Annotated in this window: 100 protein-coding genes, 1 tRNA gene and 1 other RNA gene (2 of these 102 cut by a window edge); 47 read left to right on the plus strand and 55 right to left on the minus strand. The window is 48.8% G+C overall.

The genetic code is table 11. The features are described 5' to 3' along the window. The 4 genes from Q8L79_RS18080 to Q8L79_RS18095 form a co-directional block, all read left to right on the plus strand. Positions 1-541, plus strand: the 3' portion of a protein-coding gene (locus Q8L79_RS18080) for an ABC transporter ATP-binding protein (protein WP_305274071.1). 161 nt of this gene lie to the left of the window's left edge; only the last 541 of its 702 coding nucleotides appear in the window; its start codon lies beyond the left edge, outside the window; it ends in the stop codon at positions 539-541. Positions 542-861: 320 nt separating this feature from the next. Beyond that, positions 862-1,821 carry an efflux RND transporter periplasmic adaptor subunit gene (locus Q8L79_RS18085; protein WP_305274073.1) on the plus strand — a complete coding sequence of 320 codons (960 nt, stop codon included), beginning with the start codon at positions 862-864 and terminating at the stop codon, positions 1,819-1,821. Then, positions 1,818-3,272, plus strand: coding sequence for an efflux transporter outer membrane subunit (locus Q8L79_RS18090; protein ID WP_305274075.1), 1,455 nt, complete (start codon positions 1,818-1,820; stop codon positions 3,270-3,272). The genes Q8L79_RS18085 and Q8L79_RS18090 overlap by 4 nt, the downstream gene beginning before the upstream one ends. 78 nt (positions 3,273-3,350) lie before the next feature. Then, positions 3,351-3,905, plus strand: a complete 555-nt coding sequence (locus tag Q8L79_RS18095) for a cytochrome b/b6 domain-containing protein (protein WP_305274077.1) — start codon at positions 3,351-3,353, stop codon at positions 3,903-3,905. 128 nt (positions 3,906-4,033) lie between these two features. Here Q8L79_RS18095 and Q8L79_RS18100 read toward each other — a convergent pair whose 3' ends face one another. Next, positions 4,034-4,318, minus strand: a complete 285-nt coding sequence (locus Q8L79_RS18100; protein ID WP_370870045.1) for a DUF1289 domain-containing protein — start codon at positions 4,316-4,318, stop codon at positions 4,034-4,036. 664 nt (positions 4,319-4,982) lie between these two features. Here Q8L79_RS18100 and Q8L79_RS18105 point away from each other — a divergent pair. After that, entirely contained in the window at positions 4,983-5,849 is an 867-nt protein-coding gene (locus Q8L79_RS18105; protein ID WP_305274078.1) for a hypothetical protein, read from the plus strand. Positions 5,850-5,897: 48 nt separating this feature from the next. On the opposite strand, the gene nirK is transcribed toward Q8L79_RS18105, so the two are convergent. From nirK to Q8L79_RS18140, 7 genes are all read right to left on the minus strand, one after another. Further along, the gene (nirK, locus tag Q8L79_RS18110) at positions 5,898-7,097 is read right to left on the minus strand and encodes a copper-containing nitrite reductase (RefSeq protein ID WP_305274080.1); all 1,200 of its coding nucleotides are present in this window, start codon (positions 7,095-7,097) and stop codon (positions 5,898-5,900) included. 99 nt (positions 7,098-7,196) lie between these two features. Continuing rightward, a complete protein-coding gene (gene narI / locus Q8L79_RS18115; RefSeq protein WP_305274082.1) occupies positions 7,197-7,874 on the minus strand; it encodes a respiratory nitrate reductase subunit gamma in 678 nt (225 codons plus the stop codon). A gap of 12 nt (positions 7,875-7,886) precedes the next feature. Then, positions 7,887-8,591: a nitrate reductase molybdenum cofactor assembly chaperone gene (gene narJ, locus Q8L79_RS18120; RefSeq protein ID WP_305274084.1), complete on the minus strand. Its 705-nt coding sequence runs from the start codon at positions 8,589-8,591 to the stop codon at positions 7,887-7,889. Positions 8,592-8,734: 143 nt separating this feature from the next. After that, positions 8,735-10,321 carry a nitrate reductase subunit beta gene (gene narH, locus Q8L79_RS18125; RefSeq protein ID WP_305274086.1) on the minus strand — a complete coding sequence of 529 codons (1,587 nt, stop codon included), beginning with the start codon at positions 10,319-10,321 and terminating at the stop codon, positions 8,735-8,737. Continuing rightward, positions 10,321-14,103: a nitrate reductase subunit alpha gene (locus Q8L79_RS18130; RefSeq protein WP_305274088.1), complete on the minus strand. Its 3,783-nt coding sequence runs from the start codon at positions 14,101-14,103 to the stop codon at positions 10,321-10,323. The genes narH and Q8L79_RS18130 overlap by 1 nt, the downstream gene beginning before the upstream one ends. A 53-nt stretch (positions 14,104-14,156) precedes the next feature. Beyond that, positions 14,157-14,483, minus strand: coding sequence for a hypothetical protein (locus Q8L79_RS18135; RefSeq protein ID WP_305274090.1), 327 nt, complete (start codon positions 14,481-14,483; stop codon positions 14,157-14,159). A 61-nt stretch (positions 14,484-14,544) separates the two neighbouring features. Further along, complete coding sequence (locus tag Q8L79_RS18140) at positions 14,545-17,220, minus strand: MFS transporter (protein ID WP_305274092.1); 2,676 nt, start codon at positions 17,218-17,220, stop codon at positions 14,545-14,547. Positions 17,221-17,482: 262 nt separating this feature from the next. Between Q8L79_RS18140 and Q8L79_RS18145 the strand changes: the two genes are divergently transcribed. The 4 genes from Q8L79_RS18145 (at position 17,483) to Q8L79_RS18160 (ending at position 21,017) form a co-directional block, all read left to right on the plus strand. Next, positions 17,483-17,866: a response regulator transcription factor gene (locus Q8L79_RS18145; protein ID WP_305274094.1), complete on the plus strand. Its 384-nt coding sequence runs from the start codon at positions 17,483-17,485 to the stop codon at positions 17,864-17,866. Then, the gene (locus tag Q8L79_RS18150; protein ID WP_305274096.1) at positions 17,863-18,477 is read left to right on the plus strand and encodes a chemotaxis protein CheX; all 615 of its coding nucleotides are present in this window, start codon (positions 17,863-17,865) and stop codon (positions 18,475-18,477) included. Before Q8L79_RS18145 ends, Q8L79_RS18150 begins: the two co-directional genes overlap by 4 nt. After that, positions 18,474-19,451 carry a GGDEF domain-containing protein gene (locus tag Q8L79_RS18155; RefSeq protein ID WP_305274098.1) on the plus strand — a complete coding sequence of 326 codons (978 nt, stop codon included), beginning with the start codon at positions 18,474-18,476 and terminating at the stop codon, positions 19,449-19,451. The genes Q8L79_RS18150 and Q8L79_RS18155 overlap by 4 nt, the downstream gene beginning before the upstream one ends. Before the next feature lie 108 nt (positions 19,452-19,559). Further along, positions 19,560-21,017, plus strand: a complete 1,458-nt coding sequence (locus Q8L79_RS18160; RefSeq protein ID WP_305274100.1) for a M48 family metalloprotease — start codon at positions 19,560-19,562, stop codon at positions 21,015-21,017. A gap of 515 nt (positions 21,018-21,532) precedes the next feature. On the opposite strand, the gene Q8L79_RS18165 is transcribed toward Q8L79_RS18160, so the two are convergent. After that, a complete protein-coding gene (locus Q8L79_RS18165; RefSeq protein ID WP_305274102.1) occupies positions 21,533-23,860 on the minus strand; it encodes a TonB-dependent receptor in 2,328 nt (775 codons plus the stop codon). Positions 23,861-24,077: 217 nt separating this feature from the next. Between Q8L79_RS18165 and Q8L79_RS18170 the strand changes: the two genes are divergently transcribed. Together Q8L79_RS18170 and Q8L79_RS18175 are read left to right on the plus strand one after the other, a co-directional pair. Further along, positions 24,078-25,028: a ZIP family metal transporter gene (locus Q8L79_RS18170; RefSeq protein ID WP_305274104.1), complete on the plus strand. Its 951-nt coding sequence runs from the start codon at positions 24,078-24,080 to the stop codon at positions 25,026-25,028. A gap of 84 nt (positions 25,029-25,112) precedes the next feature. Further along, on the plus strand, positions 25,113-25,820 hold the full coding sequence (locus Q8L79_RS18175; RefSeq protein WP_305274106.1) for a TMEM165/GDT1 family protein: 708 nt from the start codon (positions 25,113-25,115) through the stop codon (positions 25,818-25,820). Between the two features lie 237 nt (positions 25,821-26,057). Here the strand turns inward: Q8L79_RS18175 and leuB are convergent, their stop codons facing one another. Beyond that, positions 26,058-27,173: a 3-isopropylmalate dehydrogenase gene (gene leuB, locus Q8L79_RS18180; protein ID WP_305274108.1), complete on the minus strand. Its 1,116-nt coding sequence runs from the start codon at positions 27,171-27,173 to the stop codon at positions 26,058-26,060. Positions 27,174-27,573: 400 nt separating this feature from the next. Between leuB and Q8L79_RS18185 the strand changes: the two genes are divergently transcribed. Then, the gene (locus tag Q8L79_RS18185; RefSeq protein ID WP_305274110.1) at positions 27,574-28,041 is read left to right on the plus strand and encodes a hypothetical protein; all 468 of its coding nucleotides are present in this window, start codon (positions 27,574-27,576) and stop codon (positions 28,039-28,041) included. 28 nt (positions 28,042-28,069) lie between these two features. On the opposite strand, the gene Q8L79_RS18190 is transcribed toward Q8L79_RS18185, so the two are convergent. The 6 genes from Q8L79_RS18190 to Q8L79_RS18215 form a co-directional block, all read right to left on the minus strand. Then, positions 28,070-28,753 carry an alpha/beta fold hydrolase gene (locus Q8L79_RS18190; protein ID WP_305274111.1) on the minus strand — a complete coding sequence of 228 codons (684 nt, stop codon included), beginning with the start codon at positions 28,751-28,753 and terminating at the stop codon, positions 28,070-28,072. Next, a complete protein-coding gene (locus Q8L79_RS18195; RefSeq protein ID WP_305274112.1) occupies positions 28,716-31,814 on the minus strand; it encodes an efflux RND transporter permease subunit in 3,099 nt (1,032 codons plus the stop codon). The genes Q8L79_RS18190 and Q8L79_RS18195 overlap by 38 nt, the downstream gene beginning before the upstream one ends. 535 nt (positions 31,815-32,349) lie before the next feature. Next, entirely contained in the window at positions 32,350-32,811 is a 462-nt protein-coding gene (locus Q8L79_RS18200) for a hypothetical protein (protein ID WP_305274113.1), read from the minus strand. Then, entirely contained in the window at positions 32,796-33,236 is a 441-nt protein-coding gene (locus tag Q8L79_RS18205; protein ID WP_305274114.1) for a type II toxin-antitoxin system HicB family antitoxin, read from the minus strand. The genes Q8L79_RS18200 and Q8L79_RS18205 overlap by 16 nt, the downstream gene beginning before the upstream one ends. Then, positions 33,233-33,481, minus strand: a complete 249-nt coding sequence (locus tag Q8L79_RS18210) for a type II toxin-antitoxin system HicA family toxin (protein ID WP_305274115.1) — start codon at positions 33,479-33,481, stop codon at positions 33,233-33,235. Before Q8L79_RS18210 ends, Q8L79_RS18205 begins: the two co-directional genes overlap by 4 nt. 148 nt (positions 33,482-33,629) lie before the next feature. Next, positions 33,630-35,105 (minus strand): RimK family protein, encoded by a 1,476-nt coding sequence (locus Q8L79_RS18215; RefSeq protein ID WP_305274116.1) that lies wholly within the window; start codon positions 35,103-35,105, stop codon positions 33,630-33,632. 144 nt (positions 35,106-35,249) lie between these two features. Between Q8L79_RS18215 and Q8L79_RS18220 the strand changes: the two genes are divergently transcribed. From Q8L79_RS18220 to Q8L79_RS18255, 8 genes are all read left to right on the plus strand, one after another. Further along, the gene (locus Q8L79_RS18220) at positions 35,250-36,347 is read left to right on the plus strand and encodes a DUF2817 domain-containing protein (RefSeq protein ID WP_305274117.1); all 1,098 of its coding nucleotides are present in this window, start codon (positions 35,250-35,252) and stop codon (positions 36,345-36,347) included. Continuing rightward, complete coding sequence (locus tag Q8L79_RS18225; RefSeq protein ID WP_305274118.1) at positions 36,344-37,444, plus strand: GNAT family N-acetyltransferase/peptidase C39 family protein; 1,101 nt, start codon at positions 36,344-36,346, stop codon at positions 37,442-37,444. Before Q8L79_RS18220 ends, Q8L79_RS18225 begins: the two co-directional genes overlap by 4 nt. Before the next feature lie 213 nt (positions 37,445-37,657). After that, an RNA gene (gene ffs, locus Q8L79_RS18230) (signal recognition particle sRNA small type) lies at positions 37,658-37,754 on the plus strand. Between the two features lie 36 nt (positions 37,755-37,790). Then, positions 37,791-39,413: a DNA polymerase III subunit gamma/tau gene (dnaX, locus tag Q8L79_RS18235; RefSeq protein WP_305274119.1), complete on the plus strand. Its 1,623-nt coding sequence runs from the start codon at positions 37,791-37,793 to the stop codon at positions 39,411-39,413. 19 nt (positions 39,414-39,432) lie between these two features. Then, on the plus strand, positions 39,433-39,756 hold the full coding sequence (locus Q8L79_RS18240) for a YbaB/EbfC family nucleoid-associated protein (protein WP_305274120.1): 324 nt from the start codon (positions 39,433-39,435) through the stop codon (positions 39,754-39,756). A gap of 18 nt (positions 39,757-39,774) precedes the next feature. Then, positions 39,775-40,371: a recombination mediator RecR gene (recR, locus tag Q8L79_RS18245; protein ID WP_305274121.1), complete on the plus strand. Its 597-nt coding sequence runs from the start codon at positions 39,775-39,777 to the stop codon at positions 40,369-40,371. 44 nt (positions 40,372-40,415) lie between these two features. Then, entirely contained in the window at positions 40,416-40,754 is a 339-nt protein-coding gene (locus Q8L79_RS18250) for a histidine triad nucleotide-binding protein (protein WP_305274122.1), read from the plus strand. 34 nt (positions 40,755-40,788) lie between these two features. Further along, positions 40,789-41,247 carry a cupin domain-containing protein gene (locus tag Q8L79_RS18255; RefSeq protein WP_305274123.1) on the plus strand — a complete coding sequence of 153 codons (459 nt, stop codon included), beginning with the start codon at positions 40,789-40,791 and terminating at the stop codon, positions 41,245-41,247. A gap of 76 nt (positions 41,248-41,323) precedes the next feature. Here Q8L79_RS18255 and Q8L79_RS18260 read toward each other — a convergent pair whose 3' ends face one another. Both Q8L79_RS18260 and Q8L79_RS18265 read right to left on the minus strand, forming a co-directional pair. Continuing rightward, positions 41,324-41,926, minus strand: a complete 603-nt coding sequence (locus Q8L79_RS18260) for an exosortase system-associated protein, TIGR04073 family (protein WP_305274124.1) — start codon at positions 41,924-41,926, stop codon at positions 41,324-41,326. 52 nt (positions 41,927-41,978) lie between these two features. After that, complete coding sequence (locus tag Q8L79_RS18265; RefSeq protein ID WP_305274125.1) at positions 41,979-44,261, minus strand: Tex family protein; 2,283 nt, start codon at positions 44,259-44,261, stop codon at positions 41,979-41,981. 288 nt (positions 44,262-44,549) lie between these two features. Here Q8L79_RS18265 and Q8L79_RS18270 point away from each other — a divergent pair, with 288 nt between their 5' ends. From Q8L79_RS18270 to Q8L79_RS18285, 4 genes are all read left to right on the plus strand, one after another. Next, positions 44,550-44,792, plus strand: coding sequence for a hypothetical protein (locus Q8L79_RS18270; RefSeq protein WP_305274126.1), 243 nt, complete (start codon positions 44,550-44,552; stop codon positions 44,790-44,792). Continuing rightward, a complete protein-coding gene (locus tag Q8L79_RS18275) occupies positions 44,779-45,009 on the plus strand; it encodes a hypothetical protein (protein ID WP_305274127.1) in 231 nt (76 codons plus the stop codon). Before Q8L79_RS18270 ends, Q8L79_RS18275 begins: the two co-directional genes overlap by 14 nt. An 89-nt stretch (positions 45,010-45,098) precedes the next feature. Further along, a complete protein-coding gene (locus tag Q8L79_RS18280) occupies positions 45,099-45,488 on the plus strand; it encodes a hypothetical protein (RefSeq protein ID WP_305274128.1) in 390 nt (129 codons plus the stop codon). Positions 45,489-45,557: 69 nt separating this feature from the next. Further along, positions 45,558-46,412: a hypothetical protein gene (locus tag Q8L79_RS18285; RefSeq protein ID WP_305274129.1), complete on the plus strand. Its 855-nt coding sequence runs from the start codon at positions 45,558-45,560 to the stop codon at positions 46,410-46,412. A gap of 29 nt (positions 46,413-46,441) precedes the next feature. On the opposite strand, the gene Q8L79_RS18290 is transcribed toward Q8L79_RS18285, so the two are convergent. The 11 genes from Q8L79_RS18290 to Q8L79_RS18340 form a co-directional block, all read right to left on the minus strand. Next, positions 46,442-47,685 (minus strand): IS3 family transposase gene (locus tag Q8L79_RS18290; RefSeq protein ID WP_370870046.1). Its coding sequence is split into 2 segments (ribosomal slippage): positions 46,442-47,406 and positions 47,406-47,685, totalling 1,245 coding nucleotides; the frame shifts between segments, so codons are not numbered across the junction. A gap of 399 nt (positions 47,686-48,084) precedes the next feature. Next, on the minus strand, positions 48,085-48,516 hold the full coding sequence (locus Q8L79_RS18295) for a hypothetical protein (RefSeq protein WP_305274131.1): 432 nt from the start codon (positions 48,514-48,516) through the stop codon (positions 48,085-48,087). 262 nt (positions 48,517-48,778) lie between these two features. Then, positions 48,779-49,162 carry a type II toxin-antitoxin system death-on-curing family toxin gene (locus tag Q8L79_RS18300; protein ID WP_305274132.1) on the minus strand — a complete coding sequence of 128 codons (384 nt, stop codon included), beginning with the start codon at positions 49,160-49,162 and terminating at the stop codon, positions 48,779-48,781. Then, positions 49,162-49,344: a hypothetical protein gene (locus Q8L79_RS18305; protein ID WP_305274133.1), complete on the minus strand. Its 183-nt coding sequence runs from the start codon at positions 49,342-49,344 to the stop codon at positions 49,162-49,164. The genes Q8L79_RS18300 and Q8L79_RS18305 overlap by 1 nt, the downstream gene beginning before the upstream one ends. A 166-nt stretch (positions 49,345-49,510) precedes the next feature. Continuing rightward, on the minus strand, positions 49,511-49,804 hold the full coding sequence (locus tag Q8L79_RS18310; protein ID WP_370870047.1) for a PIN domain-containing protein: 294 nt from the start codon (positions 49,802-49,804) through the stop codon (positions 49,511-49,513). A 192-nt stretch (positions 49,805-49,996) separates the two neighbouring features. Further along, positions 49,997-50,143 (minus strand): AbrB/MazE/SpoVT family DNA-binding domain-containing protein, encoded by a 147-nt coding sequence (locus tag Q8L79_RS18315; RefSeq protein WP_305274134.1) that lies wholly within the window; start codon positions 50,141-50,143, stop codon positions 49,997-49,999. 297 nt (positions 50,144-50,440) lie between these two features. Beyond that, complete coding sequence (locus Q8L79_RS18320; RefSeq protein ID WP_305274135.1) at positions 50,441-51,274, minus strand: quinoprotein dehydrogenase-associated SoxYZ-like carrier; 834 nt, start codon at positions 51,272-51,274, stop codon at positions 50,441-50,443. Positions 51,275-51,555: 281 nt separating this feature from the next. Next, positions 51,556-52,470: a quinoprotein relay system zinc metallohydrolase 2 gene (locus Q8L79_RS18325; protein WP_305274136.1), complete on the minus strand. Its 915-nt coding sequence runs from the start codon at positions 52,468-52,470 to the stop codon at positions 51,556-51,558. Between the two features lie 112 nt (positions 52,471-52,582). Next, entirely contained in the window at positions 52,583-52,717 is a 135-nt protein-coding gene (locus Q8L79_RS18330; protein ID WP_305274137.1) for a hypothetical protein, read from the minus strand. Next, positions 52,714-55,530 (minus strand): UvrD-helicase domain-containing protein, encoded by a 2,817-nt coding sequence (locus Q8L79_RS18335; RefSeq protein WP_305274138.1) that lies wholly within the window; start codon positions 55,528-55,530, stop codon positions 52,714-52,716. Before Q8L79_RS18335 ends, Q8L79_RS18330 begins: the two co-directional genes overlap by 4 nt. A gap of 96 nt (positions 55,531-55,626) precedes the next feature. After that, complete coding sequence (locus Q8L79_RS18340) at positions 55,627-56,832, minus strand: YihY/virulence factor BrkB family protein (protein WP_305274139.1); 1,206 nt, start codon at positions 56,830-56,832, stop codon at positions 55,627-55,629. 572 nt (positions 56,833-57,404) lie between these two features. Between Q8L79_RS18340 and Q8L79_RS18345 the strand changes: the two genes are divergently transcribed. Next, positions 57,405-58,082 (plus strand): SGNH/GDSL hydrolase family protein, encoded by a 678-nt coding sequence (locus Q8L79_RS18345; protein ID WP_305274140.1) that lies wholly within the window; start codon positions 57,405-57,407, stop codon positions 58,080-58,082. A gap of 93 nt (positions 58,083-58,175) precedes the next feature. Here Q8L79_RS18345 and tpx read toward each other — a convergent pair whose 3' ends face one another. The 13 genes from tpx to htpG all read right to left on the minus strand — a co-directional run bounded on the left by tpx (position 58,176) and on the right by htpG (position 72,598). Next, positions 58,176-58,670, minus strand: a complete 495-nt coding sequence (tpx, locus tag Q8L79_RS18350; protein ID WP_305274141.1) for a thiol peroxidase — start codon at positions 58,668-58,670, stop codon at positions 58,176-58,178. A 354-nt stretch (positions 58,671-59,024) separates the two neighbouring features. Further along, complete coding sequence (der, locus tag Q8L79_RS18355) at positions 59,025-60,422, minus strand: ribosome biogenesis GTPase Der (protein WP_305274142.1); 1,398 nt, start codon at positions 60,420-60,422, stop codon at positions 59,025-59,027. 4 nt (positions 60,423-60,426) lie between these two features. Continuing rightward, positions 60,427-61,617, minus strand: coding sequence for an outer membrane protein assembly factor BamB (gene bamB / locus Q8L79_RS18360; RefSeq protein ID WP_305274143.1), 1,191 nt, complete (start codon positions 61,615-61,617; stop codon positions 60,427-60,429). After that, the gene (locus tag Q8L79_RS18365) at positions 61,617-62,309 is read right to left on the minus strand and encodes a tetratricopeptide repeat protein (protein ID WP_305274144.1); all 693 of its coding nucleotides are present in this window, start codon (positions 62,307-62,309) and stop codon (positions 61,617-61,619) included. Before Q8L79_RS18365 ends, bamB begins: the two co-directional genes overlap by 1 nt. Before the next feature lie 110 nt (positions 62,310-62,419). Next, entirely contained in the window at positions 62,420-63,694 is a 1,275-nt protein-coding gene (gene hisS / locus Q8L79_RS18370) for a histidine--tRNA ligase (RefSeq protein WP_305274145.1), read from the minus strand. 23 nt (positions 63,695-63,717) lie between these two features. After that, positions 63,718-64,458 (minus strand): type IV pilus biogenesis/stability protein PilW, encoded by a 741-nt coding sequence (pilW, locus tag Q8L79_RS18375; protein WP_305274146.1) that lies wholly within the window; start codon positions 64,456-64,458, stop codon positions 63,718-63,720. A 10-nt stretch (positions 64,459-64,468) separates the two neighbouring features. Continuing rightward, on the minus strand, positions 64,469-65,581 hold the full coding sequence (rlmN, locus tag Q8L79_RS18380) for a 23S rRNA (adenine(2503)-C(2))-methyltransferase RlmN (protein WP_305274147.1): 1,113 nt from the start codon (positions 65,579-65,581) through the stop codon (positions 64,469-64,471). Beyond that, positions 65,556-65,987, minus strand: coding sequence for a nucleoside-diphosphate kinase (gene ndk, locus Q8L79_RS18385; protein ID WP_006892150.1), 432 nt, complete (start codon positions 65,985-65,987; stop codon positions 65,556-65,558). The genes rlmN and ndk overlap by 26 nt, the downstream gene beginning before the upstream one ends. An 87-nt stretch (positions 65,988-66,074) precedes the next feature. Next, positions 66,075-67,001, minus strand: coding sequence for a protein translocase subunit SecF (secF, locus tag Q8L79_RS18390; protein ID WP_305274148.1), 927 nt, complete (start codon positions 66,999-67,001; stop codon positions 66,075-66,077). Positions 67,002-67,023: 22 nt separating this feature from the next. Beyond that, a complete protein-coding gene (gene secD, locus Q8L79_RS18395; protein ID WP_305274149.1) occupies positions 67,024-68,871 on the minus strand; it encodes a protein translocase subunit SecD in 1,848 nt (615 codons plus the stop codon). Positions 68,872-68,969: 98 nt separating this feature from the next. Beyond that, entirely contained in the window at positions 68,970-69,320 is a 351-nt protein-coding gene (yajC, locus tag Q8L79_RS18400) for a preprotein translocase subunit YajC (protein WP_305274150.1), read from the minus strand. 56 nt (positions 69,321-69,376) lie between these two features. Further along, complete coding sequence (gene tgt / locus Q8L79_RS18405) at positions 69,377-70,492, minus strand: tRNA guanosine(34) transglycosylase Tgt (protein WP_305274151.1); 1,116 nt, start codon at positions 70,490-70,492, stop codon at positions 69,377-69,379. 177 nt (positions 70,493-70,669) lie between these two features. Further along, positions 70,670-72,598 carry a molecular chaperone HtpG gene (gene htpG / locus Q8L79_RS18410; RefSeq protein ID WP_305274152.1) on the minus strand — a complete coding sequence of 643 codons (1,929 nt, stop codon included), beginning with the start codon at positions 72,596-72,598 and terminating at the stop codon, positions 70,670-70,672. A gap of 106 nt (positions 72,599-72,704) precedes the next feature. Here htpG and Q8L79_RS18415 point away from each other — a divergent pair, with 106 nt between their 5' ends. After that, positions 72,705-74,330: a tetratricopeptide repeat-containing response regulator gene (locus tag Q8L79_RS18415; protein WP_305274153.1), complete on the plus strand. Its 1,626-nt coding sequence runs from the start codon at positions 72,705-72,707 to the stop codon at positions 74,328-74,330. A gap of 9 nt (positions 74,331-74,339) precedes the next feature. Continuing rightward, on the plus strand, positions 74,340-75,026 hold the full coding sequence (locus tag Q8L79_RS18420) for a sensor histidine kinase KdpD (protein ID WP_305274154.1): 687 nt from the start codon (positions 74,340-74,342) through the stop codon (positions 75,024-75,026). A gap of 107 nt (positions 75,027-75,133) precedes the next feature. Here the strand turns inward: Q8L79_RS18420 and holA are convergent, their stop codons facing one another. The 3 genes from holA to leuS form a co-directional block, all read right to left on the minus strand. Continuing rightward, positions 75,134-76,147, minus strand: coding sequence for a DNA polymerase III subunit delta (holA, locus tag Q8L79_RS18425; RefSeq protein ID WP_305274155.1), 1,014 nt, complete (start codon positions 76,145-76,147; stop codon positions 75,134-75,136). A gap of 1 nt (position 76,148) precedes the next feature. Beyond that, positions 76,149-76,646: an LPS assembly lipoprotein LptE gene (gene lptE, locus Q8L79_RS18430; protein ID WP_305274156.1), complete on the minus strand. Its 498-nt coding sequence runs from the start codon at positions 76,644-76,646 to the stop codon at positions 76,149-76,151. 125 nt (positions 76,647-76,771) lie between these two features. Then, the gene (leuS, locus tag Q8L79_RS18435) at positions 76,772-79,270 is read right to left on the minus strand and encodes a leucine--tRNA ligase (protein WP_305274157.1); all 2,499 of its coding nucleotides are present in this window, start codon (positions 79,268-79,270) and stop codon (positions 76,772-76,774) included. 82 nt (positions 79,271-79,352) lie between these two features. On the opposite strand from leuS, the gene Q8L79_RS18440 reads away from it, so the two are divergent. The 12 genes from Q8L79_RS18440 to Q8L79_RS18495 all read left to right on the plus strand — a co-directional run bounded on the left by Q8L79_RS18440 (position 79,353) and on the right by Q8L79_RS18495 (position 90,052). Further along, positions 79,353-79,838 carry a zinc ribbon-containing protein gene (locus tag Q8L79_RS18440; RefSeq protein WP_305274158.1) on the plus strand — a complete coding sequence of 162 codons (486 nt, stop codon included), beginning with the start codon at positions 79,353-79,355 and terminating at the stop codon, positions 79,836-79,838. Between the two features lie 58 nt (positions 79,839-79,896). Further along, positions 79,897-80,679, plus strand: coding sequence for a ParA family protein (locus tag Q8L79_RS18445; RefSeq protein WP_305274159.1), 783 nt, complete (start codon positions 79,897-79,899; stop codon positions 80,677-80,679). A 201-nt stretch (positions 80,680-80,880) separates the two neighbouring features. Beyond that, positions 80,881-82,449 (plus strand): apolipoprotein N-acyltransferase, encoded by a 1,569-nt coding sequence (gene lnt / locus Q8L79_RS18450; protein ID WP_305274160.1) that lies wholly within the window; start codon positions 80,881-80,883, stop codon positions 82,447-82,449. Between the two features lie 1,020 nt (positions 82,450-83,469). Next, entirely contained in the window at positions 83,470-84,537 is a 1,068-nt protein-coding gene (locus Q8L79_RS18455; protein ID WP_305274161.1) for a site-specific integrase, read from the plus strand. Beyond that, the gene (locus Q8L79_RS18460) at positions 84,537-85,466 is read left to right on the plus strand and encodes a hypothetical protein (RefSeq protein ID WP_305274162.1); all 930 of its coding nucleotides are present in this window, start codon (positions 84,537-84,539) and stop codon (positions 85,464-85,466) included. The genes Q8L79_RS18455 and Q8L79_RS18460 overlap by 1 nt, the downstream gene beginning before the upstream one ends. Before the next feature lie 139 nt (positions 85,467-85,605). Further along, complete coding sequence (locus tag Q8L79_RS18465) at positions 85,606-85,821, plus strand: hypothetical protein (RefSeq protein ID WP_305274163.1); 216 nt, start codon at positions 85,606-85,608, stop codon at positions 85,819-85,821. After that, complete coding sequence (locus tag Q8L79_RS18470) at positions 85,822-86,238, plus strand: hypothetical protein (RefSeq protein WP_305274164.1); 417 nt, start codon at positions 85,822-85,824, stop codon at positions 86,236-86,238. Between the two features lie 26 nt (positions 86,239-86,264). Next, on the plus strand, positions 86,265-86,564 hold the full coding sequence (locus Q8L79_RS18475) for a CHC2 zinc finger domain-containing protein (RefSeq protein WP_305274165.1): 300 nt from the start codon (positions 86,265-86,267) through the stop codon (positions 86,562-86,564). Then, a complete protein-coding gene (locus Q8L79_RS18480; protein ID WP_305274166.1) occupies positions 86,561-88,747 on the plus strand; it encodes a YfjI family protein in 2,187 nt (728 codons plus the stop codon). The genes Q8L79_RS18475 and Q8L79_RS18480 overlap by 4 nt, the downstream gene beginning before the upstream one ends. Positions 88,748-88,870: 123 nt before the next feature. Then, positions 88,871-89,152: a hypothetical protein gene (locus Q8L79_RS18485; protein WP_305274167.1), complete on the plus strand. Its 282-nt coding sequence runs from the start codon at positions 88,871-88,873 to the stop codon at positions 89,150-89,152. 37 nt (positions 89,153-89,189) lie between these two features. After that, positions 89,190-89,597, plus strand: coding sequence for a DUF5681 domain-containing protein (locus Q8L79_RS18490; protein WP_305274168.1), 408 nt, complete (start codon positions 89,190-89,192; stop codon positions 89,595-89,597). Then, positions 89,594-90,052: a hypothetical protein gene (locus Q8L79_RS18495; protein WP_305274169.1), complete on the plus strand. Its 459-nt coding sequence runs from the start codon at positions 89,594-89,596 to the stop codon at positions 90,050-90,052. The genes Q8L79_RS18490 and Q8L79_RS18495 overlap by 4 nt, the downstream gene beginning before the upstream one ends. A 174-nt stretch (positions 90,053-90,226) precedes the next feature. Here Q8L79_RS18495 and Q8L79_RS18500 read toward each other — a convergent pair. Together Q8L79_RS18500 and Q8L79_RS18505 are read right to left on the minus strand one after the other, a co-directional pair. Continuing rightward, positions 90,227-90,313: transfer RNA gene (locus Q8L79_RS18500), tRNA-Leu, on the minus strand. A gap of 95 nt (positions 90,314-90,408) precedes the next feature. Then, entirely contained in the window at positions 90,409-90,972 is a 564-nt protein-coding gene (locus tag Q8L79_RS18505; protein ID WP_305274170.1) for a Slp family lipoprotein, read from the minus strand. 157 nt (positions 90,973-91,129) lie between these two features. Here Q8L79_RS18505 and Q8L79_RS18510 point away from each other — a divergent pair, with 157 nt between their 5' ends. The 5 genes from Q8L79_RS18510 to Q8L79_RS18530 all read left to right on the plus strand — a co-directional run bounded on the left by Q8L79_RS18510 (position 91,130) and on the right by Q8L79_RS18530 (position 99,139). Further along, positions 91,130-94,381: an SNF2-related protein gene (locus Q8L79_RS18510; protein ID WP_305274171.1), complete on the plus strand. Its 3,252-nt coding sequence runs from the start codon at positions 91,130-91,132 to the stop codon at positions 94,379-94,381. Positions 94,382-94,506: 125 nt separating this feature from the next. Beyond that, positions 94,507-96,645: a DNA helicase RecQ gene (recQ, locus tag Q8L79_RS18515; RefSeq protein ID WP_305274172.1), complete on the plus strand. Its 2,139-nt coding sequence runs from the start codon at positions 94,507-94,509 to the stop codon at positions 96,643-96,645. Between the two features lie 254 nt (positions 96,646-96,899). Next, the gene (locus Q8L79_RS18520) at positions 96,900-97,589 is read left to right on the plus strand and encodes a TIGR04283 family arsenosugar biosynthesis glycosyltransferase (RefSeq protein ID WP_305274173.1); all 690 of its coding nucleotides are present in this window, start codon (positions 96,900-96,902) and stop codon (positions 97,587-97,589) included. Beyond that, the gene (locus Q8L79_RS18525; RefSeq protein WP_305274174.1) at positions 97,577-98,368 is read left to right on the plus strand and encodes a sterol desaturase family protein; all 792 of its coding nucleotides are present in this window, start codon (positions 97,577-97,579) and stop codon (positions 98,366-98,368) included. The genes Q8L79_RS18520 and Q8L79_RS18525 overlap by 13 nt, the downstream gene beginning before the upstream one ends. A 126-nt stretch (positions 98,369-98,494) precedes the next feature. Beyond that, positions 98,495-99,139 (plus strand): TIGR04282 family arsenosugar biosynthesis glycosyltransferase, encoded by a 645-nt coding sequence (locus Q8L79_RS18530; protein ID WP_305274175.1) that lies wholly within the window; start codon positions 98,495-98,497, stop codon positions 99,137-99,139. Between the two features lie 202 nt (positions 99,140-99,341). On the opposite strand, the gene Q8L79_RS18535 is transcribed toward Q8L79_RS18530, so the two are convergent. The 7 genes from Q8L79_RS18535 to Q8L79_RS18565 form a co-directional block, all read right to left on the minus strand. Continuing rightward, positions 99,342-101,579 (minus strand): sensor domain-containing diguanylate cyclase, encoded by a 2,238-nt coding sequence (locus tag Q8L79_RS18535; RefSeq protein WP_305274176.1) that lies wholly within the window; start codon positions 101,577-101,579, stop codon positions 99,342-99,344. After that, positions 101,572-102,741, minus strand: coding sequence for a nitric oxide-sensing protein NosP (gene nosP / locus Q8L79_RS18540; RefSeq protein ID WP_305274177.1), 1,170 nt, complete (start codon positions 102,739-102,741; stop codon positions 101,572-101,574). The genes Q8L79_RS18535 and nosP overlap by 8 nt, the downstream gene beginning before the upstream one ends. A gap of 377 nt (positions 102,742-103,118) precedes the next feature. After that, on the minus strand, positions 103,119-103,550 hold the full coding sequence (locus Q8L79_RS18545; RefSeq protein ID WP_305274178.1) for a hypothetical protein: 432 nt from the start codon (positions 103,548-103,550) through the stop codon (positions 103,119-103,121). 106 nt (positions 103,551-103,656) lie between these two features. Then, the gene (ftsH, locus tag Q8L79_RS18550; protein ID WP_305274179.1) at positions 103,657-105,552 is read right to left on the minus strand and encodes an ATP-dependent zinc metalloprotease FtsH; all 1,896 of its coding nucleotides are present in this window, start codon (positions 105,550-105,552) and stop codon (positions 103,657-103,659) included. A gap of 23 nt (positions 105,553-105,575) precedes the next feature. Next, on the minus strand, positions 105,576-106,436 hold the full coding sequence (gene hflC / locus Q8L79_RS18555; RefSeq protein WP_305274180.1) for a protease modulator HflC: 861 nt from the start codon (positions 106,434-106,436) through the stop codon (positions 105,576-105,578). Further along, a complete protein-coding gene (gene hflK / locus Q8L79_RS18560) occupies positions 106,433-107,593 on the minus strand; it encodes an FtsH protease activity modulator HflK (protein WP_305274181.1) in 1,161 nt (386 codons plus the stop codon). Before hflK ends, hflC begins: the two co-directional genes overlap by 4 nt. Before the next feature lie 35 nt (positions 107,594-107,628). Next, entirely contained in the window at positions 107,629-108,801 is a 1,173-nt protein-coding gene (locus Q8L79_RS18565; RefSeq protein ID WP_305274182.1) for an RNA polymerase sigma factor RpoD/SigA, read from the minus strand. Positions 108,802-108,893: 92 nt separating this feature from the next. Between Q8L79_RS18565 and Q8L79_RS18570 the strand changes: the two genes are divergently transcribed. Continuing rightward, positions 108,894-109,796: a B12-binding domain-containing protein gene (locus Q8L79_RS18570; RefSeq protein ID WP_305274183.1), complete on the plus strand. Its 903-nt coding sequence runs from the start codon at positions 108,894-108,896 to the stop codon at positions 109,794-109,796. Positions 109,797-110,107: 311 nt separating this feature from the next. Then, positions 110,108-112,753 (plus strand): EAL domain-containing protein, encoded by a 2,646-nt coding sequence (locus tag Q8L79_RS18575; RefSeq protein ID WP_305274184.1) that lies wholly within the window; start codon positions 110,108-110,110, stop codon positions 112,751-112,753. Between the two features lie 183 nt (positions 112,754-112,936). Here the strand turns inward: Q8L79_RS18575 and Q8L79_RS18580 are convergent, their stop codons facing one another. Continuing rightward, positions 112,937-113,491, minus strand: a complete 555-nt coding sequence (locus tag Q8L79_RS18580) for a hypothetical protein (RefSeq protein ID WP_305274185.1) — start codon at positions 113,489-113,491, stop codon at positions 112,937-112,939. 149 nt (positions 113,492-113,640) lie between these two features. On the opposite strand from Q8L79_RS18580, the gene Q8L79_RS18585 reads away from it, so the two are divergent. Continuing rightward, positions 113,641-115,343, plus strand: partial view of a bifunctional acetyl coenzyme A synthetase (ADP forming), alpha domain/GNAT family N-acetyltransferase gene (locus Q8L79_RS18585; protein ID WP_305274186.1) — the 5' portion only. It continues 979 nt past the right edge of the window; 1,703 of the gene's 2,682 nt are visible here — the first part of the coding sequence; the start codon lies at positions 113,641-113,643; its stop codon lies beyond the right edge, outside the window.

The following is a 115,343-nucleotide window of genomic DNA, read 5'->3' on the forward strand; positions in this document are numbered from 1 at the left end:
TTCAGTCATCGCCGGTATTCTCGATCAGGATAGCGGTCATTGCGAAGTGTTGGGCGAGGATTTACTGAGCATGAGCAATCAGCACAAACTGAATTTCAGGGCGCGCAATATCGGTTTCGTTTTTCAGGCTTTTAACCTGCTGCCTTCGCTCAACGCTGCGGAAAATGTGTCGATACCGCTTATTATCAACGGCATCAAGCGTGCCGAGGCTGAGCGTAAAGCCATTTCCGTACTGGAGCAGGTAGGCTTGGGCGCGCGTGTAAAGGCTTTATCTTCCGAGCTTTCCGGCGGACAGCAGCAACGTGTCGCCATTGCTCGAGCGCTGGTTCATAGCCCGCGACTCATCGTTTGCGACGAACCCACCAGTTCGCTGGATCATGAAACCGGGCACAATGTGATGACTTTGCTTAAGGATGTGGCTTTGTACAAAGACCGGACCTTGGTCATCGTTACCCATGACGCCCGGATTTTCGACTTCGCCGACCGTATAGCCGAAATGGATGACGGGCATATTGTTAAGGTTAAAGGGACTAAAGGCTAAAAATTACCTGATTAGCGAGATGCTTCAGCCAAAGACAAAATATTCGATATACCAACAGCTAGTTCCAAAAAATGTGAGCTGTAGAGACGCGATTTATCGCGTCTGCTCTCCAGTTTGATCCAAGATATAGAAAAGGCGCAACAATTAGAGACGCGATAAATCGAAAGACGCGATAAATCGCGTCTCTACGTTGGTTGGCTAATCAGGAAAAATTATGCTGCAAAGCACTTTCGTCCCTTTCATGCTTTTCGTGGACAATACCCATATAAGTTCGTGATCAGCAGAACAACCGAATCATAAACCTATCTACAGGAGGTGGTATGCAAGTCAAATACACATTACCCATACTGGCGGCTGCCGGGTTCCTTTTTGCGGCATATACAGTCGTCAGCAGCAATAAGCCGATACCCGTTGCTCCGGCCGTTGCGCCGCCCGCCTCCGCACCTTTTAGATCATTTATTGCCGGAGCGGGTATTGTCGAGGCGCAAAGCCAGAACATCGCCATCGGCACGCCTTTGTCGGGCATCGTCAAGGCCGTCGCCGTCAAAGTTGGCGACAAAGTCAAGGCCGGTGCGCCGCTGTTTTATCTGGACGACCGGGATACCCATGCCGAGCTGGCCGTTAAACTTGCCGATCTTGCAAAAGCTCGGGCAGGCGTTAACGAAGCCTTAGCGTCGCTCAAAGATACCCAATCACTGAGCGACTTGGCTGAAGCGGTGACCGACCGGCGCGCCATCAGCTCCGAGGAACTGCTTCGACGCCGCAATGCCCTGCTCATCAGCGCAGCCAAACTGGACAGCGCCAAAGCCTTGGTGCAACAGGCGGAAGCCGCGCTGACAACAACACAAACCACGCTGGCCCGGCTCATCGTTCAAGCGCCGGTAAACGGCGAGGTGCTGCAAGTCAACATCCGGCCGGGTGAATTCGCCCAGGCCGGAGCCCTAATCACACCGCTACTGATGTTGGGTAATATGGACCAGCTGCATGTGCGGGTAGACATCGACGAGAATGATGCCTGGCGGTTTGACAAAAACAGCAAGGCCGTAGCCTTCCTGCGCGGCAACCGAAACTTCAAAACCGACCTGATTCCGGCTTATGTCGAGCCTTACGTAATACCCAAAAAATCGCTGACCGGCGACAGCACCGAGCAGGTTGATACGCGCGTGTTACAGGCGCTGTACAGCTTTGACAGAAGCCAACTGCCCGTCTATGTAGGCCAGCAGATGGACGTATTCATTGAAGCCAAGGATTATGCGGGCGACGGCGGTTCCCCATTATGATCCGGTGCCCGCTTGCGCTTTTTGCCACTCTGCTGTTATCCGGCTGCTTTGCTGTCGGCCCCGACTATGAGCGCCCCAAAATCCAGGTTCCCCGGCAATGGACTGAAACGACTGCGGCTACAGGTTCTCAACCGGCGCAACCGGATAAATGGTGGAAGACGTTTAACGATCCGGTACTCGACAAACTGATCAGAGACGCCATCGCTTCCAACCTGGATTTGAAGCTTGCCTTGGAGCGGGTTAAAGACGCCCGAGCCCTGCGCTCTGCGACTATTGCAGCGGGTTTGCCCAGCATAGATGCCAAGAGCAACGTCAGCAGGCGGTTCAATAACTCGTCCTCACCGGCGTCCCAAACCGGCACACCCTCTGCGGGCGGCGGTTTTGGTATCGGTAATCAGTTCATCAACATTTTTCAAATGGGCTTTGACGCCCAATGGGAGCTGGATTTTTTCGGCGGCGTCAGGCGTGCGGTAGAAGCCGCCGATGCAACGATTGATGTCGAAGTCGAAAACAGCCGGGATGTACTGGTCACCCTGCTGGGAGATGTTGCCCGCAACTACGTTGAGCTGCGCGCCAACCAGCGACTGATCGCAATTACCGGTGAAAACTTGCACGCGCAACAGGAAACCCAAGAGCTGACTCAAATCCGGCAACAGACCGGGCTTGCAAGTATGCTGGAAGTGGCCCAGGCACAAGCCCAAGCCGCCACGACAGAAGCGCAGTTGCCGAATTATGAAACGGCAGTTAAGCAATCGATACATGCACTCAGCGTATTGCTCGGCAAAGCGCCCGGCGCGCTAGCCATTCAACTTGATCAACAAGGCGTTATCCCAACCATTGCCGTTAAGGTGATAACCAACCTTCCCTCCGAATTATTACAGCGCAGACCGGATATTCGTCGCGCCGAACGGCAATTGGCCGTCGCCAACGCATCCGTTGGCGTTGCAACTGCCGAGCTTTACCCGAAAATCAATCTGGCTGCGTTTATCGGCTTGCAGAACACGACCATCACCGACTTCACGCCTATCGGGAAATCATGGTCGGCAGCGTCATCGTTAACCATGCCGATCTTCAATTGGGGCAAACTGAACGCCAATATCAAAAGCAAAAAAGCGCAATTCGAGCAAGTCTTCCTGACTTATCAGTCCACGGTTTTATCGGCTTTTAAGGAAGTGGAAGATGCACTGATCGCTTATAGCAAAGAGCAGGAACGGTACAAAGCGCTGGCAAAAGCCGTTGAAGCAAACCAGCTGGCCGTTCAATTAGCCAACGAACGCTATCAAAGGGGCCTGACCGCGTTTCTCGATGTATTGATCAGTCAAACGGCACTTTATCAAGCCCAAACCCTGTTAGTCGCCAGCGAATCGACGCTTTCCAGTAATCTGATTGCTCTCTACAAATCGCTAGGCGGCGGCTGGGAAACCGAGGCTATCGTGGGTGATGTTAAATAATCGCGCGCCATGTTAAGCTCAAGTGCATTTTTTATTTTCCCCAATAACATGTCATCACATTAAAACAGGAGTACAAAAATGGAATCGCAAGAGTTAATTAAAGTATGGGATCTCCCGCTTAGAATCTTTCACTGGCTGCTGGTTGCCGGATTTTTTATCGCTTACCTGACTGAAGATGAGTTATTAACGGTTCACGTCTGGGCCGGTTATCTGGTCACCGGATTATTGGCGTTCAGATTGGTGTGGGGATTTGTCGGCAACGACTATGCCCGATTCTCGAATTTCTTATGCAGCCCTGTCAAGTCGATTGCTTATCTTAAAGACCTGATCACATTAAAAACCCAGCGATACCTCGGCCACAATCCTGCGGGTGCGGCAATGATTGTGTTATTGCTGGTCAGTTTATTAGCGACAGTTATTACAGGCTTTGCTGTGTACGGCGCAGACCAGGCAGCCGGGCCGCTGGCTGGTATAGGCTCCGCCAACGAAAAGATGTGGGAAGAAGTGCATGAATTTTTCGCCAACTTCACGCTGGTGCTGGTGGTTGTGCATGTAGCAGGCGTGGCCGTTGAAAGCTATATACATCGCGAAAATCTGGCAAGAGCGATGGTGCATGGATTTAAGAAGAAATAATCCCTTCGTTTACCTTCTGATGGGTAGTTGCGTAGATCGGGTTAGCGTAGCGTAACCCGACACATCGAAGCGACAAATGTCGGGTTACGCTACGCTAACCCGACCTACATGGCTATCACCGCCAGAATCTATATATGATCCATATTTAAATCGATGCTCAATTTTCGTGCATTTGCCAAATGTATTATTTTCTGCTTTTGCTGTTCTGTTGCATCGCTCCATTGAAGAATTTCATCAATGCTGCGAAAGCAACCAAGGCAAACATCTTCCTCATTCAGGCAGCAGTCCCTTACACACGGCGAGATAATATTTTCCAATGAAGAATCTCCAGAGCTGAATGGGGCATGATGCCCCGTTCGAAATGTAAGGCGTTGGTTAAGCATAGCCATTAAGTACAGGCATTGTAAAAACATTTGGGACGAGGTTGCAAACCCCGTCCGGCGTGGAGGTTTCGAAACAGGGACGTGATGCGCCCCTACTTGGCTCTAAATATCGAGCACAATAGCATGCGAGAGCTTTGAATCCGATATAAGGCGGTTACAGGAAACGCCTGATTCAAGGTAACAGGCTCTTCTTTACTTATAAGAGCAGCTATTGCCGATAGCCAATAAATAGATTCTATAAATTATAGAAAAACAACACAATATGTTGTGTTGTTTTTGTTTTTTACTACTAAATGTTGTTTTCAATGGGCATTAATTACAATTAAACTATATCCATAAATCCCAGCGATGTAGAATTTACACCCACAACATTTAACAAATAACTAGAGCATTAGCGATATTACGCAAGAACTGGTGTCTTGTTCTGAGCGTATTTATTAAAAATTAGACTGATTTTGAGGTGATTTATGGTGCAATGGGTTGTTGTTTTTATAGTGGCTATTGTTTGTGTAATACTTAATTTAAAAGGAGAAAAATTAATTAAGTCGATTATGCAAATGATATACGATAGATCTCCGAAAGAGAAAAGTCTTACCTATGTTCCGCGAAATGTTGACAGAACTAAATTAAAAATTTAACTAAATTTTCTCGCTAAAAGGCCCATCTTGGGCCTTTTTTTGTGCCCAGTATTTATATGTTTACAAATCTAAAAGACTCCATAGCTAAACTTAAAAGAGATCCGCTCGGGTGGATTTTAGAGATGATTTTAAAAAAAGCGGTTTGGGCGCTTATTTTTGGATGGTCTTTTCTTGCTTGGCCAGTATCTACATGGTTTCTTACTGGATGGCTGAAACTAAGCAGTTTTAATACTCTGCATCAAATCATTTTCGGATCCATTATTGTAATAGCCATAATATTTTTTATAATTCTTGGACATGTCAGCAAATACGCAATCACATCAAAGCGAGAAAATGAAAAATTAAAAGGCTTAATTGAGGCCTATGGCATTAAAGGATTTTTCCCCTATATCGATGAGCCAATCAGGAGGAACGAGTGGGATACTTTGCTTAAGTATTTAAAATTAAGCCAGCCTCAAAATTTAAATATTTTAGCGTTAAATGGATGGGATACATTTGGCAGCGAGTCAGCCCCACTTCATGATTTTTTAATGAATTATAAAGGCGAATTAAGGATCTTATTAATTGACCCCGAGTGTAAAGAAAGCGAACTACGCAGATCTGGATTACAGCTTCCTGAAAATAAATTTAAGACAGATTATGAGAAAACAAAAGCTTTTTGCGATGCATTAAAAGCCAATAATGTTAATGTTGAACTAAAACTCTATGATCAAAAGCCGATTTGGAAGATGATCACCACTGAATCTTACATGTGGCTGCAACATTACGACAAATTTACCCATGTTAATAAAAATCCTGTTTACGAGATTTACAAGGATAAAAATAAAACATCGTTGTTTTTTCCTCTCATTGAGGTTTTTATAAAACGATGGAAGCATGACAATAATAAAATAGTAAAACTGGGAAGCAATAACCAAAATTGAAGCACTCAAGATGTTGGACAACAAAAAGCTGTTGCCCAGACTACCCCATTAATGACCAACCTGCTGATAAAGTTCCGGCTGAGCAGGTCCTTCTATAATCAATTCGGCAAGCGCGCCCTTATCAATAGCGCGTGTCAGGCTGTGGTCGACCAGCAGGTATTTGCCGGGGACTTCGGCGGTAAATTCAATCATCACCGCAGAGCCTGGAGCTATGACTGTGGTCTGGACGTTTTTCAGCGGCGGATTCATGATCGCGCCTTCCGGATACAAGCTATCGAAAATAGCGCCGATGATGTGGAAATTAGCTGCAATATGCGATCCGACGCCGACAAACAGGCGGATTTTTTCACCCACTTTGGCTTTTAAAGCCCGCTCGCCGCTGAGCGAGTTGACCCGACCATTGAATAAGAAATAATCCGGTTTTTCGGCTAGCATTTTCTCCTTACTGAATGCTTGCAGGCCTTTATCGCCGTACTTGCCGCTGGTGTAAAAATCGCCCTGCATCACGTAAAACTCGCGATCTACTTTTGCCAAGCCCTGTTCCGGCTCGACCAGTATCATGCCGTACATGCCGTTGGCGACATGGGTCGGCACATGCGACGTGCCGCAGTGATAAACATAAATACCCGGATGCGTGGCTTTAAAGCGAAAACTTTTTTGTTTGCCCTGCCCGACTTGCGTTAACGGTGTACCGCCACCGGGGCCGACCACCGCATGCAAATCGATGGAGTGCGCCTCGTGGCCTGCTGTAGCATGTTCAGTCGAGGTATGTTCGCTATGGGCTGCACCCGCAGTACCGGGCTTGCCGTGATTCAAGTGTATTTCCACCTGATCGCCCGCTCTGACGCGGATAAACGGCCCCGGCACCTTGCCGTTATAGGTCCAGTATTCATAGGTCACGCCGGGCATCATTTCGGCAACCAGTTCGTCGCTATAAAGATCGATATTGATCAGTTGAGATTGTGTTCTGTTCAACGGCGCCGGTAGATCATCGGCACGGCGGCCAATATCGTCCATTTCGCTTTGATGAGCGCTTGCTGATTCGGAGGGCATCGGCATCGAGTGGTGCATCCCACCACTAGAATGTTCAGCCTTTTTTGCTGTCGGTATCGATTTACTTTTTGCTTTCTCGGCTTGAACAGCGGCATATTTTTCAAGTTCCGCTTTGTTTTGTGCTTCATCGGAGCAGGCGGTAATCAAGCTGCCCAGTGTTATTGTCAGTAATAGCAAGCTGGATAATCTGTTCATGATTTTACCTTTTGAGTTTGATACTGGCCGCGCACCTTACTTAATTGCAGGGCGCGCCAGAGAGTCGTGGGAAAGGCGCGCAGGCCACGCCCTACCCTATCAACGCCTGCGAACGACTTGATAAGGGCGCGTGACATAGCCAAGCGGAACGCTCCAAACATGCACCAGTCGTGAAAAAGGAAAAACCAGGAACAAGGTCTGCCCTAAAAACAAATGTAATTTAAAAATAAAACCGATCTCGCTGAGTTGATCCGCTGCGCCGCCGCGAAAGGTTACGATGCGTTGCGCCCATTCCGCCAGCAGCAGCATATTAGCACCGTCATAATGATAAAGCGAAATGGGCAGGGTCAGCAAACCCAGCACCAGCTGTACGCCAATCAACAGTAGAATGAAAATATCCATGCGGCTGCTGGTGGCGCGAATGCGGGCATCGGTCAGGCGACGGCGTATCAGGATGATGATGCCTTTTAAACACACGCCGCCGAAAACACCGCCCGCAATAACGGCCAGGATTTGCTTGGCGGACGTTGACAGTCCCAGGGCATGATAAACCGCAGGCGGCGTCAGCAGGCCGACGAAATGCCCGACGAACAGCAACAGGATGCCGATATGGAACAAATTGCTGCCCAGTCTTAGTTCTTTGGCGCGCAGAAATTGGCTGGAACCGGTACGCCATGTGTATTGATCACGGTCGTAACGCGCCAGACTGCCGATGAAAAATACGCTGATGGCGATATAGGGGTAATAACCGAACAGTAAGGTATTGAGATAATCCACGATTGACTCCTTCTAAAGAGAACGATTTTGCGATTTTAAATATTCATCGCGCGGCGTGATTGTGATTGGACTGACAGCGTCGGTTTGGCTTTTGCACGTATCCCCTGCCCCCATAAAACTGACGGCTTCTTCTTCCCATATTTCATCCATGTTGACCAGGGTTTCATCCTCGCCCTCGGTCGCTGCTTGCCGGCGGATTTCTTCCAGCGCTTCGGGTTCGCCTGCAAAACCTGCCAGTGCGTCGAACACTGCGCTAAACTCGCTGCCGCGCTCGGTTAACCGTGCGCCCAGCAAACTTAACACCGGCATTGCGTCGTGCAATAACTGCACCGCTTCGGCCTGTTCTTGCTGGGAGAGAAACTCCAGAAATAGCGGAATGTAGTCCGGCAGTTCATGGCTGGACATTTCAAAGCCGTGCGCTTCGTACATTTGCAGCAGATTAACCATGGCCTGCCCCCGGTCTCGGGATTCGCCGTGGACATGCTCGAATATATGCAGCGACAAAAACCGTCCCCGGTCGAATAGCGCTACATAGTGCTCTTGGCTATCCAGCAGGTCTGCGTCGCGGTAGGAATCGATCAGCGTTAGCACGGATTTTTTATGGTCTTCCGGCAACAGGTTTTCCTGTTCGACGACGGCGGCCATTTCGTCTAATGCTTCAAGCATCTCGGCTTCGGGATAGCTCAGCAGTAACGATAGAACTTTTAGTGTAAGCATAATATTTAAAGTCTAAACAGATTGATTAACTCACCACGAAGACACGAAGACACGAAGAACACGAAGTTCTTACCTTGTCTTTCTTCGTGTTCTTCGTGTCTTCGTGGTGAAATGTTTTTAATTGATAGCTAAAAAACAGACCTTTATTTTGCCGGTTCGACTTTAATCGGAATCTTGATCGGAATGCCGCCGCTACGTTGCGGCTTCTTGTTGCCGCCGAACAGATTGGCGTCATTACTGCCCGTAGAACATCCGCTACCGAAACTGAACCCGCAGCCGCCCTGCTCGCCGTAAGCATCAAAGGTAGAGCTTGCGTATTCGCGATGGCTGCTTGGAATCACAAAACGGTCTTCGTAATTGGCAATCGCCATATAACGGTACATTTCTTCAACCTGCAACTGGGTCAAACCGACGCGTTCCAGTACTTCGGTATTGACTACGTCATCGACGGTAAGGCTGCGCATATAAGCCCGCATCGCCAGCATCCGTTCCAAGCCCAACAAGACCGGTTCTTCCTTGCCCGCTGTCAGTAAGTTGGCCAGATACTGCACCGGAATGCGCAACGAGCGCACGTCGGGAATGTCGCCATCCATGCCGATCTGGTCGTTTTCCGCCGCCGATTGAATCGGCGATAGCGGCGGCACATACCAGACCATCGGCAATGTGCGAAACTCGGGATGCAGCGGAAACGCCACTTTCCAGTCTATCGCCATTTTATAAACCGGCGACTCTTGCGCGGCTGTCAGCCAGGATTCGGGAATGCCTGCTGCCCGCGCCTCCGCTATTACTGTTTCATCGAATGGATCGAGAAAAACATCCAGCTGTTGCTGGTACAAGTCCTGCTCGTTTTCGCAGCTGGCCGCGGCTTCGATACGGTCGGCGTCGTACAGCAGCACGCCCAAATAACGAATCCGCCCGACGCAGGTTTCCGAGCAAACCGTCGGCTCGCCGGCTTCGATGCGCGGATAGCAGAACGTGCATTTTTCCGATTTCCCGGTTTCCCAATTGTAGTAGATTTTTTTGTACGGACAGGCGGAAACACACATCCGCCAGCCGCGGCATTTGTCCTGGTCTATTAAAACAATGCCGTCTTCTTCGCGCTTGTAGATCGAGCCGCTGGGGCAAGCTGCAACGCAGGTCGGGTTAAGGCAGTGTTCGCACAACCTCGGCAAATACATCATGAAGGTGTTTTCAAATTCACCGTACATGTCTTTTTGGATGTTGTCGAAGTTGGTATCGCGCGAACGTGATGAAAATTCGGTGCCCAGAATTTCCTCCCAATTCGGGCCGCCTTCGATTTTCTCCATACGCTCGCCGGTAATCACCGAATACGGACGCGCAGTAGGCGGGTTTTTTGATTCCTTGGCAGTGTGTAAATGCTGGTAATCGAAATCGAACGGTTCGTAATAATCGTCGATTTCCGGCAAATCGGGATTACCGAAAATATTGCGCAATATCTGGCGCTTGTTGCCTTGGCGCGGTTCTATCTTGCCGTTGATTTTACGCACCCAGCCGCCGTTCCATTTGTCCTGGTTTTCCCACTGCTGCGGAAAACCCACCCCCGGCTTGGTTTCGACATTGTTAAACCACGCATATTCGACCCCTTTACGCGAGGTCCAGACGTTTTTGCAGGTAATGGAACAGGTGTGACAGCCGATGCACTTGTCCAGGTTTAGCACCATGCCTATTTGTGCGCGAATATTGCGCGGTCTTTTGCTGGGATTAGTCATTACACTTCCTCCTGCTGACTCGCAGCCTGGCCATCTTGATTGGGCTCGCTGGTTTCGTCCAGCCAATCGACTTTGCTCATCTTGCGCACAATCACAAATTCATCCCGATTGGAACCGACCGTGCCGTAATAGTTAAAGCCGTAACTTAGCTGGGCGTAACCGCCGATCATGTGCGTGGGTTTAAGCGTCGCCCGGGTAACCGAGTTATGGATGCCGCCACGCATACCGGTCATTTCCGAACCCGGCGTATTAACAATCTTTTCCTGAGCGTGATACATCATGCACATGCCTTCCGGGACGCGCTGACTGACGACCGCTCTGGCGACCAGCGCACCGTTGACATTAAAGGCCTCTATCCAATCATTGTCCTTGATGCCGACTTTTGCCGCATCGACTTCGCCCATCCACACAATTGGCCCGCCGCGAGACAAGGTCAGCATCAAAAGGTTGTCGGTATAGGTGCTGTGGATGCCCCATTTCTGGTGAGGTGTGATGAAATTCAATACCAGCTCGTCATTACCGTTGGGCTTTTGTCCCAAGATCGGCGCGATGGAGCGGGTATCGACAGGCGGCTTATAGACGCACAAGGTCTCGCCAAACGCCCGCATCCAGCTGTGATCCTGGTAAAACTGCTGGCGGCCTGTCAGCGTGCGCCAGGGAATCCGCTCGTGGACATTGGTGTAACAGGCGTTGTAACAGACTTGCTCGGATTCCACGCCGCTCCAGGTCGGCGACGAGATGATCTTGCGCGGCTGCGCCTGTACGTCATGAAAACGGATTTTGTCATCTTCGCGCGGCCGTGCCAGATGGGTATGATCCCGCCCGGTGATTTTACTTAAGGCTTCCCAGGCTTTAACCGCGACATGACCGTTGGTTTCAGGCGCCAGCATCAGGATCACTTCGGTCGCATCAATATCGGATTCGATACGCGGCAGGCCTTTACTGATGCCTTCCTCGGTCACCAGCCGGTTCAGTTCGCCCAACTGCTTAACCTCGGTCTCGGTATTCCAACTTATCCCCTTGCCGCCGTTGCCGATTTTGCTCATCAACGGCCCCAGCGAGGTGAACATTTTGTAGGTGTTCGGATAATCGCGCTCGACCACCACCAGCGTCGGCATGGTTTTTCCGGGAATCGGTTCGCATTGCTTTTTCTTCCAATCCTTGACATCGAACGGCTGGGCCAGCTCTGCCGGTGTGTCATGCAGGATCGGCACGGCGACGATGTCTTTTTCCAATCCCAAATGGCCTGCGGTCAATTCCGAGAATTTCTTGGCGATGCCTTTATAGATATCCCAATCGGAACGCGATTCCCAGGCGGGGTCGACCGCCTTCGACAACGGATGGATGAACGGGTGCATGTCCGAAGTGTTCAGGTCGTTTTTCTCGTACCAGGTTGCGGTCGGCAGAATAATGTCCGAATACAAACAGGTTGTGGACATCCGAAAATCCAGCGTGACCAGCAAATCGAGCTTGCCTTCTGCGGCGGTGTCATGCCATTCGACTTCCGAAGGCTTGTCGCCGCCATCGCCTAAGTCTTTGCCCTGCAAGCCGTGTTGCGTACCCAGCAAATACTTCAGGAAGTATTCATGGCCTTTGCCCGAAGATCCCAGTAAATTAGAGCGCCACACAAACATGTTGCGCGGAAAGTTTTGCGGGTTATCCGGGTCTTCACAGGACATTTTTAATTTGCCGCTTTTGAGCGATTTTACGACGTATTCAATCGGGTCTTGTTTAGCTTTTTCAGCATCCCTGACCACTTGCAACGGGTTGGTTTGCAATTGCGGCGCAGACGGCAACCAGCCCATGCGTTCGGATCTGACGTTAAAGTCGATCAAACTGCCTTGCCAGTCTTTCGGCTTTGCCAGCGGCGACAAAATCTCATGAACCTTGAGCTTTTCATAACGCCATTGACTGGTGTGATTGTAGAAAAACGAGGTGCTGTTCATTTGCCGTGGCGGACGCTTCCAGTCCAGACCAAACGCCAGAGGTAACCAGCCGGTTTGCGGACGCAGCTTTTCCTGCCCGACATAATGCGCCCAACCGCCGCCGGACTGCCCGACGCAACCGCACAGCATCAGCATATTCATGATGCCGCGGTAATTCATGTCCATGTGGTACCAGTGGTTGATACCCGCACCCAGAATGACCATCGAGCGGCCCCGGGTTTTTTCGGCGTTTCTCGCAAATTCCCGCGCCACCGCGATCACATTTTTTCGGGTAACGCCGGTGATTTTTTCTTGCCAAGCGGGTGTGTACGGAACATCCTCATCATAAGATGCAGCGACATTGCCGCCGCACCCATTTTTACCGGCGACATCGCCTAGGCCACGATCTATGCCGTAATTGGCCACCAGCAGATCGAAAACCGTGGTCGCCAATACTTCGGTGCCGTCGGCCAAGGTGATTTTCTTGACCGGCACATTGCGCTTTTGAATCGCGTCGTGGGCGGAGTGGGTAAAATGCGGATGTTCGGAGCCGCCAAAATACGGAAAACCGACGCCGGCGACATCGTCTTTAATGTCGTTCAAGCTCAAGCGTAAGCGCACTTCCTGATCGTCTGCGGTTTTTTGTTCGATATTCCAATGTCCGCTTTCACCCCAGCGAAAACCGATAGAACCGCAGGGCGGGACGATCTGGCCGTTGATTTCATCGTAGGCTACCGTTTTCCAGTCAGGGTTATTGTCTTGACCCAGTTGGCCTAAAAAGTCCGAGGCCCTGAAAAACCGGTCTTGCACATAGTAACCGTCCTGCTCTTTCAGCATGACCAGGAACGGCAAATCGGTATTTTCGCGCACATACTGGTTGAAATACGGGCTTTGCCGCTCGACATGAAATTCCTTGAGGATGACATGACCTATCGCCATCGCCAGCGCGGCATCGGTACCTTGTTTGGGATGCAGCCACAGATCGGCGAACTTGCTGGCCTCCGAATAATCGGGACTTACGACCACGACTTTCGCACCTTTATAACGCGCTTCGGTCATAAAATGAGCGTCGGGAGTGCGGGTTTGCGGTACATTCGATCCCCACAGCATCAAGAACCCTGCGTTATACCAGTCGGCCGATTCCGGCACGTCGGTTTGCTCGCCCCAGGTTTGCGGCGATGCCGGCGGCAAATCGCAATACCAGTCGTAAAAACTCATACTGACGCCGCCGATCAGCGACAGATAACGGCTACCGGCCGCATAAGACACCATCGACATGGCCGGGATCGGCGAAAAACCGATAATCCGGTCGGGGCCGAAGGTTTTTACGGTATATATGTTGGCGGCCGCAATAATTTCGTTAACCTCTTCCCATCCGGCGCGAACCAAACCGCCCAAACCGCGTACCGACTTGTATTCTGCCGTTTTAGCAGGGTCTTCGACTATCGAAGCCCAGGCGTCAACAGGGTCTAAAGTCAATCTGGCCTCGCGCCACAAACGAACAAGACGGCCGCGTATCAGCGGATATTTAAGGCGGTTGGCGCTGTATAAATACCAGGAGTAACTTGCACCGCGAGGACAGCCGCGCGGCTCATGGTTGGGTAGGTCGGGACGGGTGCGCGGGTAATCGGTTTGCTGGGTTTCCCAAGTCACCAGCCCGTTTTTAACGTAGATCTTCCAGCTGCAAGAACCGGTGCAATTGACGCCGTGCGTGGAGCGCACGATTTTGTCGTGCTGCCAGCGCGATCGGTAGCTGTTCTCCCAGCTTCGGTCTTCATCGGTCACCACGCCGTGATTACCGGAAAAAGTTTCGGTTTTTTTCTTGAAGAACAGTAAACGATCCAGAAAATGACTCATGGGAATACCTGTGGGTTATTTATTCGGTTTGGGATGCTAAGCCAAGCACACAATTAGTTAGCATTTTTTGGGGGATTTATAAACCGCTCTAATATTGTTATGTGAGATTGCCTGTTATGTTGTTCGCAATACTCCATTAGCACTAATGCTGCTTCCTTGGCTCTCTGACTACCATAATCTTGTCTAATTTTTTCTAAGATAACATTATATTGCATAAGGCTACCGCTACGATTGTAAGACTTTTTTGTATTTAATATGCTATTAAGCCACTTCATCGTCATTCCTGCTGAACTATCGCTCATCCCTTCAGGAACATACTTAACGTTATCCGCTTTAAACGCTTCGTAGCACTCTAAAATCATTTCCTCAGTTATTTCCATCTTAATCCTCAACTATGTAGGTAATATATTTGGCTTGGAGAGAGCAATATACTCTACTAAATTAACAAGGCATTCCCGCATTTTTACGCGCATAAAACCACCAGGTGATGCCAATGCACACCAGATAGAAAGCAATAAAACAATACAACGCCGCATCGGGTGCGCCGGTCATGCTGATCGCCGTCCCGTAACTCTTGGGGATAAAAAATGCGCCGTAAGCGGCAATCGCCGAGCTAAAGCCCAGCACCGCCGCCGCTTCTTTAGCCGCATCTTTTTTGGCGTTGGCAATCGCTTCTCCGCCCTGCCCTTTTGCCGCACACAAGCGTTCGGTCATAAAAATAACCGGAATCATGCGGAAGGTGGAGCCGTTGCCGATGCCGGTGGTGATAAACAGCAGCATGAACATCGCCAGAAAGCCCCAGAAATCGCCGGGATTACCGGCCGAAGGCATAAAATGCAATACGCCGAACACCGCGACTATCATGATCACGAAATTCCACAGCGTCACTTGCGCACCGCCCAACTTGTCGGCCAGCCAACCGCCGACCGGCCTGATCAGCGCGCCGACCAGCGGCCCCAAAAAAGCGTACTGCATCGGGTTGACATCGGGAAACAGGATTTTAATCAACATCGGAAAACCGGCCGCATAGCCGATAAACGAGCCGAACGTGCCGGTATAAAGCCAACACATGAGCCAGTTATGTTTGCGCTTGAAAATAATCGATTGTTCCTTGAATGAGGCCTTGGCGGAGGCAATGTCATTCATGCCGAACCACGCCGCGATACTGGTTGCGATGATAAACGGCACCCAGATAAATCCGGCGTTTTGCAGCCAGATCGACTTGGTGACGCCGCCCTTAACCCATTCTTGAGGCTCGCCGCCCAGCGAACCGAATACACCGGCTGCGATAACCAAAGGCACCACAAACTGCACGGTGCTGACGCCCAAATTGCCTAAACCGGCATTCAAGCCCAGTGCAGTACCTTTTTGGGATTGGGGATAGAAAAAGCTGATATTCGCCATGCTGGACGCAAAGTTGCCGCCGCCGAAACCGCATAACAAGGCTAAGACCACCATTAATACATAAGGCGTTTCGGGATTTTGCACCGCAAAACCTATCCATAAGGACGGCAACAGCAACGAAGCGGTACTGATCGTAGTCCAGCGACGGCCGCCAAAAATCGGCACCATAAACGAGTAGAAAATACGTAAGGTTGCCCCTGACAGGCCTGGCAATGCCGCCAACCAGAACAGCTCGTTGGTGGTGTATTTAAAGCCGATGCTGGGCAGATTAATCACCACGACGCTCCACACCATCCACACTGCAAAAGCCAGCAGCAAGGCCGGAATACTGATCCACAGGTTGCGGGTAGCGATGCGCTTGCCGGTCTTTTCCCAAAAGTCCTGGTCTTCAGGATTCCATTCGGTGAGCACCAGCGGTGCCGGATGACTCAGCTCATGCAAATCTTTGGATATTTTGGCCAGTTCCGGGACGACGCGGCGCTCCATCCGCACTATGGAAAAATGCATCCAGGTCAACGCAATCGCCATCAATACGAATAGCAACATGAAGCAGCTGCTCCAGATGCCGGTCAAGTCGTTCAACATACCGAAAGTCAGCGGCAGCAAGAACCCGCCCAGACCACCGATCATGCCGACCGCGCCGCCGACAGCGCCGACGTTATCGGGATAATAAACCGGAATATGTTTGTACACCGCCGCCTTGCCGAATGACATGAACAGACCCAGCACCGAGACCAACAAGATAAAGCCCATCGGTTGAAGCGCCAGATTAAAGGCCATATCGCCCTTAATGCCGTGTACGATGTAATCGGTAGGCGGGTAAGACAGGAAAAAGGTACAGATCGTGGCGACAATAAATGTCCAGTACATCAACAACCGCGCGCCATAACGGTCGGACAACCAGCCGCCCAACGCACGAAACAGACTGGCAAAAATGGAATAGGCAGCAGCCAGCATACCCGCCGACTTAATATCGAAACCGTATGCGCCGACCAGATAGCGCGGCAACCACAACGCCAAGGCGACAAAAGCACCGAATACGCAGAAGTAATAAAGCGAAAACCGCCAGACCCGCATATCCTTCAACGGCTCCAGTTGCTTTAAAAACGAATCAGGCTTGATGCCGGACTCGCGGCGCCCTTTCAGCATCGGCTCATCATCGGTAACAAACCAGAAGATTACCGCCATCAGCAGCAGAGCTGCCGCCCAGATTTGCGCTACGGCATGCCATCCGAATGCGACCATCACAAAAGGCGCGACAAATTTGGTGACCGCAGCTCCAACATTGCCGAGCCCGAAAATACCTAACGCCGTTCCTTGCTTCTCTTTAGGAAACCAACGCGAAACATAGGCGATGCCCACCGCAAACGAACCGCCGGCGACGCCGATACCGAGTGCTGTCACTAGAAACATCGTATAAGTTTCAACGATGGTCAACAGCATGGTGGCAATAGCCGCCGTCACCATCACCAACAGATAGACGATACGGCCGCCGTACTGATCGCTCCAGATACCCAGCATCAACCGGATTAACGACCCTGAAAGTATCGGCGTGCCGACCAGCAAGCCGAATTCGGTCTCGCTTAGCTGCAAGTCTTTCTGAATTTGCAAACCGATAATGGAAAAGATAGTCCACACTGCAAAGCAGGCGGTGAATGCCACGGTGCTCGCGGTAAGGGCGCGTTTTTGTTGGAAGAAATTAATCTCTGGCATGGTATTTCATCCTTTTTTTATTATTATTAAGTTTATACACTACCATAAAACGTATGGTATTTATCCACCTAAAATATAACTTCCACTTACTTCCTCAAGTTATTTCCTATCCCCATGAAAAATAATGAATAGTTTTATACTCAGCTTATATTTTCATCAGCAAAAAACTGGTAGCCCCCTACAACCCAAGCTATAGAATAGCTTCGCGACTTTTATCTTTTCATGTAGAATATTTCAAGTTTAGCCTTAGTAAAAATCAATCATGCCTGTGGACAGTTCAATAAAAAAACTTTTGATCGTCGATGATAGCAAGGTATCAAGAATGTTAATCCGCACACATATTCTTGCCCAACGCCCCGAATGGGTGATTTCTGAAGCAGTCTGCGGCGAAGACGCTATTGAACTTGTCGATAATGAGCTTCAGGACTATTGCACCATGGATATTAACATGCCGGGGATTCCGGGAACCGATGCAGCAGAGCAGATACTATCCAAATATCCTTCAATGAAAATCGTTATTTTCTCGGCAAACATTCAAGAAACGCATAAAAACCGGGCCCGTTCGTTTGGGTCCATATTAGTTGCAAAACCGGTCACAGAAAAATCAATTGCCCTGACGCTAGACTATTTTACAAATTCCAAATGAGCAATCTCAGCGAAATTCATCTTGATGCTTTGGCTGAAATATTTAGCATCGGCGCAGGTCGCGCAGCATTAAGCCTTAGCGAAATTGTCGGTGACGAAGTACACATTTCCGTCCCCTATGTGCAAGTCATTAACTCACAAGACATAAGTTCGACAACACTGTCATTAAACAGTGGACGTTTTGGTGCGGTAACTCAGTATTTTAGCGGCCCATTTAATGCCGAGGCTGTGCTTTTATTTACCGAAGAGCAAGCCTTAAAAATTGTCGGCGATATGATGGGATCGCAAATGAGCATTGAAGAACTTGCAGAATTTGAGCACGAAGCCATGTGCGAATTGGGCAATATCATTTTGAATGCCTGCCTATCCGCGATGGCTGACATACTCCACTTCACATTGGAAAGCTCCTTACCCAGTTACAGAGTCGCATCAGCCGATGAAATATTACATCGTCTCAAAGACAACTCGAATCAGCCCTATGTTATGGTATTGCATATCGATCTCACCATCGAAAAGCGACATACGACCGGCAATCTCGTGTTCCTGTTAAGCTCCACATCTCTGACTAATCTTGTTATCCATATTAATCAATTCCTTGGTAGTATTTCATGAATACAATCGACACGGGACGTTTTGGCATGGAAGATATATCCAATGCAATTAACCTCGGGTTAATTGTTGTCGATGCCGATAGCAAAGTATTGCTTTGGAACAACTGGATTGCCAAACATAGCGATATTAATGAAACCGACGCCCTTAACCGGCAACTGGAAAACGTGTTTTCAGAGTCTGTGTCGCCCGCATTCCTGACCGCCCTCAAAAATACCCTGACACACCGACTGCCCGTGGTTTTGTCGACGGCCCTGCACCGTACGCCACTGCCTCTGTACGATTCATCCGAAGAAAATCAACAGCAAACCAGGATGTATCAATCGATCACCATCACGCCCATTCAGTCGCAACTGAACGAATCATGCTGCCTCATTCAGGTAACGGATTCCAGCACCTCAATCAAGCGTGAAAAAATACTGCGCTCACACTCGGAAATCCTGAAGATAGAAGCAACAACGGACAGCTTGACTGACATCTGCAATCGCAGATTTTTCGATGCGCATTATGAAATGGCCATCGCCGAGGCAAAGCGGCAAAAACACCCTTTATCCATCTTCATGGTCGATATTGATTTTTTTAAGTCCTATAACGATTATTACGGACATATAGCCGGCGATAATGCAATAAAGCAGGTCGCGAGCGCATTAAAATCGCAACTATCGCGCGCCACCGACATCGTGGCACGTTATGGCGGAGAGGAATTTGTTCTGGTCATGCCGCATTTACCCCAAAAAGTCGCCGAACAATTTGCTGAAAAACTAAGAAGCGCCGTTTTTAATCTGGCAATGCCGCATATAAAATCCCGCCCATTCAATCAGATAACGATTAGCGTCGGTCTTTGCACCGGCATTCCGGAAAACGACGACAACCTGTTAAACAAAGCCGACGCGGCACTTTATCAAGCCAAACTGAAAGGTCGTAACCAGTGTATTTGCCTCCCGCTTTGCGAAACCGGAGAATATCTGGAACAATAGATCCACGTCCGCCTGATAAAACTCAAGATCATAAACCTGACGAAATATGATGATTGAGCCACTAACAGCCCGATTAAACTCAAGTTAAATTTTATTCAGTCTCATCGTATGAAATTCAAACCATCCGCTATTACACTGGCTTTAAGCCTTGCTCTCTTCCCTGTCCCGCAACAGGCCGTTGAGATTACCAAAATCGAGTTGCCTGACATGGGCGATTCTTCCGGCACCCTGATTACGCCCGCCGAAGAAAAAGAGTTTGGCGAAGCATTTTTCCGCAGTCTGCACTCGCAAATTTCCATCAATCAGGATGCCGAAATTCAACAATACATCCAGACTATCGGTGAAAGACTGGCAGCCAATAGCGACACGCCGGGCAACCCGTTCCATTTTTTTGTGGTGCTGGAAAATGACATTAACGCTTTTGCGGGACCTGGCGGCTATATTGGCGTAAATTCCGGATTAATTTTAATCACCGAAGCCGAAAGCGAATTAGCATCGGTTATGGCGCACGAAATTGCCCACGTTACCCAGCGCCATTTGTACCGCGCTTACGAGGCATCCAGTCGCTTATCGATCCCTACTGCCGCCGCAACCCTGGCTGCCATTTTATTGGGCACCCAATCCCCCGCGCTCGGACAGGCTGCCATCGTGGCTATTCAGGCCGGTAACGTTCAGTTTCAAATTGACTTTACTCGCGAAAACGAGGCAGAAGCTGATCGGGTAGGTATGCAAACCTTGGCAGGCTCCCAATATGATCCGCGCAGCATGCCCACTTTTTTCGAGCGCCTACAGCAATCCAGCCGCTATTATGGACAGAATATTCCTGAATTTCTAAGAACTCACCCGGTTACCGCCTCACGTATTTCCGATACCCGCGGCCGCGCTGAAACCTATCCCTATAAACAATATCCCGACTCGCTCGGCTACCAGTTAGCCAAAGCAAAAATCCGGGTGTTAACCGACACTGACAATGCCGAGACGCTTAAATACTTTCAAGCCCGATCAGCTCAAGGCACGATCGAACAACGCACCGTTGCGCGCTACGGACTTGGACTGTGTGCGCTTTACTCGCAAAAATTCACTGAAGCGGAAACAATTTTTCAGCAGTTGAGCAAGGAATACCCAAATCAGGCGCAATACGTCACCGCACTTGCCCGCACGGCACTGGACTCCAAAAATTACAGCACAGCGCTTGCCCGATATAAAAAACTGACCGAGCAATTTCCGGGTAACGAAGCCATTAAGCTCGAATATATTACCTCCCTGCTAAAAGCAGGTAACGCCGGCTTGGCACGGAAAAACTTACTTCTGTTAAAGCCTAAAACCCAGCAACAACCGATTTATTCGCAACTGTTGGCACAAGCTTATAGCGACTTAAATCAACCCGCCGAATCTCATCGTTATCTGGCGGAATATTACTATGCAACGGGGCAAACCAAAGATGCAATCCTGCAAATAAAACTGGCTCAAAAATCAAAAGGCCTTAATTTCCAACTATCCTCTATCCTCAATGAACGGCTCAACTTCTTTAGCAATGAGGAAGAAGAAGCCAGACGCAACCGATGAAACCCTGAACGCTACCTGAACAAGAAGCACTGCCTGCCTGTCATTTTGTTTATTAGCAGCTTCTAAAACTTCGTAATAAACTGTATTTATTACATATTTCCGACGTACTCATATTTTTCACGCTAAACCCCATTTTTAAATAGACAACAGGAGTTCATTTGAATAGAATTCGCACCAGCTTAAGGGAATGAGCTCGGTTTAATTACCGACTAAGAGGGGGAATTTAGTCTTTTAGACTAGCTGATAATAATAATAAAATAAGTGACACTGCTTGGGTCAAGTTGCAAACGACAACTAAATAACAATAATAACAGCACTCAACACGCCCGCTTTATGCGGGCTTTTTATTGCCCAAAAAAAGACAACGGGCGAAAGGCTAAAGGCGCAAGACGAAAAAATCCCTTGCACCTTGCACCTTGCACCTTGCACCTTGCACCTTGCACCTTGCACCTTGCACCTTGCACCTTGCACCTTTCACCTTTCACCTTTCACCTTTCTCCTTTAGCCTTTTTTATCTACATACTCAACCTTACCCCAATCCAGCCCGCTCTTGGCGCCCCGGGCGATACAAAGCGGTTATTATCAAATTGCGGAAATACTTCATCAGCCTGCCCATAAACACCGAAAGAGTTATAGTTCTTGTCGAAAATATTATCGACTTTGCCGAATACCGCAAAATTCTTGGTGACCTTGTATTCCGCCTTTGCGTTAAACAGCCAGTAACCGGCTAACGGTGCAGTGCTATTGGCCTCGTCGCCCCTGAAGTACTTATTGCCGCTGTATATGCCGTCAATGCCCAACGACACGCGCTGCCATAAATCGACCCCCACAGCAGCCTTATAGATATGCTCGGGAATACCCGGAATTCTGTCGCCTTTGCCGACTGCCATCGCCTGAGTCGTATCCAGCGGGTTCTGAATATCAAAACCATCCATAAACCGGGCATTCAAATAGGTATAGTTGGTCGAAAAATGCCAGTCGTCAATACCGCTGAACAACTGCGGATAATTAACGGTCGTGCCCGCTTCTATGCCGTAGCGTCGAGTCTTGCCCACATTGCTGAAATAGCCTTGGCTGATAAGCCCGCTGGAACCATCTCGACGAAAAAGAATATCGTTGTGATTAATAGTATTGAAATAACCAAGGTTCCATTTTAAATCCCCCTTGCCTAGCAGCTCATCCAAATCTCCTCTGAAACCGCCTTCCCAAGTTTTGGCAACCACCTGTTCCAGCGGCGGATCGGCCACAAACGAGTTGGGCAATTTACACGGCGCCGTCGGATCGGCGCAGCTTAATTCCATCGGCGATGGCGCGCGCGCAGACTCGCTGTAGCTGCCGTACACATTCAGGTTATCCCTGATTTGATAAGTCAATCCGGCAGAAGGATTTAGCCGCTCAAAGGTGTGCGACCCGTCCAGGGTTTTTGCACTGTTTACATACTTGTCTTCCATGTTGACATGAATATAGTTGTAACGTCCGGCAATGGTCGCCGTCAGATCATCGGTAATGGAAAAACTGTCGGTCAGGAATACGCCCACCGTCGAAGTATTGGTATGCAAACGGACTCTGGATTCATCGACAAGAATCCCGCTTTGCGTTGTTCCCCGCGTGTCAGTCAGCGAACCCAGCTCGGTGTCCGAGCCGAAATGCACCTCGGCATAGTCATAACTGGTGCCTACGGTCAGGTTGTTTTTATGCTTGAACAAGTCTTTGGCAAACGCCGTCTGCAAAGTGCCGCCACGGCTGCGCATATAGGTTTGGCTGGTGTTGTTGGTTGCGCCTTCAACCGCGTCAGTGGCGGCCACCTGATTGCCATTGATGTCCATAACGGCTTCTTCATCCGGATCGTCCTCGGGGTCTTCACATAAAAACCCTGCATTGCCTCCGAATTCGCAGTCGTCATAATCACTGTTATCGCCATTAAAGGTCCTGATCCGATTCTGCCTGAAATAGGCATTACCGCTCACTTCAATGTCATCAGCCAGATCGTAGCTGCCCGCTAATTCGGAAAAGAACATGCGGGTTACGGTCTGGTCGGGATGGGTAAACACCGCCGCACGGTCTTGCTGCTGCAACTGGACAGGTACGGCGCCATTACCCCGCATCTTATTATCATTGCCGCCCAAGGTCAGGTCTAACGAGCCTTTATCGCCACGCCAGCTCAAGGTGCCGAATGCCTGATCGGCCTTGGTCGGTGAAAAATCCCGCCAACCGTCTTCCTCAAAATGATGCAGGTCTAAAAAATAACCCCACGTACCGTTATTCCAGCCGCTGCTTAACTCCTCGGAATGCCTGCCCCAAGAGCCGCCGTAAGCCTCAATCTCATGCTTGGGCGCCGAAAAACCGGTTTTAGTCTTGATCGATATGGCTCCGCCTAAACTGTTCAGGCCGTAAACCGGGTTAGAGCCCGGATATAACGCCATCGAATCAATCGCGCCTTCGGGAATCAAATCCCAATTGACGGTGTCGCCAAACGGTTCGTTAAAGCGGACACCGTTAACATAGGTCGATAAGCCTTGCGGCAAGCCGAGCAGCGGTGAAGCGACAAAGCCGCGATAGGAAACGTCAGGCTGCAACGGGTTATTTTGCGCTTCATTGATATGTACGCTGCCCAGATAGCGGTTGATGTAATCCGCCAGAGAGATGCTCTGGGCTTTTTCCAGCTGTTCGGAAGAAACGGTTTGGATATTGGCCGGTATCTTAGATGCGGCAACCCCGCTACCCTGCAACGGCGTAACGCCGACAACGTCTATAATACCCAAATCCAGCGGTTTGTCTTTGGCCGACACCGCGCCGGCCGCCGTCAGACTTAACCCGAGTATTGTGCATGTCAATTTTTTCATTCTTCACTCCTGATCAATAATACCGCCATCATAGCCAAACCATTACTCAGGCACTAGACAGCCACCGACAAAAGGAAATATTCCTATGTCACTGGAAAGCGGGCATATGGACGCAGGATGCGCCCCAAGGCAATCCACCACAAACAACCCCAAGCTATGGGTATTTGGTTATAATGCTTGGCGAATATCCCAAAACAAGCTGATGCAGGTAAACCTTATGACTTTAACAACAAAGACTGTAACAAAATTGCAACGCTATTTTGAAGACCAGGTAGACGCCATAAAATCCAGCGAGAACTATCAAAAACTGCTGGCTATGCCGCCGTTACAACGTTGGGCGACAGTGGCGGGATTGTTCCTGTTGTCACAACTGGTGGTGTTCGGCGGTTTATATTTAATTTTCGGACGGATCGTTGTTATCGGTTTTTTTGCCAGCATTCTGGCCGGACTGGCTACAGGTCTTGGCGCCTTACCGGCGCTGTTTTTCAAAGACATCTCCCAAAACCTGTTTAACAGTATGCTCGGCGCTGCTGCCGGTGTCATGCTGGCCGCAACCGCATTCTCCCTGCTGGTGCCCGGCATGGCATACGGCAATCTGATCTGGCCGGGCAAAGGCATTTACATCGTTTCCATAGGCATGTTGATCGGCGCCCTGTTCCTGCATTACGCTGATCGTCAGTTGCCGCATGTACATTTTGAGTCAACTTCCGATACTAATCTGAGTTCGCTAAAAAAAGTCTGGCTGTTCATCATTGCCATCACTATCCATAACTTTCCTGAAGGCATGTCGGTCGGCGTCAGCTTTGGCTCAGGGGAAATGAAAAACGGCGTAGTTCTGGCTATCGCCATCGCCCTGCAAAATATTCCCGAAGGCTTGGCCGTCGCCCTGCCTCTGGTCGGACTGGGCTACAACAAATGGCGAGCTGTGGGCATTGCGACGCTAACAGGTCTGGTGGAACCAGTGGGCGGCTTGCTCGGCATCACCATGGTCACCGTCTTCGAACCCATTCTGCCGATAGCCATGGGCTTTGCCGCCGGTGCCATGCTCTTTGTGATCAGCGAAGAAATTATTCCCGAGACCCACTCCAACGGCCGTTCGCGCTACGCTACATTTGCATTAATGATCGGCTTCATCATTATGATGACCCTGGACAATATGCTGGGTTAATATCCTGCCTATCAATATCGTTGCAGGATCAGTTGTACGTACCTTGCAACGGCGCATGCAGGAAAATCGTTCTCAGGAAACAAAATGGATCATCTTCAAAGCTATTTACAACATCTTCTAGCGTCACTGAGCTCCGCACATCTTTACGAAAATCTTCAAAGCTCTTTACAGCATTTTTTATCGTTGCTGAGCAACGGCAACTTTGGCGAAATATCAGCCACGGCAGCGACCAGTTTTGCCCTGATTGCGGCAGCTGAAATTGGCGATAAAAGCCAGCTGGTATGCATGACGCTGGCATCCCGCCACAGAGCCATGCCGGTTTTGCTGGGCGCCATTTCGGCTTTTGCCTTTTTGAACACCCTCGCCGTTATGTTTGGCATCGCCATTGCCAGCTGGCTACCGGAATACATAGTCGCGACAGTCGTCGCGATCTTGTTCGCCGCCTTCGGTATTCATTCCTTACGCGTAGAAATGGAAGACGAAAATGAGGAAGTTAAGGAAAAAAGCGGTCACGGCATTTTCTTCACCACTTTTTTATTGATTACCGTAGCTGAATTCGGCGACAAGACTCAGTTGGCTGTTGTCGGCTTAAGCAGCACTGCAACGCCTATTGCCGTATGGTTCGGTTCGACAGTCGCACTGGCCTCAACATCCGCCTTGGGCATTCTAGCAGGCCGCACTATTTTGAAAAAAGTCCCGCTGGGATTGTTGCACAAGATCAGCGGGACCATCTTTCTGATGTTATCGGTTTTTGCAGGTTATCGGGCTTATGTCAGCTATATAGGACTGTAGGCAAGAGACGTGAGCATGACTGCATGGACGCAGGAGGTAGAGCACCAACAGTAGCAGTTGCCGAAGAACGGAAGCTTTTCCGGCAGAAACACCACCCCGATTCGCCGGACAAATCTGTCTGTAACAAATTTGCATTTACCCGAAGGGCGTCAGGCAGGATAACCTGACGTAAAACGCCACCTCGCGCTACGCTCCCTTCGACAAACCCAGGACAGGCTTGGATGCCCTTATTCCGAACTACGCTGCCGACACCCTTGGCATCTGCCTCAGCTTTTCAACAACCTTGTCGCCGAACTGTTCGGTGCTGATCATGGTAACACCGCTGCCCGGCTTGGACAGGTCGGCGGTTGAGTAACCGTCGCCAAACACACCTTGCATCGCATCCCAGACATTCTTGGCTTCTGCTGCCATATCGAAGCTGTTTTCCAGCATCATCGCAACCGAGCCGATCATGGAATAAGGATTGGCGATATTTTTTCCCGCGATGTCCGGTGCCGAGCCATGTGACGGCTCGTAGTAGGCTTTTTCGTCACCAATGCAAGCCGAAGGCATCAAGCCCAGCGAACCCAGGATACCGCCGCCCTGATCGCTGAGTATATCGCCAAACATGTTTTCCATAACCATCACGTCGAACTGGGTAGGCTTGAGGCACAGGTTGGTTGCGGCCGAGTCAACCAGCTGATGGATAACTTCCACTTCGGGGTATTCTTTAGCCACTTCATCGAGTATTTCGTTCCACAAGACACTGGATTTCAGTACATTGCTTTTATGAATGTTATGCAGCACTTTCTTGCGTTTTTGGGCGAGCTTAAATGCCTGATGCAAAATCTGGCTGATTTGGTGCTCATCGTATTCCAGGGTTTCTTTGACATAACGCAAACCTTGCTCATTAATACCGGTTTCCTTGCTCCCGAAATACAGGCCGCCAACCAGTTCCCGAACCATAATAATATCGATGCCCTCGCCGATAATTTCAGGTTTTAGCGGCGAGAAATGGGCCAAAGCTTTAGGCAGGAAAACCGGCCGAAAGTTTGCGTAAGTGTTGTAACGGCGACGCATCGGCAGCAGCGCACCGCGTTCGGGCTGCTTATCAATGGGAATGGTTTTGGATTGTTCATGGCTCAAACCAATCGGGCCTTTAAGAATCGCATCGGCTTGGTCGCAAATATCGATGGTCGATTGCGGAAAGGCATCGCCGAATTCAAAATAGGCGCAGGCTCCAAAAGCTGCGGGCATCAGTTCAAAAGAAACATCATTACGCTCTTCAATAAGCTTGAGCACTTTAATGGCTTCCCGGGTAATTTCAGGACCGATACCGTCACCGGCTAACACTGCGATTTTATAATTCTTCATTATGTACCTTTGCTGTCTGCTTAATATCTACGGAGTAATATTTTAAAAAGCGGTTATTTTACTTTATTTTTTTTAATAAAGTCGGGCATACATTGCCCTAAAACACCGTTTATTGTTGCTCATTTCCAAATTGTTGGCTAAGTGTGGTTGTATATTGCTACAAATCTTCAATTTGCTCCGGATAATAACTTGGTTAACTGACCAAGCGTGGGCAATAGCGTTGATTTTATCTCTATCCTTCGACCCTGTAAGGCATTCAGCACAATAGCGGATTCACCCCGATAAGTAACAGCACTTATTGATTGAATAAGTTGAACTCTCTATCCTAAAGACATCTGTACAACACCAACCGATTTTTTAGATTAATGTATTTCGTCTTTGTGAAAATAAATGTCCGACTATGTTCAATTTCACTAAAAAACACAGCAACGCTCTGATCGATGCGAATAAAAAAACCGCCGGAATGAGCGAAAAGTATGATGCCGCGATAGCAAGAATCGAACGGCTGGAGGACGAATTATCCCAAAAAAAATATGAACTCAACCAAAGCTGCAAAGCCCAACAGATAATGAGCGAAGGCGTAAGGAAATGCGTTGAGTCGCTTTACACTGTTCAAAACCAACTACAAGCCGTAGCCGCGCATTTAGACCGTTCAAACAAACGAATTTTTGAGTTAATGCAAAAAAACAAGGCGCTTAAATCATCAGGCGATGAATGGTTCAGGCGTTCCATCAAACTTGAGTTTGAAGTTTTAATGGCTAAGGACGAGATTAAAAAAATCGAAAATGAACGTGATTCGGCGATAAAAATGTGTGAGCATCTTCAAGCCGAATTAATGCCGAATAGCCAACATAGAAAGCAGGGCTAAGGCATACCGACTCAGCTTAAGACATGACTCATCTCGCAAAAGTACCCTGCTGAATAAAATGTAGCGCCTGTTCTATGACCGCCTTACGCCGCATAATAAACGGATGTGAATACGGCATAACGATAAAGTCTTTCATACCCGCCACTTGCGCCCGGCTTATCGACACGATGCCGTCGTTGACGCCGGGAATCAGCCATGAGAACAAAGGATTGACGGTTTTATCGCCGGCAATAACCCCAAGCTGAAAATTCACCGGACCAAGCCGGTTCGGCACACTGTTGTTATCGGTGCCCAGCTGCAATACCGCCGGACCGCTTAAAGTGTAAAACAGCCTCCAACCTGCCAGTTTATCCATGATTTCGGTGCCTTGATTGGGCGGCGCCAGCATCACCACTCGCCCCAGCTTATCGATAGTTTGGTTAGCCAAATAATCGCGCAGCAAAATACCGCCCATAGAGTGCGTCAGAAAATGGATTTTCTTAACATCTTTCACGTCGCACTGTTTCAATGCCTGAGCGATATATTTTTGCGCCAAAAAACTAATGCCTGCGCTTCGCGAAGGATAATCGACATTGATGATTTGATAACCGTAAGCAGCCAGCAACTTAGCGGCTTTGTTCATGCTGCGGCTGGTTCTGGCCAGACCGTGCAGCAGAATAATGGCTTCCGAATCTTTATCTATCGGTATCAGTTTGGCTTTTAAATTTTCCATAGCGCAGCAAAATGGCGGGTAGTAATAATAAGTTCAGTATCGTTGAAGAGGCCAAGCCGCCGATAATAATCGCCGCCATCGGCCCCATGATCTCGCGCCCCGGATTATCGCTATTGAATGCGATCGGGAACATCGCTAACGCGGTCACCAGCGCCGTCATCAGGATCGACGGCAATCGTTCCTGAGCGCCCAGTACGGCGGTGTCCAGATTCCAATCTTTGCCTTCGACCTCGACCAGATGGCGATAATGCGACAGCAGCATGATGCTGTTGCGCGCGGTAATGCCGAATAGCGTCACAAAACCGACGACCGAGCCGACCGACAAGGTGGCCCCGGTCAACACCACGGCCGCAACCCCGCCGATCAGCGCAAAAGGCAAGTTGGCAAGGGTCAGCAACACGTGGCGTATACTGCCGATGGCGATATAAATGAAAATCAGCACCCCGGCTCCGGCCAGCAGCGAATGCAGAATTAATTCTTTCCGCGCCTGCGCCTGTTCAATTGCCGCGCCGGTAAACTCGGGATAAATATCCGCAGAGAACGGAATCTCTTTTAATACCCGCGCTTTAAGCTCCTCGACAAAAGCATCCAGATCCCGGTCGATCACATTGCCGGTCACGGTTTGCCGCCGCTGCGAGCCTTGATGGAGGATGTTGTAGCGGCTGGCCGCATGCCTGATTTCCGCGACCTGCTCCAGCGTAATCATCGTGCCGTCGAGGGTCCTGACCGGCAACTTGGCTATCGATTCAGTCTGCTGCCTTAGCTCCGGCGTTAAGGTCACCGCGACGTTGTAGATTTTGTTGCCTTGAATATTTTTGCCGACCACACGGGTTTCGTAAGCGGCTTGCAAGGTATCGACAATCTGGGCAGGCAACACGCCCCAGAAACCCATCTGGTCGAGATTCAGCGCAATTTGCAGTAACGGCGTGCCGGGCGGCGAGCGCAATTGCACATCGGTAGCGCCGTCTATGTCTCGCATAATCCCGGCGACCGCCTGCGCTTTAGCATCAAGCTGATTCAGATCATTGCCGTAAATATTAACCACCACCGGCGAGGTGTAGCCGGAAATGGTTTCGTCGACCCGTTCCGTCAAAAAAGTGTTGGCTTCAAACAAGATGCCGGGGAAACCGACCAGAATGCCCCGCAGCCTGTCCTTGATCTGTTGTTGTTCGGCTCCCGACATCGGCTCAAGCCGCACTTCATACTCGCTGTAATGGCTGCCGTAAGTATCCACGCCCCGCTCTGCCCGCCCCGCCCATTGCGATACCGATTGTATGCCGGGAATAGCCATAAACTGTTCGGTCAGCTTGCTGCCGATTCTGATCGATTCCTGCAACGCCGTGCCGGGAATGCTGGTGGTATGGACGATATAATGGCCTTCGCGCAGTTCCGGCAGGAACTTGCTGTCGAGACTGAAAAAAGCCAGCAAGCCTGACAGGCAAATGATAACGCTGCCGATAAGCACCGGCTTAAAATATTTGGAAACCGTGCCCAACAAATCCTTGTACAGCGGCTTGATACGCTTGATCAGCGGCGGATCGTCATTAGCGAGATCGGCGTTGCCCAGCAATGCATAGCACAGCGCCGGTGTTAAGGTCAGCGCCACCAGCAGCGACATTAAAATCGCCAGAATATAGGAATATCCCAGCGGCGCAAACAAGCGCCCGGCAACGCCGTTTAAGGTCAACAACGGCACAAAAACCAGCGCGACGATAAAGCTGGCGTAAACCACTGAGCTGCGCACTTCCAGCGATGCGCTGTAAACCACATCGGCAACCGGCAATGGCTTGGCTAACAAACGATTCTCGCGCAAGCGCCGGAAAATGTTTTCGGTATCGATAATCGCATCGTCAACCACCTCGCCCAGCGCGATAGCCAGTCCGCCCAGCACCATGATATTGAGATTAACTCCGCTTTCCAGCAGCACAATCACTGCACCGACCAAAGACACCGGAATCGCCAGCGCGGAGATAAACGCGGTGCGGAAATTGAACAAAAACAGGTACAGGATAATCAGCACGAACAGGCCGCCGATCAGCAGATGCCCGGACAAATTGCTCAGCGAGCGTTCGATATAATCGGCGGGGCGAAACAGGTGCGAGTAAAAATTAATCGCCTGTTTGTTGAAAATAGGCTCGAACTCGTGCAGCGTTTGTTCGACCTGTTTGGATACCGACAAAGTATTAGCCCCGTATTGACCGATCACCATCATTACGATGCCGGGCTTGCCCATAATTTGCGCCGCGCCAATCGGCGGTTCCGGCGCATAGCCAATCGTAGTGACTTCGCCCAGCGTCACATTGCGCCCCTGATCCCGCTTGACGATAATCTTGGCGAATTGTTCCGGCGTGGCGGACTGTCCCGTCACCTGCAAGGTGAAGCGCTGGTTATTGTTTTCGATAAAACCGCCGCCCTGGATGTTACCGGCCTTTGAGGCGGCCAAAATAATATCCTCCAGCGTCAGGTTAAAACGATGCAATTGCAGCGGATCGACCTGGATTTGCAATTGCTGAATGTCGCCGCCGAACACGTTGACATCGGCAACGCCGGGAACGGCCTTCAAGCGCGGCACTATCGTCCAGTCGACCAGACTGCGCAAAGCCATCAAATCGGTCTGATCGTCCTTGTTTAAACCAATAGTTAATACGGTCGCCGAAGACGAGGACAGTGGTATCGCAACCGGCGTAATGCCTAGCGGCAGCTGTCCGGCCAGAGTGGTCAGTCGCTCGCTGATCAACTGGCGGTTGCGGTACACATCGCTGTTTTCGGCAAAAGTCGCAATAATAATCGACAGGCCCTGGATCGATTCGGAGCGCACCGACTTCATGCCGATCAAACCGCTGATCGACGTTTCGATTTGCTGGGTTACCAGCACCTCGACCTGCTCCGAAGAAAGGCCCGGCGATTCGGTTTGGATGATGACTTGCTTGGGCGAGAATTCAGGAAAAATATCCAGGCCTGCCGTGGCGAAGCGGTAACTGCCGTAGAGCAGGATCAATACCGCAAGCGCGATGACGATGCCGTAGAAACGGATGGAGAAGCGGACGAGTGTGGCTAGCATGGGTTAGTGGTTTTGATTACGGAGTTTATGCACTATTAATAACTACTCCTGTCTTACTGTGAAACCGTACAACTTTAAACAACACAAATCCATTGCTAGCTCAAGGCTACAGGGTTTTCAACGAAATACGACTCTGGCTCAGATGGGAGTAATTAATGTCTGGACGAAAATTCGTATCATCATGATTATATAGATGAATTAGCCTATTTCGACGCGCGAATATTTTTTAGTCCGGCAATGTCACCCTATATAAATCAATAAGTTGAAAGCGACCAATCCAATGCATTGCTCCAATTTAGAAAATCTTCGTTCTCGAAAGAACACTTAACCATATGAAATATATAAATTAATGGCATTTTCGTTCAGTCACTAATTAAGCAATGCCAGCAATGTTTGCCACATCAAAAACACCCAAAAGTCTGGAATGCTTTCACCCGTCATGCAAAACTACAGATCAGCAACTACCTAAAACCAACGGTAGTCTTTCATTATCTATTGATAAATCGGTGACTCATATGGGTCACCACAGCCGCCGTTACTGACGCTTGGTTTTAGTTGGTCGTTTTACTTTAGGTCGTTTAGTTTCTTCGAGTGCACAGCTTTCTTCGAGTGAACTGTAAAAAAATTCTTGCTTAATAGAAATTGAACCTATATCCAATCTTGTAAGGAGATCATTAGTATGCAAATGAACTAGCGGGACCAATGGAAGTAAATATTTATACTTGTTCTTCTCGATAGCTTCCATGTCAGGCTTAGCTTTTGATTCATATTCTCCTGCCATAATTATATTCAAATCAAAAATATCATCGACAATATCAATCTGTTTGCCAATAATTGTTATTTCAAGTTGAGCATTAAACAATTTATCGTTTTCAAGATTCTGTTTCATATCAAACGAAAAAGAAACATTCAATTGCCCTTTAGAATTTTTAACAGGTGATTGGCTAAAATTACATAGTGACTTTAAAAGTCTTACTCTAATTAATTTACTGTCCATAACTCTTCTTTTTTGCCAAATGTAACATCTTCAACCATTTCTGTAGTGTGATAGTGAATATGATTGTGGATATGTTTTTTGTCCTCTATCTTTTCTTGTACTGCTATTTTCACAAAATCATTAATACTTGTACCTAAAAGTAATGAATGCATTGCTACTTGCCTATGAAGTTCTGCGCCAATTCGCACATTAAATGTGCCACTGTATGGTTTTTGTGGATCACGCTTTAATTCTTTGCATGTCTCCAAATAATCATCTACTGAGGCTTCAAACTCTTTCTGAAGATCTTCAAGTGACTTGGCCTCGTAAGTAATAAGGTCGTTAATAAAGAGCAACTCACCGAACATAAAAAATTCATCTAAGTCCATTTCAATGGATCCTAAAAAACCTTTGTATTGTAACGTCTTATTATTTGAAGCCATCATAAGAACCCCGCTTCTTCAAGTTTATTAACTATTGCTTTAACCATATATTGTTTTAGAATCGAGCTTGGATGAGGTTTATGTAACGCTATTAAAGAATCTTTTTTGTTGTTATAAAACTTAACCCTTGAACCATTACCTTGTATTTCCGCGTAACCCAACTTGCTTAATAAACTCGTTAACTCACCCCATTTATAATCAGTTGGCTTTGATTTTATTCTGGTTTTTTGCTTGCTCAAATCAGACATTATGGATAACCCGCTCCTTGCAACTAATAACTAGTTGCATCGCAACTTAGTATAGATGAAACTTTCTTTTTCGTCATTGTTTAATATTTTCATTCCACTTCAATGCAGCCGCGTATAGCCCATCCTACAATTCTGACACCGAAAACAATCAAACCCCTTTACTGCGATTTTCCATGCGCCGCAGCAATTCGGTCATAATCAATCGATACAGCTCGTCGCCCAGATATTTATCCTCGACGCCGCTGTCGATGTTGGGGTTGTCATTGACTTCTATCACATAGCCTTTGCCGTCTTTTTCCTTAACGTCCACGCCGTATAAACCGTTGCCTATCGGCTGGGTCGCTTTTAATGCGGCGTCCAGCACGGCTTTGGGAACTTCAAAGGTCGGTAAGGTAGCGAAACTGCCGGCATCGATCCGGCTGCTGCCGTGGCGGTAAATCTGCCAATGGTTTTTGACCATGTAATAGCGGCACGCGTATAAGGCTTTGTTGTTGAAAATGCCGATGCGCCAATCGAAATCGGTATAAAGAAATTCCTGCGCCAGCAGCAGCGCGGATTTTTGAAACAGCTCTTCGACTTTGAGTTCCAGCTCTTTCCGATCATGCACTTTAACGATACCGCGAGAAAACGAGCCGTCAGGGATTTTGACTACTACCGGAAATCCGGCTTCCGCTTCCACTCTATCCAAATGAGCGGCATTGCCTTTATGCAGCAGCCAGGTCTTCGGTGTAGGCACTTTATGAGTGCGGAACAAATCGGCAAGATAGACTTTATTGGTGCAGCGCAGCATCGAAGTCGGATCGTCGATAACCACCAGTCCCTCGGCCTCGGCCTTTTTGGCGAAACGGTAGGTGTGGTGATCGATGTTGGTGGTTTCGCGGATAAACAAGCCGTCAAACTCGGGCAGGCGTACATAATGCTGCTGGGTTATCAATTCTATTTCAATGCCCAGCTCCCTGCCGATTTTGATGAACTTTTTCAGCGCGCCACGGTTACTCGGCGGCAATTGCTCTTCGGGGTTGATCAGGATGGCCAGATCGAACCGTGCCGCTTTACGGGAGCGGCCCTTACGCCAGACTTTCTTGCTGAATTTATCCAGCGCGTCGGCAAAAACGGTTTGCATGGCATCATCCAGATGCCGATGCGAAACGGCTTTTAGGCCGACGATTTCCCACTGCTGTGAGTAATAGTGCAACGTCACTTCCAGAATGGGACAGGAAAAGCGTTCAAACAACTGTCTGCTGAGTTCCTGAAAAGCCGGATCGGGCGTAGTACCGAAATAGCTCATCAAGGTTATTTCCCTGTCTTTATCGGTTTTTTTAAATGCACGCTCCAGCGTTTGAGACAAATCGTCAAGCTGCAACCGGTAGAGCGCCTTTTTGCCCAGATCGTTCAGTACTTTAACCGAAGGAATAACGTGATGGCCTCTGGCTTCGGCCAGCAACGAGCAATAATAACCATCGGAAAGATAACGATAGCTGCTGCAAAGGTTGATGATACGGACTCGCTGCTGCGATACGTCCTGTTCGGTCGCAAGATAAGTTTCAAAGGTGATGACTTGGTCGCTGGGATAATAGGGATTCCAGTCGGAGAGATCATCAACAACCAGAAGAGTACGCGCCATAAAAAATCCTGTAAGGTCAGAGAAGGCTTAATTCTGTAACCAGCCAGTTGATTGCACAAGGAGTTTTTATAAGCATTGAAAAATATTTCATGATTAGCTTAACTGGGGCTATGCTAAATAAAAGAAATTTTCAGGTTAACCGTTATGTCTTATCGCCTTCCTCTTGCCGCTATCGATACCGCCGTTTTTCCCGACAGTTATGCTGTCGGCCGACAGCGCTGGCTTGCACAATTGGATAATCTTTCTTGCCCTACGCAATACCTGTCTTATCACTGTGGCGGTACCGGCCCTGAAGCCGAAGAACTGGCTACCGATACAGTCTGGATCGGTTCGGAAGATGCTTCAAGAGTATTGGTTTTAATCGGCGGAACGCACGGCATTGAAGGTTTTGCGGGCAGCGCGATACAAGTTGATCAACTAGAGTTGATTGCCGAAGGTCATGTGGTTATTCCGGCCAATGCGGCGGTGCTGATGATCCATGCGCTCACGCCGTGGGGTTATGCCTGGCAACGGCGCTGCGATGCGGACGGCGTTGATCTTAACCGCAATAGCGTCGATTTTTCCAGGCCGCTGCCTGAGAATAAAGACTATGACCGGCTCAAAGATACGTTTTATCTAGCGGATGCTGCGCAACGGAAAATCGCCCTTGCCGAATTTGAGCAACAGCATGGCCGGGTAGCGCTGGAAAAGGCGGTCAGCGCCGGACAATACAGCGATCCGTCCGGGCCATTTTACGGCGGAACAGCGCCCGCGCACGGCAGGCTGGTCTGCGAAAATCTGATGCGTCGATACGACCTACAAGAACGAGACTTGGCGGTCATCGATCTACACACCGGCCTGGGCTCTTACGGTTACGGGGAAATCATTTGCGATCATGAGCCGGACAGTGCGGGAGCGCGTGCAGCCCGTCATTGGTATGGCGATTCGGTGACATTGCCGTTGCTGGGCACATCCAGCTCGGTACCCAAAACAGGGTTACTGGATTATGCCTGGCACGCGATCATGAATGATCGCAGCTGTTACATCACTCTGGAATTCGGCACGTTCAGCACCGATCAATTGTTTGAAACTTTACTGCGTGACCATCAATTGTGGGCGCAACCCGATAACGGGCAAGCCCGTCTGGAACACAGCAAAGTCATGCGCCGTCATTTTTGTCCCAACGATCAGGCATGGCGGGAAATGGTGTTGTTCCGGGCCAGACAGGTGATTGCGCAAGGCTTGCAGGAGATGTCGTCTTGAGCGTTGTCATTCGCCCAGCGCTGTTAACCGATCTTAATCAGTTGGTGGCGCTTGAGGAAAGCTGTTTCGACATCGATCAATTAAGCCGACGCAGTTTCAAACACTGGATAAGCACAGAACATCGCGCTTTGCTAGTTGCCGATATGGAAGGAACAATCGCCGGCTATATTCTTATTATTTATCACCCGGGCACCCGGCTGGCCAGAGTCTATTCGCTGGGCGTTGCGCCTCAGCACAGAGGCAAAGGCATCGCAAAATTGCTGATGTCGGCAGGCGAACAGGCCGCCAGTGATGCCGGTAGACTGTATCTGCGTCTTGAAGTCAGCGTCGATAATAATTCGGCGATCAAGCTTTATGAATGGCTGGGCTACCAAAAATTCGGCATCTACCGCGATTACTATGAAGACCATAAAGACGCATTGCGTTACCAAAAGCGTATCCGCCGCTATCACGGTAACTTTCAACACCGGTCGGTGCATTGGCTAAGACAAACCACGCCGTTTACCTGCGGTCCGGCATCGTTGATGATGGCTATGCACGGCTTAAACAGGACTTATCAACCCTCGCAGGAGGAAGAACTCAACCTGTGGCGCGAAGCGACAACTATTTTTATGACGTCGGGACCTGGCGGCTGCCACCCGATAGGTCTGGCGCTGGCGGCAAAGCGGAGGCAGTTTGCGGTTGAGGTCTGGGTTAACCAGACCGGAGCGCTGTTTATAGACGGTGTGCGCAGTGAAGAAAAAAAACGGGTCATAGAACTAGTCGATAACTGTTTCAAGCGCGAGGCGCAACAACAAGACATCAAAATACATTACGCCAATATCAGCCAGAATGACCTGATCAGCGCTTTTAAAGCCGGGGCGATACCGTTGATTCTGATCAGCACCTTTCAAATGGATAAAAAAAAGGCGCCGCACTGGGTGGTAATGAGCGGCTTCGACGATGACTGTCTGTATATGCACGACCCGGATCCCGAAGAAATACGCCAGAGCGAACTTGATTGCCAATTTATTCCTATCGCCTGTGAGGATTTCAGCCGGATGTCCAGTTTTGGCAAAAGCCGGCTCAGGACGGCGGTGATTATTTGGCCGGGGTAAATGGTAACCAGCGGCTTTCATACACAAAAACTTAAGGCATAACAGCACGAAGACACAAAGGACACGAAGAAAATAACAAGGTAAAAACTTCGTATCCTTTGTGCCTTCGCGGTGAATTTACAAAACTTATGCCATTACGACTTGTGTTATTAAACCGATTCAACGATAATGGTCGTCCTTTAGCCAGTACGGCTAATGTTTTAATGGTGATCGTGTCGGTCCTCTCGCAACGATACGCTGTAAACCCCGCCAGGCCCGGAAGGGAGCAACGGTAGCAGCAGATTCGTGTGCCGGGATGTGGCTGGCATGATCGCCGCCCAAAACATACTTACCTTACGAGCCTGCAATGAATTATCAGGTTCTCGCCAGAAAATGGCGTCCCCATAATTTCACAGAAGTTGTCGGACAAGAGCATGTCGTCAAATCGTTAATGAACGCTTTGCAACATGATCGACTTCATCACGCCTATTTATTTACCGGAACCCGCGGCGTCGGCAAAACCACCATTGCCCGAATCTTAGCCAAAGCCATCAATTGCGAAAATCTCCAGGATTTTAATCCTTGCGGCGTCTGCAGCGTGTGCCGCGATCTGGATGAAGGACGGTTTCTGGATTTAATCGAGGTCGATGCGGCATCGCGCACCAAAGTCGAAGACACTCGCGATTTACTCGATAACGCGCAATACGCGCCCAATCACGGCCGCTATAAAGTCTACCTGATCGACGAAGTACACATGCTGTCCGGGCACAGTTTCAATGCCCTGCTGAAAACGCTGGAAGAGCCGCCCGCGCATGTAAAATTCCTGCTGGCCACTACCGATCCGCATAAAATCCCTGTCACCGTATTGTCCCGCTGTTTGCAGTTTAATCTCAAGCGCTTGCTGCCCGGCCAGATTTTTACCCAGATGGAATTCATACTCCAACAGGAACACATTGAAGCCGAATCAGGCGCTTTAAAATTATTATCACGTGCCGCCGACGGCAGCATGCGCGACGGTTTAAGCCTGCTCGACCAAGCCATCGTTTACGGTAACGGCAAGGTCGGCACCGAAGATGTCAACGCGATGCTGGGCACCGTGGCGCAGCAACCTGTCGAGGATATTTTAACGGCGCTGGCCGAGGGCGATGCGGCGGCGATACTCGATAAAATAAATGAAATAGCCAACTTGACGCCTGACTTTGGCGATGTGCTGCAACAGATTTTGCAAGTCCTGCATCGTATTGCATTGCTGCAACAAATACCTACAGCAATCGACCATGATTTTGATGCGGATATGATTGCGGCATTGGCATCCAAACTCACACCCGAAGATGTGCAGCTTTACTATCAGATAGGTTTGGTAGGACAACGCGACCTGGATTTAGCGCCCGATCCCCGTAGCGGTTTTGAAATGGTCATGTTACGCATGCTGACTTTCAGACCGGTCGGCACCGCATCGGCTCTGGCTAAACCGGTTCAGGTTCGTCAGCCTATTAACAAACCCCAAGCACAGCCTGCTTCTAATCAAGCGCAACCTGTTTACAATACAGCGGTGACCACGCAACCCGCTATCGTCGCCGAAACAACCGTTCAGGAAACCGTTATTCAAAAGCCCGATTCCAATTGGGCGGAAATGGTTGCCGCAATGAAAATTAACGGCTTAACCAGAGAGTTGGCCCATAATTGTGTGCTGGAAAATATTGATGATGCCGTCTGTACCTTGATATTGGATCCGGGACATAAACAACTGCGCAGCAGCCGCACCGAAGAAAATTTACAAAAAGCCTTGCAGGCTTATCGCAAATCACCTTTAAAACTGGTGATCACCACCGAAAAAACAACAATCGCCACACCCGCCGTGCAATTGACCAAAGCGCGTGAAGACAAACAACAGGCAGCGGTTGACGCGATTAATTCAGACGAAAATGTTCAGGCTTTAAAAGAACACTTAGGGGCCAGAGTCATGCCCGGCACTATAGAACCGACTTAACGAGACAGGAGAGAAGCAAATGAAAAACGCACTCGGCAACATCATGCAGCAAGCCCAAAAAATGCAGGAAGACCTAAAGAAAGCACAGGAAGAACTTAACTCCATGCAGGTTATGGGCGAATCCGGCGGCGGTCTGGTGACCATCCTGATGACCGGCAAACGCGAAGCCAGAAAGGTAACCATCGATCCCTCCTTGCTGGGCGATGATAAGGATATGCTGGAAGACTTGGTCGCCGCGGCCATTAACGATGCAGTCAACAAAGTCGCGAAAATGAAAAAAGAAAAAATGGCGGACGTTACAGCAGGACTGCCCTTGCCTCCCGGATTCCAGTTGCCTTTTTAATAGGCGCGCCTCTTTACTATGAAAAAAGCAGGCTTATTAGGGCAACTGATCCAGAATTTATGCTGTTTGCCCGGCGTCGGCCCTAAATCTGCTCAGCGCATGGCGTTTCATCTGCTCCAGCGCGACCGCAACGGCGCAAAAGCGTTGGCTCAAACGCTGCTTCGAGCGATTGAAGAAATAGGACATTGCAGACAATGCCGCACCTTGACCGAAGGTGATGTTTGTGAGATCTGCGCCGATAAGTCAAGAGACGAGTCCATTATCTGCATCGTAGAAAATCCTTCCGACGTCTGGATTATCGATCAGGCAACGGCATTCAAGGGACGCTATTTTGTGCTGCATGGGCGATTATCGCCGTTGGACGGCATAGGACCCGATGAACTCGGCCTGGATCACCTTGAACACCAGCTGGCATCAGGCCATATCAAGGAACTGATCCTGGCGACCAACTCCACGGTTGAAGGCGAGGCAACCGCCTATTTCATCAGCGAACTGGCCAGAAAACACCATGTCCCGGCCAGCCGGATTGCCCACGGCGTACCCATGGGCGGTGAATTGGAGTTTACCGACAGCGGCACCTTATCGCACGCCTTTAACGGCCGCGTAGGAATGTAGCGACAACCGGGCCATCTCCCACCCATCCAAAAAGGTAAAAAGCTATGACTGATTGTTTATTTTGCAAAATGGTTGCCGGTGACATCAAACCGGATGTAGTTTTTGAAGACGAAAATGTTCTGGCTTTCAGGGATATTAAGCCTCAAGCTCCTGTTCATATATTGATTATCCCGAAACGCCATATTGCAACTTTGAATGATCTGGATGATGCCCTGTTGGCAGGCCACATATTGCAGACCGCGACAAAGCTGGCTAAACAGGAAGACATTTCTGAAGCGGGTTACAGAACCGTATTCAACTGCAACAGGAAAGGCGGACAGGACGTTTATCACCTGCATCTGCACCTGCTGGGCGGCCGGCAAATGATTTGGCCGCCGGGTTAAGTAATCGATGGTATTGATCGATTCAGTTTTGATAATGAACGTCAAAATCCAGTTTATATTCCTCATGGCGCTATGCTGCCCGTTTACAGCATTCGCCCTGGATGAAGATACAGCACTTAAAGTGACCCCGCTGCTCAAGACGACCACCAGCTGGGATGGCAAACCCATCGTCTATCCCAAAGGGCAAAGTGAAGTCACGGCCCTGATCGTTGAAATTGCACCGGAGGGCGAGACCGGATGGCACGAGCACCCTGTGCCTGCGCTTGGCTACATCATGGAAGGCGAGCTGGAATTAAAGCTTGCCACAGGCGAAGTTAAAATCCTCCATTCCGGCGATGTCTTGCCAGAGTCTGTCGGCGTACTCCACAATGGCCGCAACATAGGCGAAGAGCCGGTCAAGATTCTGGTATTTTATATGGGCGAAGTTGGCACCAAACTTAGTGTTGCGCACCCGGAATTTACTCCCCAGCCATCGCCTGATTCAAAAAAGTAATGTCTTAAGAATAGCTGCACATAAAAAAGCCCGGCAGGTTTCCACCTCCGGGCTTTTTTGCTTTAACAGTGCAGCGTTATTTTTTCATCTCTTTTTTGAATATTGCATCCAATTTCTGGTTGGTTTCTTGGTGGTATTGCTTTGTGTTATCAATCGGTTCTGGTTTGGGCGCTATCGGTGCGGCAACAACCGGTTCCGGCCCAGGCGCTTGAACAATAAGAGGCTCTGCCTCCTGGCTTTGGTCCAAACGGAATACCGGTCCGTAAGTGGTGTCTATATCAAAATCTTCCCAAATATATACAGGATAAGCGATAGGCTGGGTAGGAAGAGGTATGGTAACCAAATCAGCAATCCCCACACCTATGCGTCCGGCGGTGTGAACTATACCTTTAAATAACCCGCCGATAATGCCATAAAAAACGTTGCTTTGATTGGTCGTGTTAATCATATTTTTAGGAATTTCCAACACACTGGTAGTCAGATTGGCAAAGGCATTCAGCGCCTTGTTGCCAACCTTGCTGCCATAGCTGTTGCCAAAGCTCCGGTGTTGATATAGCCCTTCTTGAGTCGCGGGAGTGCCATAACCCTGTTGCTGCATATCGGCCTGAGTCATCGGCGCATATGCCGTAAACAGGCTGGCGAATAAAAGGAAAACAAAAGAACGACTGAATTTACGCATTTCAAATCCTGTTTAGTGTGTTAATAATGGAATCAGTATAGCAGAGCTGCAATTATTTACTGATCCGCGCCTTGGCAAAGGCGCTAGCCATTGAGTTCTGTATAGGCGCTTGTTGTTTAGGCTTATGCGCAGTCGGCTTTTGATTATTTCGTTCGGGTCTGGCATCGCTCGCCTCAGGATTTGTTTTCATCGATAGCGAAATACGTTTGCGCTCGACATCGATCTCCAACACCGTCACTTTGACCATCTCACCGGTTTTAACGGCATCCCTGGGATCTTTGACAAAGGTATCGGACAAATGGGAGATATGCACCAAGCCGTCCTGATGCACGCCAATGTCGACAAACGCGCCGAAGTTGGCGACGTTGGTGACTACGCCGTCCAATCTCATGCCGACTTCAAGATCGGTGATTTTCTCGATGCCAGCCTTGAATTCCACGCTTTTGAATTCCGGTCTCGGATCACGACCGGGCTTTTCCAGCTCCAGCAAGATGTCGGTCACCGTCGGCAAACCGAAATGTTCGTTAGTATAATTGGCAGGATTCAAGCCGCGCAGAAATTGGCTTTGACCGATCAGATCGCGGATGGATTTTCCGGTGCTGCCGATGATGGCCTCAACAACGGGATAAGCTTCAGGATGAACCGAAGACGCATCCAGCGGATTGTCGCCATTCATAATACGCAAGAATCCCGCCGCCTGTTCGTAAGCCTTGTCGCCCAAGCGCGGCACTTTTTTCAATTGCTTGCGATTGGCAAACGGGCCGTTTTCATTGCGAAACGCGACGATATTCTCGCTGATACTGGCGGACAGGCCGGACACCTGTTTAAGCAGGGCTACCGATGCGGTATTCACATCGACGCCGACCGCGTTGACGCAATCTTCAACGACCGTATCCAGTCCTTTAGCCAACTGAGCCTGATTCACGTCGTGCTGGTACTGGCCCACGCCGATCGATTTGGGGTCGATCTTGACCAGCTCTGCCAGCGGGTCCTGCAAACGTCTGGCGATCGAAACCGCGCCGCGCAAAGACACGTCCAATTCGGGAAATTCCTTGGCGGCCAGTTCGGACGCCGAATAAACCGACGCACCCGCTTCCGACACAGTGATCTTGGTGAATTTAAGTTCGCTGTGCCGTTTCATCACATCGGCCACCAGCTGGTCGGTTTCCCGAGAACCGGTGCCGTTGCCTATGCTGACCAAATCGACCTTGTGCTTTTGGATAAGTTTTGCCAGCGTGTTTATCGATCCGTCCCAGTCCTTGCGCGGCGGGTGCGGGTAAATGGTGTCCGTCCCCAGTACTTTTCCGGTAGGATCGACAATGGCAACCTTAACGCCGGTGCGTATGCCGGGGTCAAGGCCCATCGTGGCTTTAGGACCGGCCGGTGCGGCCAGCAACAAGTCTCTTAAATTGCTGGCGAACACCCGGATGGCTTCCAATTCGGCGGCTTCGCGCAGCCTGAGTTTCAAGTCCAGATCAATACGGGTGTACAGCTTGATTTTCCAGGCAAAACGCGCGGTTTCCGCCAGCCAGGCATCGTCCGGTTTTGATGTGTCGGTAATAGCCAGGCGACGGGCGACAAACTGGGCGCAAAGGTCGTGTTCCGCCTTATCGTCAGCACCGGGTTTAAGCGTTAGATTTAACAAATCCTCATTACGCCCTCGAAATAAGGCCAAAGCCCGGTGCGAAGGGATTTTGTTGATGGCTTCTTCGTAATCGAAATAGTCTTTGAATTTTTCAGCAGCCTGCTCTTTGCCGGTCGCAACGGTGGCGTGAACAATGCCTTTTTGCCAGATGCGTTCGCGCAGTTCGGCTAACAACTCGGCGTCTTCGGAAATACGCTCCATGATGATTTGCCGTGCGCCATCCAGAGCGGCGGCGGTATCCGGTACACCTTTTTCCGCATCGATATAGCCGGCGGCGACTTGTGCAGGGATCAGACTACGATCAGCCAATAAAGCATCGGCAAGCGGTTCAAGTCCTGCCTCGCGGGCAATTTGCGCTTTAGTGCGGCGCTTGGGTTTGTAGGGCAAATACAAATCTTCCAGCAGGGTTTTGGTGTCTGCATTGTTAATGGCTCTTTCCAGTTCCGGCGTCAGCTTGTCCTGTGACCGGATGCTGTCCAGAATCGTTTTGCGCCGCGCGTTAAGTTCGCGCAAATAGCCCAAACGCTCTTCCAGCAGCCTTAATTGCGTATCATCCAGACCACCAGTCACTTCCTTGCGGTAACGGGAAATAAACGGAACGGTCGCGCCTTCGTCCAGCAAGCTGACAGCGGCGCTGACTTGTTTCGGGTTAACGGCTAATTCTTCGGCAATGCGTTGGATTACATCCATTTTTCGAGTTCTTGTGCAGTTTAAGATGGGCGCATTGTAGCAGCAAGGCATGGCTTAGATAAAAATAAGCGCATCATTTCGAAATGACTCTAACTGATGATTCGTTTTTGAATTATGATTTTAGAAAGTTTTAAGCGGCAGTCATAACTAGTCAAGTTATTAAAAATCGCTGACTTACAACTCGGCAAGATGCCGAACGGCTAAAAAAGACCCGCGCGAATTTGAAGAAAATTTTACTTTTCTCAGTGATGAAGCATAAGCTACAAACTTTAAAAGGGGATATAAACCATGGCAATCATAGAATTAGACGATGAAACGGCTTTCCTGCTTAAAGAATTGGCAGAGCATGAGCATATTAGCCCGGCGCAATTATTAAAAAATCTGGCGCAAGTACATCGCAGCACACAGCAAGCCCATCATGCCGAGCAGCCTGAATTACTGACCGACTTTGCCGGGATACTAAAAAACTCCCCTTCATTCACCGGCAACCCATTAGAGATTCAACAGGCGATGCGTGATGAATGGTCTTAGCTATCTGCTTGATACCAATACCATCATCGGCTTACTTAAAGGCAACGACGAAGCTATTTCCATTCTAAGCGGCATCAGTCTGCCAGCTTGCGGATTTAGTGCCATCCCTCGGATGGAATTGTTGAGTTACCCGGATTTAGCTATTGATGAGGAACAGGCTATTAACCGTCTATTGGATCGGATGACGCATTTAGCTCGTAGGATGGTTTCGCGATAGCAAACCGTCACAGACGCACAACGCCGATATCAGCCTACCGAAGTTGCGGCGGATTGCCTTACGGCTAATCCACCCTACAGTTCTACAACGTGCTGGAACGCAGCCAAAAAAGCGACCTAGACATAACCGAGTGGCTGCTATGGTTCCTCGCTTGTCTGCAACGCGCCATCGCTCAAGCCGGCGAAACACTGTCAGCCGTGCTGGCAAAAGCCAAATTCTGGGAACGCTTTGCCAGCGCGCCAATGAACGAGCATCAAATCAAAGTGCTCAACCGTCTGCTGGACGGCTTCGAAGGTAGGTTGACCACATCCAAATGGGCCAAGCTGGCGAAATGCTCCCAGGACACCGCTTACCGCGACATTCTCACCCTGGTCGAGCTAGACGCATTAGTAAAAGCGGATGGCGGAGGGCGTAGTACGAGCTATGAACTGGCCCTGTCAAAGCAGTCAAGCTCATTTACTATCGAACCCTTGCTCTAGCCAGATAGGCCGGAATAAGGCCATCCAAGCGCGTAGCGCGAGGTGGCGTTTCCGGCGAATTAGTAGTGTTTGCCGGAAACGCCAGTTCTCGCTGTCGCTCAAACTGACTTATTCCGGCCTACTGGGCTTTCGGGACACCTGCTTCCGGCATTTTGTTGTAAGCCTTTTCCTAATATCAACATTACTTTAAATGCGCTATTGTTGGCTATCAACAATTTGGGAACTAGGGGACTAATGATGAAGATGAAATTTGGTTGGTTAAATGATAACAGTGTAGTTGAGACAAACTCTATAATAATTGAACCTATTGCAGATTTTGATAATGCAATTAGCGAAGTAATGAACTCATCGCAGCATAATGGCGCTTGGTATTACCCACCTATAGTTTATAAAACGGATAAACTCAGCCCTAGAGTTGCTGCTTCAAGATTTGAATTACCACCAACCCATTGTATTTTCCAAATAAATGGAAATTATGATCGTGAATTCCTTGAATTTATTGTCGTTTTTTTTGGGTGGCTGCATGGGCTAAGGCTAAACCCTGAAAACTGGGGATATTTGATTAAAACGCCAATTAAACAAGGTGAATTGGTGGATTTTGCTAGACCTAGACACTCCGATATGAAGATGCTGATCGAAAAAGCTGAAGTATTTTGGTTGAATAATAAAACAAATAAAATGGGAAATTTAATGTTGGGAGCATTAAATTGGTTTTCTTATACGCAATCCTATGAGCAAATTTTCGAGCGTTTTATAGGGCAGTATAGTGTTTTTGACACGCTACATCATATTGTAAACAAGCTTCATCCTACGACTAATAAAGTCACACATGCTGGATGTTTTGAGCATGTATCTAATAAATTAGACTTACATTATCCCTCTTGGATAAATGAAATAACCAAAATACGTAACGACTTAATATAGTGGACCCCATTGTCCAGACAAATAATGCCTTAATTTAAGATAGAGGCCTGTTCACACTCCAGCTGAATGGCGCTGTCCCAATTTTTTGACACGGGAACTGATATTTCTGCCGCCCCGTATTTATCCACGATCATTACACCGCCACCCCTAGCGGTTTGGTAAACCACACTGGGTGTTTCATAGCCCAATGATTGATGACGCCGCTCTTCATTATAAAACATGAAGTAGTCGGTCAATCCCATCAGCAAGCTCTGTACACTGTCATGCTGCTTCAAATAGACTTCTTCATATTTCACCGTTCTCCAGAGCCGCTCGACAAAAATATTGTCCAGTGCGCGACCACGCCCATCCATGCTGATCGTGATGCCGCTGTTGAGCAGCACGCCAGTAAAAGCATCGCTGGTGAATTGTGATCCCTGATCACTATTGAAGATCTCAGGCGTCCCGTAGGCCTTGATGGCTTCTTCCAAACAGTCGACACAGAATCCCGCACCCATGGTGTTCGACAACCGCCAGGAAAGTATTTTGCGGCTATACCAGTCGATGATTGCCACCAGATAAACAAATCCGCGGGGTAGCCGGATATAAGTGATGTCAGTGCTCCACACCTGATTGGGGCGAATGATGTCGATGCCCCTTAACAGATAGGGATAAATCTTATGTTGCGGATGCGGCTTGCTGGTATTGGGGCCAGGTGCCATACTGGCCAGGCCTAGCGTTTGCATCAAGCGCTGAACTCGTTTACGATTAACCCTGTGCCCAAGTCCACATAAGTATTTCGTCATCCGCCGTGAGCCATAAAAGGGGTGCCGCGTATACTCTTCATCGAGCAACTGCAACAACAGGCATTCATCTTCATCAACGGCTTTTAGTAGACGCTTTTTATGGGCATAGACGACCGAGCGCGTAACCTGGAGCAGCTTGCATTGCAGGGATAGCGCCAGTGTATTATCCGGTGCTATCCACGATTGCCGCTCATCTAAAGGCTGAGTCCAGACTTTTTTTTAAGCCAGTCCAATTCCATGTTTAATTGCCCGATTTTGGCATACAGCCGATCCGGATCGCTCTGTGCATTGGTCGGCTTTGGTCCCCGCTTACCATCAAACAGGCTGCCGGCATTGTCCATCAATTCTTTTTTCCATTGACTAACCTGAGTCGGATGGACGTTGTTATCCTGGGCAATCTCATTGATGGTCTTTATGCCTCGAACCGCTTCCAAGGCAACCTTGGCTTTTTGCGCCCCTGTATAAATCTTCCGTTTGCTTTCGCTCATTTCCTGCTTCTCATTTTTCGACAGAACATAGCTTAAACTATTGTCCGGCTTTCGGGGTCCACTATATAATTCATGAAAGTAAATTTGCAGGTCGGCCTATTGGCTTCGCAGCCAACTCTGCCCAAGCTGATATTTTATTAAGTTTAATCGCATTTAATTGCAGGGTAATCGCGGTTTTAATTGGAGCAGAGGGAAATTATTCCCGCTCAAGTTGCGAAAACAAACAGACTCAAGGTTTTGATGTAGATTAAGTCATGGAGCGTTCTCTACGTGACTTTGTGCTATTAAAGTACAAAACGAACGCGCGGCGTTATTAACACAATTTCTCTCCTTTCCTGATTTTCCTTTCAACGGTGCTTACAACAGCGGAGTGAAATTCATCATGCAGTTCATTTGGAATCAAGCTCTCACATACTCGATCTTCAATTCCAGGACACTGGTAACCGCAATTTTAACTATAAACTGTTGGTCATGATCAATGCAGAAAGGAACTTTGTCTACTTTAAAGTCGCTATCGGAGATGAGAACTTTCCATTTCATATCGCAATATGTGAACCATTTAAGTTTTGGTGGCTTTGCCCTAGGTGGCTGCAATGAATGAGTCTTTTGATATGTGTATAAAATCACTATCAGAGCCAGCGCAATGGATACCCATAGCGGCTGAGGTTTTTGGAGAGTTTCAATTGTTGCAGTCCTTGCACTTTCAACGAAGAATAAAAGACCAGAGCTACCACCAACAACTAGAGTTATCATTATGGACACAAATGCTGATCTCAAATCAGAGAATAATGAGGCTGACAGTTTGAATAATATTTTTTTCAGGAATGACATTTATCGCTGGCCTATATTTGAATTGTGCCCCAGCGGGACGTGGTTTGTAACCAAAAAAAGTTCCAGGTCTTGCATTGTGCATCTACCTCCCCTTTTTACTCATACTCACATAATTTTTTATATGAAATTTGAGCAATAGCCCTGGTCGTAGTAAGCCGCCTTGAATGGCAACGAGTATTGGCGCTTGGTAAGCAGCATCAGAATTTGTCAGAACGCACAGCTTGGATGGGCTTATCATGCTATGGAGCGGCCGATCTACTTGTTAGCGCTGCACAACATGCTCTTGCAACCAGTCTAAAAAATCTTGCCGGTTCATTTTACTGGCGGCGACCGCCAAGATTACTGTTTCTTGGCTATCAACGTCGGCTTGTATTTCATAACCATTCATCAGCAAGGTAACTTCAAGCGCGGCATGACCGATACGTTTATTGCCATCGACAAACGGATGGTTGTTAATCAAAGAGAAACCTAACGCCGCTACTTTTTCGATTAATGTCGGGTACAGCTCATGATCTGCATAACTCATGAGAGGCTGTGCCAATGCGGATTCTAATCCCTCTTGATTACGTATACCGATGGCGCCGCCTGATTGTTCAATGACTCGTTTATGCAGTTTTATAACCTGATCCAGCGTTAATAATTGCATTAGGACAACCGTTTATACAGCTCTTTGTTTTTATCCAGGGTGTAGTCCATAGCTTGCTCAAAATCGAGGCGGTTGTCGCTACCCGTTTCCTGTATTTTGATTTTATGTTTCGGTAAATTTTCTAATATTTCCAATAACGCATCATACAAAGTATCTTCAACTTGAATGGTTAATGTTTTCATGGTGCCCCCCGTTTATTCTAGCGCCTCAGGTTAGGATAGCCTGCCGCTGGATTTTAATACACAAAAAAATGCTCCTGACCTTGCATCTTGCATACAAAACTACCAGCTGTAGATATTTCATGGTTATTTTCAACAAAGCACAATGTAAGCCCTTATTGGTTATCCCTTAATTCCCCAGAAAAGGATTTAAAACCACCAATTGACCATCGATTTCTTGACCACCATGCTGCATATCTTCCGAATACAAAACGGTACAGTCGAATTGAAGCGCTGAGCTAACGATCATACTGTTATACAGAGAAAAACCGAATCGTTCCGCAATATCCAGTCCCCGTTCGTGGGTATCGACAGTCACCGCTTGGGTTTGACATACGGCACGTACCGTTCCCAACATATCGCGTATTTCGGCATAGCTCATCCCCAGTTTTCGCGATGCGACCGAGGCGAATTCATTGAGCACTTGAACGCTTATGATACCGCCCGAAGCAATAATCGCTTCGGCTCGGTCCGCTTTGCGGTTATCTTCAACAATAAATACAACAGAACGTCGGTATCGAAAAACGGCCTATCGGTTTTCATGGGCTTCCAAGCGGTCGAACTTGAAGTCGGCGGGCAAGCGCCCCCGATATTTGCGCAACCGGGCTAACAACTCTTACGAACTGGGCTTTTTCTCAATTTCGAAAATCCGCTCACCGACGATATGAATCTCGATATCATCGCCTTCTTTAAGCTGAAGCGCTTCGACCACCGGCGCGGGCAATCTTACGGCCAAACTATTACCCCATTCTGCGACTTGCATGACGGACTCCCGTGCTGGAAAGATATACATGTTTTTATTGTATATCTATGCTGATTGACTGTCTGATGCTTCTTTGTGCGGCTAACAAGATGGGCTGTAGCTCTACTTTTTAAGTTATTTTTCGTATGGTCGCCTATCACATCCCTGTGTTCTGGATCCCTGCAATCCATGCCGGGATGACGTGCTATATAGATGCCTATACATTCAAAGGATGGGGGCGCGGGTGATAATCATCTAAAAACCGCGCTTTTAACATACCCGGTAAGCTATTAACACTTGCAATACTTATTTTTAAAACTACGGCTGAACTTTAAACGTTTCAGTATAAGTATTGCCTTTAGTGCAAACATCTCTCTTGGTTGGCGTTTCGCAAGAGGTATCGGTCGCTTCGGCTTTTAACTCGCCCGCTTTGTCCGGCACGAAATAGAATCTGAAATTAGGATCGGTACTAATCGCAATATCGGTTTTCGCAGTTAAAACCGGTTTGCCGTTAAACGACACTTTAACGTCTTTAACAAAATGCGCTTTTTTAATAAAGCGAGTGACTTGATCCATTTGCATGCCGGTAATGTTGGGATGGCTGATCATTAACTGCACTGAGGTTGGCTCGCCGACTTTAACGTCGCCCTCCAGCCTGAATTTCATTTTGCCTAGGCGGGCCATCGCTTCATCCAGATTGGCGCCGACCGGAGCGGAACAGCCGCCGCTGGCTTTGACGAATTTTTTAGTCATCGTCAATTTGCCGTCATTCGTTTGGGCAATCGCGCGGATATTGCTGTTGCTGTTAACGCGTATCCGCATCGCAATATCGGCTTTGCCGCTTTCCGGGGTGAACTCGAAGTCGCCGACAAAGGGATAAGGGTTGTTATCGACTAACACCAGGATTTTTTTGATGTAGTGCTCTTTGGTTTGCTTGATTTTGCTGGTGACTTTGATCGGCACTAAAGCAGGGTCTTCTGCGCGTACAGGCGCTTCCAGTTCAATCACTTTATCGGATTCTTCGATTGCTTGTTGCGCGAAGTATTCTGGTTTCAAAATGTTATTCCAAATCTTTTCATCTTCAGCGGCGATCGCGGCAATCGGTAATGTTGCTATTATGAAGATTGCCGGTAATAGTTTTGAATATTTCATTGCCTTTTCCTATTTTGTTTTAGTTTTGGATTTGGTTAAAAACATCCCGAAATCACTCTTTTCGGTCGTCAAGCCGTTCGTGCTGAGTCCTTCGGCTATGCTCAGGAGAGCCTTGTCGAAGCATGATCGGCTTGACGCGGTAGCTCAAAATTTTTCCGCTCACCCTTCGACAAGCTCAGGGCGAACGGAAAAATTTTACCCGATCTATGTCGAAAAGTTAGTAATGACCTTATCCTTTGCGGAATGTTAGAAATTAATACATGTTCTTTTTTATCAGCCGATTAATCTTCCCATTCTAATTCGGCAAAAGCGCTGGTGACGTTTTTGCGGTGATATTCATCGAATAAAGCCCAGTTATTTTTTTCGGAATAACCGACGGTTTTTACGGCATCTTCCAAATGCTGACCTTTTTTAATCGCAGCGCGAATTTCAGTGAGTAACAAGGTTAAATAATGCTTTTGCGGCTGCATGCTCTGCGGCCAATCCGTGACTAATTCGCCATGTCCCGGAATCACATAATGGAAAGATTGTTTTTCCAGTTTGTCGATTTCCGAAAGCCAGCCTTTTAAGCTGCCGTCCAGCGTTGGCACATGCTCGGTAAATAATAAATCCGACAGCCATATTGTATTGGTTTTTTCGTCGTACACGCTCAAATCGTTATCGGTATGCGCGGTAGGATGGGCTTTTAAGGTTAAAGTCCGTCCGCCTAAATCCAGCTTCAAACTGTCTTTAACTTCTACATCAGGCGTAATTAAATCGGCAGCACTCAGTTTGACGTCTAATTGTTCGGCGGCTTTGCCCAAATAGTATGAGCCGCGCGCCGCCATTGCTCGGGCTAATTTATGATGGCCGACAAATTTAACCCCAGTCGCTTTGAAGGCACTATTGCCGTAAATATGATCGGGATGAACATGGGTGTTAATTACATAACAGATCGGTGTCTGTGTGGTTTCGGTAACGGCTTGTTTTAACGCAGAACCCTGCTCAGGATTGCCGCCGCTATCAATAACCGCCACGCATTTTTGCCCGACAACAAAGCCAAGATTGGCGATTTCGCCGTGGTTTTTGCTATCCGGAAATTGGTGTTTGCCGAAATGCACATACACGCCGGCGGTGATTTCTTTAACCGGCAAAGCGTTGGTAGCTGCGGTTTGTGCAGAAACCGTGAATAAAACAAACAGCAATAGAACTCTCATTAGTTTTCCTTTTTTCTGAATACGTTTTGAATTGACGAATAGGAGGGTGAATACGAAGCTGACGAAAAAAAACGTTAAGCATTTATTTAGCTGTGAAACTATATTAGCTAACCTACTGGCGTCGATTGCACTTATGCGTTGAATCCTCTAAATCTTTTAACAGCGTTCCCGGTTCTGTGCCGCTAAACCGCTGCTTTTTTAATATCTCGATTTGTTCGGGTGTATAGGGAGTTAGTTTTTTGCTCATGGTTTTTCTCCTGTTTTCTCGGCAATCAACTGCTTCAATAACCCTTTACAGACAACCATACCTTTTTCAGCATACTCATTCCACCAGTCTTGCTTGTCTTTATAAACTGGCGCCAATCTATCAATAATCAACAAGTCGTAAATATTAACCCATTCGTCTTCCACTTTGAGCGCCAGTCTGGGATTGAAAATATAAGCGCCGTGCCGTACGCGATAGAACAGTTTTCGGTTGTGCTTGTCGTCCTTGCCGATTTCGTTTTTAGACAGGATGCTGGATAGGTAGGCCCTTTGTTTGCGCCGTTCAGGGAGGATGCTGCCGGGGATGTGCTGCACGGCGTCGATAAAGTCCTGGGTGGTAAAACCTTCGAGGTGATAGGTCATTTTTTTCGGCATTACCCGGTAAAACAGCGCGATCATCAGGTTGAGCATGAAAAATTCCATGCTGTGTTTATCGAGCTTGATCAGGCGGCCATCGACCTGAATGCTCATACTGGTCGGTTCCAGTTGTTCGTAAATATCGGCCAGTTTCTTTTTGGCGTAGCTGTCGTTGCGATCGGTTTGCGCCAGCGCGATTTGAAACGCGGCCAAGCCGTTGCCATCGACTTTTTCGGTGTCGGCGCCCAGCTCAAATAACGCTTTGATGACTTCGACATTGCCCATCCAGGCCGCGACCATTAACGGCGTTTGATTGAAGATATTGCGAAAATCCGGGCCGTATTGATCGACTTGTTTGAGCACGGCATCCGGCTTTTTAAAGCTGTAGGCGCTGTAGTGCTTTTGTTGCAGCATCTGCAAGCCTTTGTCGGGCTGTTTGGCGGCTTTGAAGTCGGCTTTCAGCAGATTGTTGATGATGTAGCGGTCTTCATAAACCAAGCCGTATTCGAACAAGGTCATCCTGGCGTTTTTATCGTTGCCTTCGAAGGCTTTGCGTTTCAGATCGGCGAGCGTTGCAGCGGTGATGACCTGCCAATCCGGCGTTTTTTGTTTGAGAATTTCGTTGCGAATCCGGTCGGCCTGCTCCTGTTTGCCTTGCAGTTCCAGCTTATGCGCTTCCTGACGCCAGGCATCCAAAGTGGAGTTTTGGTTGGCGAGTTGCAGGCTGCTTTGGGCGTCGCGCAAGCCCAGCAGATCCAGCAAGGGTTGTTTCGGGCTGCTTTCAATCCAGTACAGGTTTTTAACGGCCCGCGTTATCGCAACATACAGGGCGTTGATATAGAACTTGTAAACTTCCAGCGATTTGTCGGTTTTATCCTTGGCGCGGGCGTATTTAATGCCCTGTTCCAAATCGGCTGGACTGACGCCTTTGCTGATTTCGCGGTAACGGACCTCTTCCTGGCTCAGGAAGTTATAGAGGATGATATTTTCATATTCCAGGCCTTTAGCCTCCTGGATGGTAAAGACCAACGGCGTGCTGAAATGCTGCTGCGCCGCCGGTTTTTGGTCGACCGTCATGACGATGACCGCAAACAGCGTGGAGGCTTTGGTTTTGCTGTCCAGCTCCTGGCGAATAGTGGCGGTGTCCTGCAAAAACATCACTTCGCCCTGGGTGTGGCCGTTGCTTTCGACCAGATAATGGCTTTCTTTGTCGATGGAACCGAAACGCTGGTTTTTGATTTTCAGAATTTTGTTGGCAATGTCGGTGACTTGCGGCGAATTGCGGTAATTGGTGTTCAGAATCCGGATCAATTCATCCGAGGTCTGCAAATCCTCCTGCCGGTAAAACAGGCTTTTCACTTTCGACCAGGAAAAAAAGTTGGGATGGACAATCTGGTTGGAATCGCCGCACAAGATAAACTCCTGCGCCTGACGCAACGATTTGATGATCAAATAAAGCTGGATATTGGTTAAATCCTGCACTTCATCGACAACAACAAAATCGTAACAAGGTTGAACATGCTGCAAATACTGGTGACTGACGATGTTGCTGTCGTAAAGCTGCTGCTCCTGTAAAAAGCTCAGGTATTTTTCAAAAACGTTGTACACCGCATCGCGTTCTTCACCTAAGAAGATCGATTCCTTGACGCCAAGATTCAGGTAATCTTCGCGGCTCAGCCAGCTTTTATCGGTGGCAGGCCCGGTGATGACGCCGCGAAACTCCTCAAACAGTTTGTGCGCATCTTTCAGTTGGCCCTGGCGAAAGCGGCTAAACCACTGCTGGAAGGCCTGGAAAGCAACCGGCTTGCCCGCAGGCACCCGGATACTCTCCAAAAACTCCTGGAACGATAAAAAATCGATCTGCTGATCAGGGTTATCGTAATGATGCGCGTAATACAAATCGCGGGAGTTTTTAACCAGATAAGCCGACTGGGTCACATACAACACGTCGCCCACGGCCTGTTTCATTTTTTCCAGCGTCAGGGCGGTTTTGCCGCTACCGGCCGAACCGATAACAATCAGCGGCGGCTGCAAGTCGTAAATCGATTGTTGGCGGTCATCGAACGAGATGATTTTATCCAGCAGATTAAATGAATTATGACCGGGATTGAGGTAGACCAGCCCCTTGTCGCCGGTTTCATCGGGCTTGAGTATAACCGGTATTTTATCCTCATCAATGCCGCTGACCTGACGCAAAAAACGCGAATCCTGATAAGCATGGTTTTTAATGAATTCCAGAATCAGCGCATAGTTTTGGTGCTGATGTTGATAAATCGAAAATAACAAGCGATCGCGTTGATTGAGTCTGGCCCGATACAGGTTATCGCCGACTTTTTTAACCTCCGCCGATTTAAAGTCATCGTCTTGCAAGTACTTTTGCAGCTTGGCGAAGCCGGGGATAGTTTTAGGATTGAGTTCGTTATATAAAAGGACGTTCATAAATGCTCTTTGTAATAACTATTGCATTGCAGTAACGGTTAAAAAATAGGCCTGAATGATATTTCATTCTATCGCTTCGTTTCAACATGACTGGCACTAGATATCTTTCAATAAACGATCTTGTTCAGAGGCTTCGATCAATTTCCTGAAATTATTGACGATATCCACAAACAGCTGTTCTTGATTGATACCCGGCAAATGGTTTTGCCCGCACTGTTCCAATGCATTAACAACGTAAGCAATAGTAAGTCTATTCACATCGACTGCAGGCTGATAGACCTCATATTCGTCCTGAGTTTTAAACTCGACAATAATATGACTTGCCATTAACTTTAGTAAAATCGATTGAATAATGGCTATCGGGACAGCCAGTTCTTTAGCTATTTGGGCGGCTGTTAAGGGGTTATTTATCGGAATGAAATTCTTAACGATTAAATGCGTAATTTGCAGTGCAATGACTTTTTTCAGGGAAAAACTTAAATTAGAAAACTCGCTACTGTGCCGATAATTTTCATAGTTCTGCAAAAAAAAAGCTATTTCACAACCGAATAAGACAATCATCCAGCCGATTTGTAACCAGGCGACGAATAAGGGTAATGCTGCAAAACTGCCGTAAATTGCATTATAGGTCGACACGCCAATCTGCAAACTTAGATAAGCCGACTGCGCCAGAGCATACATAATCGCTGTGACAATACCGGCAATGATGCCGGCCTTGTAATTAATTTTATGATTAGGCATAAAAATAAACGTAAAGGAAAACAGTCCTGCCATAAGCACCAGAGGCGCCAAACTTAGCGCCCTAATGACCAACCAATCGCCAATTCCCGGTAACTGAATCGCATTTATTAACCAGGTTAGCTGCGTTTTGAGAAAGACTGTAATACTGCCTGACGTTATTAATATAATCGGAGCCAACAACATCAGAGATAAATAATCGCTGAATTTACGGCTTATAGATCTGCCTTGCTCTAATTTCCAGATGTAGTTAAATGATTCTTCGATATTGCCGATGACTTTAATAATGGTCCAAAACAGGATAATGATACCAGTCCCGGCAACAACTTCTCCTTTAGTGCTTTCCAGCATATTTTGCGCAAAATTGATTAATTGCAATACCATAGTTTCCTGACTAGGTATTTTTTCTATTAATTCCTGCTTCATCATTTTCTCAAGGCCGAAACCCTTGGCGATGCCAAACAGCAAGGCGATGACAGGCACTATCGACAATAGCGTATAAAGCGTTAATGCAGATGCCCTTAGCGAACACAAATCGCGAGAGAAACCTTGGACGGATAACATTAATATTTTTAGCGCTTTGATTATTTTTGCGTTAAATGGCGGAAGTTTATCCTCGTGTAACAGCCATATATCTTTTTTAAAAAAATTACTTATGTTGAGTTCCATAGGCTGAGTTTGTGCATTTGAATTAAGAATAATTATTTTTAAACAGGTGAGCTCGTTTAAAAATACGTCGGTGCAGTAAGTGGTCTACTCGCTCGGTCTCAGTCATCATAAGGAATGCAGCAATATTCTGCCGCAATTTCAAAAGCTATAAATGATTTTGAGCAAACGATGAGCATAGGGCTATCGTACTACTCATCTATTGAATGATAATGTTACATCGTTTTGTACATTCTAATCTTCACGCGCTAGTCATTGTATTCGATTTGGCGATGATTTTTTTGAGGCTGTTATGATATAAGGTAGGTTGACGCCACTGGACTCGATGCAGTCGCGTTTTCGGGTTATGCCGGCCTGACAATCAGCTTTGTAGGCATAATTAAGCGCTGTCCCACCCATTTTTATGGATCGGACGCTAAAGTGATTAAGAGTGTATTTTAAACGTATGGGAAAGAGCGGAGTAAAATTGCATGCAAAACCATGTTAAACATGAGGCGCTAATAAGAGAAATATTGGTTCTTGGCGATTCCCATAGTCCCGTTTTCGCTCACCCGTTGTTCAAAGAAAAATTTCCGAACCTGTTTTTCAACGTGCTCACCGTCATTGGTGCGACAGCATCGGGACTGGAAAACCCCAATTCAACAACCAAGGCCTATCCCGTCTTCAGGAAAGCCGCCATGCAAACCACTGCAAAGCAAGTCATTGTGATGCTGGGCGAAGTTGATACGGGGTTTGTCATTTGGTACCGGGCGCAGAAATATCAGGAGTCTGTTACTGCGATGATGGACAAAGCCATCGCAAGTTATTCCGGTTTTTTGGCTGAATTAAAAATGCGCTTCGAGGTTGTATGCATCAGCACCCCGCTGCCCACCATTCAGGACGGCAACGACTGGGGCGATATTGCCAACGCCCGGCGGGAAGTAACTGCATCGCAAGTGGAAAGAACCGCGCTGACCCTGGAATTCAACCGGACCATGCAGCTGTTTTGCATGCAAAACAATATCCGCTACATCATGCTGGATAGCGTATCGCTCGGTGAAGGAGGCATTGTCAAGACTGATCTGCTCAACAGTAATTGCAACGATCATCACTATGATCAGGATCAATATTCCCGTTTGCTGGTTGAGAGACTAACGAGAGTGATTTGATTCTACCAATAATCAATTACATTCCAAAAACGGGGTTCCATATATAGACGATGGAATCGGTTGCCATACCCGGCAGCCGATCAGAATCTGGTTTTACAGCACCGCCAATGCGCTTTCATAATCCGGCTCATCGGCGATCTCACCGACCAATTGCGTGTAAATCACTTTGTCATTCTCATCGATAATAACGATGGCACGGGCAGTCAAACCGCGAAGAAAGGTATCGACGATGGTTACGCCGTAATCATTGGCGAAACTGGAGCGGAAAGTAGACAAGGAAATAACGTCTTTTAAGCCTTCCGATTCGCAAAAACGGCTTTGGGCAAAAGGCAGGTCGGCAGAAACGGCTAACACGACGGTATTGTCCAGATGCGAGGCTTTCTGGTTGAACTTGCGGGTTGACGCGGCACAGGTTGGGGTGTCCAGGCTGGGTACGATATTCAGCACTTTTCTTTTACCGGCATAGGTTGCCAACGTAACATCCACTAACTCGCGACTCGTTAGAGAAAATGCCGGTGCATCGCTGTCTACTGCGGGTAATTCGCCGGAGGTGTTGAGGGGTTTGCCTTGAAATGTGATTGTAGCCATGGTTGTTTCCTGTATTGTTGATTTAATAACATGCCTTAAGACATTCATGCTCGACAGGCTTAGACAGTCTTGGGCCATGTTTATTCCCCTTCCCCCTCTGGGCGACTGCATGGACAGATATTTGCTCCTGCAATATCTGCATTCCCCACATCCATGTGGGTTATGCAGGAGGTAGAGCAACACATGGAGCGGTTGCCGAGAGGGCTTTAGCATAGGCCGGAATAAGCCGGTTTGAGCGACAGCGAAAACAGGCGTTTCCGGCAAAGCCTCCCTAATTCGCCGGAAACGCTACCTCGCGCTACGCTTGGGTAGTCTTATTCCGGCCTACGCCTTTCGCCTTTTATCTTGCCCTTGTTAATCCTTCTTCTTGCTTTTCACCCGCTTCATCAAGCGTTCTTTCTTTTTCACCTGCCATTCGGTCAGCTTGTTCTTTTGTCCGTGAAATGGATTAGCCGCCGACTTGAACACCAAACGTATAGGCGTTCCGACCAGACCCATTTTGTCACGGTAGTAGTTTATTAAATACCGTTTGTAAGATTCCGGCAGTGAGTCGGTCTGCACGCCGTGAATCACCACGATCGGCGGATTCCTGCCGCCCTGATGCGCATATTTCAGCTTAATACGACGGCTATTTACTATCGGCGGCTGATGCGCGGTGGTGGCTTCTTTCAAGATACGGGTCAGCACCGGCGTGGACATGTCGAGCATTGCCGCGGCGTACAATTGCTGTACGACATCGAACATTTTGCCGACGCCACTGCCATGCAGAGCAGAAATTGGATGTTTTTCCGCAAATTCAAGAAAGGACAGCTTGACGTCGAGTTGCCGATGAATGGTTGCCTTTTGGTCGGCGCTGATGCCGTCCCATTTGTTCAAGCCGATAATCAGGGCTCTTCCGGCTTCCAATACCAAGCCCAATAAATGCGCATCCTGATCGGTGATGCCTTCCTGGGCATCAATCAGGTAAATGACTACGTTGGCTTTTTCAATCGCCTGCAACGATTTAATGACGCTGAATTTTTCAATGGTTTCGGCTATCTTCGATCTTCTGCGCATTCCGGCGGTATCGATCAGCGTGAATTTCTTGCCGTTGCGTTCAAAAGGAATGTAGATGCTGTCGCGTGTGGTGCCCGGCTCATCGAATACGATAACCCGCTCTTCACCCAGCAAGCGATTGACCAAGGTTGATTTGCCGACATTGGGCCGTCCGACCACTGCGATGCCGATTCCGCCATGCGCCTCTTCGACTTCGCCTTTGTCCGGCGGCAGCAGTTGGTTAACTTTTTCCAATAATTCGGGTATGCCCTTGCCATGGGAGGCGGCGATCTGTACCGGCTCGCCCAAGGCCAGCGAATAAAAGTCCGACGCCGCAACGTTGGCGTCAAGACCGTCAACTTTATTGGTGACCAATATAATCGGCTTTTGCAGTTTTCTCAGAGTGTCGGCAATTACTTTGTCGGAAGCACTCAAGCCTTCGCGCGCGTCAACCATGAAGAATACGATGTCGGCCTCTTCCAGCGCGACCTGCACCTGTTTTCTGGCAAAACTTTCTATACCTTCCGCGTCATCGGCTATACCGCCGGTATCGACAACCAGACAGGGACGATCGCCCAACTTCACCCGACCGTATTGCCTGTCGCGGGTTAATCCTGAAAAATCCGCAACCAGAGCATCGCGGCTGCGCGTTAAATAATTGAATAATGTGGATTTGCCCACATTGGGTCGCCCTACTAAGGCTATTACAGGTAACATATTTTTATTGAACTTTTAAAGCGGCGAGAGTGCCGTCTTTTGCATAAACATAAACAGTATTATCTACCACGATAGGCTTGGCATCAATCGCACCGTCGGTCACTTGTACGCGACCCAGTTGTCTGCCATCGGTACTGGATAACCAATGCACATAGCCTTCAAAATCACCTGCCACTACATAATTCTCATAGGCGGCAGGCGCTGTTAATCTTCTTTGATGCAAATCCTTTTGCTTCCACAAAGCCGCGCCGCTACGCTGATCCAGCTGCATCACATGGCTTTCCGAATCTGTCAGGTATAAATACCGATAGTCGTTACTCAAACCTGAATGCGACGAAATAGTTTCATTGCGCCACAATATATCGCCGTCCAATTCCGAAATAGCCGCTATGCCGCCCTGATAGCTGGCAATATAAATTACGCCGTTAATCACGATGGGATCGACGTCCAGATCAACCAGCCGTTCAATTTCAGAGCGTCCTTTGGGGATGGCAATGCTGGTTTCCCATACATATTTGCCGTCAGCCAAACGCAAGGCCATTAATTTACCGTTATCATAACCGCCGATGAGGTTACCTTCAGTAATCAACGGCGATCCGGTTCCGCGTAGACTTAAAGCCGGTACGGCACGTTCGTAACTCCAGCGTTTGCCGCCGGTCTTTTCGTCAAGAGCGATCACTGCTCCATCGGTGGTACGAACCACAACGATGTTATTATCTATAACAGGTACCGAAAGCACTTCGCTGGATACTGTGCTTTTCCACAGCACCGCGCCCGTTTCAATGTCTAAGGCAACGACTTCGGCATCACTGGAACCCAAAATCACGGTGCCGGCGCCAAGCCCCGGTCCGCCGGAAAAATGAACGTCGGTTTCAGTCTCCCAAATGAGGTTTCCGGTAGTCAGGCTTCTGGCCTGCACCACTCCTTCCAAGTCTGCAGCCAGTATTTTTCCGTTGCCGATTACCGGAATCAGTTTTAAGGATTGCTCGTCAGCGCCTATTCCTACTGATTCCTTCCAGATGACTTCCAGCTTGATTTCAGGGACATACTCAACCAGGAGGCTCGGAGGATCGGCGTTGTCTTCACCGCCACTAAAATAATCGGTAATGCCGGAAATAGATTCACCAACAGTATCAACAGCCGTACAGCCTGTTAATAAGGTGACAAAAATCAATACAGATAGGGTAAGACGCATTATTTTTGATTTTCCAGCTTTTCTTGAGGGGTCAGGTCATCAATTTTGAACTGCAATAACGGTGACGGCTGTCCATTTCTTAAGGCATTTTGATACGAGGTACGCGCTTCATCCAAACGATCCAGAGCTACGTACAAATCACCTACCAATTCATCATAATTGGCTGAGTAACTGGCCGCGACTTTGGCATCCACTTCGTTAATTACCTGCAAGCCCTGCTCATATTCACCGGTAGCCAGCATTAAGCGTACCAGTCTTATCTTGGCAATATTACTCAACTGCTTATTCGACTCTGCCGCAATAGTCTTCAATATCTGCTTTGCCGCGGCGAAATCGCCTTGCTGAGATTTTAACTTGGCCTCGAATAATCCGCTGAATGCTGCATATTCCGTACCCTTGAACTGCTCCTGCATGCGTTCGGCCAGTTTTTCGACCGCTATGGATGGAGAAAGTGCCGCAGGACTGCCGGGAGCAGTCGCGGCCGCGGACTCTTTTTTATCCCCGTCCAGTGCTTTCAGTAATTGATCATAAGCGGCAGAAGCTTGCGCTGCCTGCGTTTTCTTATGATCTTGCCAATAATTCCAGCCCAGAATAATGACAATACCCATGACCAAGCCCACGATGGTAGAGGTCGAGTTTTCTTTCCACCATCTTTTTAAGGCTTCAACCTGTTCTTCTTCTGTATCGTACATTTCCACTTGTTTTTTCTCTTGTTTGATGTTTAAAAAAAGGCGAAGGACGAAAGGCGAAAGGCGAAGTTCTTTTGCCCTTCGTTCTTCGCCTTTCGCCTTTTAAACCCGTGTCATCGGTGTTCTATCAAAAACTCAATCACCTGCTGCTGAGACATATTCTGTTGCTCCAGCTCGCTATTACGCAGCGGTTTGACACTGACCTCGCCACGACTGACTTCATCGTCTCCCAGAATGATCGCAAATTCCGCACCGCTTTTGTCGGCTTTTTTGAACTGGCTTTTAAAACTGCCGCCGCCGCAATTGACCTGTAATTTCAAACCGGGAATTTCATTCCTGATGGTCTCGGCAAAACGCATGCCTTCTTGTTCCGCTGTTTCACCGACTCTAATCATGTAGACATCAACCGATTTGGCAAGTTGCACATTATCCAGCGTTTCCATCAAAGCCAACAAGCGCTCCATGCCCATCGCAAAACCGACGGCATGATTGGGTTTGCCGCCCAGTTGCTCTATCAGTCCGTCATAACGCCCGCCTGCACAGACAGTGCCCTGCGAACCCAATTCGTCAGTGACCCATTCAAAAACCGTCTTGCTGTAATAATCGAGGCCGCGCACCAATCGCGAATTGATCTCGTAGCCTATGTCCAGATCATCCAGAATCGTGGTTATTGCGTTAAAATGCTGGCGACTCTCATCGCCCAAGTAGTCCGTCAATTCCGGTGCGTTAGCGACAACCTGCTGCATAGCCGGATTTTTGGTATCCAAAATCCGCAACGGATTGGTCTCCAACCGACGCAAACTGTCTTCATCCAATTGATCAAGGTGCCCTTGAAAATAGCGGACCAGACTTTCCCGGTAAACGATGCGCTCGGCAATTGTGCCTAATGAATTGAGCTGTAGGCGAACCTTGTCGCGGATACCCAGTTTTTTCCACAGCCGGTCCATAATCAGGATCAACTCTGCATCAATATCGGGTCCCACCATACCGTAGGTTTCGACACCCAGCTGAAAAAACTGGCGATAACGGCCTTTTTGCGGGCGTTCATGCCTGTACATCGGCCCGTAATACCATAACCGGTGTACCTGATTATGTAATAAGCCATGTTCCAGACAGGCTCTAAGACAGCCGGCTGTGCCTTCCGGACGCAAAGTCAAGGAGTCGCCGTTCCGGTCGTCAAACGTGTACATTTCCTTTTCGACAATATCGGTCACTTCGCCGATAGAGCGCTTGAACAATTCGGTTTTTTCCACAATGGGCAACCGAATTTCACTGTAACCATAAGCGCCGAGTACGTCTCTGATATGTTGTTCCGCATACTGCCAAAGCGGGGTCTGCTCAGGAAGCACATCGTGCATCCCGCGAATTGCTTGAATATTATTTGCCATATTTAATTGGAGTTTTGTAGAAGTTAAAAATCTTTAACCCCTGCGATTTTTTTTGCTTCATTGGAAAGCGGGAATGTTTCCAGCAATAAACTTTTATATTCCCTGGCAAGTTCTTTGTTACCCAATGCCCGCTCAGCTTGCGCAGCAAACCATAAGGTTTCAGGCGTATGGTCCGCAACGCCCAGATAACGCTGCAAAAAGCCTTTTGCCGCCCAAAAATCGCCGTTGTGATAAGCAATTTTTTGCATTTCCGACAACGCCGGCGCATAGGCGTTATTCAGTTGCAACGCTTGTCTGAAATAATTCTCGGCTTGTTGTTTTTGCCCCATGCTCAGTCCGCATCGCCCGGCATTCGTTAATGCCAGCCACTGCCTGTCATTTAGCGGATTTGAACTGGCCTCGGATAATAACGCCATGCCTTCTTCAAACTCTCCATGTTCGCAGAGGAAACGACCAAAATTATTTTTCACACCCAAGTCATCAGGTGTCAGATCCAGCGCGGTCTCATAATGCTCTTTGGCGTTGTCGGGCTGATTTAATTTTTCATACAAAAAAGCCAGAGCATTATGCGCCTGTGTATTATCCGAATTATTTTTTAATGCCAGCAGCAAATTCTCCTTAGCCAATTCCAGCTTATTCATGCTTAGATAGCGCACTCCCAGCTGCAAATGCACATCGTCGGAATTATTGCTTTTAGTGCTACTTGCTGAACTGCAAGCTACTAAAGTCGTAACGAACAGGCCAAGCACAAATCGATTAATCATTCTTGATAAATCAAGCTGCACGTTCGGAGCCTGACGGTTGGAGCTTTAAGTGCCTGCGGCTTTTATCTTTAACCTGGCCTACCAACTGACCGCAGGCGGCATCTATGTCTTCGCCGCGCGTCTTTCTGACCGTGGTGACTATGCCTGCGTCGTTTAACAGCGTTTTAAAGCGATTAATCGCTTCTTTGCTGGAACAACGATAAGCAGAGTTAGGAAACGGGTTAAACGGTATTAAATTGATTTTTGACGGCACCGTTTTTAACAGCTTAATAAGTCCCCGCGCATCCTGTACCGAGTCGTTAATGCCATCGAGCATCACATATTCGAAAGTGACGGTGCGCCGTGGCGCTATCTTGGCGTTATCCCGGCACGCTTCCATCAGTTCCTTCAATGGATATTTTTTATTGATGGGAACCAGTTCATCCCTTAATTCATCGGTTACCGCATGTAACGATACCGCAAGACTGACATCGCAGACTTGGGTTAAGCGGTACATGGCCGGCACTACGCCCGAGGTACTGATGGTTACCCGGCGCTTGGAAAGCCCGAAGGTAAAATCATCCATCATCAGGTTCATGGCCGCGACTACATTGTCAAAATTAAGCAGCGGTTCGCCCATGCCCATCATCACCACATTGGTAATTCTGTTTTCCGGCCCCAACCTTTTTTGCGCAACGAATAACTGGCCGATAATTTCAGCCGTGGTCAAGTTACGGTTAAAGCCTTGCTGGGCGGTAGAACAAAAAGTGCAGGCCAAGGCACAGCCGATTTGCGACGAGACGCATAAAGTGCCGCGTCCCTCTTCAGGAATAAAAACCGTTTCTATCCGATTGCCGCAACCGGTTTGCATGACCCATTTACAGGTACCGTCCGTTGCGACTTTTTCAAGCACGATTTCAGGCGTTGCTATGTAACAGTTTTCAGTTAAATAAGCACGCAATGACTTGCTCAAATTGGTCATCAGGTCGAAGTCTTCGACGCCTTCCTGATAGATCCATTTGAGCAACTGCGTCGCCCGAAAAGGCTTCTCGCCTAACTCGACAAAAAAGGCCGCAAGGCCTTTTCTGTCGAAATCGAGCAAATTGATGGTTTTTGTATTAACGGGTTCTAGCACAGATTTCATTGTCTGAGAAAAAGTAAGCAATTTCCCTTTGAGCGGTTTCGACAGCGTCTGAGCCGTGTACGGCATTTTCATCGATGCTGCTGGCAAAATCGGCGCGGATAGTTCCTGCAGCCGCTTCTTTCGGGTTGGTAGCACCCATGATGTCGCGATGCTTAAGAACCGCGTTTTCGCCTTCCAGCACTTGCATGATCACAGGACCTGAAATCATAAATGCCACTAAATCATTAAAGAAACCGCGTTCGCTGTGTTCTGCGTAAAAACCTTCCGCTTGTTCTTTGGTCAGGTGCAGCATTTTTGCAGCAACGATTTTTAAATCGTTCTTTTCAAAACGGCTGTAAATTTCGCCGATTACATTTTTTGCTACAGCATCAGGTTTAATGATTGAGAAAGTGCGTTCTATCGCCATTTTTTTAAAACTCCAAATTATGAATAAATATTTATTAAGCGGCTGATTATACCTGATCAACCGCTGTATTTTGAAAATACCTGACAGTTAAGGTCTGCCATCCAGTTCCGCGCCTTCTTTTACCGGGATCATCAAATCCTCAGAACTGATACCCAACAGTAAAGCCATAGGACTGGCGATAAAAATAGAGGAATAAGTACCAAAAACCACGCCGAACAACAGCGCAATGGAAAAATTATGAATCACCTCTCCGCCCAAGAAAAACAACGAAACCAACACCAGGAACACCGTCAACGAAGTCATGATAGTTCGGCTTAAGGTCACATTAACCGAAATATTCATGATTTCTTCAGTCGATTTGTTTCTTAATGCGCGGAAATTTTCCCGGATACGGTCATAAACTACAATAGTATCGTTCAACGAATAACCGATCAGCGCAAGAATTGCCGCCAGTACCGTCAGATCGAACTCCAACCCTAACATGGAGAATAGTCCCAGCGTAACAATGACGTCATGAAATGTCGCTATGATGGAGCCGACCGCGAATTTCCACTCAAATCGCCATGCTACATAAATCAAAATGCCTATTGTTGAATACAACAAGGCCAGGAACCCATCCTCAGCCAGATCGTCGCCAACCTGAGGACCGACAAATTCAACGCGGCGGATACTGGCCGGCTCTTTAGTCGTTTTGTTAATGGCCTCAAGCACCTTGGCGCTTAAATCGACGTTACTCACGTCTTCATGAGGCTTCAAGCGAATCAGTACATCTTTTGTGGTGCCGAAGTTCTGCACCGTAGCATCGGCAAAACCGGAGCTGTCCAAGGTATTGCGAAGCACCGTCAAATCTGCCGCCTGCTGGTAACCGACCTCAATCAGCGTCCCGCCGGTAAAATCGATACCCATATGCAAGCCGCGCACAGCCAGCGATCCTATCGAGATAAGCGACAGCACAGCGGAAAATATCAGCGCTATGTTGCGGTTGCCCATAAAATTTATATTTGTTTTTGACATGATTTAATCTTCATAGAAAGTGCTAAATGGATAACTTCTCAACCCTGCGGTTACCGTATACCCAGTTCATAATCATCCGCGTGCCGGTAATGGCGGTAAACATAGACGACAAAAGACCTATAATCAGCGTCACCGCAAAACCTTTTACCGAACCGGTACCAAAAGCAAATAACATGACCGCCACCAACAGCGTGGTGATATTGGAATCGAGAATGGTCGCAAAGGCTTTTTCAAAACCGATATAGATAGCAGATTGCGGTGTATTACCATTGCGCATCTCCTCCTTAATTCGCTCAAAAATCAATACGTTGGCATCAACCGACATACCCACGGTCAAGATGATACCGGCAATGCCCGGCAAGGTCAGCGTCGCCTGCAACATCGACAAAATTGCCACAATAATGAACACGTTAAACACCAGCGCAACATTAGCGAACACGCCGCAAAGCCGGTAATAAACCATCATGAACAGCGCGACCAGAGCAAAACCCACCATAAAAGACAACATGCCCTTATCGATATTGTCCTGACCTAGGCTTGGACCCACGGTGCGTTCTTCGACAATATCAACGGGAGCTGCCAGCGCGCCGGCTCTTAACAACAGAGACAGGTCACGTGCTTCCTGAGGACTGTCTAAACCGGTAGTCTGGAAGCGATGACTAAAAACGCCCTGGATAGTCGCCACGTTGATGACTTTTTCAACCTTCTGTTTATGACGGACTTTTTGGCCGTTCACTACTTTGGTTTCAACTTTATATTCAATGAATACCACCGCCATCGGCTTGCCAATATTAGCCTGTGTCAATTTACCCATTTTGGTTGCGCCGACGCCGTTCAGGGAAATATTCACCGAAGGTCTGCCGTCCTGATCAACGCCGGAAGAGGAATCGACGATTTGATCGCCGGTTACGATAACCCGGCGATCCAACAGGATCGGGTTGCCGTTTCTTTCATAATACAAACGACTGCCGACCGGAACATGGCCTTCGACCGCTTTTTGCACATCGTGCTCCACATCAACCAGACGGTATTCCAGAGTCGCCGTTGTGCCCAAAATTTCCTTGGCCCGGTTGGTATCCTGTACGCCAGGCAACTGAACCATGATACGGTTTTCACCTTGTTGCTGAATCACCGGCTCCGCAACACCTAATTCGTTGACGCGATTACGCAAGGTGGTCATATTTTGCGCTACGGCAAATTTCTTGATATCCCGCACTTCTTTTTCGGAAAGCTTCAACCAAACTTGATCCTGCTCTTTGGGTTCGGTAACCTCCAGCGCGCGAAAATCTTTACCCAGCACCTTCAACAGTGCAGGTTTGTCGTCAGCCGAGTTCAGCTTAACCTTAATGAAGCCGTCGTCTTTGGAAACCGATTGATAGCGTAATTTCTCGTTTCTTAGCGCCAAACGCACATCATCGTTGTAGCGATCTTCAGCTTGCTTGACAGCAGCATCCATGTCCACTTCAAGCAGGAAATGCACCCCACCGCGCAAGTCTAGCCCCAGATACATCGCATCCGCCCCCAAAGACCTTAGCCAAGCGGGCGTCGTCGGCGCCAGATTTAGTGCAACGTTATAATCGTCGCTCATTTTATCCCTGAGCAAATCTGCCACTTTCAGTTGATCATCGGCGCTGTTAAACCGGGCTAAAATATGACCGTCTTTAAACTCAAATGCCTTTATATTAAATCCGGCCGTCTTAATGACAGTCTCGATCTGGTTCGCCTGTTCCTGCACCAATTTGGCAGGGTGTGTCGATGACACTTGAACAGAAGGATCGTCGCCGTACAAGTTCGGCAACGCATAAATAATCCCGACGGCAAAAACAATCAGGACCAATAAATTTTTCCAAAGCGGGAAACGATTTTGCATGTGTTATTCCAACAATTCAACTATGTCGTAGAGACGTTGTGGGCACGAGTTTATCCGCGCAGCAGGTTAAAAGCGCGAATAAACCCGCATCCACAGCATTAAACTTTAGCGACTTTTTTAGTGATCGCTTTATAAGTTCCTTTCGGCATCATGCTTTCAATACTATGACGCTGTACTTGAATAAAGGTATTGTCGCAGACTTCAAGTTTGACGAAATTTTCATCCAGATCAACGACCTTACCTAAAATACCGCCCGAAGTGACCACTTCGGAGCCTTTGGTCATGGCAGCGACCATTTCTTTCTTCTCTTTAGTGCGCTTGGATTGCGGACGCAGGAACAAAAAGTAAAAAAATACCAGTATACCCAGTGGGAACAGCATGCCTTCAATACCAGGCGATTGGGCAGCGGGAGCAGCTGCAGCTACAGCATCAGAAATAAAAAAACTCATGGTTATCCTCGGAGGTTATTATTATAGAAAAGCATTGTAATTAAAAAATTTTGCCATTATGCCACAGTCGGCACGGCTTTTCCTCGTTGTTGGTAAAATTGCTTGACAAAAATATCCAGCTCTTGCCTTTCAATCGCGTCACGCAAGCCTTGCATCAGGCTCAGGTAATAATAAAGATTATGTATTGTATTGAGCCTTGAACCCAGCATCTCCTTACATTTATCCAGGTGTCGCAAATAGGCTCTTGAATAATTCCGACAGGTATAACAGTCGCAGGATTCATCCAGCGGACCGGTATCAAACTCATACTGACTGTTCCTGATTTTTACCACGCCGAAGGTGGTAAATAAATGACCGTTACGGGCATTACGGGTCGGCATCACGCAATCGAACATATCGATACCGCGCCTGACTGCATCCACCAAGTCTTCCGGCGTCCCGACACCCATTAAATAGCGCGGCTTATCGACCGGCATTTTGCTATGCACCACATCCAGCGTCGCCATCATTTCTTCTTTGGGTTCGCCGACCGACAAGCCGCCGATCGCGTAACCGTCAAAACCAATATCCACCAAACCGGCTATCGATTCCTGGCGCAGGTGCTCATACATCCCGCCCTGCACAATGCCGAACAAGGCCGACGCATTGCCCTCGTGAGCCGCCTTGCTGCGCGCCGCCCAACGCAACGATAAGCGCATCGAATCGGCCGCCTCATGCACCGTCGCAGGATAGGGCGTGCATTCATCGAAAATCATCACGATATCCGACCCTAAATCGCGCTGCACCTGCATCGATTCTTCAGGCCCCATAAAAATGGAACTGCCGTTGATAGGTGATTTGAAAGTCACGCCTTTTTCGGTGATTTTTCTTAACGCGCCCAGACTGAATACCTGAAAACCGCCGGAATCGGTCAATATCGGTTTGTCCCAATGCATAAAATCATGCAAGTCGCCATGCGCCTTGACCACATCCATGCCGGGACGCAGCATTAAATGAAAGGTATTACCCAGAATAATCTGCGCGCCGATGCCGGTTAGCTCATCGGGTGTTAGTGATTTAACCGTTCCATAAGTGCCGACCGGCATAAAAATAGGGGTTTTCACGATGCCGCGGGCAAACGTAAGTTGACCGCGCCGCGCATGACCGTCCGTATTGATTAATTTGAAGTCCATAAAAATTTGAGAACATTAATAAGGCTGGGAATTATCCAGCCTTTTTAAATCAATGTATATGTGAAGAATTAAAACTTTGCTTCGCCGTTTGGTAATGATGCGCACAATACGCCCACCCAAAAAACTGTTACCTATAAAAAAGGCTGGAAAACATCCAGCCTTTTTTGTTTTTAACGGTTAGTGCAACAAACCCTGCAGCAATCCGTTCAATTTATGCACGAAAGCCGCCGGATCGTCCAGCTGACCGCCTTCGCTGAGGATGGCCTGATCGAACAGGATATGAGTCAGATCGGCAAAACGGCTGTCGTCTTGCTCTTCTTTCATCTTGACCACCAACGGATGGGTCGGGTTAAGCTCGAAAATCGGCTTTCTGCCCATTCCCATGCCCAAACCTTGTCCGGCATCCTTCATGATTCTTTCCATATTCAGGCTCATGCCGTAAACATCGGCAACCAGACAGGCGGGCGATTCGGTCAAACGGTGGCTCAAGCGCACTTCGCTGACTTTATCGGCCAGCACGTCTTTAATCTGCTTGAGTACCGCTTCAAAATCCTTAGTCACTTCTTCCTGGGCGGCTTTGTCTTCTTCGGCATCCAAAACGCCCAAGTCCAGATCGCCTTTGGCGACGGACTGCAAATGCTTACCGTCGAATTCGTCGAGGTTAGACACCAGCCATTCGTCGATACGATCCGATAACAACAAGACTTCAATGCCTTTCTTGCGGAAAATTTCCAAATGCGGACTGTTTTTTGCCGCCGAGAAGCTGTCTGCGGTGACATAATAAATCTTGTCCTGCCCTTCTTTCATGCGACCGACATAAGTTTCCAGCGACACATCCTGTTTGTCGGTATCGGCATGGGTTGACGCAAAACGCAGCAATTTGGCGACACGCTCTTTATTGCCATGATCTTCAATCGGGCCTTCTTTGATAACCTGACCAAACTGAGACCAGAACGTCTCGTATTTTTCCGGTTCAGTCTTGGCCAGGTCTTCCAGCATACCCAGCACTTTTTTAACCGCGCCCGATTTAATGGTGCTGATTTGTTTGCTTTGTTGCAGGATTTCCCGCGACACGTTCAGCGGCAGGGAGTTGGCGTCGATAATTCCTCTGATAAAGCGCAGGTAACGCGGCATTAACTGCTCGGCATCATCGGTGATAAACACTTTGCGTATGTACAGTTTTACGCCGTGCTTGGTATCTCTGTCCCACATATCGAAAGGCGCACGTGACGGCACGTAAAGCAGCAAGGTGTATTCATTGGTGCCTTCGACTTTGCTGTGTACATGGGTTAGCGGGTCTTGAAAGTCGTGGCCCACATGTTTGTAAAACTCGCTATACGCCTCATCGGAAATTTCCTGACGGGCTTTGGTCCATAATGCGGAAGCCGAGTTAACGGTCTCTTCAACGATTTCCGCCGGTTTTTCCTCTTCGCCTTCTTCACCCATGGACGGTGCAACTTCTTTGTCCATCACGATAGGCAGGGAAATATGATCGGAGAATTTTCTGACGATAGAGCGGATGCGGTAGCCGTCCAGGAACTCGCTTTCAGCTTCTTTCATGTGCAACACGATTTCGGTGCCGCGTTGGGCTTTTTCTACCGATTCGAGTGTGTAATCGCCCTCGCCCGCCGATTCCCAGCGTACGCCGTCGCTCTTGTCGGCACCGGCCTTGCGGGTGATTAAGGTCACTTTGTCGGCGACGATAAACGCTGAATAAAAACCTACACCGAACTGGCCGATCAATTCGCTGTCTTTGGCTTGGTCGCCGGTTAATGCTTGAAAAAACTGTTTGGTGCCTGATTTTGCAATGGTGCCGATATGTTCCTGAACTTCTGCACGGGTCATGCCGATACCGTTATCGATAATGGTAATGGTGCGTTTTTCTTTGTCGTATTCCAGGCGAATTTTCAGCTCGCTATCGCCTTCATACAAGCTGTCGTTGGACAGCGCTTCAAAGCGTAGTTTGTCCGCCGCGTCCGATGCATTGGAAATCAATTCGCGTAAAAATATTTCCTTGTTGCTATATAATGAATGGATCATTAAATGCAACAGATGCTTAACTTCAGTTTCAAATCCTAATGTTTCTTTTTTTGCTTCAACAGTCATTTTTATCAATCCTGATTAATTATAAGATTAAGGCCGATATTGGGACGCATTGGTTTTTTTCAAGTCCAAACCAGTCAGATGAAATAGAAGCTATTCTTAATCCATTATGGCAATAAATCTCGCTTCAAAAAAAATATTGGTTGTCGAAGATCAAGCGATCATGCGAGAAACCATTAAACATATACTGGGTTCATTCGGTGCCCGGTTTATTGTTGAAGCTGAATCCGGCATCAACGCAATAACGGCGATGAGAATTGACCGATTTGATATTGTGCTCTGCGATTACAATCTGCTCAGAGGAAAAAACGGCCAGCAGGTTCTGGAAGAGGCCAGACATCTTAAACTATTACCGGTTAATGCCATCTTTATCATGGTGACATGCGAACAGAGCCAGGAAATGGTACTGAGCGCCATCGACAACAAGCCCGATGACTACCTGATTAAACCCTTTAACCGGCAACAACTATTAAGCCGTATTGAAAGATGCCATATCCGCAAGAGATACTTGGCGGGCATTGAAAATGAAATAGACCGCGGCAATCTTTACCAAGCTATACATAATTGCGAGCAACTGCTCCAGCAGGACGATAAAAAAATGCGTATGCAATTATTAAAATTGCATGCCGAACTAACCATTAAGGTCGGCGACTTTAAGACGGCCGAGGCCATTTATCAGGATATCCTGCAAGAAAGGGAACTTCCCTGGGCCAGATTGGGGCTGGGTATTGTGGCCTTTTTTCTCGGTTATTATGACCAAGCCATCAAGACTTTTCAGGAACTCATCGAGCAATATCCGGTGATGCTGGAGGCTTACGACTGGCTGGTAAAAGCGCACGAATCTGTGGGTAACGACGAGCATGCCGTATCCTCTCTTAATTCAGCCGTTACACTTTCGCCTCTGTCCATCTTAAGACAAAAAAAACTGGCTTTACTGGCTGACAAAACCCAAAACTTCGCGGTTGCCAAAAAAGCCTACGCGGCTACCATCAAATTGGGCAAAAACTCCATACACGGCTCATCCGCCGACTATTCGGGCTTGGCCAATGTCCACTTAAAAAACAACGCCGCCAACGAGGCGCTAAAGATATTGTATGAGCTGAATCAGCAGTCTCAAAATGATCCCGAAGCAAAGCTCAGGGCTGCCCTGCTGGAAACCAAGATTCATCAGACAAAAGGCAACAAGGTACTGGCCCAGCAAGCTTATGAAAAAACATTTAAATTGAATGAACAATTTAATAAGCATGTATCCAAAGAACTACGACTGGAAGTGGCAAAGACTTTTTATCTGAATGGAAACGGCGAAATTTGCGATGAAATTCTTAATGATTTAATTAAAACCAATATTGATAATAAGCTTTTTATCAAAGACATCGTAACCATGTGCACCGCCATTATTGGTGAAAACCATGCCGCAACGCTGATTCAACACATAAAAAAAGAACTGGTCGACATCAACAATAAAGGTGTCAGCCTGTTTCAGGAAGGCAACATCAAGGAAGCTCTCGCCGTTTTTGAAAAGGCCATTGCAAAAATGCCTGATAATCAAACGATCATTTTGAATATGATAAAAATCATTATTCATGACATTAAAACATCTAAATCATCCGGCCCTGAAAAAATTATAAGTGCCCAGTCCTATATCAATAAAGCCATTCAAATAGGCATACCGCACAATCAAATCAGTGGCCTTCAAATAGAGCTGGACACTATTCAACTCAAAACCACTCAATAACCTGCCCAAATGCCTAATACTCGTATACTTTCAATCGGTTTCCCCGCCATACTCGCCTCTTCAGTGCATGACATAAAGAATTCATTGACAGCTCTTCGGGCGCTCCTCAGCCAGCTGGAAACTGTCTACCAAGATCCGAAACCAACTGAATTCAGGCAACTGGAATTTGAAACCAATCGCATGAACAATTGCCTCATGCAGTTATTGACGCTCTATAAAATCGATTTATCCCAATTCAGCCTGTCCATAGACGAGCATAGCGTCGCCGACATATTGGAGGATGTTGTCGCCCAGCAATCCACCTTATTATCCTTGGGTACCGTTCAACTCATTACCGAATGCCATGATGATCTATTCTGTTATTGCGACAACGCCCTGATCAGCAATGCTCTGTGTACCCTGGTCAATAACGCACAGCGTTATTGTCTGAGCAAGGTTCTGCTTTCTGTCGTTCAGGAAGATGATTATATTATTTTTTGCATTGAAGATGATGGCAAGGGTTACCCGGAAAATCTTATATCGTCCGATTACAAACAACTCCCCCAGATTGATCTGGCCAACGGCAACACCGGATTGGGTTTGTTTTTTACCGAGACCATTGCGCAATTACATATCAAAGGCAACAATCGGGGTTTCATTATTACCGACAATAATAGTCAGTTTGGCGGGGCCAGATTTAAACTGTATTTACCGTGATTATATTCAGCAGTTAGAAAGGGATAAAAAAGACGAAAGGCAAAAAAGCGTGCCTTTAAGTTCAGGGATATTTCAATTTTTCGCCCTTCGCCTTTAGCCTTTACCCTTTACCCTTTACCCTTTACCGCAAACATCAGGCAAACAGCCAGCAACGTTTCCCACGGCTCGCCTTGCTGCTGGCCTTTAATCTGCCGATCCGCCTTTGCGCTCAACGTAAGAATACCATTTAGATCACTGTCGCCCAGCCTGTTCAACGCGTCACTAACCAACTGCTGCCGCTTGTCCCAAATTTGATTGCTTTTAAAAACCGCCGCTCTATTTTGCCCTTGAGCTAACGCCTGCTTAATCCTGATTAACACCCGAGCTTCCCGCGTCAAAGCCCATAATACTACCGGGGCCGGAACGCCTTCTGCCTGCAGCCCTGACAATATCTTGAAGATCCGACCGACTCTGGCCGCCAGCACGCTATCCATCAGCTTAAACACATCGAATCTGGAACTGTCGGCCACCACGTCGAAAATTTGCTGATTGCTGAGCCGGCCCTCTCCGTATAACACGTAAAGCTTTTCTATTTCCTGCGCGGCCGCCAACAGATTCCCTTCAATTCTGGAAGCCAGTATTTTGATACCTTCCGTTTCAGCCTGTAGCCCGCGCCGCTGCATTCTTTGCTGTAACCAACGAATCAGGTCTTGCCCCTCCAGCGGCCAGACCTGAATAACACAACCGGCCTTATCCAAAGCCTGAAACCAGCGCGCTTTTAATGAAGCGCCTGCCATCTTTGCGGCGGTAATCAATAACAGCGTATCTTCCGGCAAGCGTTCGCAATAGGCGATTAAAGCCTTTGAGCCATCAACACCCGGCGTACCGGTGGGCAATCTTAAATCGATGATTTTTTTGTCGGCAAAAATAGATAAAGAACCGGCCGACTCCGTTAATTCATTCCATGAAAATCCGGAGTCGGCAACAAGAACCTCACGACTGTCATAGCCCGCTTTTCGTGCCGCTGCCCTGATCGCATCCGCCATCTCGCCCAACTGCAACGGTTCGTCGCCGCTAATAAAATAAACCGGCATCAAACCTTTTTGCAACGCCGCAGCTATCTGTTCGGGCTTGAGCCGCATGTTATTTCGCGTCTGCCTCTAATACGACCCTGGCACGATTAACGACGGTATGAACGGCCTGTTGATACATTTCGTTACGTATTACGGCTTCTTCATTGTCCTTGGCAATCATAAATTGCTGATCATTGTAATACTCACGCCTGATTTCAACAGACTGCCGAGGCATCAACAGGGCATCCCCGGCATTAGCAAACTCATAGTCCAGGCGATATTCAAGTTCAAACTCGTTAGACTTGCCTCGGGTACTCAACGACAACACGCGCCGATTAAAATCTTCGCTTAATATCTTGATAACAATACCAGCGTCTTTACGGGAACCGGCGAGCTGTCCGGAAGATGTCTTCATGACTTGGCTGAATTGTTCGCGTAGCGGCCCTGATCCGCCCTCTACATAAACATTTCTCATATTTGCAGGCAATTCAAAAGCGCCCCGCAAATGATAGCCGCAAGCGCTCAATAACAAAGCCATAACCAAGATGACCGCTTTTTTTGTTAACACACACTCCCCCTTAATAAATAGAACACGGGTGATACTGAAAAGGCTAAAGGCTAAAGGCTAAAAATTGCAGCGCTCCTTAAATCCAAATGCAAGCTTTTTTTCGCCCTTCGCCCTTCGTCTTTCACCTAAACAACAATATTGACCAATTTTTTAGGCACCACTATCACCTTTTTGATCGGCTGGGCTTCAATAAAGCGCCTGATGTGCTCATCACTCAGCGCCATTGCCTCAATTTCTTCTTTAGATGCATTGACCGATACCTTCATCTTGCTGCGCAGTTTGCCATTGACCTGCAACACCAGCTCCAAGGTATCCTGCTCCAAAGCCGTTGTATCAACCTCGGGCCATGACGCGCTGACCACCGCTTGCTGATGCCCCAGATCCAGCCACAATTGATGGCAGATATGCGGCACTATCGGCGATAACATCAACACAATGGCTTCCAATGCTTCATGTCGAACCGCCTTGCCGTTGTCGGAATCATCATCAAATTTGGACAAGGTATTGATCAGCTCCATATTTGCGGCAATAACAGTATTAAAGGTATAGCGCCGGCCAAAATCATCGGTTACTTTCTGGATCGTTAGATGCAGCTGGCGACGGACTCCCTGCTGCTCTTCGGTTAGTGCCTGCTTATCAAGCGGCACCGTAGAACCGCCTGCGTCACAATGCTGATAAGCCTGTTTCCAAAGCCGCTTCAGGAACCTGAACGCGCCCTCTACGCCACTGTCGGACCATTCCAGCGATTGCTCCGGCGGCGCTGCAAACATAATAAACAGACGCACGGTATCGGCGCCGTATTGGTCTATCAGGCCTTGCGGATCAACGGTGTTGCCCTTGGATTTGGACATTTTGCTACCGTCTTTGAGCACCATGCCTTGCGTCAACAGCTTTTTAAACGGCTCGTCGCAAACCAGCAAGCCTTCATCGCGCAACAATTTGGTATAAAACCGTGCATACAACAAATGCAAAATAGCGTGTTCGATGCCGCCGATATAATGATCGACAGGCAGCCAGTATTTGGCGCTTTCATCGAGCATACTGTCCGGATTATTGCCCGCAAAGCGCGCAAAATACCAGGACGACTCCATAAAGGTATCGAAGGTATCGGTTTCCCGACGCGCCGCTTTGCCGCATGTCGGACAGGTGGTATGGGAAAAAGTCGGATGAGCAACCAGAGGCGATTGCGAGCCGTCCAGCACCACGTCTCTAGGCAGTTCCACCGGCAAATCCTGTTCGGGAACCGGAACCGTACCGCAGTCGTCGCAATAAATAACCGGAATCGGCGCGCCCCAGTAACGCTGACGGGAAACGCCCCAATCGCGCAATCTGAAATTGGTTTTTCGTTGGCCTTTTTGATCTTTTTCCAGTGCTTCCGAAATGGCTGCAAAAGCCTGTTCCGAGGTCAAGCCGTCAAACACGCCTGAATTTTTCAACACACCTTTTACAGTGTAAGCCTGCTCCGAGCAATCGTCATCCCCGCCGTCTTTGGCAAAAATCACCTGCTTGATCGCAATGCCGTACTTAAGCGCAAACTCGAAATCGCGTTGGTCATGAGCCGGAACGGACATCACCGCGCCGGTGCCGTAACCCATCAACACAAAATTGGCAATCCACACCGGAACCTGTTCGCCGGTAATCGGGTGAACCGCTTTGATGCCGGAGTCGATGCCTCGTTTTTCCATGGTTTCCATGGCCGCTTCCGACGTTTCCATCATCTTGCAATCATCGATAAACGCGCTGATTTCAGGATTGGTTTCCGCGGCTTTTAGCGCCAGCGGATGTTCCGCCGCCACGGCGAGATAAGTCACACCCATCAAGGTATCGGGGCGCGTGGTATAAATGCTCAAAGGCTGGTCAGACCCAGGCACCGGGAAATCCATCTCCACGCCTTCGGAGCGGCCTATCCAGTTGGCCTGCATGGTTTTGACCTGTTCCGGCCAGCCGTCCAGTGTTTCCAGCGAGGCGAGCAACTCATCGGCATAGGCGGTGATTTTTAAGAACCACTGGGCGATTTCCTTGCGTTCGACTTGCGTATCGCAGCGCCAGCAGCAGCCGTCGATGACCTGCTCGTTAGCCAGAACGGTCATGTCATGCGGACACCAGTTGACTGGCGCGGTTTTTTTGTAAACCAGGCCTTTTTCCAGCAATTTCAGGAAGAACCACTGCTCCCACTTATAATAAGAGGGATCGCACGTAGCTAATTCGCGGCTCCAGTCATAGCCGAAACCCAGCCGTTTGAGCTGGTCGCGCATATAGTCGATATTGCTGTAGGTCCAGTCGGCCGGATGGACGCCGTGCTGCATCGCGGCATTTTCAGCCGGCAGGCCGAATGCGTCCCAACCCATAGGCTGCAACACATTCTTGCCCAACATGCGCTGATAGCGGCTGATAACATCGCCAATGGTATAGTTACGCACATGTCCCATGTGTAATTTACCGCTAGGATAAGGGAACATGGATAAACAATAGTATTTTTCGGCAACTGTTCCCTGCGTTGCTCTACCTCCTGCATCCATGCAGTCGTCCTGTGTTGACGATTCCGACACATTAAACACACCTGATGCATCCCAAGCGGCCTGTACTTCTTGCTCAATTGCCAACGGCTTATAATTTTCTTGCATCCTTCTCGTCTTTTACCAGTCAAAAGCGTTAGAATACCGTACAGTTGCTTAAATCTAAAGCGCCATTTTCAGGAGTGAACCTATGAATAAAAACAAACTTGTCACCGCCTATACCGATTTTATGAAGCATCTCCATGAAACCATGGAAGATACGCTGCATTCTTTTGCCGAAGCGCTGGAAATATCAAAAGAAAAAACCAGAAAAGACAGTAACTTGACCAGCGATGAGCTGGACAGGGTTTCAGAGTATGTTAGACGCGATGTTGAACATGCGGCTCAAGGTTTATCAACCGAGGAAGATAAGGAATCGTTGTCAGAGTGGTTTAAATTCGATGTTGAGCTGATTGAAAACTTCGCTCTGGATGCTTTTTTAAGCGTTGCCGATAAAACCCGTCTGGAACTGGCAAAACTGGAAGAATTGGCAAAAGCGCACACTTATCACAGCGGCGACGTTACTGTACCGGGAACTTTTATCTGTGACGACTGCGGCAAGGAAATTGCGTTTAAAACAGCCAGTGAAATCCCTGAATGCCCGCAATGTCATGGTAAAACCTTTATCCGCATTTGATATTACCGGCCCAAGCCTTATAATGCGACTTTCAACTATTTGATTTAACGGGGATAACATGCGCAGAGTCATTTTCAACCAGAAAGGCGGCGTCGGCAAATCTACTATTACGTGCAATTTGGCCGCCATCAGTGCTGTTGAAGGTAAGCGTACATTAGTCATCGATCTTGATGTTCAGGGCAATTCAACGCAATACCTGCTCGGCAATAAAATCAGCGATAGCGATAAAACCATCGCCCACTTTTTTAAAGATTGCCTGAGCCTGTCCCTGTTTGGCGGCGGCTCATCCGGCTCCGGCCTTGAAAGCGCAATACATGAGACTCCGTTCCCCAACCTGTTTGTGATTCCATCCCACCCCGAGCTTGAACCGTTGCAAAGCCGTTTGGAATCGCGGATGAAAATCTTTAAGTTAAAAGAAGCGCTGGAAAAGCTCGAAGGCTTTGACGAGATCTATATGGACACGCCGCCGATCCTGAACTTCTACAGCCAGTCCGCGTTAATCGCGGCCGAAAAATGCCTGATCCCGTTCGATTGCGATACCTTTGCCAGAGAAGCCCTGTATTCATTGATGCAGGTGGTGGCGGAAGTCAAAGCCGACCACAACCAGAATCTTGAAGTTGAAGGCATCATCGTCAACCAATATCAAAAACAAGCCAATATGCCCCGTCAGATAGTCGAAGAGCTTATTGCCGAAGGGTTACCGGTATTGGCCGCAATGATCTCGCCATCGGTCAAAGTCAGGGAGTCGCACTCAGAATCAAAACCGCTGGTGCATTATGTTCCCAATCATAAACTGACTGACGAATACCGCGCGTTACATGCAGAGATTCATGGCAGCTAGTTTGTAGGCCGGAATAAGCCTGTTTGAGCGCAAGCGAAAACAGGGGTTTCCGGCACATCGTACAGATTGCCGGAAACACTGATTAGTCACCATGAACAACACGAAGTTTTTGGGCTAGTTCCCAAGCTCAAGCTTCCTATCCTCGCGAAGCCGACGCTTCGCCTCCTGGGTTCCCGCACAATCACACCACGCCCCTATACTATGAACAGCGTTACACCCGGCAACCTTAAGCCCTGGCTACTCCCCATCCTGTCCGGCATCCTGATCGGCACCAGTTACATTCCTTTCCCTCCCTGGGCTTCGCTATTCTGTTTCATTCCTTTATGGATTTTCTGGAATCAGCAAACCCGCTTAAAAAACGTTTTTCTCGGCGGCATGATCACATCGTTCGTCTTCACGCTGATCGGTTTTAACTGGGTCACTTACCTGCTACATGAGTTTGCCCATCTGGACTGGCCTGTAGCAGTCATCGGCATGGTAGTTTATGGTTTGATTGCCCACTTGTTTGTGCCGCTGGCTGGTATATTGTGGTTTTGGGGCCGAAATAAATTCCAATGGTCAAAGCGGCTTTCGCTGGGACTCATGGCGCTAATCACTATTCTTTGCGAAGCCTACTCGCTGACCCTGTTCGACTGGAACTTCGGTTATTCGTGGTATGGCGCAAATATCCCCGTTTACCATTGGGCGGAAATAATCGGCTTTAGCGGACTCAGCGCCGCGACACTGCTTTGCAATCTACCGCTTTATGTGGCTTGGGAAAAGCGCAAACAGAATGCCGGTAAAATCATATTAGCAACTGTCGTTACAGGCTTTATCCTGCTGAATATCGGCGGCCTGTGGCTTAAAAACAGACTGCCGCAACCGGATGCCTCGTTTAAAACACTTTTTATACAAGCCTACATTGAAAACGCAGAAAAGCTGGCCGCAGAACTGGGCAAAGGCTATGGCAAAGAAATATTCAACCGCTATGTCACGCTGACCGATAACGCGCTCAAAGCCCATAAAGACGCCAAAATCGACTTTGCCATGTGGCCTGAAACCGCATTCCCGGCATTATTGGGTGAGCAATTTAATTTCGATACTTACCCCGTAGCCTTAGCGCAGTTTCTCCATGAACGACAGCTGCCGCTTATTACCGGCGCATATAGCGTTGATGAACCATCCCGGCTGATCACCAATTCCCTGTTTGTATTGAACAAGGACGGCGAGATAGTGCCGCCGCATTACAGCAAATCGATCTTGCTGGCCTTCGGCGAATACATACCCGGCGAACAGATTTTCCCCGAAATCCGCAACTGGCTGCCGCCCACCGGCCATTTCGCCAGAGGCCACGGCCCGACCGAGTTACTGCGCTGGAACGACTATAAAATGGGCGCGCAAATATGTTACGAAAGCCTGTTCCCCCGATTCACTCGCTCGCTGGCTGAACTCGGCGCGCAGTTCATCGTCAATGTGACCAACGACTCCTGGTATGGCGCATGGCAGGAACCCTACCAGCACATGTATATGACTTTGGCGCGCGGCGTGGAATTTCGCCGTCCGGTACTGCGCGTCACCAACACCGGCATTTCGACGGTATCGCTGGCGTCGGGAGAAATCCTGGAACGCTCGCCGATACATCAGACCTGGGCAGGCTTATACGAAGTACCTTACCTGAAGAATCCGCCCGCCACCTTCTACCAAAACTGGTTCTGGCTGGTTCCGGGTTTATTGTGGGGGGCGTTGGTTTTGTTGTTAGGGACTGGGGTTGTAAAACGAGTGAAAAATTAATTATTGCGGTTGATTGGTATGATCCAATTTAAACAATATACGTAATACACGGGACGCATGCATTACTAACATCTCCACCCCGGAATGAGCAACGCAGGGCGAATTTTGACTTGCCCGAAAACAGGCTCGCCAAGCAACTTTAAGCCTCAGCTTCGGTTTTCCCCGCAATCATCGGAATGGCATCCAACTCAAAACCACGCTCACCTAGTAGGTAATGCTACCTATTGATTGAAAAAGTTGAACTCTCTATCCTACAGAAAACCATACAAAACCAACTATTTTTTAGGTTTACTTACGCATTAAATTTGCATTTCAACTAAAGCGATTTATTGCGCCATTTTCGGCTTAGACTGAGGGATAAAATGATGCTTAGAAATTTAACAATGGAAGCGTGGCTTCTTTATCTAAAAATCTTAAACGCTGAGCTGATCTCGGACTTCTCAATAAATTGCATGGATAGGCAGTACAGACTAGCGGATCGGGCTTATTACAGATACAGACGGCGGCGAGCTTTAGATGCTTAAATACGACCGACAGGAAAGACGAGACGCTTGTGCTTCTGAAACAGCCTTTTATATGGGGGTTTGTTGCGGCTTTTTTAATTTGAGTAGCCCTGCCAGTGTCTGACAGAAACGACGGGCAATAAAAAAGAGCTTGTCAAATTGACTAAGCCCTTGATTTTTATGGTGCCTCGGGCCGGAGTCGAACCGGCACGTCCTTACGAACGAGGGATTTTAAGTCTCACATAATCAAAAAACCGTAACATTCCACAACAATCAATAATAATTAATTCAATAACTTAATTGATTATCCTTGTTGTCATTTATCCCCATTTATTGCCCATTTTTATAGCCAATTGGGACAAAAATGGGACAAAGATATATAATGAAACCCTAGAAACAAAGCGGCCTCGCAGGTGTACCACCACCAAACAAGGCCTTACCAATAACTTAATTCTGGGTTAAGCAATGGCTGAATACATCATATCAAAAAGCCGGTTGCTATCCTATAGGGGCAATCATGGCACGTATTAAAACCCGCACAGCTACAGACGGAACATTTCGCTATACAGCAGAAGTCCGGCTAAAAGGCTATCCAGCACAAACAGCAACCTTTAAAAGAAAGACTGACGCTAACAAGTGGATTCAAGACACTGAGAGCGCAATAAGAGAGGGGCGGCACTTTAAAACTGTTGAAGCAAAAAAGCACACTTTCGCCGATTTGGTTGATAGATACATTAAGGATGTATTGCCCACTAAACCTAAACAAGCTGTTAGACAAAAAATGCAGCTTGAATGGTGGAGTGAAAAAATGGGCGTTTACCTTCTGTCTGATGTAACCCCGGCGTTAATTGTTCAATATCGCAACGAATTATCAACCGGGATGACCTACAGAGGAACACAGCGAAGCCCGGCCACAGTGGTTCGATATATGGCCGCGTTAAGCCATGCTTTCAGTATTGCCGTGAATGAATGGGAATGGCTGGAAGATTCACCAACCCGAAAAGTTAAAAATCCAACTGAATCGGACGGCCGTGTTCGATTCTTGGATGATGACGAACGCGCCAAACTATTGGCCGCTTGCAAAGAATCTTCAAACCCTTTGCTTTATCCTTGTGTCATTCTGGCGTTATCAACTGGCATGAGACAAGGTGAATTGATGGGGCTTAAATGGCCGGATGTTAATTTAAAGGATAATTATCTAATCCTGCACAAAACCAAGAACGGAACCCGGCGGCGTGTACCGTTAGCCGGGCATGGACTGGAATTACTGCGAGAACACGCCAAGGTAAGGCGACTTGATACCCAACTACTATTCCCCGGCAAAGTTCATGCAGATAAACCCATGCTTCTACGTGGAGCATTTACAGAGGCACTTAAAGCGGCTGAGATTACAGATTTTCACTGGCATGACTTAAGACACTGTACAGCGTCATATCTTGCCATGAATGGCGCGTCACTGGCTGAAATTGCCGAGATTCTAGGACATAAAACCCTGCAAATGGTTAAGCGTTACGCGCATTTATCAGACGGGCATGTTTCAAGCGTGATTGAAAGCATGAACGCTAAAATATTTGGGGGCGTGTGATGGATGGTATTAACTGGGATGACTGGCTAAACCGCGAACAGCTTACCCTTGGTGAGCTTTTGCTTTTGTCATTGGAAGAAGACCCGAATGATAAGGATTTGTCGTTTTTTGATTCTATCGGACTTAACAATGATGAAGCTTACATCAACCGACGGGGCGATGCTGAAAGCTGGATAAGAACCGGAAAATTGCAGGGAAGAAGGGTTAATGATGACGGCTCTATTGAATACTTTCAAATAGACCCTGTTAGATTTTTCGAACTGGCAAAGTCGAATAATTGGGACTTGGCGCAAGAAATAAGTGATTTTTTAGATAAACACCAAAACCTGAAAAACATCACTTGGAGCGGAAGCATACAACCACTTGAGCCGCTCACAGATGAACAAAGGCAGGATTACAACAAGCTGGCGGCTTGGACATGGGTTGATGCTATTTACATTTTGCAGGGCTTCAAACCATGCCCACAGATAAGCACTGAACAGGTGCGTAGCCATTTTATCAACGAATATATGTTTTTTACTGAATCAATCGAGCTTAGAACTATAGGCAAGATAAGACTACGGGCGGGTGAAAAGACATTTATTGATTCACCGGCAAACTGGGAGACTTTCTGGCAAGGTATCAATAAGCCAACTAAAGAACAGCAAACCGAAACCGTGGGTAGTCATGCAATCACAGAGCCGAAGCAAAAAGCATCAACTAAGCTGGAAAAACAACAAGCGGCTATTTTGAAAGTTATTGAAGCCAAGAAATTTAAGCCGATGGCGATACCGGACAATGAAAAAGGAACTATCAAATTAATTTGTGAGTCGGATTATTCAAAATTGTTTGATGCAATCACGGCATTTGATAGGGCATGGAAACTTGGAATCAAGACGCTATGGCAAATGGAAAACCATGAAAGTTATGCAAGGCGAGGCAATAATTAATCGTTAAAACATAGCGTTATAAAAAAACACCCACGAACACCCACGCGCCACCACTTCGAACACCCACACCTTCGATTGATTTAATTGCCACAAGCCGGAGCAAAACGCACCGGCTAACCTTAACAATAGGCAATTAAAAATGACAACACAAACAGCCTGGGCTTATTTAACAGTTACCCAGTTTATACAAAAAAACCCCGCATTTACTACCGGCGGCCTACGCGCTCTTATATTCAATGAACACACAAACGGCCTTGCTAAGTCAGGGGCAGTTGTTCGCATTGGCCGAAAGGTTCTTATAGATGAGTCAAAGTTTTTCACTTGGGTTGAATCACAAAATAAGGCGGTGGCGTAAATGATTACTTCAAAAGTTATCAGAGACAATCGCCGCCACATTACCCGCGCCGATTACAACGACACCAAGCCCCTGTTAAGTTCTGAGTATGTGATATTCCCCAGAATTGGCAGCCTTCAATCTAGGGCATTAAGGCGGCTGTTACCGGCTGGCGTGATGTTGTCACACCGAGAGTTTGATTTTGCATCTCACAGCTACCGTTTAGGCGGCTATATCGACAAGTTGCGGGATAAAGGGTGGACGATTGTAAATCATGATGAAGCGGCATTGACAAAGGATATTGTACGGCGAATTGTAACCTTTACACGCTACGAATTGTTCGCAGCGTTTACGCCGGAACTGGCCGAACGGATTAAAGCGTTTTGCAAAGCGGTGGACGAACTTGAAGCAAGGGCGGCGGCAACCGCCCACACTTAGAACATACAGCAGATAGGGATAGAGTAATGTTTAACAAAAAACTGAATGCTGATTTTATCAAACAACGCTTAAGCCCGTTAGATTTTTACCGGCACGAACTACCCAACGCACCACTAAAACGGCAGGGCTGGAATGATGGGGGCTTATGTTGCTTTCATGGTGACAATAACCCCGGCTCATTCCGTGTAAATCTGACGACAGGGGCTTATAAATGCTTTAGTTGTGGCGAAGCTGGCGGTGATGTTGTCGCTTTCACAATGGCCGTGTATGGGCTTCAATTTGTCGAAGCATTGGCAAAGCTGGCTGACGAGTGGGGGCTTTTATGAATGAAATCCCCCAAAGCTACCACGGCAAACCCTTAATTCATGCTTGGACTTATTGCGCTACGGATGGCGCACCCTTCGGGGTTGTTGGCCGGTATCAGGACGGCAGCGGCAAAAAGGAAATTGTGCCTTTCTTCAAACGCAATGGTGCAACCTGGGCGGCGGGTATCACGTTAAATCCACGGCCTTTATTTGGGCTTGATAAGCTGGCAACACACCCAAGGGACAAGGCTGTTTTTGTCGTCGAGGGTGAAAAGTCGGCGGCGGCCTTGCAGAGTATAGGTATTACAGCCGTTAGTAGTCTTGGAGGCTCTCAGGCGGCAAATCAAGCAGACTGGACACCGTTAAACGGTTATAAGCTGGCCTACCTGTTACCGGATGCAGACGAGCCGGGCGAACATTACATGCAGGACGTTTACCGGGCGTTAATGGCCTTGGATTCACCGCCACAGTGCAAGGTGGTTGTGTTATCCGGCTTGCCTGTTAAAGGTGATGTCGTGGACTGGCTGCAATCCTTCATTAATGATTGGGATGGCTATGCGCCTATTGCTGAAAACTTGCATGAGGCATTAAGGGAAGAACTACGCGCAGAGCTGAAAACCGCCGAGTATGTGCCAAGTGATTGGACTTTAGCGGGTTTAGCTGGTTCATGCTCTAGCGTTTTTGACTGGGAAAAACCGGGAGAAATTGAAACTAAAACGCCACCCGTTCAAGCATTACCACCGGAATTAATCCCCGAACCGTTCCGGCATTGGCTGGCTGACGTGTCCCACCGGATGCAGACACCGCCAGACTTTGCGGCCATATCATCAATTGTCATCGTTGGTTCAATCATTGGCGCCGGGTGTAGTATCAAGCCTAAAAAATTGGATGATTGGGAGATTATCCCTAATGTATGGGGCGCGGCGATTGGACGGCCTTCGGTTGTACTGAAATCCCCAAGCATGAAAGAGCCGATGAGTTTACTTGAACGCTTGCAAGCTGAGTATGGCGAACAGTACGAACAGGACAAGGCCGGGGCTGAATTCGATATGCTGGCAAACAAAGCCATGATTGATGATGTGAAGGTGCAGCTATCCAAAGCGGCAAAGGGCAAGGGCAAAGATGGCGTAGTAAAAGGTGATGACTTGCAGAAGTTAAAAGCTGATTACATGGAGCTATCAGGAAACGCCGAACCCGAACCCACGCGCCGATTATTCAAAACCAATGAAACCAGCATCCAAAGCATGACGGTTTTGCAGAACCAGAACCCGCGCGGCCTGTTGACGTTCCGGGATGAATTAACCGCCTTGCTTGTGAAATGGGACAGGGAGGATGGCGCAGACGAACGCGCCTATTTTCTGGAAGGCTGGAATGGTAACGGTTCTTACACTGACTTCAAGATAGGGCGAGGCCTAACCGAAGCACCGAATGTTTGCATAAGCCTGTTAGGTGGCATACAGCCGGATAAGTTGCGGCGGTATCTATACCAAGCGCAGAACGGCAGTAATGACGGCCTGATGCAACGCTTGCAGCTTGCCGTGTGGCCGGATGAGCCGGAACACTGGCGATTGATTGACACGATACCGAACAAGGCCGAAAAACGCCGAGCCTTCGATATTATGAAGGCATTGGCCAAACTGGATTTTATCGGATGTGGCGCGGTTCAATCCGAGTATGACGACAGGCCTTACTTTCGTTTTGATGAGGCAGGACAGGCGGTATTCAATGAATGGCTAACCAACTTACAAACCGTCAAGATTCAACAGGAAACTAATCCCCTGATGATTGAGCACTTCGGGAAGTTCCGTTCATTGATGCCTTCATTAGCCTTGATATTCCATAGTATCGACATTGCCGACGGTAAAGCGCGGGGCAATGTATCAGCGCAGGCGGCAAGGCTGGCGGTTGAGTGGTGCGGTTATCTGGAATCCCACGCAAGGCGCATTTATGCAATGGCCGAGAGTCCAGAGCATGAAGCGGCGGTAAGGCTGGCCGATAAGATAAAAGCCGGTATTGTGCCCAGTCCATTCACTACCAAAGCCATTTATGACAAAGGCTGGCATGGCTTGAAGGATAAAGAGGAAGTCGAAGCGGCTTGTAATATTCTGATTGAGGAAAACTGGCTAATGATGCAGAGAAAACCGAAACCGCCTACCGGACGGCCACCTTTACCAGAGTATTACATTAATCCCGTTTTTTTGTGAAAACACGCCTACCTTGAACCCGCTAAACCAGCTAAACCCCTTTTTAGGTACTTTAGCGGGTTTAGTGGGTGCGGGGTAAGGACATTTACAAGAAAAAACACTAATTTTAAGGATTACAAAAAAATGAATTTAGAAGAAAAAGCACACGAGTTAATGATGAGTCCAACGCTTGAAAGATTACATCAAATGGCGATAGGTATACCGTTTGACGTAAACAAGCCGGACGAGCTAAAAACAATGTTGGCAACATGCGGCGCTGATGTGATTAACGCACTGGATGACGGGCGTATTCACTTTGACAAAATGGAAGATAAAGCGGCGTTTTACGGATTGCTGACAGTAACCACCGATTATGTAATGGATGGCCGGATTAGGACGGCGTTCACCAAAGCAACGATGAATTAAGCGGTTTTTAACTGAATCCAGCAGATAGAGAGCAGATATGAGAGAGCATTTATTTAAACCGGGCGTGTCCGGTAATCCCAAAGGCAAGCCAAAGGATAAAACCCCGGCAACCTTATTAAGAAAATCCATTGCCGAAGCGATGCCGGATATTATTCTAACCCTGATAGAACAGGCTAAAGCTGGCGATGTGGCGGCGGCAAAGTGCTTGCTTGATAGAGTATGCCCAACGCTTAAACCCCAAGCGATGCCGATATGCTTACCGGTTAATGGTTCATTGGTCGAACAGGGCGGGGAAGTTATACGGGCAACGCTGGCGGGGCAAATACCGCCGGATATAGGCAGCCAGTTAATAACGGCATTATCTAATCAAGGCAAGTTGGTAGAGCTGGAAGAATTAACCGAACGCTTGCAACGAATAGAAAAACAGTTGGAGGCCAGAGAATGAAGCCCGAACAAGTTAATAAACTTTACAACAAGCTAACCCCCCAAGAGCAAGCCGCGCTTTGTTTTGATGCAGCAATACGGCAAGATAAAAACGAGCTGGATAGTATTGTTGCCAGTATTGAGCAGCATACTTATAAATGCTTGGATTACAGATATAGAAAGCGTGTAATGGGTTTGTATATGTTGGGCTTGTTTTACGGTGGCATGTATTGGAAAACCAGAACATTAATGACAGCGGCGGCTTTTGTACCGGACTGCCAGCAGGAAGCGCACCTATTTTTAAATAAGTTATCATCAATGGATGTTGCTTTGATTGCCGTATGTGAGCAAATCAAAGTCGATATAATTGCAGTTAGGACGCTGGCCGGTTGTATTGGTGAGCCTACATTTAATCAATGGGCAGAACCCGAACAGGTGGCAGAATACACCGAGATACTTTTAAGTGTGGTTGATTGATTGCCGGGGTAGGTTGTTACTTTATAATAATGAAGCCGGTTAATTCCGGCTTTTTTGTGCCTGAATTGTTGGCATGTGTTGCGGGTGTTTTTTTGAGAATGGGACAGAATTGGGACAATTTTATTTCAGGCAATAAAAAAGAGCTTGTCAGATTGACTAAGCCCTTGATTTTTATGGTGCCTCGGGCCGGAGTCGAACCGGCACGTCCTTACGAACGAGGGATTTTAAGTCCCTTGCGTCTACCAATTTCGCCACCGAGGCATCGATAACTTTGGTAAGCCGCGTATTATATAGCAACAAAAAAAATAAACTAGACCTATATCCAAAAAAGGTCACGTCTGACTTAAATACAGCATTTAACGGGGACGAAAGGCTGGACGAATGAATGGGCTAGCGGATGGCCAATAGTAGTTCCCCCAGTAATAAGGATAACCGCCATAATAAGGGTTGTAACCATAGCCATAGCCGAAACTATCGTAACGATTGTCGTACACATAAACCGGCCAGCGGTAAATGGTCGTGGCTGAAATCAGCGGTAAGCGCATAACTTTTTTGCCTATCGTGCGTTCAATATCACCTATAAGAGTTCCCGCAACGGTAATTTCGGTGTTTTGGGTGTACACAGCCGGATCGAGAAACTCCGGGCTTTTAAAAACAAATCGCCCTTGATTCGGTTTATCTTTCTGCGGTTCGCCATCGCTGTCCAGGGGATAATACAGCACCTGCACCAGACTGAAGTTTTGTTCATTTTCGACATCAACAATAATACCGCCCCAACGCACCGGCGCATTTTTATAATTGGCAATATTCAGGATTGCCTCAGTATAGGAAATATCATTCAAAGGAGGATTTTTTATCGCGGTCGGCAAAGTCGAGCAAGCGTTCAACAACAAACAGATAGTGAATAAATACCGTTTCATATTTTTCTCCTGCTATTTACAAATTTTCGATCATCATTTTTTAGTCATACTTAACCAGAAAATCTGCAATAAGACTATTGTTAAAGATACCTATTCCTGCAACTGCGCCGGATTGCAGTACAATAAGTCCCCTGTCCAACTGTTCGCCCATGCTCTCATGAATAAACAAAAAAAACTGCTCCGTTCCGATATACGCTACGAATGTGGCGACGCCTTTTACGAGCGTGGACGCAGCTATTTTGAGAGAGGCGCCGTAATTAACCTTACCGTTAAAAGCGAAGGCGCTCTTTTTGTACAGATCAATGCCGCCGTTAAAGGCAGCCATAAAGACCCGTACCGGCAAAATATTCGCATAGTCTGGAGGCCGGACTATAGAGCGGCAGAGATTGAAGGCGACTGTACTTGCCCTGTCGGCTACAACTGTAAGCACGTCGCCGCTGTTTGCCTGATGTATCAAAATTCCAATCAAAGCTTTGCTGCATCGGATACAAAATCCAGTTGTCTGGATTGGCTCGACAGCCTTCATGAACCAGCCCCGAGGCAGCACGATGCCCATCAGGATTTTATCGCTTACATCCTCAAGCCCGGCAATGCAAAACACCAATTCACTATCGACCTGTTAATCACCAAAGAAAAGAAAACCGGAGGATTAAATAAAGGCAGGAAAACAACCTTAAACAATCTTCGTTACAGCTATTCCTACTTCAATTATGTTCAACCGGAAGATCAGGAAATTGCCAAACTGCTGACGGCGCTTAACCCCACGTTTAAAGATGAACCCCTGATTGCCGGCGCCACCGGTTATTTAGCCTTATCCACGTTACTGAAATCAGGTCGGCTGTTCTGGCAGGACGTTGAGCGGGCTCCGTTAATAAAAGGAACCGTACGCGACTTAAAATTTAACTGGCGGACAGCCGATAACGGCGACTATCAATTAGCTGTCGAAATCGATCCGCCCGCGATCCTGTTGCTAACCGATCCGCCGCAATACCTGGACGGCTCTTTGGGTTTGATAGGCGCGCTGAACACTCATAACCTCTCGATCGATCAACTTAAAAACATTCTGGCCGCCCCGCTCATCCCGCCCGAATATGCCGATGAATTCAGCCAACGCCTGATTATTGAACACCCCAGCCTGTCGCTGCCCGCTCCCAAGAAAGTCGAATTAATCGAAGCCGATCAGCTGACGCCTACACCTAAACTTTTGCTGTTCGGCCATCAGCTAACGCCGCAGCAGTACACCCATTTTATCGCAGTAGGTTTCAATTACGGGGATTGGACGCTTTCTGCGATCATCCCCGAAGACTATAGCGTGGTAAGAACCGATCAAGGATTGGTACGGATTAAACGCAACGTAGAAACCGAGCAGTTGGCAATACATCGCCTGACTGATCTCGGCTTTGCCCCTGTCTCTACCGTGCAAATCGGCGCACAAGAACTGTTTTTATATAGCCCGGCCCAAACCAAAATGGAAAGCGCCGCCCGCTGGGGAGACTTTCTCCAAAACACCCTGCTGGAGCTGGAACAAGACGGCTGGATTATCGATATAGATGACAGTTTTCTGCTTAATTTTCAAACCGCCCAGAACTGGGATGCCCAAATCAGCGAAAGCCAGCAGGACTGGTTTGAAATGCGCTTTACCATAGAAGTTGACGGCCAGCCTTTGCCTTTACTGCCGTTGATTATGCCGGTACTGGAAAACTACGATCCGGAAAACCTGCCTGAAATGCTCAGTATTCCCTTGGGCGAGCATAACTACCTGAATTTACCCAGCGACAAAATCAAACCGTTTCTAAACGTGTTGATAGAGCTGTTTAACACCAGCACGATGGGCAAGGACGGCTCGCTGAAACTGTCCCGGTTTAACGCCGCCACGCTGGCCGACATGGAAGAACACAACCACGGCCTATTCAGCATCAGCGGCGGAAAAGAGTTGCGCGAACTGGGGCAAAAGCTCAAAAACTTTACCGGCATTCAGGATGTCGCCCTGCCTGTCAACTTGCAGGCGGAACTGCGGCATTACCAGCAACAGGGGCTCAACTGGCTGCAATTTTTACGGGAATATAAATTCTCCGGCATTCTCGCCGACGACATGGGCCTGGGCAAAACCATACAGACGCTCGCCCACCTGTTGCTCGAAAAACAAAGCGGCCGGATGAACCTGCCCAGCCTGATCATCGCGCCGACCAGCCTGATGAGCAACTGGCGACGGGAAACCGAACGCTTCACCCCCAACTTGAAAATCCTGATCCTACAGGGCACCGAACGCAAGCAGCTATTTTACAAAATCAGGGACTACGACCTGATCCTGACTACCTACCCTTTGCTGTCCCGGGATGAGGAAACGCTGCTGGAGCATGAGTATCATTACCTGATTCTGGACGAAGCCCAAACCGTTAAAAACCCGCTGTCCAAAGCCGCCCAAATGGTGCGTCGTATTAAAGCCAATCACCGGCTTTGTCTGACCGGCACCCCGATGGAAAATCACTTGGGCGAACTTTGGGCGCAATTCGATTTCCTGATGCCGGGCTTTCTGGGCGACATCGCCACCTTTAAAAAACACTACCGCACACCCATTGAAGTGCATGGCGATAGCGAGCAAAGAGCGCGGCTATCACGCCGGGTTGCGCCGTTTATGCTGCGCCGCACCAAGCAGGAGGTCGCCACCGAGTTGCCGCTTAAGACCGAGATTATTCGCTCCGTGCCGCTGTACGAAAAACAGGCCGCTTTATACGAGAGCATCCGTCTGACCATGGAGAAAAAAGTCCGCGATGCGATTGCCCAAAAAGGCCTGTCGCGTAGCCACATCACCATTCTGGATGCCTTGCTCAAACTTCGCCAAACCTGCTGCGACCCGCGCACCCTACCGCTAAAGGAAGCGCAAAAAGTACAACAATCCGCCAAACTCGACCTGTTGATGGAGATATTGCCTGAACAACTGGAAGAAGGTCGCCGAATTTTAGTGTTCTCGCAATTCACCCGCATGATTGCGTTGATTGAAGGTGAGTTGAATGCCCGAAAAATTGGTTATGCCAAACTGACTGGCCAAACCCGCAACCGCGACGAAGCCATAGATCGGTTTAAAAGCGGCGAGGTGAATGTGTTCCTGATCAGCCTGAAAGCGGGCGGCGTCGGCTTAAACCTGACCGAAGCCGATACCGTGATTATTTACGATCCGTGGTGGAACCCGGCCGCAGAAAGCCAGGCCGCAGACCGCGCCCATCGAATAGGCCAGGACAAGCCTGTGTTCGTGTATAAACTCATTACCGAAAATACCGTGGAAGAAAAGATTATCGCGATGCAGGACAAAAAGCGCGCACTGGCCGAAGGGATTTACAAGGGCGGAGCGAAAGAGGAATCGTTGAAGCTGACGGCGGAGGATCTGACGGCCTTGTTTGAGCCGTTGTAAGGCAGTTTTAAGATGCTAAGGCCGACCTTATCCCGACTATTTCGGCGTTGTGCTGCCGGAAACGCCGATTTTCGCTATTGCTCAAACCGACTTATTCCGGCCTACCCAACTGATAAAAAGACGTTATGAACAACAAACCGATTGAAATCCTCAAAACCGTTTTCGGTTACGATAAATTTAGAGGCCAACAGCAGGATGTCATTGAACAGCTGATAGCCGGGCAGGATGCGTTGGTGCTGATGCCGACCGGCGGCGGCAAGTCGCTGTGCTACCAGATTCCGGCATTGATCCGGCCCGGCGTCGGCATCGTGATTTCGCCGTTGATCGCGCTAATGCAGGACCAGGTCAGTGCCTTGCTGCAATTGGGCGTCAAAGCCGCTTTCCTGAACTCAACCTTATCGCTTGAAGAATCCCGGAGAATCGAGCAGCAGTTGCTGAACGGCGAGCTCGATTTGCTGTACATCGCGCCGGAACGATTGACCTCGGCGCGTACCGGCGCGCTGTTCGAGCGCATCAAGATCGCCCTGTTTGCGATTGACGAGGCGCATTGCGTCTCCCAATGGGGCCATGATTTTCGGGTCGATTATCTCCAGCTGTCCCTGCTGCACGAGCGCTTCCCCGACATTCCCCGCATCGCTCTGACCGCAACCGCAGACGATAAAACCCGCGAAGAAATCAAATTACGCCTGAATCTGGAGCAGGCGCAACTTTATCTTAGCGGTTTCGACCGGCCCAACATCCGTTACCGGATTGTGCAAAAACAAAATGCCCGCGATCAGCTGATTGATTTTATTCGCGCCGAACACGCCGGCGATTCCGGGATTGTGTATTGTTTATCGCGTAAAAAAGTCGATGCCACCGCCGAATGGCTCAGAACCAAAGGCGTCAACGCCCTGCCCTATCATGCCGGAATGGATGCCGGTTCACGCGCCAAACACCAACACCAGTTTTTAATGGAAGAGGGTTTGGTGATCGTGGCGACCATCGCGTTCGGCATGGGCATCGACAAGCCCAACGTCCGCTTTGTCGCGCATTTGGATTTGCCCAAAAGCGTTGAAGCCTATTATCAGGAAACCGGCCGGGGCGGGCGCGACGGCTTGCCCGCCGACGCCTGGATGGCTTACGGCTTGCAGGATGTGATCACGCTACGGAAAATGCTGCAAGACTCCAACGCCGATGAAGCGCATAAGCGTATCGAATATCACAAACTCGACGCGATGCTGGCCTTATGCGAACAGGTCCATTGCCGTCGCCAGGCTTTGCTCGGTTATTTCGGCGACCTGCTTGAGCAACCCTGCGGTAACTGCGACACCTGTCTGGAGCCGGTCAAGACCTGGGACGGAACCCTGGCCGCACAAAAAGCGCTGTCCTGTATTCATCGCACCCAGCAACGTTACGGCGTCGGCTATTTGATCGATGTGTTGCGAGGCAAGGCCACTGAGCGGATTGTCAAAGCCGCTCATGACAAGCTTTCGACCTTCGGCATCGGCACGGATATTGAAGAGCAACAATGGCATTCGGTATTTCGTCAGCTGGTCGCGCGGGGCTTGGTTGCTGTCGATTTCGACCGCTTCGGCGCACTGCAATTGACCGAATCCTGTCGGCCTGTTTTACGGGGCGAACAGCAACTGATGCTGCGCAAGGACTTGCAACCCGAAAAAGTTAAGGGTAGCAAGAAAGCAAGCAGGGAGTTTGCTAAAACTGACGATACTTTGCTGTGGAATGCCTTGCGCGCCAAGCGCAAGATGATTGCCGAGGCACAGGATGTGCCGCCCTATGTTATTTTTCATGACGCAACGTTGATGGCGATGCTGGAAGCCAAGCCGACCAACCGTCAGCAAATGGGCTTGCTGTCCGGTATCGGCGTGCGCAAGCTGGAACTATACGCCGATGAATTTCTGGCAGTCATCAGCAAATTTGTCGATATCAACAAAAACGGGCCAATTGGTCTGTCGGATACCATGGCCGAATCGGTAGCCTTATTCCGGTTGGGTTACAGCGTCAAGCAGATCGCCCGGCAACGAGAGCTGCAAGAGACCACCGTTTACGGACATTTGGCCCAGTCCCTGGAACAAGGGATGCTGGTGCTGGCTGATGTGGTTGAACTGCCCGAGCAGGAAATCAGCCGGATAGAAGAAGCTATTATCAACTTGCCCGAAGACCAACGGAACGCGCTTAAGCCGGTTTATGAGCTGTTTGAGGGGCAATACAGTTATGGGGTTTTACGCTGTGTCAGGGCGGCTTTGCAGCATCAAACGGGGTGATTATTAAAAATTCTTTATTCACCACGAGGGCACGAAGGACACGGAGTTTTGTAGCGTCCCCAAGTTCCGGCGTGGGAACGCAGTCCGTGACGCTCCAGCATCGCGTTCGGCAACCTACGCTGGTTCCCAATCTCCAGATTGGGAACCCCAAAGGCGAAGCTCCAGCTTCGCGAAACGGGAAGCTGGAGCTTCCGACACTGAATTCCCAAGCTTGAGCTTGGGAACTAGCGGAGTTAGCGGAATACCCTCATCCAATGAAATTTTCGATCATCATCCCAACCCTGAATGAAGAAAAAACCATAGCCTCGTGTTTGCTGCCGTTGCAGGCGTTACGCAGCAACTGCGAAATCATCATTGTTGACGCCACCAATGACCGGCCGCTTATTGATTACCCCCATGCCCGTTTGGCCGACCAAATCATAAACTCGGCAAAAGGCCGCGCCCTGCAAATGAACATCGGCGCAAGCCATGCAAGCGGCGACATTTTGATCTTCCTCCACGCCGACACCTACCTGCCCGAGCATGCCTTGCAACTGGTCGAACAACACCTCGGCAACAAGCAATGGGGACGTTTCGACATTCAATTAAGTGGCAACCATGTCATGTTGAAAGTCATCGCCTGGATGATGAATTGGCGCTCCCGCCTGACCGGCATTGCCACAGGCGACCAAGTGATTTTTGTCAGGCGGGAAGCGTTTGCAGCGGTGGGACAGTATCCCGAAATCGCCCTGATGGAAGACATCGCCTTGAGCAAGGCGCTACAAAAAATCAGCCCGCCGATGTGTCTTAAAGCAAAAGTCACCAGCTCCGGCCGAAGATGGGAGCGCTATGGGCTCTACAGGACTATACTGCTGATGTGGAGTTTGCGCCTGCGTTACTTCTTTGGCGCTGACCCGCAACTATTGGCCGCACTTTATTCCAGGGGGCAGTTTTGGAAACCATAATTCGTTTATCCGCAGCACTGGGCATTTTCTGCATCATGATTGGCTGGGAATATGTCAGCCCCAGAAGAATCCAGCATATCAGCCGCAAACAGCGCTGGCCGGTCAATCTGGGACTCGCCGCATTCAACATCGCGATCATGCGCTTAAGCCTCGGCGGCATTGCTTATATGAGCGCCGTAGCCGCCATAGATCAAGGTTACGGACTGTTAAACTGGCTGGCCGCGCCGGAATGGCTGTCGATTATCGTAACTTTATTATTTCTTGATTTTGCCATTTACTGCCAGCATATCGTTTCGCATAAATGGCCGCTGCTGTGGCATTTACATCAGGTGCATCATACCGACCTGGAATTCGACGCCACCACCGCCGTGCGCTTTCATCCGCTGGAGATCATGATTTCGATGCTGTACAAGGTGCTGTGCATTGTTTTGATCGGCGCCAATCCATGGGCGGTTATCGCGTTTGAGATTATCCTGAACGGTGCAGCGACCTTTAACCATAGCAACATCAACATCCCACCGGCGATTGATAAAAAATTGCGTTGGCTGCTCATCACCCCGGACATGCACCGCATCCATCACTCGACCATTCCGACAGAAACAGACAGTAATTACGGCTTTTCGATTTCCTGCTGGGACAGGCTGTGCAAAACCTATATTGCCGAGCCCAAGCAACCTCAGACGACCATGGCTATTGGCTTAAAGCCTTTCCGCGAGCCACATGAACTAGGCTTTATGCAGTTATTGCTGCTGCCTTTTAAGGCATTGCGGAAACGGTGATTACGGCCGTTCCCCATAGATAGAGATACCGCCCAAACCAGAAAAACGTCATCCCTGCCGGGATGACGCGTTGCTTAAATACCTACGTATAAAAATGATCCTTCAACCGCCCATACCCGATCAATCATGACTTACAAATACCCCAACTCAGTCCTGATGATTTTCTGCAAGGCCCCGATTCCCGGCCAGGTCAAAACCCGGTTAATCCCGGAATTAACCGCCGAGCAGGCATCCGAACTTCATATCGAACTCAGTATAAAAACACTGCAACGGGCGATCAACAGCCGTTTATGCCCGGTACAACTCTGGTGTTCACCGACAATCGACCATGCTTTTTTTACCGCATCGGCAGCAGCCTATCCGATAAGTCTTCGGCAACAACAAGGGGCCGATCTGGGCGAACGCATGCACCACGCTTTTTGCTCGGCGCTTGCCGACTACTCTCACGCCTTGTTAATGGGCTGCGATTGTCCGTCATTAACCGAACAGGATTTGGAACAAGCGTTAACCGCCTTAAATCAGGACAATGAAGTCGCATTAGCCCCCGCAGAGGACGGCGGCTATGTACTGATCGGACTCAGCCGACCCCACCCGGAACTCTTCGATAACATGCCTTGGGGAACGGCGCGAGTGCTCGACCAAACCCGTAACCGTATCGAACGCTATAAGCTTCGTCATTGCGAACTGAGCGAACAATGGGATTTGGATACGCCGGAGGATTTGGAACGATATCGGGTGCTGGCTCCAAAAGCGGAAACCGCAAGCCTTTGACCGCTCAGAACTCATGTCCACGGGATCGGAATCGAAGACGATGCAGACCTCAATATCATGGACGCGAATGGCAACGTCTGCTTACGGAGGCGGTTCACGTTGCATCCATCCACAGTTTTTTCACTGCCTGAAACAGGAACTTGGTCTCTATCGGCTTTCGACCCATACAGCAAGTCGATCCCCAAGAGCGGATGCCCAGCGTTTAAATCCAGTCATGTTTCCCGTCGTACAAATGATAGCGGCTCTTTCCGGTCTGCTTGGCGACATACATAGCCTGATCGGCTTGGCGCAATAGCGTATCGCCGTCCTCGTTAGCAGGCGTCTGAAAAGTTACGCCTATGCTGGCCGACACCGCAACCTGATGACTACCGAGGACTACCGGCAGAGCGATAATTTCCAGAATGCGGTCGAGAATTTGGCGGCACTCCCGCTCACCGGCAAGATCATTAAACAACACAACGAATTCATCCCCGCCCAGTCGTGCCAAGGTGTCGCCCGTGCGCAACGCTTCTTGCAAGCGGCGGCTGACTTCGACCAGCAGTTGGTCGCCTGCCTCGTGCCCATACCGGTCGTTGACCTGTTTGAAGCCGTCGAGGTCCAGGTAGCAGACGAACAGCATCCTGCCGCTGCGTTGCGCCCGCGCGATGGACTGATCCATACGGTCGGCCAGCAAGCGCCGATTAGGAATGCCGGTGAGCGCATCGTAATAGGCAACTTGGCTCAGCTCGGCCTCATGCGTTTTGAGATAGCTGATGTCGGAAAACACCCCGACATAGCGTCGCACCCTGCCCTCATCGTCGCAGATGGCCGCAATCGAGAGTAGCTCCGCAAAAACCTCGCCAGACTTTTGTCGGTTCCAAATCTCGCCACGCCAAGCCCTTTTCTGCTTCAGGGTTTGCCACATCTCGGCATAAAACGCCTTGTCCTGTCGCCCCGAACTCAGCATCTTGGGGTTCTTGCCGATCACCTCTTCGCGGGCGTAGCCTGTAATCCTGGTGAATGCCGGGTTAACGTTCAAGAAGACATTGTTCGCATCGGTGATCACGATGCCTTCCTGGCTGTTGTCGAACACACCGGCAATGATGCGCAAGTCTTCCACCGCACGCTTGCGTTCGGTGATGTCGCGAAAATACCAGACGCGTCCGTAGTACTTGCCGTCCGCTCCGGCGGCAGGAGCAGAATACCGGTCGATTATTCTGCCATCTTTCAGCGCTATTTCTTCGCGGCTTTTATCGTCCCGGTGCTCGTATAGATAGTGGGCACGGGCGAGAAATAAATCCGGTTCGGCGATTTGTTCAACAATTGTTTGAAGCATTGGCGCATCCAGCCGCTCATTGACCATCTGCGGGGGGATCTGCCACAGGTCGATGAATTGTTGATTATAAGAGATGATGTGCGCGTTTTCATCAACCACCAGAATGGCATCGGGCGAAACCTCCTGCTGGGTTTGCAGGATCGTATTCTTGAGTTTGATTTCCTCCTGCGCCCGCTTATGCTCAGTGATGTCGCGCCAGACGCCAACCAGCAGACGCTTGCCGGAGAGATCCAGCATGCGGGAATTGATCTCGACATCCAGAATGTCTCCGTTCTTGCAGCGGTGCCGGTTCTCTAAAGACGTCCCACCCGATTCCCCCGCCTGCCAAATCGCCGCAACCAGCTCCTCTTCATTCAAGTCGGCCTGAGTGTCGACCAGCCGCAGCCGGAGATATTCTTCATGGGTATAGCCCAACATGCGGCATGCGGCAGGATTGGCCTCGACAAAGTGCAATGTCTCCGGGTCTATCAGTTCGATAGCGTTGGGCGCCTGTTCGAAAATGGCGCGAAACAACTCTTCGCGCTCCACCAGTTGTTGTTCCAGATGCTTGCGCTCGGTGATGTCCTCGGTGATACCCATCAATTTTTCAACGCCGCCATTCTTGTCCTTGATCGGAACAAAACACGACTTATAAATCGGCCCGAGCGGTCCGCTAGCCTTAAACTCGAAGTGGCTGCTTTCCCCTGTATACGCTTGGGCAAGTAATACTCCTATGCGTTCCCGGTCGGCAGCGCCGACTGAATCCAGATATAAATAATCTTGCACCTCGCATTCTTCTTTGAGCCCCAACATGCTCAGCCCCGCCCTGTTCATGGAAACTATTCTGCCGCCTATGTCTATCTCGTGGATGCACATGGGAGAGTTTTCGACCAGCAAGCGGTTGTGGTTTTCGCTTTCACGCAAGGCACGGGTAATTTTCTCGTTTTCCCGCAATGCCGCTTCCAGTTCATCGGTGCGGCGACGTACCAGATCTTCAAGCGTAATTGCAGTCTGAAACAGATTGAAGTCGGACGTATCGATGTTCGCGCTGCTTTCGGCACGATTTATCAATGCCTGAACGACTTTGTTCAAGCGCACGATCTCGGCATGCAATACCTGCTCGTTCATACCCGCTTGATCAGCCATCGCGCGTCTCGGCCTCTATCCCGGAAGCGATGCCAATAGCACAGCCGGTGAAAGTCTGATTGTTGTGTATGCCGCGGAATTGTTCGCCGTAGCTACTGAAACCGATGGTGTTGTTGCGCCGGAAAATCTCCATGACACGGTCTTTCAATCCGTTCTTGGAAACTTCCAGATTGCGCAAAATGCAGTCGCAACCCAAAACCAGTTGAATTGGGCCGATTTTTGTTCGAATTGCGTCGAAACTCTGCTCCAGGTTATTCACTAAATTCACGCCATGCGCCAGTCTGAGCACCAAGCCCGCTTCAATGGCACAATAGAAAGTCAGGCTGCCGTCTGTATTTGCCTTCTGGATAGAACGTACATAATCCGTACCGCCGATTTTTACCACCACGGAGGGAAAGGCAAAATCTTTTGCATTGAATTCGTTAACGTCAACACCGACCAATCGGGCGTACTCTGTGGCAGCGGGTAGTCCATTGATCTCCTTGACAATGCGCTTGGCGGGATCGGCTTCCGTGACCACCAGACGCTCGTCAGTCGAAACAAAATGATGAGTCTTGAATATTTTGAAGGGCAAGTCAGTGTTGACCAGAACCAGTACCGCGCTATCGGTGTGGAAACCGCCATTGCTGTAAACATAAGTTTTGGCAAACTTTTGGTCGTCACCCGCCGATCCGCCAAACAGCGTGATCTTGCCCAATGTATATTGCAACGCATGCGCCACTCGTTCTTCGCGCCCGGACATACCGTCAATCAGCAGCAGTGCGAAGCTATGGTCCGGGCTTGGGTTCGGGGCTTTACTCTCAAACCGCTGTAACAGGGTTTGGGCAAAGTCATGCCCTTTGGTAATATCGAACCGGCTTAATTGATCCAGCAGTCCGCTGACAGCGACGCAACTGGTTTCAGAAAAACTAACGCCGGACAGGCTATGCTGGCAATACCCGGCCGGCCCGATTTCTCCTGCCGTGGTGCAGCCGACTACTTGAATCCCGGCAAACAAGCGGTGCATTTCTGCAGCCAGCAGGTCAAGGTCGTATTCGCTGGAGCAGAAGAAAACCACCAGCTCCGTGCCCTGCTGCGCCACCGCAGCATGAAACTCCTGCACAGCCCGTCTTGCATCGGTAGCGCACGACTGAAACATGCGTATATTATTGTTATTATTCATATTGACTTATAAAACATCTAAATCGTTTGAACTGCAATCGATTTACCACCCGATACTGAAAGAGTATTGTCATCATACGCGGTAACTGCTCAGCCTAAAATAATAGTTTGCTGATTTTTGAAGTCAATATTTACTATTACCCTATGAACATTCAAATTTCTTGCCGCGACGAAATATAAGTAACCGGGCTTTGGCTAAAACATTGACATGGGTTAAGGGACACGGAGGGATTGTCGTCGGAGAGGCAATCAGGCAATGACGCCGGCTATGAGATTGACGACGGAATTAAAGCTGAGCGATGGCGAGTTGCATCGCTCCTATATAAGCGTGTGTGAGGATAATGACATTTCGAAGTAATTTACGACATCCATGATCCGTCAATCAATATCCCGGCACTGATACCCGTTTAAAATCATAATCCCGCCATAAACCAGATTAGACAATCCCAAATACAGAAAAACTCGGCCATAATCTTCATCTATGGGGATCTGGTTAACCATCCCGTAAAATTCAATTGACCCCATAAGCAGCAACCAGAACAGACCTACCGGCACTAATGGACGGTAGTTTTGGGTGTAACTGCAAAAACAGTACGCGGCAAATTGGCTTAACGTTAAATAAATCAGCATCAAGCGCAGGTTACCGGCCAACGGCCCATAAAGCTCGCTGTTATTGTCAAAAATAACGGTACTGCCGGCCGCGGAAATAAGGCTGACAATCAGCAGAAAAATAATAGAGGCATTAAAATTGACTGCCGACAACATGCTTAGCAATTGCAGCGCTTTATGATTTAAGAATTTGGCGATCATAATTATCTCCATAGAAAAAGATGCCCTTCATAAAGACAAGGTTTGAAGGGCATATAGAGGAGGACAGGTTAGTCGGGGCGTCAACCGCCGACTCAATAGGTTTAATTCAAGAAGCCGGAAGTTGCGATACTTCCGGGGTTTTACTGCGGTCGCCTTTATCCAGCGCAATCTCGCTAACCGAGGATTGGTCGGCGTCTGCAACCGGCTCGGGCGGGTCAATCATTCGTCCTTGCATCAACGCATCAATCTGGTATTTGTCCAACGTCTCCCAATCCAGCAAGGCATGCGCCATGTTGTGCAGAATTTCGATATGATCTTTCAGGATTTGCTCGGCGCGTTGATAGTTGGTATCGATGACATGGCGGATTTCCTCGTCGATGACTTGCGCCATTTTCTCGGACATCGGCTTGGCTTGCGGCCCCATATAGCTGCCTTCGCTATCGCCGTAATCCATAGGGCCGAGACGATCAGACAAGCCCCATTTGGTCACCATGTTGCGCGCCAATTGTGTCGCGCGTTCAATGTCGTTGGACGCGCCGGTGGTCACTTTATTTTTGCCGTAAATCAACGCTTCCGCGACCCTGCCGCCAAACAGGCTGGAGATTTGGCCTTCCAGCTTATCTTTATTGGCACTGTATTGATCGCGTTCCGGCAAAAACATGGTGATGCCCAATGCGCCGCCGCGCGGCATGATGCTGACTTTATAAACCGGGTCGTGGTCGGGCACGATCCGGCCGACAATCGCATGACCGGCCTCGTGATAAGCGGTCATCAACAGGTCGTCCCTGCTCATCACCATGGTGCGTTTTTCCGCGCCCATGATCATTTTGTCGCGGGCCTTATCAAGGTTGTTCATGGTCACCTCGCGCTGATTAAGCCGGGCTGCGAACAACGCGCCTTCGTTAATCAGATTAGCCAGCTCGGCGCCTGAAAAGCCCGGCGTGCCGCGCGCCAAATCGTTGATGTTGACGTCATCGGCCAGCGGCACTTTATTGGCATGCACTTTGAGTATTTGTTCGCGGCCCTTGATGTCGGGCAAGCCGACCTGTACCTGGCGGTCGAAGCGGCCCGGTCTCAATAAGGCTTTGTCGAGCACATCGGCGCGGTTGGTTGCGGCGATGACAATAATGCCCTCGTTGCCGCTGAAACCGTCCATTTCAACCAGCAACTGGTTCAGGGTTTGCTCGCGCTCGTCATTACCGCCGCCCGTACTGCCATTGCCGCGATGCCGACCTACCGCATCGATTTCATCGATAAAGATAATGCACGGCGCACGTTTTTTGGCTTCTACAAACATATCCCGCACCCTTGATGCGCCGACGCCGACAAACATTTCCACGAAATCGGAACCAGAGATGGAGAAGAACGGCACCCCGGCTTCACCGGCAATGGCTCTCGCCAGCAGTGTTTTACCAGTGCCCGGCGGACCTACCATTAATACGCCGCGCGGTATCTTGCCGCCCAATACTTCGTATTTGCCGGGATCTTTAAGAAAATCGACCATTTCCACAACATCCTCTTTGGCTTCTTCGACCCCGGCAACATCGGAAAAACGCACCTTGACCTGATCTTCGGCCATCAACTTGGCGCGGCTTTTGCCGAAGCCCATTTGCCCAGCCCCTCCCGTTTGCTTACGCATGAAGTAAACCGCCAAGCCGATCAGCAACAGCATCGGCGCCCAGGAAATCAGGATTTGGGTAAAAGTCGAAGGCACTTGCGACTTTTCCACCTTGATCTTCACGCCATACTCCAACAACTCGTCTATCAGGCGCGGATCGTTGGGATTGTAAGTGGTAAAGCGCTCGCCATTACTGCGTCGGCCTTCTATATTAGTGCCGCTGATCACCACTTCCGAGATACTGCGACTGCGTATGCTCTCAATAAAGTCTGAATAGGCCACCGCGTAGTTTTCCTCATAATCCGGGGCGGTGCGATTGAAAATGCCAAATAACACCACGCCGATCACGCAAATGGCGACGATACGAAAAATATATATTTTCATGTTTTTGCCTCTCCGCTTAACAGTCAATTTTCACGGCTAAAGTATTTGAAAAAATCGGAGTCCGGCTTCAGTACCAACGTATCCTGGGTTTTTTCAAAGGCGGTCTGATAAGCCTGCAAGCTGCGGTAAAAAGCATAAAACTCGGCGTTTTTACCAAAACTTTTCGCATAAATATCAGCGGATTGGGCATCGCCGCGGCCGCGGATATTTTCGCCATCACGGCGGGCATTAGCCAGCATCACCTGTTTTTGCTTGTCGGCCTCGGCACTGATTTGCTCGGCGGTTTCCGCGCCTTGCGAACGAAATTCCCGCGCCACCCGTTCCCGTTCGGCGCGCATCCGCTGATACACCGAATTGCTGACTTCCTGCGGCAAATCGATACGCTTGATGCGAATATCGATCAGTTCAATGCCGAACTTGGCGGCCACCGGCGATAACTTGTTCAGTAAGGTGCGGCGCAGCTCGCTACGGTCTTCGGAGATCAGCTGTTTGATGGTGCGAATGCCGAACTCGCTACGCATCGCGTCCTTCATGATTTGGTCGAGGCGTAAATTGGCTTGATATTCATCGCCGCCGACCGTGGTGTAAAAAAGACCCACATCACCGATTTGCCACGTGGCAAACGAATCAACAATTACATTCTTCTTTTCGGAGGTAAGAAAACGCTCGGACTTAGCGTCCAAGGTCAGCACACGCGCATCAAATGTACTGACATTATTAATGATGGGGGTCTTAACATGGAGTCCCGGTTTAAAGTCTGAAACGACCATTTCACCAAGACGAAACAAAATGGCTTTTTCATGTTCATTGACATAAAAAACCGATAGATAGGCCAGTATTAACAGGCTGAAACTGGCGGGCAACAAAATTTGTGTTCTGCTCATGGTTTGCTCCGGCTGGGACGTAAGGCGTTACCGGCCGATTTTTGGCCGTTATTTTTGTCAATTGCGGCAGGCTCGCCAGTAATTTCCGCTTGCGGCGATTTACTCTCTGCCGCCGGATGCGATGCCGGATTTTGCAAAGGCATATACAGCTGAGGCGCACTTTGACCGGCATCGACAATCACCTTATTGGTACTGCTGAACAGCTTTTCCTTGGCTTCCAGATACAAGCGTTTACGGGTAATGGCCGGGGCTTTTTCATATTCGACCAGCAATTGCTCGAAACGCTCGGTTTCGCCTTTGGCTTTAGCGACTTTTTCCGCCTCGTAGGCTTCCGCTTCCAGTAGCAAGCGAGACGCAGCGCCGCGTGCTTTGGGGATAATCTCGTTGCTGTAAGCTTCGGCTTCATTGATCAGGCGCTGTTTGTCTTCCCGTGCGCGGATCGCGTCTTCAAAAGCGCCCTGCACTTCTTCCGGCGGCTGGGCATCCTGCAGGTTGACGCTGGCAATAATGATTCCGGCCTTGTAATCATCCATTGCGGCCTGAATGTCGCGTTTGATCTGGGCGACAATCTCGCTACGGCCTTCGGTCAATACAAAATCCATGTTGTTAGCGCCGATCACCGCGCGCTCGACGCTTTCGGTGAGCTGCTTCAGCGTTGCTTCGTTGTTCTTGACGTTAAAAAGGTAATCCCTGGCATTATTTATCTGGTATTGCACGGCAAGATGCACATTAACGATGTTTTCATCGGTAGTCAGCATCAACGACTCTTGCGCAATGCTGGTCGCCTTGCTGCCTCGACCGGTATCCCGATAACCGACTTCAATAAAACGTTGCTGCTCGACATTAATAATCGCGACTTTTTCTATCGGCGCGGGCATACGCCAATGCGGCCCCGGCTTGGTCGTTTCGCTGTAGGCACCAAAGCGGGAAACCACCCCGCGATTACCTTCGTCAACAATGTAAACGCCGCTCGCCAGCCAAATCAGCAACAAGCCGCCGCCAACTATTCCGCCCATTTTCGACACTGACAATTGATTTTTATAGCTGATAAAGTAGTCGGCCGATTTCCGGCAAAAGGCTTTCCAGTGTTTTTCAAACTCAAACTTCCAGTCCGGTTGCTGGGTTTGTTTGGTGGTATTGTGTTTTTCTGATGACATAATCACTCCTCCTGTTGCTGTGGCGCGATCTGGTTTTAGTAGCTGTCGTTGGGCTCAAGGAACAGCATCAGGTCGTAACCGAACTGGTTTTTAAGTTTCTTTAACGCTTCATTTTGTATCTGCCTGACTCTCTCCCGGCTTACCTGTAGTTGATCGGCAATGGCCTGTAAGGTCATTTCCGTGTGATTTTTCAGTCCGAAACGCATATTAAGGATCGCCGCTTCTTTTTCCGGCAACGTCGCGACAACCTGATCGAGATACTGGCCTAAATTGTGATCAATCAATTCATCCAACGGCAGCGCGAATTGCTGTTGTTTCATGCGCGCCATCAACGCCTGGCCTTCATCTTCTTCGGTATCTACGGCCGCATCCAGGGAATGGGTAGCCTGGTAATAACTTCTGATGGTTTTGATTTCGCCTTCGCTTAAATCGCATAGCACTTTCAATTGTTCGATACTGGGCCAGCGCTCGGTTTGCAGATAAGCGTTGCGCATCGCTTCAAACACCGCGCAAGCCCTTTCCGCCAACGCCACCGGCAGGCGCACGATTTTTTCCTGTTTAACAATCAGCCTCGAGATAGCCTGTTTGATCCAGGGAATCGCATAGGTCGAAAACTGATAACCGCGATAAGGATCGAAACGGTCTACTGCCTTGATCAAACCGATTACGCCCTCCTGCAGCAAATCATCAAAACTCAGCACCGTGGTTTTGTGTTTGTGGGCGACAAATGCCGCCAAGCGAATATTATTGGCGATCATTTGCTGTCTAAGCCGCTGCAAGGTTTGAGACGCTCGACCAAGCTTGAGCCGATATTCGTTAAAACCATGCCAAGGCTTAGTCATGGCCATAAACAAACCGGATACCTCAATTAAAAAACTCGGTAAAAAGCGCAGACTGAGTAACGCAGATCTGGCATCGGAGTTTTCCAGCAAATACTGGACAGTTTGACTAAGGTTAGGCTGTACAAAATCGGCACCTTGTACAATAATCGCATTGACAGTTTTGTCGCTGACGATTTCAGAAATATCCAGTCCGCGGCCCAAATGGGACAGGCACTGCTTGAGTAATAATGTCGACGCTTCATCTTCTGCCAACAACAGCAACAGCAGATCCTGTCTGGCCTGCTCCATCTCTATCGCAAGCGCAAGCGGTTCTGCTTGGCTTACCGAAGCGGTTGGATGAGCAGCATTAAGTACGACTTCTGTCATGGCTTGATCCGTTAATGTTTTTTAAACCTGGCAATAAAATTACTCCAAATGTACAATATTTGTCAACAATTATTCTATACAAAACATAAACAATGTATTCAATTAAAGCCATTACTCTTTTGACCGGACTGACTGCCGAAACCCTGCGGGCCTGGGAACGCCGTTACGCAAGCATCACCCCGGCGCGTAGCGACAATGGCCGCCGCCTGTATTCGCAACAGGATATGGAAAAACTGATGCTACTCGCCGAACTGACGCGTAGCGGCCACACCATCAGTAAAATCGCCGGCTTGAATTGCGAGGCGTTGCGCGACCTGCAACAACAATCAAAAGCCGCGCATAAAGATTCGTCGCATCCGCTGCTGGACCAGATTATTGAAGCGCTCATGGCCTATCGTATCGACCGTTGCGAGCAGTTGTTGAAGCGCGCTCTGGTAGCTAGCGAGCCCTTGGAATACGCTCGTGACATTTTATTGCCCGCGCTGAAAAAAGTAGGTGAACTTTGGCATGAAGAAAAATTAAGCATCGCCCAGGAACACATGTTTACTTGTTGCGTCAACCGCATCGTGCTGAGCATGGTCAACAACCTGCAAAATGCGTCAACCAACAGCCCGACCATGCTGTTCGCCACCCCGAGTAACGAGCCCCATGAATGCGGCATTCTGTTAAGCTGCTTGCTGGCGGCCGTTCAGCAATACCGCTGCTTTTTTCTGGGAGCGAATTTACCCGGCAAGGATATTGTCGAAGCGATCCACCATTTACAACCCGACATCATCGTTATCGGTTTGGTGAAAACACCGCCGGAACCGATAACCATTGAACAATTGCAAATCGTCATCACAGCAAAAGAAACTGCGGCCTCGACTGTCTGGATAGGTGGCGATGGCGCCCGATACTGGCATCCAGGTGCCACATTGCCAGGCTGCGAACTCATCACAGATATCAATCATTTTTATAACAAAGCCCAGCAATGGATGCTGCTGGATAAGACTTAATTCGCATTCCCCGGTGAACAAGCAAAAATAGGCGGTGCAGGATTTCAATGTGCGGCAATCATATATTGAAAGATAAATGTTTGTATAATAATGACTTTCTATGAAGCTATAGGTTTTTACTATACCTTACCTTTATTCTTATACTGGAGCCGTTCTGATAGAAACACCGCAAATCTGATCTTTTTCGGCGGCCTAACCCGGATATCCTCATTTTTACAGCAAAGCCCGGCAGTGGATGGATGCTACTGGATAAGGCTTAACGCTATGCCTTTTATCAGATCCAAACTTGTCAAGCATCGCTTTGATTCAAAATGCACCGGCATGACCAATTCGATATAATTAATTTATCCGATCAAAATACAGTTCAACTTGAATTCAACGCCGCCATGAAAGATGCTCAAATATCCAGGCTTAAAAAGCTGTTTGAACTTAGCTTGACGTTATCGGGTGACCCCATGGAAATATTCCAGCATGCAGCCAAAATGATCGGTGAATTGCTGGAAGTCAAAATTGTTTGCTTGTCCGAAATACAAGGGGAACAGCTCAATTTTCTGGCCGTGTGTATGGATGGAGAAATATACAGCAATGCCGGTTCATGCCTGCTTGCAATTACCCCTTGCGCAACAGTTGAGCAATCGAAAGATATTCAAGTCTATGATCGGGTAAAAGAGCTTTTCCCCGAAGCGGCTTTTCTCCAAGACCATAACGCCGTTGCTTACTGCGGTTTCCCTTCGCTGGATAACCATGGCAAAGTGGTCGCGGTTACTTGCCTGCTGGACGATAAACCGCATGACTTTACCAGTGAGGACCAAGCGGTTCTGCGTATCATCGGCCAGCGCATCGGTATGGAGATCGAGCGGAAGCATAATCTTGAAGAAAAAGAGCGGGTCAGTGAAATTCTTCGATTAAACGAGGACAGGTTGCATCAAGCAACGCGTGTCTCCGGAACAGGTATTTTCGAACAAAACTATTGCAACGATTCAATCTATTGTTCCCCTGAACTACGCACCCACTTTGGATGGAAGGCCGATGAACTCGTGACTGCGCAGACATTTTCCGCCAGTATTCATCCGGAAGACAAGAAGCGGGTTATCGAAGCTATCCGGCATGTTCAAACTCCATCCGGGAACGGCCTGCTCGACATCGACTACAGGATTTTTCGTCAAGGCGCCGAAATTCGGTGGCTGACAACACGGTCGCAAACATTCTTCAAAACGGATGGAGAAGCCTGTCGAGCCGTTCGCACCGTAGGCGCCGTACGCGACATTACCAAGAAAAAACTTGCAGAACAGGAGCAACGTATTTTCGCTACTGCATTTCAAACTCAGGAAGGCATTATCGTTACCGATGCAAACCAGATTATTGTCCGCGTCAATCAAGCCTTTACAAACATCACCGGCTACTCAACGGAAGAAGCGATCGGTAACAGACCCTCCATGCTTAAATCCGGCCGCCACGATAGTCTTTTCTACCATGAAATACACAAAATCCTGGATAGTGAGGGGTACTGGCAAGGTGAAATTCTGGATCGACATAAAGATGGGCACACCTACCCAAAATGGCTGACAATTACTGCCGTTAAGGACGGCGATGATAAAACCACTCATTATGTGGGCAATTTTTCTGACATCACCGAACGTAAACGCGCCGAGGAACATATTCATTATCTGGCAAATTTCGATCCGCTGACCGGATTGCCGAACCGCGCTCAACTGAATGATCATCTTAACTATGCCCTCAGCCTGGCGAAACGCAGCAACGGGCATTTGGCCTTGATGTTCCTCGATCTCGACCACTTCAAAGATATCAATGACTCGCTCGGCCACAGCATCGGCGATGTCTTGTTGATTGAGTTGTCCAAGCGTTTGCGCATGGCATTGCGCGAGGAAGATACGGTAACGCGCTTGGGCGGGGACGAATTCATTTTGTTATTACCCGGCGTCGATGCCATTGGCGCGGCGCATGTGGCGCAAAAGCTACTGAACACCATTGCCGAGTCTTACCGGATTGAGCATTATGACCTGGCTCTGACCGCATCGGTTGGCATTGCGCTCTATCCTGAAGATGGCGAGAACCTGGAAGCACTCTCCAAAAGCGCCGATACCGCGATGTACCGTGCCAAACAGGAAGGCCGCCAATGCTATCGCTTTTTTACCCAGGAAATGCAAGCAAGCTCGGCACGCAATCTGCAATTGGTGAATGCGCTACGTCATGCGCTGGAACGCGACCAATTACAGGTCTATTACCAGCCGCAAGTTTCCATGCGAGAGGACCGCATTATCGGGGCGGAGGCCTTGTTGCGCTGGCAGCATCCCGAATTGGGCGGGGTGTCTCCGGCAGAATTTATTCCTGTCGCGGAAGGCAGCGGGCTGATCCTGCCGATCGGCGAATGGGTATTACGGTGCGCCGTGCGGCAGGCAAAAGTCTGGATGGATGAGGGTTTCGGCCCGCTGGTTATGGCCGTGAACCTGTCCGCGGTGCAGTTTCGTCATCCCGATTTGCCGGAGCTGGTCACGCGCATACTCGACGAAGAGGGCTTGCCGCCCGAGTATCTGGAGCTGGAGCTGACCGAAGGCGTGGCAATGCACAACCCGCAAGGCGCCATCGCCGTGATGAACAATCTGCACGAGCGCGGTATTCGTATGTCGATCGATGATTTCGGCACCGGTTATTCCTCGCTGAGCTATCTGAAGAAATTCAAGGTGTACAAACTCAAGATCGACCAGTCCTTTGTCCGCGACATCAGTACCGATCCGGAAGACAAGGCCATCGTCAGCGCCATTATCAACCTGGCGAAGAGTCTTGGCCTGAAAATCATTGCCGAAGGCGTGGAAACGGCAGGGCAGCAAGCGTTCCTGCACGAACAGGGTTGTGATGAGATGCAAGGTTATCTATTCAGCAAACCGGTATCGGCTGAGCAGCTTGATGCATTGCTGAAGCAGGGCTTTGCTGTTTGATTATTTCACCAAGCCTGACGGTGATGGCTCAGCAAGCCCCTCGGGGCGAGACGAGAGCCCTATCTTTATCGTTAAGCTGAAACTGGTCTTTAAATCGGTCAAATCAAGCACAGAACGTTAAGTCTGGCTGGACCGCCGGATAAAGCCATTCGATTTTTCCGCGCTTATTATCGCCAACAATCTTTAACTTTCCTTTTTTAAACCGTTTACCCCAACAAATCCAAGCACCAAAACCAATAACCCGCCGGCAATCATCACCAGTATTTTAGTCATCGGAATACCCACCAAAAATACAAAGCGCTGTTCCTGGCTATTACCGGAACCCTCTTTCAACATCACATTAAGCCTGTAGATACCGCGCTGCCGGATAGTTTGCGAAATTGAAGCAAGACCTGTATCTATAGGCTGCTCAGCTTGCTGTTTAATCACGGTAAAAGCCTCGGCGGGATTTAACCACGAAGTCAATGCCGCCAATTCCAGTGTAACCAAGGTCTTGTTCCGCCCCTCTTCCAATGGTTCCACCGCCAGCACTATTTGTCCAAGCTCAGGAAAAAAATGGCAGAAGTGTTTCCCTTCCAGTTCGGGCTGAAATTGGTAACCGCTTATTCGCAAGCGAGTATCGCCCACAGTCAGAAAACAACTATTGTTGTGATCTACTCCGGCATGAGCAAATACCGGTTGATAAAACATTAAACTAAAAAGCGCGCTGATCAGTAACAGTATCGTCAAACGTTTCAAAATACTTTCCGCCCATTCAAAGAGACTAGTGTATCAATTTATGGCGCCGCTTATGGCTCCGTCATTAAAATTTAATCGGGTCAACAGGCTAACAATGCTAGAATTTTCGCTATAAACCGTATTTTCTTTCCGTTATTTCTGGAGCATCAATGGGCCCTCACTATCTGAACCGTTTTTTTACCCCAAAATCCGTTGCTATCGTTGGCGCATCCGAACGCGAAGAAAGCGTGGGCTATCGGCTGCTGCTTAACATGCAGGAGGCGGGCTTTAAAGGCGGGCTTTATCCGGTCAATAACAAACGCGAAACTTTACTAGGCTTAAAGGCTTACCCCGATCTCAACGCCGTTCCCGAGGATCTCGATCTGGTGGTGATAGCGACCCCGGCGCCCAGCGTTCCCAGCGTTGTGCGCCAGTGCGGCGAGAAAGGCGTCACTTCCGTGATCATTATCAGCGCGGGCTTCGGCGAACTCGGTACGGAAGGCAAGCGGCTGCAACAGGAAGTTCTGGATATCGCCCATCGTTACAGCATCCGCATTATCGGCCCTAACTGTCTGGGCGTTATTCGTCCCAGCGGACAGCTGAATGCGACTTTCGGCGACGGCACGGTTAAAGACGGTAATCTGGCGCTGCTGTCTCAATCGGGCGCAGTGTGTACGGCGATTCTGGATTGGGCCAAATCCCAGGACATCGGTTTTTCAACGGTGGTATCGATGGGCGGCGCGGCGGACATCGATTTTGGCGAGGTGCTGGATTATTTGGCGACGGACAGCAAAACCACCGGCATTTTGATGTACGTTGAAGGCATCCGCGATGCGCGTCGTTTTTTGAGCGGTCTTAAAGCGGCGGCGCGGCTAAAGCCAGTGATCCTGATTAAATCCGGCCGTCATGAAGCCGGTTGCAAGGCGGCGATGTCCCATACCGGCGCGATGGTCGGCGGCGACAATGTGTTCGATGCCGCGATTGCCCGAGCGGGTGTAGTTCGGGTCTATAGCATCAATGAATTGTTTTCCGCCGCCCGCGTTTTGGCCAACAATTATGTGGTCAAAAAGGATCGTCTGGCGATTATCACCAACGCAGGCGGCCCCGGCGTGATGAGCACCGACCGCGCTGAAGATGTCGGCGTGCAAATGGCGGAGCTGAGCCCTGCCAGCATCGCCGCGCTGGACGAGGTTTTGCCGGTACACTGGTCTCATGCCAATCCTGTCGACATTCTGGGCGATGCGACCTCCGAGCGTTATCAGAAAGCGCTGGAAATCTGTATTAAAGATAAAAATATCGACGGCATACTGGTCATTTTGACACCCCAGGCGATGACCAATCCGACCCAGGTTGCCGAATGCATTATTGAAGGCGCGAAAGCCAGCAAAAAACCGGTATTGGCTTCATGGACCGGCGGCGCACGGGTTCAGGAAGGGCGCAATCTTTTTGCCAACAGTAAAGTGGCTCACTTTAGTACGCCGGAAATCGCTGTCGATGCGTTTTCATTTCTGGCCAGCTATACCCAGAATCAAATCCTGCTGAAACAAATCCCCTCGCCTACCGACGAACTGGCGACACCCGATGTTGCCGGTGCCCGCTTGATTGTTGAACGGGTACTTTCAGAAGGCCGCCAGGTTTTAACCGCACAGGAATCCAAAGCCATTCTTGCCGCCTTCAACATTCCGGTCAATCAGACTATCAAGGTTTCCAGCGCCAAGGATGCGATGATTGCCGCAGAAACGATGCGCTTTCCAGTGGTGTTAAAAATCAACATGGCCGAGTTTAGCCATAAATCCGATATTGGCGGCGTGCGGCTTAACATCAACAGTGTTCAGGAAATTTCGCACCATTACATGGAAATGGAAGCTGCGAT

Origin of the sequence: Methylobacter sp., assembly GCF_030680395.1 — a bacterium.
GTDB lineage: Bacteria > Pseudomonadota > Gammaproteobacteria > Methylococcales > Methylomonadaceae > Methylobacter_A.

Excerpts from the sequence above, each read along its gene's own strand:
- Q8L79_RS18085 (WP_305274073.1), top strand. The coding sequence starts at position 862 with ATGCAAGTCAAATACACATTACCCATACTGGCGGCTGCCGGGTTCCTT.
- Q8L79_RS18090 (WP_305274075.1), top strand. The coding sequence starts at position 1,818 with ATGATCCGGTGCCCGCTTGCGCTTTTTGCCACTCTGCTGTTATCCGGC.
- Q8L79_RS18095 (WP_305274077.1), top strand. The coding sequence starts at position 3,351 with ATGGAATCGCAAGAGTTAATTAAAGTATGGGATCTCCCGCTTAGAATC.
- Q8L79_RS18100 (WP_370870045.1), bottom strand. The coding sequence starts at position 4,318 with ATGTTTTTACAATGCCTGTACTTAATGGCTATGCTTAACCAACGCCTT.
- Q8L79_RS18105 (WP_305274078.1), top strand. The coding sequence starts at position 4,983 with ATGTTTACAAATCTAAAAGACTCCATAGCTAAACTTAAAAGAGATCCG.
- nirK (WP_305274080.1), bottom strand. The coding sequence starts at position 7,097 with ATGAACAGATTATCCAGCTTGCTATTACTGACAATAACACTGGGCAGC.
- narJ (WP_305274084.1), bottom strand. The coding sequence starts at position 8,591 with ATGCTTACACTAAAAGTTCTATCGTTACTGCTGAGCTATCCCGAAGCC.
- narH (WP_305274086.1), bottom strand. The coding sequence starts at position 10,321 with ATGACTAATCCCAGCAAAAGACCGCGCAATATTCGCGCACAAATAGGC.
- Q8L79_RS18130 (WP_305274088.1), bottom strand. The coding sequence starts at position 14,103 with ATGAGTCATTTTCTGGATCGTTTACTGTTCTTCAAGAAAAAAACCGAA.
- Q8L79_RS18135 (WP_305274090.1), bottom strand. The coding sequence starts at position 14,483 with ATGGAAATAACTGAGGAAATGATTTTAGAGTGCTACGAAGCGTTTAAA.
- Q8L79_RS18140 (WP_305274092.1), bottom strand. The coding sequence starts at position 17,220 with ATGCCAGAGATTAATTTCTTCCAACAAAAACGCGCCCTTACCGCGAGC.
- Q8L79_RS18145 (WP_305274094.1), top strand. The coding sequence starts at position 17,483 with ATGCCTGTGGACAGTTCAATAAAAAAACTTTTGATCGTCGATGATAGC.
- Q8L79_RS18150 (WP_305274096.1), top strand. The coding sequence starts at position 17,863 with ATGAGCAATCTCAGCGAAATTCATCTTGATGCTTTGGCTGAAATATTT.
- Q8L79_RS18155 (WP_305274098.1), top strand. The coding sequence starts at position 18,474 with ATGAATACAATCGACACGGGACGTTTTGGCATGGAAGATATATCCAAT.
- Q8L79_RS18160 (WP_305274100.1), top strand. The coding sequence starts at position 19,560 with ATGAAATTCAAACCATCCGCTATTACACTGGCTTTAAGCCTTGCTCTC.
- Q8L79_RS18165 (WP_305274102.1), bottom strand. The coding sequence starts at position 23,860 with ATGAAAAAATTGACATGCACAATACTCGGGTTAAGTCTGACGGCGGCC.
- Q8L79_RS18170 (WP_305274104.1), top strand. The coding sequence starts at position 24,078 with ATGACTTTAACAACAAAGACTGTAACAAAATTGCAACGCTATTTTGAA.
- Q8L79_RS18175 (WP_305274106.1), top strand. The coding sequence starts at position 25,113 with ATGGATCATCTTCAAAGCTATTTACAACATCTTCTAGCGTCACTGAGC.
- leuB (WP_305274108.1), bottom strand. The coding sequence starts at position 27,173 with ATGAAGAATTATAAAATCGCAGTGTTAGCCGGTGACGGTATCGGTCCT.
- Q8L79_RS18185 (WP_305274110.1), top strand. The coding sequence starts at position 27,574 with ATGTTCAATTTCACTAAAAAACACAGCAACGCTCTGATCGATGCGAAT.
- Q8L79_RS18190 (WP_305274111.1), bottom strand. The coding sequence starts at position 28,753 with ATGGAAAATTTAAAAGCCAAACTGATACCGATAGATAAAGATTCGGAA.
- Q8L79_RS18195 (WP_305274112.1), bottom strand. The coding sequence starts at position 31,814 with ATGCTAGCCACACTCGTCCGCTTCTCCATCCGTTTCTACGGCATCGTC.
- Q8L79_RS18200 (WP_305274113.1), bottom strand. The coding sequence starts at position 32,811 with ATGGACAGTAAATTAATTAGAGTAAGACTTTTAAAGTCACTATGTAAT.
- Q8L79_RS18205 (WP_305274114.1), bottom strand. The coding sequence starts at position 33,236 with ATGATGGCTTCAAATAATAAGACGTTACAATACAAAGGTTTTTTAGGA.
- Q8L79_RS18210 (WP_305274115.1), bottom strand. The coding sequence starts at position 33,481 with ATGTCTGATTTGAGCAAGCAAAAAACCAGAATAAAATCAAAGCCAACT.
- Q8L79_RS18215 (WP_305274116.1), bottom strand. The coding sequence starts at position 35,105 with ATGGCGCGTACTCTTCTGGTTGTTGATGATCTCTCCGACTGGAATCCC.
- Q8L79_RS18220 (WP_305274117.1), top strand. The coding sequence starts at position 35,250 with ATGTCTTATCGCCTTCCTCTTGCCGCTATCGATACCGCCGTTTTTCCC.
- dnaX (WP_305274119.1), top strand. The coding sequence starts at position 37,791 with ATGAATTATCAGGTTCTCGCCAGAAAATGGCGTCCCCATAATTTCACA.
- Q8L79_RS18240 (WP_305274120.1), top strand. The coding sequence starts at position 39,433 with ATGAAAAACGCACTCGGCAACATCATGCAGCAAGCCCAAAAAATGCAG.
- recR (WP_305274121.1), top strand. The coding sequence starts at position 39,775 with ATGAAAAAAGCAGGCTTATTAGGGCAACTGATCCAGAATTTATGCTGT.
- Q8L79_RS18250 (WP_305274122.1), top strand. The coding sequence starts at position 40,416 with ATGACTGATTGTTTATTTTGCAAAATGGTTGCCGGTGACATCAAACCG.
- Q8L79_RS18255 (WP_305274123.1), top strand. The coding sequence starts at position 40,789 with ATGAACGTCAAAATCCAGTTTATATTCCTCATGGCGCTATGCTGCCCG.
- Q8L79_RS18260 (WP_305274124.1), bottom strand. The coding sequence starts at position 41,926 with ATGCGTAAATTCAGTCGTTCTTTTGTTTTCCTTTTATTCGCCAGCCTG.
- Q8L79_RS18265 (WP_305274125.1), bottom strand. The coding sequence starts at position 44,261 with ATGGATGTAATCCAACGCATTGCCGAAGAATTAGCCGTTAACCCGAAA.
- Q8L79_RS18270 (WP_305274126.1), top strand. The coding sequence starts at position 44,550 with ATGGCAATCATAGAATTAGACGATGAAACGGCTTTCCTGCTTAAAGAA.
- Q8L79_RS18275 (WP_305274127.1), top strand. The coding sequence starts at position 44,779 with ATGAATGGTCTTAGCTATCTGCTTGATACCAATACCATCATCGGCTTA.
- Q8L79_RS18295 (WP_305274131.1), bottom strand. The coding sequence starts at position 48,516 with ATGTCATTCCTGAAAAAAATATTATTCAAACTGTCAGCCTCATTATTC.
- Q8L79_RS18300 (WP_305274132.1), bottom strand. The coding sequence starts at position 49,162 with ATGCAATTATTAACGCTGGATCAGGTTATAAAACTGCATAAACGAGTC.
- Q8L79_RS18305 (WP_305274133.1), bottom strand. The coding sequence starts at position 49,344 with ATGAAAACATTAACCATTCAAGTTGAAGATACTTTGTATGATGCGTTA.
- Q8L79_RS18315 (WP_305274134.1), bottom strand. The coding sequence starts at position 50,143 with ATGCAAGTCGCAGAATGGGGTAATAGTTTGGCCGTAAGATTGCCCGCG.
- Q8L79_RS18320 (WP_305274135.1), bottom strand. The coding sequence starts at position 51,274 with ATGAAATATTCAAAACTATTACCGGCAATCTTCATAATAGCAACATTA.
- Q8L79_RS18325 (WP_305274136.1), bottom strand. The coding sequence starts at position 52,470 with ATGAGAGTTCTATTGCTGTTTGTTTTATTCACGGTTTCTGCACAAACC.
- Q8L79_RS18330 (WP_305274137.1), bottom strand. The coding sequence starts at position 52,717 with ATGAGCAAAAAACTAACTCCCTATACACCCGAACAAATCGAGATATTA.
- Q8L79_RS18335 (WP_305274138.1), bottom strand. The coding sequence starts at position 55,530 with ATGAACGTCCTTTTATATAACGAACTCAATCCTAAAACTATCCCCGGC.
- Q8L79_RS18340 (WP_305274139.1), bottom strand. The coding sequence starts at position 56,832 with ATGTTATCCGTCCAAGGTTTCTCTCGCGATTTGTGTTCGCTAAGGGCA.
- Q8L79_RS18345 (WP_305274140.1), top strand. The coding sequence starts at position 57,405 with ATGCAAAACCATGTTAAACATGAGGCGCTAATAAGAGAAATATTGGTT.
- tpx (WP_305274141.1), bottom strand. The coding sequence starts at position 58,670 with ATGGCTACAATCACATTTCAAGGCAAACCCCTCAACACCTCCGGCGAA.
- der (WP_305274142.1), bottom strand. The coding sequence starts at position 60,422 with ATGTTACCTGTAATAGCCTTAGTAGGGCGACCCAATGTGGGCAAATCC.
- bamB (WP_305274143.1), bottom strand. The coding sequence starts at position 61,617 with ATGCGTCTTACCCTATCTGTATTGATTTTTGTCACCTTATTAACAGGC.
- Q8L79_RS18365 (WP_305274144.1), bottom strand. The coding sequence starts at position 62,309 with ATGTACGATACAGAAGAAGAACAGGTTGAAGCCTTAAAAAGATGGTGG.
- hisS (WP_305274145.1), bottom strand. The coding sequence starts at position 63,694 with ATGGCAAATAATATTCAAGCAATTCGCGGGATGCACGATGTGCTTCCT.
- pilW (WP_305274146.1), bottom strand. The coding sequence starts at position 64,458 with ATGATTAATCGATTTGTGCTTGGCCTGTTCGTTACGACTTTAGTAGCT.
- rlmN (WP_305274147.1), bottom strand. The coding sequence starts at position 65,581 with ATGAAATCTGTGCTAGAACCCGTTAATACAAAAACCATCAATTTGCTC.
- ndk (WP_006892150.1), bottom strand. The coding sequence starts at position 65,987 with ATGGCGATAGAACGCACTTTCTCAATCATTAAACCTGATGCTGTAGCA.
- secF (WP_305274148.1), bottom strand. The coding sequence starts at position 67,001 with ATGTCAAAAACAAATATAAATTTTATGGGCAACCGCAACATAGCGCTG.
- secD (WP_305274149.1), bottom strand. The coding sequence starts at position 68,871 with ATGCAAAATCGTTTCCCGCTTTGGAAAAATTTATTGGTCCTGATTGTT.
- yajC (WP_305274150.1), bottom strand. The coding sequence starts at position 69,320 with ATGAGTTTTTTTATTTCTGATGCTGTAGCTGCAGCTGCTCCCGCTGCC.
- tgt (WP_305274151.1), bottom strand. The coding sequence starts at position 70,492 with ATGGACTTCAAATTAATCAATACGGACGGTCATGCGCGGCGCGGTCAA.
- htpG (WP_305274152.1), bottom strand. The coding sequence starts at position 72,598 with ATGACTGTTGAAGCAAAAAAAGAAACATTAGGATTTGAAACTGAAGTT.
- Q8L79_RS18415 (WP_305274153.1), top strand. The coding sequence starts at position 72,705 with ATGGCAATAAATCTCGCTTCAAAAAAAATATTGGTTGTCGAAGATCAA.
- Q8L79_RS18420 (WP_305274154.1), top strand. The coding sequence starts at position 74,340 with ATGCCTAATACTCGTATACTTTCAATCGGTTTCCCCGCCATACTCGCC.
- holA (WP_305274155.1), bottom strand. The coding sequence starts at position 76,147 with ATGCGGCTCAAGCCCGAACAGATAGCTGCGGCGTTGCAAAAAGGTTTG.
- leuS (WP_305274157.1), bottom strand. The coding sequence starts at position 79,270 with ATGCAAGAAAATTATAAGCCGTTGGCAATTGAGCAAGAAGTACAGGCC.
- Q8L79_RS18440 (WP_305274158.1), top strand. The coding sequence starts at position 79,353 with ATGAATAAAAACAAACTTGTCACCGCCTATACCGATTTTATGAAGCAT.
- Q8L79_RS18445 (WP_305274159.1), top strand. The coding sequence starts at position 79,897 with ATGCGCAGAGTCATTTTCAACCAGAAAGGCGGCGTCGGCAAATCTACT.
- lnt (WP_305274160.1), top strand. The coding sequence starts at position 80,881 with ATGAACAGCGTTACACCCGGCAACCTTAAGCCCTGGCTACTCCCCATC.
- Q8L79_RS18455 (WP_305274161.1), top strand. The coding sequence starts at position 83,470 with ATGGCACGTATTAAAACCCGCACAGCTACAGACGGAACATTTCGCTAT.
- Q8L79_RS18460 (WP_305274162.1), top strand. The coding sequence starts at position 84,537 with ATGGATGGTATTAACTGGGATGACTGGCTAAACCGCGAACAGCTTACC.
- Q8L79_RS18465 (WP_305274163.1), top strand. The coding sequence starts at position 85,606 with ATGACAACACAAACAGCCTGGGCTTATTTAACAGTTACCCAGTTTATA.
- Q8L79_RS18470 (WP_305274164.1), top strand. The coding sequence starts at position 85,822 with ATGATTACTTCAAAAGTTATCAGAGACAATCGCCGCCACATTACCCGC.
- Q8L79_RS18475 (WP_305274165.1), top strand. The coding sequence starts at position 86,265 with ATGTTTAACAAAAAACTGAATGCTGATTTTATCAAACAACGCTTAAGC.
- Q8L79_RS18480 (WP_305274166.1), top strand. The coding sequence starts at position 86,561 with ATGAATGAAATCCCCCAAAGCTACCACGGCAAACCCTTAATTCATGCT.
- Q8L79_RS18485 (WP_305274167.1), top strand. The coding sequence starts at position 88,871 with ATGAATTTAGAAGAAAAAGCACACGAGTTAATGATGAGTCCAACGCTT.
- Q8L79_RS18490 (WP_305274168.1), top strand. The coding sequence starts at position 89,190 with ATGAGAGAGCATTTATTTAAACCGGGCGTGTCCGGTAATCCCAAAGGC.
- Q8L79_RS18495 (WP_305274169.1), top strand. The coding sequence starts at position 89,594 with ATGAAGCCCGAACAAGTTAATAAACTTTACAACAAGCTAACCCCCCAA.
- Q8L79_RS18505 (WP_305274170.1), bottom strand. The coding sequence starts at position 90,972 with ATGAAACGGTATTTATTCACTATCTGTTTGTTGTTGAACGCTTGCTCG.
- Q8L79_RS18510 (WP_305274171.1), top strand. The coding sequence starts at position 91,130 with ATGAATAAACAAAAAAAACTGCTCCGTTCCGATATACGCTACGAATGT.
- recQ (WP_305274172.1), top strand. The coding sequence starts at position 94,507 with ATGAACAACAAACCGATTGAAATCCTCAAAACCGTTTTCGGTTACGAT.
- Q8L79_RS18520 (WP_305274173.1), top strand. The coding sequence starts at position 96,900 with ATGAAATTTTCGATCATCATCCCAACCCTGAATGAAGAAAAAACCATA.
- Q8L79_RS18530 (WP_305274175.1), top strand. The coding sequence starts at position 98,495 with ATGACTTACAAATACCCCAACTCAGTCCTGATGATTTTCTGCAAGGCC.
- Q8L79_RS18535 (WP_305274176.1), bottom strand. The coding sequence starts at position 101,579 with ATGGCTGATCAAGCGGGTATGAACGAGCAGGTATTGCATGCCGAGATC.
- nosP (WP_305274177.1), bottom strand. The coding sequence starts at position 102,741 with ATGAATAATAACAATAATATACGCATGTTTCAGTCGTGCGCTACCGAT.
- Q8L79_RS18545 (WP_305274178.1), bottom strand. The coding sequence starts at position 103,550 with ATGATCGCCAAATTCTTAAATCATAAAGCGCTGCAATTGCTAAGCATG.
- ftsH (WP_305274179.1), bottom strand. The coding sequence starts at position 105,552 with ATGAAAATATATATTTTTCGTATCGTCGCCATTTGCGTGATCGGCGTG.
- hflC (WP_305274180.1), bottom strand. The coding sequence starts at position 106,436 with ATGAGCAGAACACAAATTTTGTTGCCCGCCAGTTTCAGCCTGTTAATA.
- hflK (WP_305274181.1), bottom strand. The coding sequence starts at position 107,593 with ATGTCATCAGAAAAACACAATACCACCAAACAAACCCAGCAACCGGAC.
- Q8L79_RS18565 (WP_305274182.1), bottom strand. The coding sequence starts at position 108,801 with ATGACAGAAGTCGTACTTAATGCTGCTCATCCAACCGCTTCGGTAAGC.
- Q8L79_RS18570 (WP_305274183.1), top strand. The coding sequence starts at position 108,894 with ATGTATTCAATTAAAGCCATTACTCTTTTGACCGGACTGACTGCCGAA.
- Q8L79_RS18575 (WP_305274184.1), top strand. The coding sequence starts at position 110,108 with ATGCACCGGCATGACCAATTCGATATAATTAATTTATCCGATCAAAAT.